The following is a 103,529-nucleotide window of genomic DNA, read 5'->3' on the forward strand; positions in this document are numbered from 1 at the left end:
CGCAACGTCGAGCAGGCTTATGAGTTGGTGAATTACGTGATCTCGCCGGAAGTCTCGGCGATCATCTCGGAGAAGTCCGGCAACAACCCTGTCGCGAAGGGCGCTTCGGCCTTGCTGTCGACTGACGCGCGCGGACTGTACGAGACGATCTACGGCAATATCGATCCTGTCCGCCTGTGGAGTTGGCCGGCGCAGCCCGCGTGGCACGCCAAGTTGATCTCGCAGTATGCCGAACGGTACCGGGCGGCCTGACATACCGATGGCAGTCAGCGTCTCCATTGAAAACCTCACGATCCGTTACGGCGACTCCACTGCCGTAACGGACGTGTCCTTCGACATCCAGCAGGGTGAGTTCTTCACGCTGCTGGGTCCGTCCGGTTGCGGCAAGACCACCATCCTGCGGGCGATTGCCGGGTTTATCGAGCCGTCCGCAGGAGAAATCCGCATCGGCGGCCAGTCGATGCGCGGCGTCGGCGCCAACAGGCGTCCGACGGCGCTCGTGTTCCAAAGCCTTGCCCTGTTCCCCACCATGAGCGTGGCGGATAACATCGGCTATGGTCTCAGGGTCCGGGGCGTCGGCAAGGCGGAACGCAATCGCCGCGTCGATGAGTTGCTTCAACTCGTGGCGCTGGAGGATCATGGCCGCAAGGGCGTGAACGAGATTTCCGGCGGCCAGCGTCAGCGGGTCGCGATTGCCCGCGCGCTTGCCGTGGAGCCGACCGTGCTGCTGCTGGACGAGCCGCTTTCGGCGCTTGATCTGAAACTGCGCCAGCATATGCGCGCGGAGCTGCGCGCCATCCAGCGCCGTGTCGGAACGACGTTCATCTACATCACCCACGATCAGGGCGAGGCGCTTGCCATGTCTGACCGTATCGCGGTGATGAACGCGGGTCGTATCGAGCAGATCGGAGAAGCACGTGGAATCTACACGCGTCCGGAAACGGCGTTCGTGGCGGGGTTTGTCGGCGAGACGAACCGCGTACCCGGCCGCGTGCTGCGCACCTTTAACGGCAGCGCGGTGCTGGAAACGCCGCTCGGCAACCTTGCAGGTCTCAACCCCGCCGGGCTCGCGATTGGAGATAAAGCCGCGATCTTCGTGCGCCCCGAGGCGCTGAAAAGCGGAACAGGCGGCGAAAACCATGTCTCCGGGCAGGCCGATACTTTCATCTATGAGGGCAATTTCGGCCATCTCTCCTTCCTCGTCAACGAGGGGCACGCATTGACTGCGCTGCTACCGCCGGACACGGGGGCGATCCCGGAGCGAGGGCAACCTGTCTCCTTCTCCTTCGGCGCTGGCGACGCGATAATCCTGGCGGACTGATGACACCCTTCCTCACCCCGCGTTACCTCATCACGGCTGCACTGATTGTCGTCCTCGTCGCCTGCACGCTGGCGGCGGCACGGCACGTGCGTTCCTTCCTGCGGCGCAACGGCTTGCCGGTTGGCCTTTTTGTGGTTGGCGCGGTTGTCTTCTGGACCATTGTGCTCATCGTCGCGCCACAGATATTCATGCTGGATCTGTCGTTCCGCTTCAACCTGCCACGATCGCAACTCGGTGGCCCGCAGGATGTGCTGACATTCCAGAATTATCGTTCGCTCTGGATTGGCCCGGACGGGCAATCGTGGAACCTGCTGCAACTCAGGGCGCTTGCCGTCACGCTTGCAGGTTCGGTGTTCGTGGTGCTGGCGTGTTTCGCCATCTGCTATCCGATTGCGTTCCATCTTGCCCAGTTCGCCGGTGAGCGCAGACTTCGGCTCGCGCTGGCGCTGCTGATCGTGCCCTATTGGATCAACGAAATCCTGCGGGCTTTTGCCTTCCGCATCCTGTTCACGGATCAAGGCCTCATCAACCGTCTTCTGTTGGAAAGCGGCTTGATCAGCCAGCCCGTGGATTTCTTCAACATCGAGGTGCCGCTCTACACGGGCCTCGTCTATGCATATCTGCTGTTCATGTTTTTCCCGCTCTACAGCGCCCTGCGAAGTCTTCCGCACGAGCAGATCGAGGCCGCGCGTGATCTTGGTGCGCCGTGGTGGCACATTCACCTGTTTGTGGTCATGCCCGCTGCCAAGGCCGGCATCGCCTCGGGCGCCACGATGGTATTCATGCTCTGCGCCGGCTCGCTCGCCATTCCGCAGATCCTCGGCGGCACGCGCACGCTCTGGTTCACACCCATTGTCTACGACCGATTTTTCGAAAGCTACGACTGGCCCCAGGGCGCGGCTTATGCGGTGATGCTGCTGCTGACGTGCATCGTCGTCGTGCTGACGGTGCAACGCATCTTCCGCGTCGGACTGAGGGATGTCGTGCGATGACGGCGGCGCGCATCGGCCGGCTGGCCTTTCTGCTCTACACGGTGGTTTTCTTCGCCGTCATGCTGCTGCCGCTTCTCATCATGAGCGGCACGGCGTTCAACACGTCCGCTTATCCCCGGCTCATCCCTTTCGAAGGGCCGACGCTGGAATGGTTCGCGGCAATTGCCGACGACCGGCAACTCATGGAAGGGCTGTCGACGTCGATAAAGATCGGCATCCTGACGGTGTTGCTGGCGTTGCCGCTCGGTTTTGCCGGGGCGCTGCTGCTGCAACAGGTCACGGGCAGTCTGCGGCGCTGGCTTTATGTCGTGCTCATCGCGCCAATCCTGACGCCGGGTGTCGTCATCGGTATCGGCACTGTGATTTTCTGGCGCGACTTCACCCGCGCGAGCGGCCTCGGCTTCTTCTATGACGGCATCGTGCTGACCGTCTTCGCGCAGACGAGCTTCATCGCCGCCTATTGTATGCTGATTTTCACCGCCCGGCTCGACCGTCTGGACCTGGCATTGGAGGAGGCCGCCCGCGATCTGGGCGCCAGCCCGACGCAGAGTTTCTTCCATGTGTTGCTGCCGCATATGGCGCCGGCAATCGCCGCCGCGGCTTTTATCGCTTTCCTGTCGTCCGTCGAGAACTACAACGCCACGACTTTCGCCATCCTGTCCGACAAAACCCTGACGACGGTGCTTTACGGCAAGGTCCGGCTCGGTATCAGCCCTGCTATCAGTGCGCTCGCCGTGTTGATGATCCTGGCGACCCTCGGGGTGATCGCGCTCGCCTGGCTGCTGCGCAAGAAAAAATGAAAGGCATCCCGCATGACTGAGGCATCGCCCACCGTCCCCCGCACCGGCAAGCTGCGGCTGGGGCTTTTCATCCAGATCGCCGGTCACCATATCGGCGGCTGGCGTTTGCCAGAGGCGGCGCGCCCCGGCGAGAACCTGGCTCTTGGCCGGCAGATTGCGCAGATCGCGGAGCGTGGCCTGCTCGACATGCTCTTTCTGGGAGACTCGCTTTCCACGTCGGCCGCAAGCTCGCCCTCCCTCATCACCCGTTTCGAGCCGCTCACGTTCCTGTCCGCCCTTGCGGCCACCACGCGCAACATCGGCCTCGTCGCCACGGCATCGACAACCTACGGCGATCCCTTCAACACTGCACGACTGTTCGCCTCTCTCGATCATCTCAGCGGCGGGCGCGCAGGCTGGAACATCGTGACCTCGTCCAGCGGCTCGGCAGCTCTCAACTTTGGTCTGGTAGAGCGTCCCGGGGTTCATGACCGCTATGAACGGGCGGAGGAATTCGTAGAGGTTGTCAAAGGGCTATGGGATAGCTGGGAGGAAGGCGCTTTCCCACGTGACAAGACCACCGGCACTTATGTCGATCCGTCACGGCTGCATGTGCTGGACCATGCCGGCAAACATTTTTCCGTGCGCGGCCCGCTGAACGTCGACCGCTCGCCGCAAGGGCACCCTGTGCTCGTCCAGGCCGGCTCGTCGGAGGATGGCATCACGCTGGGCGCGCGCGCGGCGGAGGTGATTTTCACCGCCCAGCCGACCTTGCCAGAAGCGCGGGAGTTCTACGACAAGATCAAGCGCCGCACAGCAGAGTTGGGTCGCGACCCGGAGCGCCTGCTCGTCATGCCGGGCGTCATGCCCATTATCGGCCGCACGCGCGAGGAAGCGCAGGAGCTTTTCGAAAAATTACAGGGCAACATTGATCTGCCGCTGGCGCTTGCCGTGCTGTCGGGCGAACTGGGACACGATGTCTCCGGCTATCCGCTTGACGCCCCCCTGCCCGCATTGCCGCCGACCACCGGCACCGTCAGCCGCGCCGAGTTGCTGCGCGACATGGCCGAACGCGAAAACCTGACATTGCGTCAGCTCGCCCTGCGGGCCGCCGCCGCGCGCGGACACCATATTCTCGTGGGTTCTCCAACCGAGATCGCGGATGTGTTGCAGGAGTGGTTCGAGGCGCGCGGCGCCGACGGTTTCAACCTGATGCCGCCCTTCTTCCCCGGCGGACTGGAGTTGTTCGTGGACCTCGTGATCCCGGAACTGCAAAGGCGCGGCCTGTTCCGTACCGCCTATGAAGGAACGACACTGCGCGCCAACCTCGGGCTGGACGTGCCGGCAAATCGCTATACCGCCGCGCGCGGCTGACGGCATCATCGAACAAGGGAAACGGCCATGTCCGTCGATTTTATCAGCGTCACCTACACCAATTCCTCGACAGTCGTCGCGCCGCTGGCCGATGCGCAGGTCGATCCGCGCTACGTGGCACGGTATGCGCGCACGCTGGAGGATTTCGGCTTCAACTACACGCTGCTGCCCTACGACACATGGTCGTTCGATCCCCTGACCATTGGGGCAACCGTGGCGGCGCATACCCGCAGCATCAAGATCGTCATCGCATTGCGGCCGAACACGATTTATCCGACGGTCGCCGCGAAGGCGCTCGCCACCCTCGACCGGCTGAGCGAGGGCCGCGTCGTCGTTCACCTGATCGCCGGCGGCAGCGACGCCGATCAGGCAAAGGAAGGTGATTTCCTGCCAAAGGACGAGCGTTATGCCCGCCTTGAGGAATATATCCAGATTCTGCGCCGCGCATGGGCATCCCCGGAGGCGTTTAATTTCGAAGGCCGCTACTACACTTTCAAGGGCTTCTCGAACAGTGTCCGACCCGTCCAGAGCGCCATCCCGGTTTCCCTGGGCGGATCGTCTGCCGCCGCTTACCGTGTTGGCGGCTCACAGGCAGATATCTTCGGACTTTGGGGCGAACCGCTGAAAGAAACCGGGCAGCAGATCGACAACATCTATGCTGAAGCCGCGCGCGCCGGCCGCACGGATCGCCCACGCATCTGGCTGAGTTTCCGGCCGATCGTCGCGGAAACCGACGAACTGGCATGGGCCAAGGCAGACCGCATTCTCGATTTGCTGAAGGAACGGCGCTCACCGCCGGCCGGTCTGGCGGCTCCGCAGAACGCCGGCTCGCAACGCCTGCTCGGCCTGGCCGCACGCAGCGACGTGCATGACGAGGCCCTGTGGCTCGCACCCGCCGCCGTCACCGGCGCGACTGCGGCGTCGGCGGCCCTCGTCGGCAGCCCGGAAACCGTTGCACGCGCGATCCTGAAATATGTCGATCTCGGAGCGTCGCTGATATCCATCCGTGGGTATGACAACCTCAACGACGCCATCGATTACGGACGATATGTCATCCCGCTCGTTCGTCAGGAACTGGGCAGGCAGGAAGGCGCGGCGACGACCGCCCGCGCGGGCGACAACCCCGATTTTTCCTGAACAGGGTGTTTTTTCGCGCTTCAGAATATAATAACTTCCAGATAGAGTGGTCCTGATGAGGTCCGCGCTGGTATCACCGGGAAATGGCTTTGACTATTCACAAGAAAACGCCCATACGCGAAGAGATTTTGAACGTCGCCGCCGACCTTTTTTACAGAGAGGGCATTCGAGCCGTTGGTATCGATCGCATTATCGATGAAGCAAACATAGCCAAGGCAACACTTTACCGGCATTTCCCATCGAAGAATGAACTTGTCGCCACCTATCTGAACGAGCGCCATGAGCGCGTCATTCAATCATTCGATGAAGTTTTGCGTACCATTGCTGATCCTCGCAAGCAGATAGCCGCCATTTTCGATATGCTTTACAAGAAAGCAGACAGTCCTGACTTTCGCGGCTGCGCTTTTTCGCTGGCGGTGGCGGAGCATCGTGACTCCGAGCAAGTGGTCAGGGTGGCGCGCGAGCACAAGGCCGCCATACGCGCCATTATCGGCGCTGTCATGGCGCGAGGCGGCGCGCCTTCCGGCCAGTCGGCGGCACATATAGCCTTGCTCTACGAAGGCGCTCTGGCAACCGTGGCCGTCAGCAGCGATCCGCGCGCTGTTCTTGTGGCCAAAGACTGTGCGCTGGCGGTTTTCGACTTCGCGACCACCCGGCAACAAGATCCAGGCGACCCACAAGCAAACCCCCGCCGGGTAACGTACAGCCGCTGAAAAGACCTGGCGAGAGCGGCTGTCAGTGTGTGCCTGGCTACGCCTGCATGTCGATCTAGGGCGACAACACTCCATATTTCCGATTATGAGCGAATTCCTGTCAATCGGATGATGTTTGCCCGACAGGCACGCGCAAGGTGGAAGATCGATCGATGACTGCTCCAGACCCATCGTTCCAAGAGGTTTTAAGCGCCCGTTTCGCAGATCGCCTATCGACCTCCCTGTCATTGCGCGAGCAGCATGGACGTGGCGAATCCCATCATGTCGTCGCTCTTCCGGACGCGGTCGTGTTCGCACGCGACACGGCGGACGTTGCGGATATCGTCAGGTTATGCGCGGCGCATGGCATTCCCATCATTCCCTTTGGCGCCGGCACCTCGCTGGAAGGCCACCTTGCCGCTGTCAGGGGTGGTCTTTCGCTGGACCTGTCGCGCATGAACGACGTGCTGAGAGTGAGCGCGGAAGATCTGGACTGTACCGTGCAGGCGGGCGTTACGCGTGAGCAACTCAACAGTCATCTGCGCGATCAGGGATTATTTTTCCCCATCGATCCCGGCGCGAATGCCACCATCGGCGGCATGGCATCAACCCGCGCGTCGGGCACCAACGCTGTGCGCTACGGCACCATGCGCGAGAACGTCCTCTCGCTTACTGTCGTGCTACCGGATGGCAGCATCGTGAAAACCGGCGGGCGGGCGCGCAAGTCCGCGGCGGGTTACGACCTGACCCGGCTGTTCATCGGGGCGGAAGGCACTCTCGGCATTATCACAGAAGTTACCCTGCGTATCCACGGCATTCCGGAAACCATCGCCGCCGCTCTCTGCTCGTTCAGAAGTATCGACGATGCTGTGAACACGGCAATTGCCGTGGCGCAACTTGGTATTCCTGTTGCGCGTATGGAGCTTATGGATCGCGATCTCATCGCCGCCGTCAACGCCTTTTCCCATCTGTCACTACCCGTCGCCGACACCCTCGCCTTCGAGTTCCATGGCTCTCCCGCCGGCGTGCGCGATCAGGTGGAAGCGGTGGCGGATCTTGTTCGGGACAACGGCGGTCATGATTTCGAATGGGCCAGCGCGCCAGAGGAGCGGAATCGCCTCTGGAAGGCGCGTCACAACGCCTTTTACGCGGTGATCGCGCAGCGGCCGGGATCGCGCGGTTGGTCTTCGGATGTCTGCGTGCCGATCTCCGAACTGAGCGGCTGCATCGATTACACGCGCGGGCTGCTGGAGACGTGCAGCGTGCCGGCGGCCATCCTCGGCCATGTCGGCGATGGAAACTACCACGTGGTTTTCGCCGTCGATCCATCCAATGCGGTCGAGATGGCGGAGGTCGCGGACATCAACAAACATATGGTGGAACGCGCCATCACGGTTGGCGGCACCTGCACCGGCGAGCACGGTGTCGGAACCGGCAAGGCGGCCTATCTACGCGCCGAGCATGGCGATGCTATTGATCTCATGGCACGCATCAAGCGAACCATCGACCCGCTGGATATCATGAACCCCGGCAAGATCCTGCCCCGCGCGTAACATCCGCGTCTTGAAGATCCGCATAATTTCGAAGGTCCACGCATGGTTTTTCTCTACAACGCAGCTGCAGCCAGCGCGGATATTTACGCCAGTCTATTAGCGAGCGAGTTGCCGCATCTGCGTTTCGTCAGCAACCCGCAGAGCGTAGACCCTGCCGAGGTGCGCTATCTGGTCACGTGGTCCGTCCCGGCTGACGTCACCCGGTATACGAAGCTGGAACTGTTGTTCTCGACCGGCGCAGGGGCGGATCAGTTCGCGGACGTGCCCCTGCCCCCCGCCGCGAGGATCGTGCGCATGGTCGATGACGGGATCGCACGTATGATCCAGGAATACGTGACGCTGGCTGTGCTGGCCTTGCATCGCGATTTGCCGCAATATCTTCGGCAACAGGCGCGCGGCGAATGGCGAGAGCTTCCGCCACGTCTCGCACAAGAGCGGCAGATTGGCGTTCTGGGCCTCGGTCAACTCGGGCAGGCAGTACTGGAAAGCCTGAAGCCCTTCGGCTTCCGCCTTGCCGGTTGGAGCCGCAGCGCCCATGCGATTGAGGGCGTGAAGACCTATCACGGGCAAGACCAGCTCCACGAATTTCTCGCCGACGCGGATATCGCGGTTTGCCTTCTCCCGTTGACGCCGGAAACAACAGGCTTTCTCGATGCCGCCTTCTTCGCCAGCCTGCCCTCCGGTGCATCATTCGTGCAGCTCGGGCGTGGCAGGCAACTGGATCAGCAAGCGTTGATCACCGCGCTGGACAGCGGCCACCTGTCCGCGGCGGTTATCGACGTGACCGACCCGGAACCTCTGCCGGCCGATCATCCCCTGTGGTTCCACCCACGGGTGATCCTCACGCCGCATATCGCCAGCGTCACCCAGCCACGAGCGGCTGCGAAGCGGATCGTCGACAATATCCGCCGCCATGAAAGTGGCCTCGACCCTGTCGGCGTCATCGACCGCACACGTGGCTACTGATAGCGGCCTGATCTCTCAGGCCAGCACCCAGTGGCCTCTCCCGACCTCGCGCAGCTTCGCATCCGAAGCCACCTCTCCATCGTCGCCAGCGATCTGGCGACGCGACGCCTCGCGGTCTGGATCGGGGATCGGAATGGCCGAAATCAGCGCCCGGGTATAGGGGTGGCGGGCATCGTCAAACACGGCGCCGACCGGCCCGTATTCAACGATCCGGCCCCGCCGCATGACCGCCACCCGGTGGCTGATATGCCGGACCATGCCGAGATCATGGGCAATGAAAAGGTAGGATAATCCCGTTTCGTCCTGAAGATCGAGAAGCAGATTGATGATCTGCGCCTGGATCGAAACGTCGAGGGCGGTAATCGGCTCGTCAGCGACAATCAGTTCCGGTTCGAGCGACAGTGCCCGCGCAATACCGATACGTTGCCGCTGGCCGCCCGAGAATTCGTGCGGATAACGGTCGAGCTGTCCCGGGTCCAGCCCCACGCGGCGGAACAGGCCCGCGACACGATCCCGCAACCCACTCTGAGACGTCTCGACGCCGTGGGCGCGCAACCCTGCGCCGACAATGTCCCCGACGCGCCGGCGCGGGTTCAGCGAAGCATACGGATCCTGAAAAACGACCTGCAACCGCCGCCGCAGATCGATCAGCCCCTGCCCCCGCAGATCGGTGATATCCCTGCCGTCGAAGACGATTCGGCCTGCGTCTGCATCATCAAGACGCATGATCAGCCTGCCGACTGTGCTCTTGCCCGATCCCGATTCACCGACGAGCCCCAGCGTTTCGCCACGGCCGATCGTGAAAGAGACATCATCGACCGCCGGTACCACATGCCGGTGGCGGCTGAATATGCCTGCATCGCCCCGATAGTGCCGCACGAGACCCTCGACCCGCAATAGATCGGGCGCATTACCCTGTACAGAAGGGATCATGTTCCCATCTCCGTCAGCGCCTGCGGGGATGCATCCCTATGGGCGACCGCGCGCAGGACTTGCGGCAGGTCATACCATGCAGCAACCAGATGACCCGGAGCACCATCCGCCACCTGCTGCAACGGAGGCGTCTCCGAGAGACAGCGATGCGTGGCGAAACGGTTGCGCGGCGCGAAGGGATCGCCCACCGGCACCTGCGTCATGTCCGGCGGCTGGCCGGGAATCTGGCGGAGGCGCGGCCGTCGTCCCGCCAGTGAAGGCGCATGCATCTCTGCATCCGGCAGCGAGTTCAGCAGCCCCCACGTATAGGCACTGCGCGTATCGTGAAAAACGGCCCGGACGGGTCCGCGCTCCATGATGCGGCCGCCGTACATCACCTGCACAGTGTCGGCGATGCTCGCCACCACACCCATATCATGGGTAATCCAGATCATCGCCATACCGAGCTGGCGGCGCAGATCCTTCATGAGATCGATGATCTGTGCCTGCACCAGAACGTCGAGAGCCGTTGTCGGTTCATCGGCTATCAGCAGGGCCGGCTCGCAGGCAATACCGATGGCGATCATCGCGCGCTGGCGCATGCCGCCCGAAAACTGATGAGGAAAATGCCTGGCCCGCCGGCGTGGCTCGGGAATGCCCACGATATCCAGCAGATCGAGCGCCCGCGCTTCAGCAGTCCGGGGCGATACCCCATGACTGGTAATGGCCTCGGCAATCTGCTCGCCCACGGTCAAGACCGGATTGAGCGAACTCATCGGGTCCTGAAACACGAAGCCGATCCGGCTACCCCGCAGCCGTCGCAATTCTGCTTCCGGCATGCCGATCAGTTCCTTGCCCGCGAAAACGGCGCTGCCACCAACCTCGACGGCGGCACCCGCACCGGTATACCGCCCTGTGCCAAGGAGGCCAGGCATGGCAAGGACATGTGCGCTCTTGCCGCTGCCGCTCTCTCCCACGACAGCAAGGGTTTCTCCGCGAGCCAGCGAATAACTGACCCCATTGACCGCATACACCTTGCCGCGGTCTTGCGAAAAGCGAACCGTCAGGTCGGATACATCGAGAAGAGGCGTGGTCATCCGGGGCGTCCTCGCGGGTTGAGGGCGTCGCGCAAACCATCGCCGATGGCGTTGAACCCGGCGACGGCAATCGTGATCATCAACCCCGGCAGGATGGCGAGCCAAGGCGCCGAGTTGAAATACTGTTGCGCTTTCTGCAACATGTTGCCCCAGCTCGCGACAGGCGGCTGGATACCGTAACCCAGATAGCTGACATAAGATTCGAGCAGAATCGCACGTGCCACGATCAGCGTCGCGGCCACGCATAGCGGCGCGGCGACATTGGGCAAAAGCTCCCCGATCATGATCCGCCAGTCTCGCAACCCGAGAGCGCGTGCGGCGGCGATGAATTCGCGCTGGCATAACTCCTGCACACTGGAATGCACCAGCCTCGCGACGCTCATCCATGCGGTCAGGCCGATGATGATTGTCGTTGTAACGACACCGGGACTTGTAAGCGCGGCCAACGTCAGCAACAGGAAGATCGACGGGAAGCAGAGCATGCCATCCACGAAGCGCATCAGCCCGTGGCCGAGTATGCCACGGTAAAAACCCGCGACGATACCGACAAAGCCGCCCACAAATACACTGATCGACATGGCCAGAATGCCGATAAGAAGCGAATAGCGCCCCGCATCGAGTATACGCGCCAGCAAATCGCGGCCCATTTCATCCGTTCCGAGCACATGCCCGTCCGAGAAGGGCAGCAGAAACCGGCCGCGCATGTTGATGGTCAACGGATCATGACGCAGCAGAAACGGGCCAAGCGCACACGCCAGCACCAGCAGCACGACCAGCGCCAGACCGACCGCCGCCATGCGGCGGCGCAGGAAGCGGTGAAAAACCGTCGTATTTGCACGTGCCGGAGCGGCGGATGCGGCCGGAAACGATTCCACACTCATCGACGGCGCAACCTCGGGTCAGCGACACCGTAGAGCGTATCGGCGATCAGGTTGCTTGAAATGACGAGGATAGCGGAGAAAATCAGCATACCGAGAATGACCGGATAATCGCGATAGGAAATTGAGTCGAAGAACAGGCGCCCCATGCCCGGCCATGTGAAAACCGTCTCGGTCACCAGCGCTCCGCCGAAAAGCGACGGCAGTTCGAGACCGATCAGCGTGATCATCGGCAGGAGGGCATTACGGAGCACATGGTGGAAGAGAAGCCGCGAGCGCAAGACGCCCTTCGCCCGCGCTGTGCGAATGTAATCTTGCGCCAGTGTCTCCAGAACGGCGCTGCGCATATAGCGGCTCCAGACGGCGGTGCTCAGCAAGCCCAGTACCAACGCAGGCCCGATGAGATGGTGCAGGGCGCTCAACCACGAGTCGTCCCCTACCGGCGCGGCATTGCCGGGCGGAATCCATCCCAGACGCTGCGAGAACACGTAAATCACCAGAAGCCCGAACCAGAAGGTGGGAATGGAAAGGGCGATCATCGTCAGGATGGTCGTGACGCGATCGAAACGTCCGTACTGTCGGACCGCCCCGAGAATACCCGTCGCCAACCCCACCGACATGGCGACCGCAGTCGCGGCCAGCATGAGTTTGAACGTCTGACCGATACGCGAGCCGATAACTTCCAGCACGGGTGAATCGTCACGATAGGAACGTCCCCAATCCCCGACCACAAGCCCGCCGGCCCACCGCAGATATTGTATCGGCGCGGGTTGATCGAGACCGAGCTGACGCTCGAGCCTCTCTACATCTTCCTGCGTCATGCCCGGGGTTTCCGCGAACATCGCGAGAGGCCCGCCCGGCGTGAGATAGAGCAGGGAAAACCCGACGATCGACACGATCCACAGCAGTATAACGCTCTGGATCAGCCGGGCTCCAAAACGCCTGACCATGCTGCCAACGACTCCGCTTGTATTCGACGGCTGAAGCATCCCCCGGCCGGGGGATGCGCACCGATACCCGCCTTACTTTTCCCAGCGCCAGTCGCGCAGGTTCCATGCATTGACGCGGTAACCGAGGTTAGGCTGATACCCCACGAGACCATTCTTCGTGCCCTCGATAGACCGGCCCTGAACCAGAGGCAGGTAGGGCAGATCGCGACGGACAATGTCCTGAATCTCGAAGTAAATCTGCTTGCGCCGCTCCCTGTCGAATGTTCCCACGCCTTCACGCAAGAGGCGATCCACCTCCGGATTGTCATACTGGAAGGTGTTGAGGCCCGTGCCGCCGCGCGCCTGAATGGCCCAGCTACCGAAACGGTTGCTGGGATCGGGATCGGAAGCAATCGGCACGATCAGGCCAACGATGATCGAGTCGAACTGGCTCTTGCGCCAGAAATCACCCCAGAGTGCGGCCGAGGGAGCATTCTTGATGCTGAGATCAACGCCGATCGACCGCCAGTCCTGTTGCAGAAGCTGCTGGAACTGCTCGCGCAGATGATCTCCAGCGATAGTGGAAATCGAGAAGGCAAGCCGGGTTCCATCCTTTTCACGGATGCCGTCGGCGCCGGGTTTCCATCCGGCTTTGTCGAGAAGCGCGCGGGCAGCACCCAGATCGAACCTGTGTTCCGGCAAGTCCTTTTTATAGGCCCATGACTGCTCCGGCAGGAAGGACTCCGTCGGGCGCTTGGTTCCGGTGGGATAGATTTCGTTGAACACGGTGTTCTTGTCGAGCGCGAGGTAAAGCGCCTCGCGGACCGCCGGATCCTGAAACTGGGGCAACTGCGTGTTGAGGGCAATGATCTCGACGAACTGATTTGGGCTGTAATGCACCTTGACACCAGGCGCGCGCTCCACCTCCTTCGCCAGATCGGGGGCGATGCCCGGAATAAGCACGGCATCGACGGCGCCGGTGATGAACTGCGTCTTCAGACCGATCTGATCAGGAATATATTTGAGAACCGCCTGCTTCAGAAATGGTCCCTGACCATGATATTTGTCGTTGGCGACGAGAGATACATGGTCACCCGGCCGTCGTTCTCCGAACCTGAATGGGCCGGTGCCGACCGGGCTATTGTTGAACGAGGGGTCCGCAGGATCCGTTACCCCGGCCAGAATATGCTGCGGAGCAATGCCGGCCCAGGCCAGGATCGCAAGATAGGGCGCAAAGGGCCGCTCCAGCCGCCAGCGCACTTCTGTCGGGCTCACTACCTCGATATCGCGCACCAGCTCGTGCCCATGACGACTCGGCGATGGATATGAAGGATTGGCAAGGGTTTCGATGGTGAATTTGACGTCCTCAGCCGTAAACGGCGCGCCATCGTGCCAAGTCACATCCGGACGCAGCTTTATGCGCCACTCGAGACCATCCGCGGATATGCCGCCATTCTCGACAGATGGCACCTCAACAGCAAGATCGGGAACCAGATTGCCTTCAGGACTGAGGCTCCAGAGCGTGCTGAAAACATTGAGATGGACCGCATCATCCACTTCCGTACGGCGTTGCAGCGGATGAAACCGCGTTGGCTCCTGCGCGACACCGATAACAACCTGCCCTTCCGGCTCGACCCTTGTTGCGGGCACCTGAGCAAAAACTGATGCAGAGAACAGGTTGAGAAGCCCGACCGCAGCAACGGCCCGCAAAAACCGCCTGCGAAAGGGACGGGAAAAAATACCCTGAAAAGGCAAACGCGGCATCACACACTCCAACACTGAAACGGACATGATCATTCGAGGTGATGCGACAAAAAATATAGAAAGAAGTATCGTTCTGCAACTTATTATATAGATTTTATAGATTTTTTTGCTGAGGTATTATAATCCGTCGATCCATCATCAAAGAATTTTTTCTATCTAACTGATTTATATGGAATATTTTTTCAGCGCCTCCATCTTTTCTGCTAGATGCGGTTCATGCAATCGAATGCGAATAGAAGGCCAATCCCCATACATTTGAAAAAAAATGAACAAACCTGTCTGTATGATTCATGCTGACGAGGTGCGCATAAAGTCTGAGCAAAGCACATTCCGCACCAAAAAACCGAGCCAACGGAACCGATGGAGGTATCGTAATTACTGCCCCTCAACAATCACCGAGCAAAATTCAGGTTGTTGCTGACTGGTGATGCCGCGTTCCAGCGCGTACAGGGCCTCAACGCATCGCCTCTCGCTTGAAACTGTGCAAGCGCAACTGCGGAATGTCTTCCGCTCTCGGAAAGGCATCATTGATGGAGGAGGACAGGTGTCAAATCACCACCTCCAGCGAATGTTGGTATCGGTCTTTTCCTGCCCCGAAAACCAGATCTGCACAGGAGGGGCGTCACGCCTCGCATCGCAAGGCGTGACATCGAAAGCTCGGCCAAGCTCGGCAAACATTGTTGGGTGGCTGAACGCACATTCGCGTGGATCGACCGATTCCGCCGCCTGACCATCCGATACGAACGCCACGCCGATCTCTACCGCGCATTCCTCATCATCACTGCAACAGTCATATGTTTCAGGCCATAAGCAGGTTTTTTGAGGCTCTTAGTCAGCGGTCGCTATCGGCTCTGGCTCGGCCGTCGGAGCAAGCTTGTCGTACCACTGCCAGACGAAGAGCGCGAGACAGAAGGGCGCGAAAGCGTAAAACGCCGCTTGCAGGCTGGCGTATTGTCCGGCAACGGCGCCAACCGTGCCGCCAAGAATAGCGCCCAGCGGCGGCGTCATCAGGATGACGCCCGAGACCTTGCCTTGGCCGAACCGGGCGCCAATATGCACGACCCGCATCAAGGTGACGGTTTGCAGCAGGCCGAGACTGACCCCGAGCAGCAGGATGCCGGGCCAGAAACCCGCCGACGTGGCGGCGCTGCCTTGGAGCAGAAGCCCGATCATGGCGACGGAAAAACCGAGCAGGTAGCTGTTGCGAATGCCGATGCGCACGATGATGCCGTCAGACCAGAACAGCGCCGCGATGAACGACAGCCCGGCGGCAGTGACGAAGGCGGAGGCCCCGGAGGCATGCATGCCGAACACCTGGATCGCGATGGCGACGACAAACATGACCTCGAAAACCATCAGACTTTCGATGAAGATGTCTACGGCGCAAATCCAGCGTAGTTCCCTGTCTCGCAGGAGTTGCAACAACTGCCCCGGAAAAGTCCGCAACGGCAACCGCTCCGGGACGGCTGAGCGCAGTCTGCCCGTATTGCGCAGCACGATGGGCGAGACAGCAATGGTCACGGCAAAGCTGAAAGCCAGCACCCACCACGTTCCCGCATAACCGAGCAGCGCAATCAGCGTGACGGCGAGCGAGGGGCCGATCAGGAACTGGCCGCTCATATGCGTTGCGCGGTACCACGCCGCCTTGCCCGAACCCATCTTGCGGATCTGCTCGAAAAACACGGTGTTGAGCGAGACGAAGCGCAGCGGCATGAAGAAGCTGATGGCCACAGTGCAGCCCAGTAAAAACGCCGGGTGGGCGACCAGTGGAACAAGCGCATAGGTGGCCCCTGCCAGTGTACTACCCGCCACGAACAGCCGCCAGGGTCCGAAGTGGTCGACCAGAAATCCTGTCGGCAGGCTCATGAACAGCGTGCCGAACATCTGCCCTGCCACCAGAACACCAAACTGAAATGCATCGGCCTTCAGCTCGATTGCGTAAAGGGCGGTCGTCAATTTGGCAACGCCGACGCTGGTGCCCATGAGCGATGCCAGCAGGGCGAATACGATCAGGAAACGGTTGTCCCCAAACCACGTCCTGATCGTCATACGGCGACCCGCGTCTCGGTTTCCCGATGCCTGACCGCCGATTTGCCGGATTCGACGCCGAGCAGCCCGAGTACCTCGTCACGCAGGGCGACAAACTCCGGGCTGGAGCGGTCCTCGCGCGCGGCTGCCGGCACAGGCAGAATGGCGGCGATCCGGCCTGGGCGCGGGTGCAGAACGACGATCCGATGGCCAAGATACACAGCCTCGTCCACATCGTGGGTGACGAGAACCGCCGTGCTGCCCTCATTGGCGACGATGCGTTTCAATTCGTCCTGAAGGCGCAGACGCGTCAGAGCATCCAGCGCTCCGAGCGGCTCGTCCAACAGCAGGAAGCGTGGCCTGTTAACGAGCGCGCGGGCGATGGATACGCGCTGCGCCATGCCGCCGGACAGTTGCCCCGGATAGGCCGTGGCGAAGGCGGACAGGCCGACGAGTTCGAGATGGTCGCGGATTGCCTCTCGCTTCTCCTGCCGGGTCAAACCGCTGTAAAGCAGCGCTGTACCCACATTTCCCTCGGCAGTCAGCCACGGCAACAGACGATGCTCCTGAAACACGATGGCGCGATCCGGGCCGGGGCCGGAAACCGTCTCGCCGTTGACGCGCACGTCGCCCTCATAGTCACGGTCGAGGCCCAGGATAAGCCGCAGCAGCGTGGACTTGCCGCAACCGGACGCGCCGACAATAGTGATGAACTCTCCGGCCTCCACCGTCAGGTTGATACCGGACAGCACGTGGACATCGTTGTCGCGAACGTGAAACGTCTTTTCAAGGTTGCGAATGTCGAGCGCCGGAACGCCGCTGGTTGCAGACGCGGAAAAAGATGCATGGCTCATCGTGAATTCCACTTCAGAAAGAGTCCCTCGGTCCGTTCGGCAAGCGAGTTGTAGAACAGACCGACGATGCCGAAGAGAATGATGGTGAGGAACAGCAGATCGATTTCGAAAAGCTGGCTTCCCTCGGTCAGACGTCCGCCAAGACCCGGGGCGATATTGAGGAAAAGCTCAGCCCCGACGGTGGCAAGCCATGCGTAGATCAGCGCCGCATGGAAGCCGGTGAAGATCGTCGGCAACGCGTTCGGGATGGCGACGAGCCGCACGTAGTCCCAGCGGGTAAACGACAGGGATTCGGCAAGTTCCTTGTAGGTCTTCGGCACCAGCGTGAGACCGCGCCACGTGTTGATGACTATCGGCTGAAAGGCCGCGACCGAAATGAAGGCGATCTTGCCGACATCCGCGCCCCCGAACCACACCGACAGCAGCGGCACCCATGCGAACAGGGCCGTCTGCCGCTGGGCGAGCACGGTCGGCCCGACGATCTTGGCAAAGCCGCTCGAAATGCCAAGCAAAGCACCAAGCGCCAGACCGATGAAACCGCCGATGGCCAGCCCGATGATATTGCGCCGCAGGGTCTCCAGCAGATCGGTCACAATCGTGCCGGAGTGAATTTCGAACCATAGCCTCTCGACGACCGCAACGGGCGAGGGCAGGAACTTCGCCCGCACCCAGTTGAACTCGTAAGCTGCGAACCACAGGGCAATGATGGCCGCGAACGAGAGCAGCGGCCGCCAGTCCAGCGCGCGGATGCGGCGGACAAGGGCGGAAACCGGATGCGGTACGGCCACCGCACGCGGCGGAATGATACTGTCAGCGCTCATCGCCAACCTCCGTTTTCCAGTGCTGGCCCAGACCCTCGATCCACCGCAGGACGATGTTGAGCAGCAGCCCGATCACACCGATGATGATCATCGACACGATCACCAGTTCGAGCTGGAAGAGCTGCCGTCCCCAGACCATGAGATAGCCAAGCCCTTCGAAAGAGGCGAAGAGTTCCACCAGCACCAGCGTCTGCCACGCATTGGCAAGCCCTTCGCGCAGCCCGGTGAAGATGGAGGGCAGCGAAGCCGGCAGAACGATCAGCCGCAGCCTGTCGCGCGTGCGGAAGTTGAACGCCGCCCCGAGTTCGAGCAGCGATGGCGAAACGTTCTCGATGCCGCGCGCCGTGCCGAGAATGATCGGGATTGCCGTGGACCATGCGATGATGACGTATTTCAGTTCCTCGTCGATGCCGAGGAACAGCGCAAGAAGCGGCATCCACGCCAGCACGTTGACGCGCGCCACCGCCTGCACGGGCGGATAGAAGTAAGCCCGGAACGTTGGCGACAGACCCGAGGCCGCGCCGAAGATCAGGCCGAAAAGCGCGCCAAGGGCAAAGCCGACCGCCACCCGCTCCAGACTGGCCCAGGTATGGACCCATAGAGAGCCGTCCTGCAGCAACTCGGCGAAGCTTTCCCATATGACAAGCGGCGCGGGCAGAATCTGTGCCGGCAGCCAGCCTGCATCGGAAGATATCCACCACAGGGCCAACAGGCCGAGCGGAAACGAAAGCCCCCACAGCGTGGTCTTCAACGCGGCGGTTCTCGCGGGGGTGAGCAAGCCGGCGACACTCGCCCTGCCCCGTGTCGCGCCCGTGCGCGCTGGCGCGGTCAATGTCTGGGAAATGGTCATCTCTGCCTCAGTATCACTGCGGAATCGGCCTTGATGCCGGGGTCACGCTGGAAACACCGCGCTTTCCCCGTTGTGGAAACCAGAGAGGAACGCCCGTCCGACGCTCCTCCCGGAAGGCGCAATCGCCTGACAGATCAATTGGTTTTGGCCGTGTCGATGACACCGCGCTTGACGATCTGGCCCTTGGCGTCATGCTCTGACCAGAAACCCTCAAGCTTCAGATCCTTGAGCGCCTGCTCAAGAAAGCTCCGGTCGAACCAGCTGTCGATGTCGGGATCGCCCTTGAGCAAACCGTATTTTTTCGCCGCATCCGCCTGCTCCTTGTAGCGGGCGACAACATAGTCATCGATCAGCGGGTTGGCGTAGTGCGACAGGCGGATACCGTCGAAGTTTTCCTCGAAGGTTTCCTTGGGCAGCCCTGAGCGCGTCCACGCGTCGAAGGCCTCTTCGCGGTTCTCGTCGAGGGAGATGGTGTGCGCCGCCTTGACGAAGGTATTGACGACGCGCTGCGTCAGCTCCGGATTGTCCTTGGCAAACTTCGTCGTGACGAAATAGGACGAATTGCGGCCCAGCGTGGGATCGTCTTCCTTGGTGCTGTAGACGATCTTCACCACGCCCTTGCGTGCCAGCGGGATGTACTCCTGACCGCCGAACACGGCATCGACATTGCCCGATGTCACGGCTGCGATAGCCGCATTGGCGTCGAGATTGACGAACCGCACGTCCTTTTCCGTCAGGCCATGCAGCTCAAGAATGCGGTCGGTAGCGTTTTGCAGGTTCGTGCCTTTGAAGAGCGCAACCTTGCGGCCCTTCACATCTTCCACGGATTTGATATCGCTCTCCGGCGGCACGGCGAGGTAAATTGGGTTGTTGCGGTTGGTCGCGAAGATGAACTTGTGATCAAGCCCGCGCGTGCGCCCCACGATTGCCGGGAGATCGCCAAGAAGGAAGAAATCGAGCTGGCCCGAGGCAACGGATTCATTCAGCGCCGGCCCGGCGCCACGAAAATAGGTCCACTCGACCTTGATATCCTTGTCGTTCTCGAATTCCTTTTCGATCAGCTCGCGCGCGCGGGCATATGTCGTCGCGTCTCCGTGAGAATAGGCCCGATTGTCAGCGCCAACGCCGGGATGCCCAAAACGGATGACCGTTTCGGCAGCCGCCGCTCCGCCGAGCAGAATAACGGCTGCGAGCGCCGATACCAGATGCTTCAGTTTCATGATTGTATCCTCTTAAATGCCGCTCTCCGGCATCGCGCGAGCCCGATGAAAAACCCGGCCGGCCGCCTCGACAAAGGGGCAGGCCAGCCGGATCCTGGGGTTAGGCCGATTTACCGCCCTCGATGGTCTCAAGGCGGGGCTTGGCGTAGCGGGAACGCGTGACGCTCTTGCGCCCGTCAACGCCGACCGGCACCTCGCCGTCGATGGTCACCCGGCGCACGAGGCGCGCCTTGTCGCCATAGTCGTTGACCGCGTAGTGCTGCGTAGCCCGGTTATCCCAGATGGCGACGTCATTCGCCTTCCAGACCCAACGCACGATGTTCTCGGGCGCGGTGATGTGGCTCTGGAACAGCTCATAGAGCCTCGCGCTGTCGGCCCGGTTCTGGCCGACGAAACGCTGCACGAAATTGCCCAGAAGCAGCGTGCGCTCACCCGTTTCCGGATGGACGCGCACCACCGGATGCTCGGTTTCGTAAATGGTGCTGGTGAAGTAGGTGTTGTATTGCTTGTGGTCGTCTTCGTTGGCGTGCGGACGCACGGCGGCGTAGTCGTAGGCATTGCTGTGAACCGCCCACAGGCTGTCGGCAAGCTGGCGCAGTTCGGGCGAGAGATGCTCGTAGGCCGTGACAGTGTTCGCCCACACGGTATCGCCGCCGAAGTCCGGGATCTCGACACCGCGCAGGATCGAAATCTTGGGATATGCGTCGACGAAGGTCACATCCGTATGCCACTGGTCGGCGCGGCCCCCGCCCTGACCGGAAGCGCGCTCACCTGTACGGTTCGCGTCAAGCTCAAGCACGGATGACGTGCCCGCAACCGAGCCCACGGTGGGATGAGGCACGAGATCGCCGAAAAGCTTGCCAAAGGCCTCCTGCTGCGTGTCGTCGAGATGATCCTGATCGCGGAAAAACAGCACCTTGTACTGCAACAGAAGACGATGAATGTCGGCAAAGACATCGGCCGGCAGATCGCCGGAAAGCCTGATGTTGTCGATACGCGCCCCGATGTGTCCGGACAGCGGATGGATATCGGATTGCGGAATGGTGGAAACAGCGGCCTGTTCGGCGGGGATGACTGATGCACTCATGATTGAACTCCCTTGCTCGATATCTCGGAGATGACAGATGAAGGCATGCGCCCCGCCCGGGTGACGCCGGCCTGCCGTGGCTGCCGATCCAGCTGCTCACCCCCGCAAATCTCCCGGCCATTGAGTGGGCGCGGTCCGCCGCCAACCGGCGCAATGCGGTGGAGAAACGGCTGATCGCTGGGGGTTGTTTGCCGACGGACATTTGCGATCGAAAAAAGCATAGGCTGGAAACTATCAAATTAATAGTTATTCTATAGAAATTATCATATAAAAAGGAATGTCGGAGCGATAATCAGGAGCTATCGGTCATGCTGGATCGACGCGTGCGTTATTTTCTGGCCATTATCGAGCACGGCAGCCTTCGCAGCGCTTCGAAGGCGCTGCGCCTGTCGCAGCCGACGCTGACAAAGGCTATCCACGATCTGGAGATAGAACTCGGAAGCCCGTTACTGCGCCGCCACGGCCGAGGGGTGTCAATGACGCCGACAGGGCAGATTCTGCACCGGCGCGCATCGAATATGGCGCTTGAGGATCGTTATGCGCGCACCGAGATCGATGCCTCGCGCAACCGCGTCAATGAAGTTTTGCGCATTGGCGCGGGCCCGGTATGGGCGTGCCGTTATCTGCCCGATGCCCTGGCGGCGTTCACCCGTCAGTGTCCCTCGTGGTACGTTACATTGCAGGTGGGAATAACCCGCACGTTGCAAGATCGTGCGGTGTCGGGCGACCTCGATATCTGCTTCGGATCAATCGACGATCTCCGGGATACCCACGAAATCGATTTCAACTATGAGCCGCTCACCACTTTCGACATGGGCGCTTTCGTCCGCGAAGGCCATCCGCTGCTGGCTGCGAACGATATCTTGAGGCTGCGGGATATGCTGGCCTACCAATGGCTGACATACCAAAACGATCTCGATGTGATCAGCCGTATCAATAACAGCTTCAGAGAAGAGCAGTTACTGCCGCCGAGGGTGAGCATAAACACCTCGTCGTTATTGGCGGGGTTCGCCATAACCAGCACGAGCGACGCCATATTCTGCCTGCCTGAGCCGATGGTTCCAGAAGCTGCCCGGCACGGGCTCGAACGACTTCCCATCCGCCTCTGGACCTACAAAGCCGGCGTGTGGCTGCATCAGGCGGCCCAACGCAAGCGGGAGGTGCATCAATTATTGGCGATTGTCCGCGCGCAATTGGCTGCCTGCGGCATCCAGACAGAGCATGCAGGCAGGGCAACGCATACGGCGGGTTGACTGTAATTCTACAAATTGCATATATTTAGTATGTTATATTCAAATCCAATACGATTCACTGGAGCGTTCAGGGATGGAGCCTTTCCGAATTCACGCAGCCGCACGAGGCGCAATCGAGATCGAGGCCGATGTCCTTGTGCTCGGCGGCGGACCGGCGGGCACCTGGGCAGCGGTTGCGGCGGCGAATGCGGGTGCACGCGTCGTGCTGGCTGACAAGGGTTTTTGCGGAACATCCGGCGCAACCGCTCCTTCCGGCAATTCCATCTGGTACGTTCCCCCGGATACCGACCGCCGACAGGCGGCGGCGGCAAGCCGCGAGGCGCTTGGCGGATATCTGGCCGACCGGCGCTGGTCGATGCGCGTTCTCGACAAGACCTATACCGGACTGGATTACCTGGCGGAGCGTGGATATCCCTTTCCGCAGGACGATGGCGGCGCGTCCGCCCGCGGGTCTTTGCAAGGGCCGGAGTACATGCGCCTGATGCGCAAGCTGGTCAAAGGTGCGCGCGTGCGCATCCTCGATCACAGCCCCGCGCTTGAACTGCTGGTTGACGGCGGCGGCGCGGTTGCGGGTGCACGAGGCGTGCGGCGTCAGAAGGGTGATGACTGGGTTGTGAAAGCCGGAGCAGTCGTCATCGCGACGGGTGGCTGCGCTTTTCTCAGCGGCGCGCTCGGCTGCAACGTCCTGACAGGCGACGGACTCCTGATGGCGGCGGAACTTGGCGCCGAGCTTTCGGGAATGGAATTTTCCAACGCCTATGGCATCTCGCCGGCTTTCGCATCGGTGACGAAGACACTGCTTTATAAATGGGCGACATTCACAGACCCGGAAGGCCAGCCGATTCCCGGAGCCGCTTCGCAAGGCGGCCGCTCCGTCATTGCGAAATGGCTGGCGAAAGGGCCCGTTTACGCCCAGCTCGACAAGGCGGACCCTGCCCTGCGCCTTTCCATGCGCGAGGCACAGCCGAATTTCTTCCTGCCGTTTGACCGCGCTGGCATTGATCCGTTCGAGCAACGGTTCCCGATTACGTTGCGGCTTGAAGGCACAGTGCGCGGCACCGGCGGGCTGCGGATCGTCGGCGACGACTGCGCAACGACGGTTCCCGGCCTTTATGCCGCCGGGGATGCAGCGACGCGTGAACTCATTTGCGGCGGCTTCACCGGCGGTGGCAGTCACAATGCCGCCTGGGCCATTTCATCCGGTCAGTGGGCCGGCGCGGGAGCCGCCGCCTTCGCCCGCCGCGCGCGTCTTGGTGCGGATATCATCGGAGCCGGCAGGGTCGCGCTGCGCGAAGGCCGCGCTCGCGCCAACGATCCCGCCGCCACCATCCGCGCAGTGCAGGAAGAGGTTTTCCCTTACGAGCGCAACTACTTCCGCTCCGGCCCCAAGCTCGATGCCTCGCTCGCGCGGCTTGATCGGCTGTGGTCCGATCTACGCATGGCGGATGCTGCCTCCCTCGAAAATGTCATACGGGCGCGCGAGGCCGCAGCAATGACCGCCGTCGCGCGCTGGATGTATCGCAGCGCCGGGGTGCGAACCGAAAGTCGCGGCATGCACCGGCGCGAGGATTATCCAACCGTCGACCCCTCGCAGTTACATCACGTGTACAGCTGCGGGCTGGATGACGTGTGGGCAGCGTCTGCCGCCCCCCTCGTGCGTCAGCAGGCCGAGGTAGCGGCATGATCGAGTTGATCAGCACAGAGCGGTGTACCGGCTGCAATATCTGCGTCAGCATCTGCCCGACGAATGTCTTCGATATCGTTGTGTCGGCGGGAACGAAGCCGCCGCCCGTCATCGCGCGCGGCGCGGATTGCCAAACCTGCTTCATGTGCGAACTCTACTGCCCGGAAGACGCGCTGTATGTCGCGCCGGATGCCGATGCGTCAGTGGCCGTCGATGAGTCCGCACTGACCGAAGCCGGGGTTCTCGGCAGCTATCGCTCCATGATCGGGTGGGCGCCGGGCACCACGGCGCATCGCAAGGTGGATTCCACCTTCCGCCTCATCAAGGGCTTTTGAAGCGTTTCAGCGAAATGCCGAGTTGCTCTCGTTTTTCTCCATCGTCCGGATGGCGCATCATCAACAATCAAGGAAAAAAATCGTGACCTCTTCCAACAACGGTTTGCGCAACAACGGTCTGCGTCTGGACAGGCGTCAGCTTCTGGCGGGTATCGCAGCAGGCGGTGCAGCGCTTTACGCGCCCACGATCCTTCGCGCGCAGACATCGCAGACGGTCAAACTCGCCTATGGCAGCGTCGGCTATACATGGGCCGTTCCCTATGTCGCCGAAGCGGGCGGCTACTGGAAAGACCAGAACGTCGATCTCGTGACCACATCCTTCGATTCCGGTCGCGACGCGATGCAAGCGCTGCTCACAGGCGCGGCCGACTTCTCCGCCTCCACCGATACACCGCTGGTGTTCGCGGCCCTGAATGGCCTGCGCCCGATTGCCGTTGTGAATTACAGCCGCTACTCGCGCGACATGCGGCTGGCGGTGCGCAACGACATCGGCATCGACCCGAGCAATCCTGCGGCTATCAAGGGCCGCAAGATCGGTACGCCGGTCGGCACGTCCGGGCAGTTTTTCCTGGCCAAGTATCTCGAACTTGCCGGTCTCAAGCCGGACGACGTCACGGTGGTCAACGTGCCGCCGGGCAATCTGGCGACGACGCTTGCACGAGGTGACATCGACGGCTTTGCATGGAGTAGCCAGGCCGTGGCCGTCGCCGACAAGCAGACGGGCGGCAAGGTTGTGGAAATGACGTTGGAAGGCATCGAGGTGTTTTTCCAAAGCCATCAGCTCTTCCTCACCACGGAAAAGGTGCTCAAGGATAAGCCGGAAGCCGTGACGGCAGCCGTCAAGGCATTGCATGCCGCGGAAAACCGCATCCACACCGATCCAAACTGGCCGGACCTCATCGCCGAACGGATCAAAACCCCTGCTGAGCAGATCCGCAAGGCGACATCCACCTTCATCTTCCGCCTCGGCTTCGACGAGCGCTTCCTCGACGATCTGGTCAGCGAGGCGGAATGGGCGATTGCCGCCGGCCTCGGCAAGCAGCCGCAGGGCGATCTGCGCACGCTGCTGCGCGGGCTCGTGGATGTAGAGCCGACGAGAGCGCTGTATCCTGACCGGGTGACCCTTCCGTGAATACTGCGTCACCCCTGATTGCCGCCAGTCGCGTCTCGCAGATCTATGCTGGGCGCGACGGGTCGCCGACATGGGCTTTACGGGACGTGTCGCTTCAGATCGGGCGCGGTGAGTTCGTTTGTCTCATCGGCCCGTCCGGTTGCGGCAAAACCACGCTTCTGCATCTTGTCGCCGGTTTCGTGACGCCCACCAGCGGTACGGTTTCCTTTGCTGGAAAGCCCATTGCCGGCCCCGGCCCGGAGCGGGTGGTAGTGTTTCAGGAATACGCCCTCTTCAACTGGATGACGGCGCGGCAGAACGTCGAGTTCGGCCTGCGCACACGCGGCCTTGGCCGCAAGGAGCGCCGGGAACTGGCGCTCGGCGCGCTGGAGCGGGTGAACCTCCGCCACGCCGCCGACCGTTATCCGCATGAATTGTCCGGCGGCATGCGCCAGCGTGTGGCCGTGGCCCGGGCGCTCGTCGTGGAGCCGGAAGTGCTGCTGATGGACGAACCGTTCGCCGCCGTGGACGCAATGACCCGGCAGGCCCTTCAGGAAGACCTGCTGCGGCTGTGGCAGGAAATCGGAATATCGGTGATTTTCGTGACTCACAATGTCGACGAGGCGGCTTTTCTGGCCCAGCGGGTCATCGTGATGGGCGCGCATCCGGGCAATATCCGCGCCGATCTGGCCATCGACGCGCCGCATCCGCGCGATCGTGGCTCGGCGGAATTTGCCGGGCTCTATGCCGTCGTGGCGGATGCGCTGGCAACGCACACCCGGAGGGCATCATGAGCCTTGCATCGTCCGAGCAAAGCCTCATTCCCGCTGAAAAGCAGGCAACCGCCGATTTCGAACAGACATTCAAGGCCGACCACCGGCGGCGGCATCGCAATGCCGCCCTGTGGCGGGTGGCGCTGAATGTGCTGGGCATCGTCCTGTTTGTTATCGTCTGGGAGCTGACGCCGCGCTACTCCAGCTGGATCAACGAGGTTCTGTTTCCGCCGCCCTCGCAGGTGTTCCGCACCTTCATACCAATGTTCCTCTCCGGTGAAATTCTGGAGAATATCCGCGTCAGCCTCGTGCGGGCCGCATCCGGCTTTGCGGTGGCGCTCGTGCTGGGCATCGCCGCAGGCGTCATCACCGCACGAGTCAAAGCCCTGCAATATCTCGCCGAGCCCTTGCTGCACGGCTTCCGCTCCATTCCGGCCATCGCGCTCATTCCGCTGTGCATTCTGTGGTTCGGCATCGGCGAGGTGTCGAAAATCGCCCTCATCGCCTGGGGGGCTTTCTTTCCGCTGTGGATCACCACCTTCATCGGCGTGCGGGACGTGAACCCCATCTATCTGCGCTCAGCGGCATGTCTGGGTGCAGGCCGGGTTACCACGCTGTTTCTGGTGGTTCTGCCAGCGGCCCTGCCCTTCATTCTCACCGGCATCCGGCAGGCGCTCTCCATCTCGCTGGTCGTGCTGGTGGCGGCGGAAATGTCGGGCGCATCATCGGGCATTGCTCACATGATGTCGGAAGGTCACCAGCTTTTCCGCGTCGACATCATGTTCATCGGCCTCGTCGTGCTGGGGACTTTCGGCTTCATCGTCGATCGCCTCTTCGTCGCCGTCGCCCGCCGACTGTTTCCCTGGTACCAGATCACGTCCTGACATGTCCGACAGTTCCGCCACAACAATCCTGCGCAATGCGCACATTCTGACCTTCGACCCCGCCCGGCCCCGCGCAACGCATCTTGCGTGGCACAAGGGGCGCATCACAGCAGTCGGCGGCGAGGAAGTGCTTGATCTCGCCGGAGCACGAACGCGAGTGCTCGATCTTGGCGGGGCAACGGTCATTCCGGGTATCAACGACACGCACGCCCACATGGAGCGCGAGGGGCTGAAGCACCAGCGGCCTTCCCTTGCCGGCGCACGGACAGTTGCGGAGATTCTCGACCGCGTGCGCGAGGCAGCGAAGACCACGCCGCAGGGCGAATGGATCGTCACCATGCCGGTGGGGACACCGCCATTCTTCTTTGACGGGCCGGATACCCTTGCAGAAAAACGCCTGCCGGATCGTTATGAACTCGATGCCGCTGCCCCCTCCCATCCTGTCTATATTCAGGGCGTGTTCGGCAACTGGGGCAAGCCGCCCGGTCATTCAGCGCTCAACAGCCGGGGGCTGGCACTGAACGGCATCACGCGCGACACCGCGCCGCGCATCGCCGGTGTCGAAATCCTGAAGGATGCAACGGGCGAGCCGACTGGCATCATTATCGAACGAAACAACCGCCCGACGGTCGAGTTCGATATTCTGCCCGCCGTTCCCCGCTTCGGGTTCCAGAACCGTCTCGATGGCGTTCGCCTGTCCCAGCGACTTTACAACGCCAAGGGCACGACCAGCATTTACGAGGGTCATGGCTCCGCGGCGGAGACCATCTCGGTCTATCGCAAGCTGTGGGAACTGGGCGAGCTGACGGTGCGGGTGGGGCTCGTCGTCAGCCCGAGCTGGTCGGACCTCGCAGAAGCGAAAAAGATCATGCGCGACTGGCTGGCCACCGCCCGCGGCTCCGGTCTCGGTGACGCATGGCTGCGCGTTTCCGGCGTGCATATCGCTTACGGCGGCGATGCGGCGACGGCCTGCTGCGCGCGTGCCCATCTGCCGGATACAGGCTGGTCCGGTTTCGTCGAACAGGCGGTGACGCCGGAAGACTACCGCGAAGCCTGCTTTCTCGCCGCCGAACATGACTTGCGCCTGCATACAATCGTCAGCGACCAGTTGCATGAAGTGGTGCCTGTGCTGGAAGCGGTCAACGAAAAACATCCGCTTTCAGGGCGGCGCTGGGTGATCGAGCACATTGGCCGTGCGCGTGCGCAGGATATCGCGGCACTGGCCCGCCTTGGCATTTTCGTCACCACCATCCCGACCTATTTCCTCTGGAAGGGAGGCTGGAAATACCTTGATGAGCCGGACAACGGCAACTGGATGGTGCCGCATCGGCATCTGCTTGATGCTGGCATTCCGTTGTCGCTGGCCACGGACAACATTCCCTACGATCCTTTCTTCTCGCTCTGGGTGGCGACCACCCGGCAGGAGCGTCAGAGCGGCCGCGTCATTGGCCCGGATCAACGCCTGGATGCCGAGACAGCGCTTGAACTTTTCACGGTTTCCGGCGCGCAGCTCACCTTCGACGAACACTGGAAGGGCCCCCTCAAACCCGGCTACGCCGCCGATCTGGCCGTTCTTTCCGACGATCCAACAACAGCGCCCCCGGCAGCGCTACGCGACATCACCTGCAACCTGACCGTGGTGGACGGGCGAGTTGTGTACGGCGCAGATTGAAACGGTCACTTCCGTCGAAGTGGCATCATTTCCGGTGTAGCCACGCAATTGCGCCGCTCTTCGCGAAGAAAACGCTTTAGGGACTATTCATCCTTCTAAATCACAACCCACAGAGCCACGACAGCTTCCGGCTCTTCGCCAGATCAGCGAGGCTCTGGTGGATCGCCCTTGCGTCACAGAAGATTGCACACCGGTTACTTCAGTGCCTCGCTGGTAATGTCGAGCGTGTAGGCGCCCACAGGCTCGCGCGTGATGACGGGATCGGAGCCGCCTCCGAGCAGGGTCTTGACGGTGCGCTCGTAATCCGCCACGTCGAGTGCGCCGTTCGATCCGGCGGTGAGCTTCGCCACCTCGCGGGCCATGCGCTGCTGCTGCTGCTCCGTCTGCGCGCCGGATGCGTCGTTCTCAAGCACGATCTCGGCCGTTTCGTCCGGGTTTTCCTCGGCCCATTTCCAGCCCTTCATCGACGCCCGCACGAAGCGCACGAGCTTGTCGCGGAAGGCCGCATCCTTCAGCCGATCCTCCAGCACGTAGAGGCCGTCTTCCAGCACGGCGACGCCTTCGTCCTCATATTTAAAGGTGACGAGGTCGCCCTCGGCAATGCCGGCGTCGATCACCTGCCCGTATTCGTTGTAGGTCATCGTGGAAATACAGGCCGCCTGCTTTTGCAACAGCGGATCGACGTTGAAGCCCTGCTTCAGCACGGTGACACCCTCCGGGCCGCCATTCGTGCCGATGCCGAGGTGGTTCATCCAGGCGAGAAAGGGATATTCGTTGCCGAAGAACCAGACGCCCAGCGTCTTGCCGCGAAAATCCTCCGGCTTCGTGATGCCGCTTTCCTTCAGGCAGGTGAGCATCATGCCCGATGTCTTGAACGGCTGCGCGATATTGACCAGCGGCACGCCCTTTTCCCGCGTGGCGAGCGCGGAGGGCAGCCAGTCGACGATGACATCCGCCCCGCCGCCCACGAGAACCTGCGGCGGCGCGATATCGGGACCGCCGGGCCTGATCTCGACGTCAAGGCCCTCCTCCTCGTAGAAGCCCTTGTCCTTCGCCACGTAATAGCCGCCGAACTGGGCCTGCGTCACCCATTTCAGTTGCAGCGTGAGCTTGTCGGCGGCCTGAGCCGGCAGCGCCGCCATCTGGGCTGCGAGCAGCGAGAACGCGCCGATGCGGATGATCCGTGCCAATCTGCTTTTCATGTCCTGTTCCCCTGTTGATGTTGAAAGCTCAGGCGCGACCGCCGCGGTTCGACGGGTGCCAGAACGTCAAGGCGCGTCCAGTGAGTGCGACGAGACCGTAGAAGAGCGAGCCGACCACCGCCGCGACGGCGATTTCGGCCCAGACCATGTCGATGTTGCTGCGCCCTACTTCCGTGGCGATGCGGAAGCCCATCCCGACCGTTGGCGTGCCGAAGAATTCGGCGACGATGGCGCCGATCAGCGCTAGCGTGGAGTTGATCTTCAAGGCGTTGAAGATAAACGGCGCGGCCGCCGGCAGGCGCAGCATCAGCATGGTCTGCCGCCAGTCCGCCGCGTAGGTGCGCATGAGGTCGCGTTCCATGCGGCCCGCCGCCGCAAGCCCTTCGACGGCACTCACCAGCATCGGAAAGAAGGTGACGATGACCACCACGGCGACCTTCGACTGCCAGTCGAAGCCGAACCACATCACCATGATCGGGGCCACGCCCACCATCGGCAGCGCGGAGACGAGGTTGCCAATGGGCAGCAGGCCCCGCTGAAGGAATGGCGAGCGGTCGATGAGGATTGCCGCGACGAAGCCCGCGCCGCAGCCGATGATGTAGCCCGGCAGCACGGAGCGCAGGAACGTCTGCTCGAAATCCGCCCACAGGACAGGCACCGACACGGCGAGCCGCGCGGCGATGGCGCTGGGCGGCGGCAGCAGGATCGGCGAGATGGCGAGTCCGCGCACCGTGCATTCCCACGCCACCAGCACCGCGAGCCCGAACAGCGCCGGCACCGAAACACGCGCCGCCACCGCGCCGGTTGGCGTGGCGAAGGCATGGCTCACCAGCGCGCCGTTGACCGCCCAGGCGGCGATCCAGAAGGCGAGCGCGAAAACGAGATAGCCCATGATCAGCGGCCCTCCATGCGTCTGAGAACGACCGATTGCACCAGCCCGACCAGCGCGACGAGACCGGCGCCGACCACGGCCGCCATCACCAGCGCCGACCAGATCTGCACGGTCTGGCCGTAATAGGAGCCGGACAGCAGCCGTGCCCCAAGCCCGGCCACCGCGCCGGTCGGCAACTCACCGACGATCGCCCCCACCAGCGCCGCCGCGACCGCGATCTTGAGCGAGGCGAAGACATAAGGCAGCGATGACGGCCACCGCACTTTCCAGAAGATCTGCGCCTTGCTGGCGCTGTACGTGCGCATCATATCCAGCAGCAGCCTGTCGGCGCTGCGCAGCCCGGTGACGGCCCCGACCGCCACGGGAAAGAAGCTGAGATAGGCGGAAATCATCGCCTTGGGCAGCAGGCCGGTGATGCCGACCGCGTTCAGCACCACGATCACCATCGGCGCGATGGCGATGATGGGAACTGTCTGGCTCGCAATGACCCACGGCATCAGCGAACTGTCGAGCACACGACTGTGGATCAGCGCGATGGCGAGCCCGATGCCGAGCAGGCTGCCGATGACGAAGCCCGCGAGCGCGGCCGACAGCGTGACGGAGGCGTGATAGATGAGACTGCGCTTCGAGGTGATGGCCTTGTTGACCGTCGTGTCCCACAATTCGGCGGCGATCTGGTGCGGCGCCGGCAGCACGGGCCGCGTCTGGCTGAATGTACGCGGCACGATTTCCGCGAAGCTGGGAGACATGCCGGCCCTCGCGGCCTGATCGCGCTCGAAAGGCGCGTTCATCACCACGACGAACACATGCCAGACGACGAGAATGGCAGCGACGACCACCAGCACCGGCAGGATACGCTCGCGCAGCAGTGACGTGGCTGCCCTCATGCGTCGGCTCCCTGTGCGTGGCCAGCGACCAGTCCGGCGCGGACGCGGCGCGCGATTTCCAGGAACTCGGGCGTCTCGCGGATGTCGAGCGGCCTGTCGCGCGGCAGCGGCGAGGTGATGACGTCCACCACCCGTCCCGGCCGCGGACTCATGACGACGATGTGCGTCGACAGATAGACCGCCTCGGGAATGGAATGGGTGACGAAGCAGATCGTCTTGCCCGTCCGCTCCCACAATTGCAGGAGCTGCTCGTTGAGCCGGTCGCGGACGATCTCGTCCAGCGCGCCGAACGGCTCGTCCATCAGCAGCAGGTCGGCATCGAAGGCCAGCGCCCGCGCGATCGACGCCCGCTGCTGCATACCCCCCGACAATTGCCACGGATATTTGCGGCCGAAGCCTTGCAGATCCACCATCGCCAGCGCCTGCTCGATGCGCTGCTTCCGCTTGCTTTCGGGATAGCCCATGATTTCCAGCGGCACGGCGATATTGGCCTCGATGGTGCGCCACGGCAGCAGCGCCGCCGCCTGAAAGACATAGCCGTAGGAGCGGTCCTTGCGGGCGTTTTCCGGCGTGGTGCCGTTGACCGTGATCTCGCCCGAGGTGTGCTGCTCCAGATCGGCGATGACACGCAGGAACGTCGTCTTGCCGCAGCCGGACGGGCCGATGAAGGACACGAAGTCGCCCTTCTTCACGTCCAGATCGACATCGGACAGCGCATGCACCGGGCCGTCTGCGGTGTGGTAAACGAGGCTGAGCTTGCGGGCGCGTATCACTGAAAATGTCGAGGCATTCATGGGCGGCTCCCTGTCGTGCGAACCGCACCGGGACGACGACGACCGATCGCGCGTGCGGCCGATGTCGTACACGGCGTTGATCCCGTCTTGCCCCCCGACATGCTGACGTTTATTCGATTCATGTTCTCGCTCGCTGCTGGTTCGGGTCCGCGCGATTGCCTGCCCGAATACGTCGCCGGAATATCAAGCAAGGTCCGTGCCGATCTGATCAGAGCGCGTAAAAAATTTGATCCCGATATCAGGCGGGGAGACAGATGTCAGACAGTGGAAGGCCAGCCGCGCCCCGGCGCACGCGCATTCAGGACGAGAAGGAGAACCTCATTCTCGAAGCCGCGCTCGACGTGTTCGCAAGCCATGGATACGGCGGCGCGACGCTCGACCGGATCGCGGCCGCCGCCGGCCTGTCGAAGCCGAACCTGCTCTATTACTTCAGCGGCAAGGAGGCGATTCACAGCGCCCTGATCGCTCGTGTGCTCACCGGCTGGCTGGAGCCCTTGCGTGCCTTGCAGGCGGATGGCGACCCGCACACCGAAATCCGGTCCTACATCCGGCGCAAGCTGCTGATGTCGCGCGACTACCCGCGGGAGAGCCGGCTGTTCGCCAACGAGATCCTGCAAGGCGCGCCCCGCATCGGGCCGGCGCTGGAGGGACCGTTGAAAGAACTGGTCGACGAGAAGGCCGCCGTCATTCGCGGCTGGGCGCGCGGGGGCCGGATCGCCCCCTGCGATCCCTACCACCTGATCTTCGCCATCTGGGCCACGACCCAGCACTACGCGGATTTCGACGTGCAGGTGCGGGCCGTGCTGGGTGCGCCGGCGGCGGTCGAGACTCGCTATGAGGACGCGGCCCGCTTTCTGGAGCAGCTCTTCATCCACGGCATCCTGCATGCCGGCAACGCTGCCGACAACGACTGCGGCAAAAACTGACCAAACGATCAATTTTTTATCATTTGATCAAAAAAAGCGGCGCATATCCCATCGCGGCAACCTCGCCTCCCCTGACGGACGGCCTGCCGCACCCCCCTCCGCATCCAGTCAAAGGCACGCTTCCCGGGGCAGATAACGCCTTCCGGCCACCGACTCTCCTTCTGGCACGCAAGTTGCAAGACGATCGCCATCAAGGCCGCGCGCCGATGGCACGGTCGCTGTTCACAGGCTGCAAGGAGGAGTTACTATGCAAGTCGGAGTCTTCATCCCGATCGGCAACAACGGCTGGCTGCTGTCCGAGAATGCGCCTCAGTACAAGCCAACCTTCGCTTTCAACCGCGAGATCACGCTCAAGGCCGAGTCCTACGGGTTCGATTTTGCGCTGTCGATGATCAAGCTGCGCGGTTTCGGCGGCAAGACGGAGTTCTGGGACTACAATCTCGATTCCTTCACGCTGATGGCGGGACTTGCCGCCGTCACCAGCCGCATCCGCCTGTTCGCCACCGCCGCAACCCTCGTGATGCCGCCCGCCATCGTCGCGCGTATGGCCTCCACCATCGACTCCATTTCCGATGGCCGCTTCGGCGTCAACCTCGTGACCGGATGGCAGAAGCCGGAGTACTCGCAGATGGGGCTGTGGCCGGGCGACGATTACTTCAGCCGGCGCTACGACTACCTCACCGAATACGCCACCATCCTGCGCGACCTGTGGGACACGGGCCGCAGCGACCTGAAGGGCGAGTTCTTCCAGATGGACGATTGCCGCGTGCTGCCGCGCCCGCAGGCCGATATGAAGCTCATCTGCGCCGGCTCATCGAACGCCGGCATGGAGTTCTCGGCACGGTTCGCGGACTACAATTTCTGCTTCGGCGTCGGCGTCAACACCCCCACGGCCTTCGCGCCCACCGTCGATCGCCTGCGCGCGCAAACCGACAAGACCGGCCGCAAGGTGGACTCGTTCGTCCTCTTCATGGTCATCGCCGACGAGACCGACGAGGCCGCCCGCGCGAAGTGGGAGAACTACAAGGCCGGCGCCGACGCCGAGGCCATCGCCTGGCTTGGGCTGCAAGGCGCCGCCGACACCAAATCCGGCAGCGATACCAACGTGCGTCAGATGGCCGATCCGGTTTCGGCGGTCAACATCAACATGGGCACGCTGGTCGGCTCCTACGCTTCGGTTGCGCGGATGCTCGACGAGGTCGCCACCGTCAACGACACCGGCGGCGTCATGCTCACCTTCGACGACTTCCTCAAGGGCATCGACGATTTCGGCACCCGCATCCAGCCGCTGATGAAGAGCCGCGCGCATGTCAGCCTTCCCGCGCAGGGAGCGGCGGCATGAGCATCGACACGACGGCAACAGCGCTGCATCCGCAAGCGGCGGCGCGCTCCATCACCCTGCCCGCCCGCCCGGAACCCGTCACCCTCGCCCCTGCGGAAACGGCGGTGGTGGTGGTGGACATGCAGAACGCCTATTCGACCGAAGGCGGCTATGTCGATCTCGCGGGCTTCGACATTTCAGGCGCGCAGGGCGTCATCGCCAACATCGCCCGCGCGCTCGACGCCGCCCGGTCGGCTGGCATGCAGGTCGTCTACTTCCAGAACGGCTGGGACGCAGATTATGTCGAGGCTGGCGGCCCCGGATCGCCCAACTGGCACAAGTCCAACGCGCTCAAGACCATGCGGCGGCGGCCTGAACTGGCCGGCAAGCTGCTGGCGAAAGGCACCTGGGATTACGCCATCGTCGACGCCCTGGTGCCGCAAGCCGGCGACATCGTGGTGCCGAAGACGCGCTACAGCGGCTTCTTCAACACCAGCATGGATAGCGTGCTGCGGGCGCGCGGCATCCGCAACCTCGTGTTCGTGGGCATCGCCACCAACGTCTGCGTGGAATCCTCGCTGCGCGATGCGTTCCACCTCGAATACTTCTGCGTGATGCTGGAAGACGCCACCCACCATCTCGGCCCGGCCTTCATGCAGCAGGCGGCGGTCTACAACGTCGAAACCTTCTTCGGCTGGGTTTCCACCGTGAACGACTTCTGCGGCGCCGCCCTGCAAGCCCCTTCCGACGACTGAAACATCCTCAACAGGAGAGATATCGCCATGCCCAAGACCGTTATCCTGCCGCCCGGCACCACGACGCCCATCGCCCCCTTCTCGCCCGGCACACTCGCGGACGGCGTCGTCTATGTGTCGGGCACGCTCGCCTTCGACAAGGACAACAATATCGCCCATCCCGGCGATGCGGCGGGGCAGACCCGGCACATTCTGGAGACGATCAAATCCGTCATCGAGACGGCCGGCGGCACGCTGGCGGACGTCACCATGAACCACATCTTCATCACCGACTGGAGCCACTACGGCGCGGTCAATACGGTCTATGCGGAATACTTCCCCGGCGACAAGCCCGCGCGCTACTGCGTGCAGGTGGGGCTGGTGAAGCCCGAGGCCGTGGTCGAGATCGCCACCGTCGCCCATATCGGCGGCCGCTGATTGCCGGCTGCGGCGACACTCGCAGACCGTCACGAGAGCAGACCATCCAAGACACGGAGCTTGTCCAATGCGGCTCACCGCTTCCCGTATCGACATATCCCCGCCGACGCCCGCCGTCAGCATGACGGACTATCGCGATGCGATGGCGCGCCTCGCGGCCGCCGTCACCATCGTGACCACGGATGGCGCGGCGGGCATGGCGGGCTTTGCCGCCACCGCCGTTTGCAGCGTCACCGACAGCCCGCCGACGCTGCTGGTCTGCCTCAACCGTAGCTCGTCGGCCCACGCCGCCGTCACCGCCAACCGCGTGCTGTGCGTCAACGTGCTGGACAACCGGCACGCGGCGCTCGGCAACCTGTTCGGCGGTCGAACGCCGATGCCCGAACGCTTCGCGGCGGCGGCATGGCATCCGCTCGCAACCGGCGCGCCGGCGCTCGACGAGGCGCTGGTGTCGTTCGACTGCCGCATCGCATCGGCGAGCCATGTCGGCACCCACGACCTCCTCATCTGCGAGGTCATCGCCATTGACGGCGGCACGGGCGCCCGTCCGCTGCTCTACTTCCAGCGCAACTACCACGCCATTGCCGCCCCTCCGCCCGCTTCGGAGCACTGATCCATGCATGTCGACATCACCGGCCAGACCGGAGAAAACGCGCCCACCGTCCTGCTGTCGTCCGGGCTCGGCGGCGCGGGGGCCTACTGGACTCCGCAGACAGAGGCGCTGGGCGAGCATTTCCGCATCCTCACCTACGATCATCGCGGCACTGGCCTGACGGGCGGCGAGGTGCCGGAAACGGGCGGTATCGGCGCGATGGCCGACGACGTGCTGGGCATCGCCCGCCGGCATGGCCTCTCGCAGTTCGACTTCGTCGGCCATGCGCTGGGTGGGTTGATCGGGCTCCATCTCGCGCTGCACCATCCCGATCTCGTCCGCCGGCTGGTGCTGATCAATGCATGGAGCGCGGTCGATGCCCACACCGAACGCTGCTTCGACGTGCGCATCGATCTGCTGAAGCATGCGGGTGTGGCAGCGTTCGTGCGCGCGCAGCCACTGTTCCTCTATCCCGCCGCATGGATGGCGGACAACCCGCAGCGCCTCTCGCGCGAGGAAGCGCACGCGCTGGCGCATTTCCAGGGCCAGACGAACCTGCTGCGCCGGATAGAGGCCCTGCGCGCCTTCGACATCGACGCACAGTTGCACGCCATCACGACGCCGGCGCTGGTCATCGCAACGCAAGACGACCTGCTCGTGCCCCACGCCCGTTCCCTGCATCTGGCACAGGGACTGCCGAATGCGCGGCTGGCGCTGCTGCCGCGTGGCGGACATGCGGTGAACGTCACGCAGCCGGACCTGTTCAACCGCCTCCTGATCGATTTCCTCACCGCGCCCGATGGACACGACATTGAGAAAGCCGCGACCCATGGTTGATCTCGTCATCCGCGATGCCAGCCTGCCTGATGGCCGTAAAAACATCGACCTGCTCATCGCCGACGGGCGTATACTGGCCATCGGCCCGGGCCTCGCCGCGCAGGCGACGGCCGGCGAAACCATCGATGCCAGCGGCTATCTGCTGTCGCCGCCATTCGTCGATCCCCATTTCCACCTCGACGCCACCCTGTCCCTGGGGCTGCCGCGCCTCAACCGCTCGGGAACGCTGCTCGAAGGCATCGCCCTTTGGGGCGAGCTGCGTCCGACGCTGACGCGCGAGGCGCTGGTTGAGCGCGCGCTGCGTTACTGCCACCTCGCCATCTCGCAGGGTCTGCTGGCGATCCGCAGCCATGTCGATGTCAGCGATCCGCGCCTTGTCACGGCGGAAGCCTTGCTTGAGGTGCGCGATATCGTTTCCCCCTACATCGACCTGCAACTCGTCGCCTTCCCCCAGGATGGCTACTACCGCGCGCCGCAGGCGGCATCCGCGCTCGAACGGGCCCTCGACATGGGCGTCGACGTCGTCGGCGGCATTCCGCATTTCGAGCGGACCATGGCCGACGCAGCGGCTTCCGTCACCGCATTGTGCCGTCTCGCAGCCGAACGGGGGCTGCCGGTCGACATGCACTGTGACGAAACCGACGATCCGCAGTCGCGTCACATCGAAACGCTGGCGGCGGAGACAATCCGCTTCGGCCTGCATCGACGTGTGGCCGCGTCACACCTCACCTCCATGCATTCCATGGACAACTACTATGTGTCCAAGCTCATTCCGCTGATGGCGGAAGCGGAAATCAGCGTCATCCCCAACCCGCTGATCAACATCATGTTGCAGGGCCGCCACGACAGCTACCCGAAGCGCCGCGGACTGACGCGCGTGCGCGAACTGATGGATGCCGGCATCACCGTCGGCTTCGGCCACGACTGCGTGATGGACCCCTGGTACACGATGGGTTCCGGCGACATGCTGGAAGTGGCGCACATGGCCGTGCATGTCGCCCAGATGGCAAGCGTGGAAGACCGGCATCGGGCATTCGACGCCATCACGGTGAATTCCGCGCGCATCATGGGGCTCGAAGGCTATGGGCTGGAACCCGGATGCAACGCCGACCTCGTGCTCCTGCAAGCGCGCGACCCGCTGGAGGCGATCCGCCTCAAAGCCACCCGTCTCGTCGTCATCCGCCGGGGGACGGTGATCGCCCGCGCGCAGCCGCGTGTCAGCACGCTCACCCTCGGCACGGACACCCGCACCGTCAACGGCGCCGACTACGCGCCTTTTTCCGCCGGACCATCTCCCTCACCCATGCACAAGGACTGAACCATGAGATTCCGCATTCCACTGACCCGACGCTCCATTCTGATATCCGGGCTTGTACTCGGGATGGCCGCATGCGCCGGCACGGCGCGCGCCCAACAACCCCTCAAGGTCGCCGCCGTTCACGCATCGCCGGTCGAGAACGCCTGGAACTCCCGGCTGCACGACGCCCTTCGCGCGGCGGCGGACGAAGGGATCATCACCTATGAGTTCTCGGAAGGCGTCTCGGCAACAGATTACGCGCGGGCGTTGCGGGACTATGCCGAAAAAGGCAACCAGCTTATCGTCGGCGAAGCCTATGCCATCGAGCGGGAGGCGCGGCAGGTCGCCCGCGATTATCCCGATACCGCTTTCCTCATGGGGTCGAGCGGCGAGCCGCAGGGCGACAACTTCGGCGTGTTCGGCACCTGGAACCATGACGCCGCGTATCTCGCCGGCATGCTGGCGGGCGCGCTGACCAGGAGCGGGACGGTCGGCTCGGTGGGCGCAATGCCTATTCCCGAAATCAACATGCTGATCAACGCCTTCGCCGCCGGTGTCAAGGAAGTCCGTCCGGATGCGAAACATCAGGTGTCATTCATCGGCACGTTCTTCGATCCGCCGAAAGCCCGCGAAGCCAGTTTCGCGCTCATCGACTCCGGGGCCGACATCCTGTTCGGCGAGCGCATCGGCACCGCGGACGCCGCAAGGGAGCGTGGAGTCAGGGCGGTGGGATCGCTGACCGACTATACATCGCGCTATCCCGACACCGTCTTCGCGAATGCCGTCTGGAATTTCCGTTCGATTCTCGATGCGGCTGTCCGTGACGTGAATGCGGGCAAGACCACCGGCAACAACTACACCCCCTTCAGCCTGCTGAAGGAAGGCGGCAACGATATCGTCTACGTCAAGGGAGTGGCGCCGGCCGAGGCGGAAGCCGCCATGGAGGCGAAACGCGAGGCCATCAAGGCGGGAACGTTCGTGACGCCGATCACGACAACTCCGCCGTCATAACAGATCCCTCGCAGCGCAACGGGGCATTGGCAATGTCATCGCGACCCATCCTGAAACTCTCGCGCATCACCAAGCGCTTCGGCGCCGTGATCGCCAACGATGACGTCTCGATCAGCCTGGCGCAAGGCGAAATCCTTGCGCTGCTGGGAGAGAACGGCGCCGGCAAGACGACATTGATGAACATTCTGTTCGGTCACTACGCACCGGACGAGGGCACGGTGAGCGTCGATGGCGCCCTGTTGCCGCCGGGTCAGCCACTGGCGGCAATCAGGGCCGGCGTGGGCATGGTCCACCAGCATTTCTCGCTGGCGCCCAACCTGACAGTCCTGGAGAATGTCATGACCGGCACCGAGCCTCTCTGGTCCTTCCGCTCCGCGAGGACCGGGGGCAGAAGGAAGCTCGTCGCCCTCTCCGAGCGTTTTGGCCTCATTGTCGATCCGGATGCGCGTGTCGGAGATCTGTCCGTCGGCGAGCGGCAAAGAGTCGAGATCCTGAAGGCTCTCTATAACGACGCCCGTATCCTGATCCTTGACGAACCGACCGCCGTGCTGACCAGGCAGGAGGCGGAACGCCTCTTCGCGGTCCTGCGGCAGATGGCCCGGCAGGGGCTGTCGCTCGTGCTCATCTCCCACAAGCTCGACGAAGTGATGACGACCGCCGACCGGGTCGTCGTGCTGCGCGGCGGCAAGGTGGCGGCCGAGCGGATGACAGCCGACACCGACAAGGCCGAGCTTGCGGAACTGATGGTCGGCCGGCGTGTCACACGGCCCGCGCGCGCGGCGGCGAAGCGGGGCGCCATCGCGTTCGAGGCGGCGGGGCTGTGCGCCGCCGGTGCTGGCGCCGCGCCTCTGGATACCGTCAGTTTCCGGCTGTACGAGGGGGAGATCCTCGCCATCATCGGCGTTTCGGGCAATGGCCAGACGACGCTGGCGGACGTCATGTTCGGGACACGGAAACCGGACGCCGGCGATCTGCTGCTGCACGGGCGTCCGTTCGAGGGCGGCAGCGTGTGGGCCGTGCATGAAGCCGGTATCGGCCGCATCCCCGAGGACCGCAACCGCGAAGGCGTCGTCGGCGATATGACCATCTGGGAAAATGCAGTGCTCGAACGCATCCGGTCGCCGCGCTTCTCCCGCCGGGGGATCGTGGACCGGGCGGCGGGAATCGCGTTCGCTGAACAGATCATGGCGGAATTCGACGTGCGCGGCGGCACGCCCACACGCCGGATACGCGCGCTCTCCGGCGGCAACGTGCAGAAGCTCATTCTTGGCCGCAACCTGCTCGACAACCCTCGTATCATCGTGGCCGCCCAGCCCACGCGGGGGTTGGACGAGGGAGCCGTCGTCGCCGTTCACGACCGGCTGCTCGAAGCCCGGCAACGGGGGGCCGCGCTGATGCTGATCTCCGAGGATCTCGACGAGGTCATTGGCCTCGCGGACAGGGTCCAGGCCATCGTGAAGGGCCGGCTTTCGCCGCCAGTACCGGCTGACCGGGCCGATCCGCGCCTGCTCGGCCTGATGATGGCGGGAGACTGGCAGCGCGCCGGGGACATATCCGCCGGGGAGATGGCCCATGCGTCTTGAAAAACGGGAAAGCCGTTCGCCAGCCCTCATGCTGCTGGCGCCCTTGATGGCGGTGGCGGTGGCGCTTGTCATCGTTGGCGGGCTGATAACGCTGGCGGGTGCATCGGCGCCCGAAGCCTTCCTGAAGATTATAACGGGCGCGTTCGGCAGCCGGCTGGCGCTCACCGAGACGTTGACACGCTGCGTGCCGCTCATCCTGACCGGTCTGGCGGCCGCCGTCGCGTTCCGCGCCCGGGTGTGGAACATCGGCGCGGAGGGGCAGTTCTACCTCGGGGCCGCCGCGGTCGCGGCAGTCGGATCGGGCGCGTTGGGCACGATATTGCCCGCGCCTGTCCTGATCGGTCTTCTGGCGCTCACGGGCGCCATCGCCGGCGCTGTATGGCTGCTGCTGCCTCTGTGGATGCGCTTGCGGTTCTCCGTCGACGAGGTGGTGACGAGCCTTCTGCTCAACTTCGTCGCTCTCCTGATCGTCTCCATGCTGCTCGACGGTCCGATGAAAGACCCGCTGGCCTTCGGCTGGCCGCAATCCCTGCCCGTGCCGGACGACGCCATGCTGCCGAAACTCATCGAGCGCTCACGCCTCCATATCGGCCTGCTGGCGGCGATCGCCATCGCCCTGCTCCTGCATATGGTGCAATCGCGCACCGTGTTCGGCCTCCAGACCCGCGCGACGGGACTGAACCCGGATGCGGCCAGGTTCGCGGGCGTCCCTCCTGTGAGCACGCTGATCAAGGTCGCGTGCCTTTCCGGAGGTTTCGCCGGGCTGGCGGGCGCGATCGAGGTGATAGGCGTCAAGGGATACGTCACCAGCGACCTGTCCCCCGGCTTCGGCTACTCGGGCATCGTCATCGCCATGCTCGCCAATCTGCATCCGATCGGCGTCGTCGCGGCGGCGCTTTACACAGCGGCGGTTTTCATCGGGGCGGACAGCATGAGCCGTTCGCTCGGGGTGCCCACCGCCATCGCCGACGTCACCGTGTCCCTGTCGCTGTTGACGATGCTGGTCGCCGTCTTCTTCACCCAATACAGAATACGCGCATGAAAGGCTTGCAGAGATGACGGAGCTTACGGATATCCTCTCTGCCGCGGGGCTTTGGGCGGCCATGTTGCGCATCGCCACGCCCCTGATTTTCGGAACGCTCGGCGCGCTGATCGGGGAGCGTGCGGGCGTGCTCAATCTCGGCATTGAAGGCATCATGACCTTTGGCGCCGTCACCGGCTGGCTGGTGGTCTTCAATGGCGCCGATCTGTGGGTGGGCGTGCTGGCGGCCGCGCTGGCCGGGATGGCTTTCGGACTGCTGCACGCTCTCATGACCGTGACGCTGGGGCTTTCGCAACATGTCACGGGCCTCGGCATCACCCTGTTCGCCTCCAGCCTGGGCTACTTCATTTTCCGCCTGACGACTCCCGCAGCCTCGACGCCTCCGACGATCACGCCCTTCCAGCCTCTTTCATCGGCGATGCCGGGGATCGCATCCCTGTTCGACGGGGGATTCTGGGGTGCTGTCGTGTTCAGCCAGACAACCCTGACCTTCGCCGCGATCGCCATGGCTGGCCTGCTTGCCTACATTATCCGCGCCACGCCGCTGGGATTGGCCATCCGCATGTCCGGCGAAAATCCCCACGCAGCGGAAGCGCAGGGCATCAATCCCGTCGTCATCCGGTATGGGACCGTCATGATCGGGAGCGCGCTCATGGCGATCGGCGGCGCATTCCTGACCTTGTCGGCATTCAACAGTTTCTTTCCCGGCATGGTGCAGGGACGCGGCTGGATATGCATCGCACTCGTCGTTTTCGCCACTTGGCGACCCGAGCGAGCCTTGTTCGGTGCTTTGCTGTTTGCTTTCTTCGATGCCTTTCAGCTTCGGCTGCAAGCCGTCCTCGCGGATAGCGTTCCCTATCAGTTGTTCCTCATGGTTCCCTATCTGATATCCATTCTGGCGCTGATCGTCATGGCGAGACAGGCCCGTGTTCCGCAAGCGCTGATGCAACCATACAGGCGCGGGGAGCGGTGATCGTTCCGCGGGCGGATGAACCGTATAGGCTCACCGAAAAACCTTTCGAGAGCGCCCGTGCAAATCCCATGCTTACCAAAGATGAAATCACTCGTCTCACACAGGAATTCTACAATCGCATTCCGGAAAACCCGGCGCGGTTCAGGAGGACATAGCCTTCATCCACTAAAGCATTTCTCTTTTTGCTCTTTTTTCTTGTGGAGTTCATGTCGCATCGCTTCATTGCGAAGGCTCGCATCATGCCGATCCCAAGCATTGACGCTTTTTTTCCATGAGCGGAATACGATCTTCGGTAACTTGAAGTTCTTGGCGAATATGATATTGCATTGCCCAAATTGATTCATATTCCACTCCCTCAAAAATATACTTCTTTTCTTTTAAATGTAAAATATGTTGCTTCATCTCGGAAAGAATATTTTTAGCATCGCGCGTTAGGATTTTAAAAAATATTATGTTCTTTTTATTATTGTCATTATTTTTGAAAAATTCAACTTCACGCTCTATGATTTTAATCTTTTCCAGCGTTTTATCGATGGCACGCAAATTTTTCAGATATTTCTCTTTCTTTGCTTGCAAGTATGAAAGCTGAAGCACTGCGTCTTCGTGGCTTGCAGCAAATTCACGAGCTGAAGTTCTCACCGGAGTGTAAGAGCGCCGCTTGCTCCACCTACTCCATCTACGTCGCCTACCCATCGTTCATCTCAAGAATCATAACCTACGAATTGAATGCCATAGTCTATTCATATAACTTAACAATTCGAAGTGGGAGGCGCTTGAGTTCGTACCTGTTTTCACAGAAAGTGCGCTCAGGCTTCAGCCTGTTGCAGCCTGACACCATGGAGCGGCCATCGTCAGATAGCGATTAAGGTGCTGCATCTGTGTAGGCGACCGCGCTGATTAAAAAGCGCAAAAAGCACAATGATTTTATGACGTATAGGATGAAAATCTCATTGCAATGCCCATGAATCGTGTTGGACATTCCCGCGCATGAGAACCGCGCATCTCCGTAACAGTCATGCCTGCGTTTGTGTCGGTTCGGGGGATAAGCTGCGTTAACTATGCACGCGCGATCATCCGGCGCTGACGGTTTTTGGATTTTGCGCGGGGGATAGCGGGGGTGCTGTTAGGTAGGTGGTAAAGATATGCGACATGCAACACGAATCGCACCCTCGACACGGCATAGCATGAATTCACGATGAGACGCAGCACAAAGCAGTTTTTTGGAAACAAAGCACGGCGTTTGCGAAATCCACCGTAACAACCTTGCTGCCTATCTGCTGCCTGGCGCAACATGCATTGCAAGTGTGTGTCTGACTACTCCAGTGTAACCTGTTATTATAGCAGGTTTGTCGATGGTGGGCGCAGTAGGGCTCGAACCTACGACCCGCTGATTAAGAGTCAGCTGCTCTACCAACTGAGCTATGCGCCCATCGACACAGAATCAGGAAATAAATTTCCTTGCGTTGCCCGTCAGGCCAACGCCTTGTGTGATTGCTGATTACCAAACCATTGCCGGCTTGTCTAGCGATTCACGACATTTTTTTCTGTTTTTGTTTTCGCAGCTGCCACAGCCACGCGAAACCAAGGCAGAGCAAGGAGTTGTGAATCGATGTGAAAAAACATCATATATCGTCATGAATGATGCATGACTAATCTCGCACGGAATGTGCTTCATATCTGTCGTGGGGCTTGCTCTGTTTTCAGACAAACAAGCGGTGGGCAGGTTATAGGCAACTATTTATGCTTTAGAAGTGACTATATGATCCGCGGTCGATGAGATATTCAGTACCCTCAAGGAAAGCGCTCAGAGGAGCATTGCCCTCTTCTACCTTTCCGATAGCGGTCAATCCAACATTTTCCTGTGCGCATTGCGCGCGTAAGGCTTCAAATCTGGCAGGCGGAACAGAGCAGAGAACTTCATAGTCGTCGCCGCCAGTAACAGCCGTTTTCAACAGTTCCGGGGACAGATCAATTGCCGCACGGGCGGCCTGCGACAGCGGTACAGATTCAAGGTCGATCCGTCCGCTGACACCCGATGTCCGCAGGAACTTGCGTGCGTCGCCAATCAGTCCGTCAGACACATCCATAGCCCCGCTGGCATAATCGCGGATCGCTGACGCGATGGCGTTGCGGGGCTCAGGCAGCAAATAGCGTTGCGTGAGGTGCGCATACTCAAGCGGCGTCAATTCATCGCGCCAGCCGAGATTGCCGTTGGATTGTCCTTCTTCTGCCAGGCGCAATGCAAGTCCAAGCGCCGAATCTCCGATTGTGCCGGTAACGGCAAGGATGTCTCCGACGCGCGCGCCGGTGCGACGCACGAGATAACCGCTAGGCACACGGCCGACGGCTGTAATGGAAATTGTCACCGGCCCTTGCGTGCGTACTGTATCGCCGCCCAGCAGCGGACAGTCATAGGCGCGGGCATCGGCCCCCAAGCCTTCGGCAAAAGCCGCAATCCATGACAGTGATGTCTGCGGAGGCATGGAAAGCGAAAGCAAAAAGCCCAACGGCTCTGCCCCTTTCGATGCAAGATCCGAAAGGTTGACGCGGAGCGCTTTGCGCGCCACCGCGCCGGGTGGGTCTCCGGGAAAATAGTGGACTCCGCCCACAATTGTATCCACGGTTAGCACCAGTTCCGAGCCTTGTGGCGAAGGCAGCAAAGCCACATCATCGTGCAAGCCAAGAGCGCCATCGCCAGCAATGGGTGCGAAAATCTGGCTGATTAATTCATCTTCGCTCAGCGAGGAAACTGTCATCGCGCAACCTCACATGCGATAAAGTCAAGTGCGGATCATTATACCGCATGACAGATTGATCTCGACCGCTCATATTGAAAGTATACGATATTCAGTGCCTTTTCCGACACGATGTCAGGCATTGAAGGCACTCTTTTTACTTCAACTTGTGTCCAACCTCGACGATCGACCTGGACACAAGTTACTTTTCTAACTCAGTGACGCGGCTAACTCAGTGACGCGCAAGCAATTCCTCGTTGCGGTCACTGCGGGCCAGTGTATCGAGAACGGCATTCACAAGGCCGGGCTCGTCGCCGTCATAAAACGCGCGCGCCACGTCCACGTATTCCGTAATCGTGACACGCGGCGGAACATCGCGGCGAAAGAGCAGCTCGAACGCGGCAACACGCAGAATCGCGCGCAAAACCGTTTCGATACGTCGCAGCGGCCATCCTCTGGCCAATGCTTCGTCCACCCGCCGGTCGACGGTTTTCTGCTCCCGCACAACACCGGCGACGAGATCGCGGAAAAACGCATCCTCGACAGGTTTGAAGGCGAGCCCCTCCACCTCTTTGCCGATCCAGAATCGCTCGAATTCAACCGTCGCGTCGACAACGCCTGCGCCGGTTATCTCCATCTGGTACAACGCCTGCACCGCGGCCAAGCGGGCCGCGCTGCGTTTTTCCGCTTTCGACATTCAGCCCTCGACCTTGTCTGCAATCTGACGGCGAATAGCCACCAGCGACAGTGCGGCGCGCGCCGCAAATCCACCTTTGTTGTCAGCCTTCACACGTGCGCGCACCCATGCCTGCTCGACATTCTCCACCGTCAGAATGCCATTGCCGATTGGCAGAACATAGTCGAGCGCAAGCTCGGTCAGCGCACGCGAACTTTCGCCGGCGACGATATCGTAATGGCTCGTCTCGCCGCGAATGACGGTGCCGAGCGCTACCGCCGCGTCGACATCCAGCCCCTCTTCCAGAGCGATTGCAATCGCGGGTGCGATCTCAAGCGCGCCTGGCACCGTTATCACCTCGATATCAGCCCCGGCTGCCTCCAGGACTTCGCGGGCGCCTTGCAGCAATTCGTCAGCGATATCCGCGTAATACCGAGCCTCGACAATGAGAACCCGGGCGCCCGAAACAGCGGAAAAATCGTCATCTGTAAGCCGGATCGACTGTGCCATGTCCACGCTCCTTCAACGCAGGTCGCATCATGCTACCTGTCAGTAACCCGCCGCCCGCGCTTCCGCAAGTCGCGCGGCGTAACGGGCCAACAGATCAACCTCTATGTTGACGTGATCGCCCGTCTTCCTCTCGCCCCACGTGGTCATTTCCAGCGTGTGCGGAATCAGAAGCACCGAGAAAAGCGCTTCCTCGACCGTGTTGACGGTCAAGGACGTGCCGTCCAGCGTCACAGACCCCTTGGTGGCGATGAACGCTGCCAGCTCGCGCGGTGCGCGCAAAGTGAATTGCGTCGTTGCCCCCCAGGCGGCACCGTCCTGACTGGTGATTTCATCACGTGCGACGATCTCCGCCAGACCATCGACATGCCCGGAAACGAGATGGCCGCCCAGTTCGTCACCGATTTTCAACGCCCGTTCCAGGTTGATCCTCGTGCCGGCCTTCCAGTTTCCTACGGTGGTGAGTTTCAGGGTCTCGGCAGCAGCGTCGACTTCAAACCACGCGCCGTCTTCCAGCGCGCCGAAAGCGACGACAGTCAAGCAAGCGCCGCCGCACGCGATGGATGCGCCAAGCTGTATCGTGGCCGGATCGTAACGCGAATGGATGCGCAAACGGCTGAGTGTGCCCTGATAAGCCTCGATGGAGATGACTTCACCGACGTCTGAAATAATGCCCGTAAACATCAGTCAATCCTCTCAAATTCTTCGCACACGTCATCGCCCCAGATATCACGCCGCCAGAGCCTGAAACGAGCAGCGTCTGAAACCGCTGCCATTAGCTCCGGCCCCGCCGTGCGTCCGAGGCCTGCCGTCGCACCAGCGCCACTCAAGCGCACCCCGCGTGCCGTGACAAGCACTATGTTGTCGACCAGCCCCGACTCGACAAGAGCATCTGCCAGCTGGGGGCCGCCTTCAGCCAGAACGCGTGCGATGCCACGTTGCGCCAGTGTGTGCAAGGCCGCAGGCAATGATACGCGGCCATCCAGAGTATTTTCGACGCGGATGATGTCCACCCCCGCGTGGCGCAATGCTTCTTCAGCCGCAGACGGCGCGGTGTCGGTGGTGACGATCCATGTCGGATACTCCCTGGCACCCGTCACCAATCGGGACATAAGCGGGGTCTGGAGCTTGCTGTCCAGGATAACGCGAATGGGCGAACGATTATCCATTCCCGGCAGGCGCACTGTCAGCAACGGATCATCGGCCAGCACCGTATTCAGCCCCACCAGGATCGCGTCTTCATGCGCGCGCAGCAGGTGAATTCGCTGGTTGGCCGCCTGCCCCGTTATAAGCAATCGATCGTGCGAGCCACTGGCGACGAAGCCGTCAGCCGTCCGGGCAACTTTCAACGTGATCGCGGGACGCCCCTGCGTCACCCGCAGGACATGCCCCAGATGCGCGCGTGCGGCTTCCTCGGCAAGAATTCCGACATCCACCTGAATGCCCGCAGCGCGCATCCGCGCGTGCCCCTGCCCGGCTACACGCGGATCGGGGTCTTCCTTGGCAGAGACGACGCGGGCAACGCCGGCTGCGATAACGGCATCACAGCATGGGCCAGCCCGGCCATGATGAGCACAGGGTTCCAGCGTGACGTAGAGCGTTGCGCCGCGTGCCGCTTCACCTGCCCGCGCCAAGGCGACAGGTTCACCATGCGGACGCCCGCCGCTCTGCGTCGCACCACGCCCCAGAATGACGGGCACGTCACCTTCATGGCCGACGATAACGACGCCGACCGAAGGATTGGGCGATGTCAGCCCCTGCTGCCGCCAGCCCAGCGCCAACGCCTCGCGCATGAAGCGCTGATCGTGGAAGCTTTGCCGATCACGCGCTCGTTCCATCATCGCCGCCGGTTTTCTTGTCGGTGGTTGTGCAACTGGACGGTGCCTCTTGGTCTCCAGCCAGTGCCGGGGTGCTGCTTGCCAGTTCGCCGACGAATTCCTCGAAGTCCCGCGCCTCGCGAAAATTGCGATAAACCGATGCGAAACGCACGAACGCCACGCTATCGAGCTGACGCAACCCTTCCATCACCAGTTCGCCGATTTGCTCGCTGGTCACATCCGCATCGCCCGCCTGCTCAAGCTGGCGCACGATGCCGTTGATCATGCGCTCAGTCCGCTCGGCGTCCACCGCACGCTTGCGCAGTGCAATGGTGATGGACCGCTCCAGCTTGTCACGATCGAACGGCACGCGCTTGCCCGACCGTTTCATCACCGTCAGCTCACGTAGTTGAACACGCTCGAAAGTCGTGAATCGACCGCCGCAATCCGGACAGGTGCGGCGGCGGCGAATGGTTGCGTGATCTTCGGCAGGACGGGAGTCCTTGACCTGCGTGTCAAGGCTCCCGCAAAACGGACAGCGCATGCTGGAACGGTTACGCGTAAATAGGGAAGCGGTCGGTCAGCGCTTTGACCTTCTCGCGGACAGCGGCTTCGACAGCGGCATTGCCCTCTTCGCCATTAACGGCAAGACCATCCAGCACCTCGACGATGAGGCGGCCGATCTCGGCAAATTCTTCCGTACCGAAACCGCGCGTCGTGCCAGCCGGAGTGCCGAGACGGATACCGGACGTAATCGTCGGCTTCTCGGTATCGAACGGCACGCCGTTTTTGTTCGTGGTGATGTTTGCGCGGCCAAGCGCCGCCTCGGCGATCTTGCCGTTCAGCCCTTTCGGGCGCAGGTCGACGAGGAACAGGTGATTGTCCGTACCGCCGGAGACAATGGCATAGCCGCCATCCGCGATGGTCTTGGCCAGCACCTGCGCGTTGTCGACAACTGCTTGCGCATAAGTCTTGAATTCCGGCTGGAGCGCTTCGCCGAAGGCGACCGCCTTGGCGGCGATGACATGCATCAACGGGCCACCCTGCAAGCCGGGGAAGATGGCCGAGTTGATTTTCTTGGCGATGGTCTCATCGTTGGTCAGCACGAGTCCGCCGCGCGGGCCACGCAGGGTCTTGTGCGTGGTGGTGGTGGCCACGTGAGCGTGCGGGAATGGCGAAGGGTGTACGCCGCCCGCGACCAGACCGGCAAAGTGCGCCATGTCGACGAAGAAATATGCGCCGACCGAATCGGCGATCTCGCGGAAGCGGGCAAAATCCCAGAAACGGGAATAGGCAGAGCCGCCCGCGATAATCAGCTTGGGCTTATGCTCTGCGGCAAGGCGCGCGACCTGATCGTAATCGATGCGCTGGTCGTCTTCACGAACGGTGTACGAGACGGGGTTGAACCACTTGCCCGACAGGTTCGGCTTGGCGCCATGCGTCAGATGGCCGCCTGCGGCAAGATCGAGACCAAGGAAGGTATCGCCCGGCTGGAGCAGAGAAAAGAACACGGCCTGATTGGCCTGCGAACCGGAGTTCGGCTGGACGTTGGCATATTCAACGCCAAACAGTTTCTTGGCACGGTCAATGGCAAGGTTTTCGGCGATGTCGACGAACTGGCAACCACCGTAATACCGGCGACCCGGATAGCCTTCCGCGTACTTGTTGGTGAGCACCGAGCCCTGAGCCTCGATCACCGCGCGGGACACGATGTTCTCGGACGCGATCAACTCGATATCGTCACGCTGGCGACCCAGTTCAAGGTCGATAGCGCGGGCGATTTCCGGATCGCTATCCGCCAGCCCGGCTGAGAAGAAGCTGTTGGAAAGGGCGTTGTGGGTCTTGGCTTCGGTGGCGCTCATTGACGTGCTCCGCAATGGGGAGAGATGTTCCCCTGTATTCTGGCAAGCGGAAGGATCAACGCGCCCGGAAAGGGCGCGCTGGATCGTCCGATACTATCGGTGAATCGTATATCCGAGGCTTCTCGCAGCGCATGACACCTGCCAAAAACACCTGACCTGAACGACTCGGGTGGAACCGTATCACGGGAAAAGCGCCGCTGCCAACGGCGCATTTGGCGACACGCGCCAAACAACACAGGTCATACGTGTTTATCGTGGTCGCAGACGTTACGCGCGATGCCGAAAAGCAGTGTGCGTCCAACCCGGCGAAGCGAATTGGACGCACACTTGATCAGGCAATACAGTTTAGCTGCTTCGCTCTTCGACGTGGCTCAGTGCTTCGATGCGTCTGAGTCGTTAGCTTCGAGAGCTGCGATCTGCCCGCCAAGACCCAGACCATCACGGTCATAGATGTCGGAGCGGAACTGCACGACACCATCGGGGGTCGCCCAGGCAGTGATATAGGTCCAGAACACCGGAACCGGGTTCGACACGGGTGCGTCGATGCGCTTGCCGGAGTCGATGGCGGCCTGAATTTTCTGGCGGTCCCAACCGGGGCTTTCCTCCAGCAGGAAGGCGATGTAGTCGCGCACATTCTGCATGCGCACGCAGCCGGAGGACACGAAGCGGAAGTCGTCTCCGAACACACCCTTCGCCGGCGTGTCGTGCATGTAAACGCCATAAGGGTTGGGGATGTTGATGCGGACGAAGCCCATAGAGTTCAGGTCGGCGCCGGGGTCCTGACGGAAGCGGTAGCGCGTGGCCTCATAGGTGTTCCAGTCCACCTGGCTGGGTTGGATTTCCTGACCCTCGGCATTGTAAATGCGGATCTTCTGGTCGGTCAGGTACTTGGGATCCTGACGCATCTTGGGGATGAGATCCTTGCGGATGATCGACGCCGGCACCGTCCAGAACGGGTTGAAGTTGATCTCGGTGATCCGCGAGTTGAAGATCGGCGACTGGCGATCAACCTTGCCCACGCCCGCGGCATGGCGGGTTACGACGTGGTTGTTCGCCACCGTCTCCACCGAAGCGGCAGGGATGTTCACGATGACATATCGATTGCCGAGGTTGCCCGAGTAAGAGCGCAGCCGCACAAGGTTGACCTCAAGCTGGCGAACCCGCACTTCGGCCGGCACGTTCAGTGCCGCGACCGTGCCGGGGTTCACCACGCCCGTAGGCGCGAGGCCGTAGCGGAGCTGTGCCTTGCGCAGACCTGCCTCGACATAAGAGTCGAACACTTCGCCGCGGGCGGCGGAAGCATCCAGATCGCCCGAGAGCACCAGCCGCTGCCGCAACACCTGCACAGCAGGGCCGCGCGAACCAAGTCGCAGGCGATCGTTGCCGATTTTGCCCCAGCCACCGGATTCGGCGAGCGAGCGATAACGCGCAACAGCCTGCTCCGTTGCCGCAACCGCGTCCGGAGACAGGGTCGGCGTGTTGGAGCGGGTCTGGGTGCCGCGCTGGGCGGAATCATAATTCTGCTGCCACTCAGCCTGGCCGAAGGCCAGTTGCTGCTGGGCCGCAGCGGGCGTGTAGAAAGCGGACCCTACCAAGGCAATGCTGCCGGCAACGGCCGCAGACAGACTGGCGAACTGAAATTTCACGAAACTGACCCCCACGAATCTGCCTCTGTCGGCTTGGCAGCGTCGATCATTCGGCTGATACGCACGCCGTGGCCCGCCGCCCTTCAAATATGCAACATCGACTTCTGCCGCATTCAATTGGTGACTTTGTACACCTTACAGCCATCGAAGTTAAGCAAACATGAGCAGGGCCGCTATTCGTGCCACGCACGAACCTTGGCATTACCGGCTGCCGAAGGCTCTTCCGGACTCGTTTCAGGTCTCGATTCGTGAGGCTTGCCAAGACAATAGGAAATAAGTGACCACGAGAACACCAAGCGTCACGAGCACCGGCAGAGTGCTCACAACTGCGTGAGATGCCACGAAGACGGCCAGAAAATAGCTCATCGCAGCCATCAGCCAGATAACGCCGCCCCAACTGCTTGTCAGCCACAAGCCCACGGCGGCGACAAGGTCGATTACGGCGAAATAGACGACGGCAGATTGCCATTGCAGCGGCTGATCTTCGAACGGACCTGCCCACGGCAGGACACCCAGCAGAATCGCCCAGTACGTCAACCCTTTTGCCAGCCACAGCACGGCAACAAGCCGCATGAACCAGACGAGGGCGAGATCCCAACGGAATGTGCGCTCGCGCACATCTCCCGTTTGCAGGGCGACGTCACGGGGAGGCAGTTCGCGAACGCGCGAATCGCCCGACTGAGCATGTTCCTGCTGGAACGACATTCCGCGGGCTTCCTCCCTGTTTGCGTGCACGCCTGACGATCTCGCGCCTGACGATCTCGTATGAACCATGCGGCATCCATACCGGCAAGGTCAAATATCTGACCTGCCGTGCGCGGTGCAAAACGGCCGCGACACGGTGCGCAGGAACGAAGATGACGGGTGTGAGACGCAAATTATCCCCCTGCGACGACTTATCCATCTTTTTTTGAACCGTTCCTATGTGATAGGAGTATCGGCGCGGACGCCGCAGCGGGTGGTTTGAGCGGCGACAGGGACAGGAATTGAAGGCAATGGTCAGTCGCGTGGTTACACCGTTCGAGCGCCGCAAGGACGTTCATCTCGACACCCTCCCCGCTGCTGATCTGGGCTTGACCAAGCGCCCCCGCCGCAATCGCCGTGCCGAATGGTCTCGCCGCCTTGTGCGCGAGGTCGAGCTGACCACGAACGATCTTATCTGGCCGGTCTTCCTCATGGAGGGCAACCAGGACATCGATGTTTCGGCCATGCCGGGCGTTAGCCGGATGTGCATCGAAACAGCCGTGCGTGAGGCCGAACGTGCTGCTGCGCTGGATATTCCCGCCATCGCCCTCTTCCCCTACACCGACCCTGTTCTGCGTGACGAGGCCGGTACGGAAGCCTTCAACAGCCGCAATCTCGTGTGCCGCGCCACCCGCGCCATCAAGGCTGCCGTGCCGGAAATCGGCATCGTCACGGATGTCGCGCTCGATCCCTACACCAGCCATGGCCATGACGGCGTGTTGCGCGACGGTGTGGTCGTGAACGACGAATCGGTCGCGGCTCTCGTGGAGCAGGCCATCGTGCAGGCTGCGGCGGGCGCGGATGTCATCGCGCCGTCCGACATGATGGACGGACGCGTGGCCGCGATTCGCGAAGCGCTGGATCGTGAGGGCTTCCGCGACGTGCAGATCATGGCCTATGCCGCGAAATACGCGTCCGCGTTCTATGGACCGTTCCGTGACGCGGTTGGCTCCAGCGCGGCGCTCAACACCAGCCCCGCCCTTACGGGGGATAAACGCACCTATCAGATGGACCCGGCCAACGGCGATGAAGCGCTGCGTGAAGTCGCGCTCGATCTTGAAGAAGGTGCGGACATGGTGATGGTCAAGCCCGGCATGCCCTATCTCGATGTGTTGTATCGCGTGAAGGAGGCTTTCCGCGTGCCGACGTTCGCGTATCAGGTCTCCGGCGAATACGCGATGATCGAAGGCGCCGCCCGGCAGGGCTGGATTGACGGCGACAGGGCAATGATGGAGAGCCTCATTGCGTTCAAGCGCGCCGGCGCGGATGGCGTTCTGACCTATTTCGCCCCCCGTGTCGCCCAGCTTCTGCGCGAACAGCGCGGCTGATATACGGTCACGTCTATACGGTCACTTCGCGTCGCGCCCGCATGTTGATGCAGGCGTCCGGCGCGCCGTGTGAACTTTCCCGCCCACGCATATTTTGCCACAATGCTGCCCCGGCCGGTTGTCATGCTTGCCATTCAACATTGCAATCCGGCATAAGGTTTCGCGTTTGCGTGTGGATGGCTTTCCATGGGCCGCCTCTTGCGTTTTAGCGCGGACGGTCAGGACATGCTAAAGCTCTTGCCGGAGCGCGGCTTCGCCGCTCTGGCCGGATGGGGAGTTGGGGCCTTTGGTTCGTTTCGAGAATGTCGGTCTGCGTTACGGCATGGGGCCGGAGATCCTGCGGGATCTGACTTTTTCCATAGAGCCGCGATCCTTCCAGTTTCTCACCGGCCCGTCAGGCGCCGGTAAAACCACCCTGCTTCGGCTCATCCTGTTGTCGCTCAAGCCAACACGCGGGCTGGTATCGCTGTTCGGGCGCGACATCTCCACGATTACCGGGCCGGAACTCTCCGCCATGCGCCGGCGCATGGGGATTGTGTTTCAGGACTTCCGCCTGCTCGACCATCTGACGACGTTCGAGAACGTCGCCCTGCCTCTGCGTGTGCAGGGCAAGGAAGAGGCGCAGTATCGCGCGGAGGTCGTGGAACTGTTGCGCTGGGTCGGACTTGGCGACCGGATGCACGTTTTGCCGCCGGTGCTTTCAGGCGGTGAAAAGCAGCGTGCCGCCATTGCCCGCGCCCTAATTTCCCGCCCGGAACTGCTGCTCGCCGACGAGCCGACGGGCAACGTCGATCCCGCGCTGGCGCGCCGGTTGCTGCGCCTTTTCGTCGAGCTGAATCGCCTCGGCACCTCTGTCATCATCGCCACTCACGATCTGACGCTGATGGATCTCGTCGACGCGCGCCGCTTCGTGCTTGGCGACGGCCGTCTCCATATTTTTGACTGAGTCGGAGCTTTTGATGAGCGATCATGCCGACACCTCTCGATCTCATGCTCCGGCACACCCTGTGAGCGATGCCCCGCCCTCCTCTGGCCTACCGGAAAATCTGGTGCGTAATCAGCCGCTGGTGCCGCCTGATTCGGTATCCGGCCGCGCGCTCGTGACGGTTGTGGCGATCCTGACGTTTCTTGCCGCGCTGGCGGCGGGCACGGCGCAACTCGTGGCCACTGCCTCAAGCAACTGGACCGACACAATTGCCCGCGAGGCGACCATCCAGATCAAGCCCGATTCGCGCCGCGACATCGAGGCAGATATCGCGCAAGCTGCGCAAATCGCGCGCGCATACCCCTCCATTGCGGGGGTGGACGTGATGTCGCGGCAGGAAGCGGAGCGCCTGCTGGAACCGTGGCTGGGCAAGGGGGTTGAGTTTGTCGAGTTGCCGGTCCCGCGCATCATCGTGCTGACGCTGCGCGAGGGCAGCGCGACGATGGTGGAGGATATGGGCGAGTTGCGCCAGCAGCTATCCGATAGCGTACCCTCCGCCACGTTGGATGACCACCGCAACTGGATCGAGCGGCTTTCGGCCATGGCCGGTACGGTGGTGCTGGTTGCCATCGTGATTGTTGCGCTCGTCCTGACGGCGGCCGCGCTGGCCATAGCCACCACAACGCGGGGGGCGGTGGCGAGTGACCGGGAAATCCTCGATGTGTTGCACTTCGTAGGCGCTGACGACAAGTTCATCGCGCGTGAATACGAAATGCGGTTTTTCAAGATGGGATTGCGCGGCGGATTGTGGGGAAGCATCGCGGCTGTGCTCTTTATTGTCGGGGCCGGGCTGCTATCCTCGTGGTGGCGATCCAGCGCCGGCGGCGATCAGTTGCAGGCCCTGTTCGGCGCCTTCACAATGGGATGGGGCGGCTATGCCTCGATGTTCGGAGTGGCGGCCATCGTCTCGGTCGTCACTGCGGTCGTATCGGGCTTCACTGTGCGCCGGTATCTGACGCGGCTGCAGTAGCGAGGTTGCGGTTGGCAGAGCAGTTCAATAACGAGGCGAACGCCCGAGATTCCGCTTCCAGCCGGCACAGGCCGCGTGAAAGGCGTTTCCGTTTCGCGCGCCGGTTGTCGCGCGGCATCATGCTGTTACTTGTCGCGGGCGGCATCATGCTCGCCGGCGGTTTTCTCGCCTTCGTGCAGATGGTGGAATCCTATCGGATCGATGCCAATGCCAGCGCCGACGGCATCGTCGTGCTGACCGGCGGTTCGCAGCGGATCGCCGATGCCGCTGCGCTGATGGTCGAAGGCCGGGCCAAGCGCATGCTCATCACCGGCGTCAATGAAGCGACGACGCGCGCGGAGATTGCCGAGACATATCCCGTCGTGGGAGAAGGCGGTTGCTGCGTCGATCTCGACTACCGCGCCTTGAACACGGTGGGGAATGCCATCGAGACCCGGCGATGGGTGGAGACCAACAACTTCCACTCCCTCATCGTGGTGACGTCGACATATCACATGCCGCGCACGCTGCTGGAGCTTGAGAACGTCCTGCCCAATGTCGCGCTGACCCCCTACCCGGTTACCTCACATCGATCGGACGGAAGTGAATGGCTGACCGACAGTGACGCACTGCGCTTCCTGTTGTGGGAATACGTCAAGTATCTGGCGGCATTCACACGTACGTCCGTGGAGACCGATCCGGAGCATTCGCCATTCGCAGTTCTTTTCGGAGGCAGAAAGCCGCTTTCCTGATTATGCGGGAGACGAACGGCCTTCACCCGCTGCTGTCCACGCCACCCGTTTGTGAGTATTCTGACTTTAAAGTGGCACCCAACTTTCGGGGCCAGGCTCTGGAATCGGTTGTCATGCTTTTTATTCGCTCCGCGCTGTTCGCCGTGCTTTTCTACGCCAACCTCGCCCTGTGGCTGGTGGCGTGCCTGCCGCTGCTTGCCGCTCCGCCGCATTATCTGTTTCCGGTTGCGCGGGCGTGGGCACGCACGAACCTGTGGATGCTGCGCGTCGTGGCCGGGCTCGGCGTGGAGTGGCGCGGGCTGGATAACATCCCCAAGGGCGGGCTGCTCGTGGCCAGCAAACACCAGTCAGCGTGGGAAACTTTTGCTCTCGTGGCAATTTTCGACCGGCCGATTTTCGTGCTCAAACAGGAGCTGCTGTCGCTGCCGCTTTTCGGCTGGTATCTGCGCCGTGTCGGCATGATCGCCGTCGATAGATCAGCCGGTGCGTCAGCGCTCACCGGGATGGCCCGGGCGGCGCGGGAGCGCGTGCGCGATGGCCATCAGGTCATCATTTTCCCGGAAGGTACGCGCCGCCCGCCCGGTGCGCCGCCGGACTACAAGACGGGTGTCGCGTTCCTCTACGACAGCCTGAAAGTGCCTTGTCTGCCGGTGGCGCTCAACTCGGGGCTTTTCTGGCCAAGGCAAAGCTTCCTGCGCCGTCCTGGCACGGTGGTTGTCAGCATCATGCCGCCGCTGCCGCAGAACCTGCCACGCAAGAACGTGGTGGGCGTGCTCGAACAGCGTATCGAGGATGAATGCGCCCGCTTGACCGCAGGCAACGATGCCGCCTTTGCTACTGCACAATCGGCGGCGGAACGGTCTGCACCCCCGCGCAAACCGGAAACGTGAAACGCTTATAGCGGTAACGGACCAAACAACATCCACAGACATCTGCCGGCACAGGCTCGCCCTCTCGTAAAATCGCCGATATTCGAGTGGAGAATTCGCCCGTGCTGATCGTGCCGCGTCCATCTGGAGTTTATATCCCGTGAGCGAACCCTCCCAAACAGCGTTGTCCCCTTCGCTCAAACGTGGCGGCCGGGTGGCGCTCTTCCTGCCATTGGCGTTCCTTCTTGTGCTGTTGACAGCGTGGTCGGCATTCTGGTTCATCGCGCGCGCACGGGTGAATGATGCCATCACCATCTGGCTGGCGCAGGAGGCCGAACAGCAGCGCCACTGGACGTGCCCGGACAGATCGCTCGGCGGTTTTCCCTTCCGCTTCGAGGTGCGTTGTTCCGATCTGCATTTCACAGGCACGACGCCGGCGGGCATCGTAACGGGCACGGTGGCGCAATTTACGGCAGTGGCGCAGGTCTACAAGCCCAACCATGTCATCGTTCAGATTGAGGGGCCGCTTGTCGCTGACAGCGAAGGCGGCGAGCGCCTGACAGCAAACTGGACGGAGTTCGACGCCAGCGCCGTTTTCACAGGCAACCGGCTGGACCGTTTCTCGATATCCGTGGCCGAACCCGTCATCTATACCGGCACGACGACAAATGCGGACACCGAGGTTCTGCGGGCGGCCTCATGGCAATCGCATTTGCGTGTCGATCCGGAGCGTCCGGCGGAAGATCACGTCTACGACATATCGTTCACGTTGCAGGATGCGCGCATTCCGGCGCTCAATCTTCTTGCCGGTAACGAAGAAACGACAACGATCGCCTTCCATGGCGCGATTACCGAGGCAGCATCCTTTACCGCTCGTGCGCCTTTCGTGGAGTTTGAGCGTTGGCGACTTGCGGGCGGAGTCCTCGAAATCGATCAGCTCAATGCGGTGAAGGGGCAGCAGCGTATTGAGGCGCGTGGTCAGTTTGCGCTTGATGAACTGCGCCGTCCGCAGGGACGGGTGCAGGCGTCCGTTGCGGGTCTCGAGGAACTGCTGGGCCGTTTCGGCCTTGGTGGGCGTGGCAACCTGATCGCCAGCGGTCTGGCGATTCTCGGCGGCGGGGGACAGAGGCCGGAAAACGCCGACCCCAATCTCACCACCCTGCCCCCCATAACGCTGCGTGACGGGCAAGTGCTCGTCGGGCCGCTGCGCCTGGGCATTCTGCGACCGTTATACTGACGCAGTTTCCTGCACGGGCGCGGCTTCCGGATTGATCGGGGCAGCGCCGGTGCGGCCAAAGTCCGGCGCGCTGGTTTCCTGACCAAGTTCGATGATGTTGCGCCGGATAGCACGCGTCCGCGTGAACAGCTCGAAAAGCTTGTCGCCATCCTCCCAGCGGATAGCCCGCGCCAGCGCCGCCAGATCCTCATTGAAGCGGCCGAGCATTTCCAGCACCGCCTCTTTGTTGTTGAGGAACACGTCGCGCCACATCGTCGGATCTGACGCCGCGATGCGCGTAAAATCGCGAAAGCCGCCGGCCGAAAACTTGATGACTTCAGACTGCGTGACCTGCTCCAGATCCGCCGCTGTGCCGACGATGTTGTACGCGATCAAATGCGGCACATGGCTGGTGATTGCCAGCACGAGGTCATGATGTGTTGCCGTCATGAATTCCACATTCGCGCCGATGGTCTCCCACAGCGACGCGATACGGGCGACAGCCTCATCATCCGCGCCGTCCGGCGGGGTAATGATCGACCAACGATTCAGGAACAAAGTCGGAAAGCCGGCGTCCGGCCCGGAGTATTCCGTGCCGGCGACGGGATGAGCGGGCACGAAGTGCACCCCTGCGGGCAGAAGCGGCAGCACCTTGTCGACGACGCCCGCCTTGACCGATCCGACATCAGAAACAATCGCACCGGGCTTCAAGCTGCCGGCAATATCGGCAACGACCGTCGCGATGGCTCCCACGGGAACGCAGATGATAACCACATCCGCCCCGATAGCGGCCTCAGCCGATGTCTCCGGCACCTCATCCGCAAGGTCGAGTTCCAGCGCCCGCCGACGGACATCCGGATTGGCATCCGAGGTCACCAGCGTTTCGGCGAGGTGTGTTTCGCGCGCGGCGCGCAGAATGGACGAACCGATAAGACCGGGGCCGATAACCGCGACGCGCCCGAACAAAGGCGCGTCGAGGCGCTTCAAACCATCAATCATTAACCTGCCCCTGAAACTCCGCCAGCGTCGCGACCAGAAGCCGGTTTGCCTCTTCCGTGCCCACGGAAATGCGCAATGCATGCGGCAAGCCATAGGCAGCGACCGCACGCACGATCACGCCACGCGCGGCCAAGAAGGCGTCCGCCGCCTGCGCATCCTTGCCCGTCTCCGGCGGGAAGTGAACCAGCAGGAAGTTGGCCGCACTCGGCGTTACCTCAAGGCCGAGTGCCTTGAGAGAGCCAGTCAGCCACTCAAGCCATTCGCTGTTGTGCGTGAGGGAACTGGCCAGATGCGCCTCGTCGGCAAGCGAGGCGATAGCTGCTTCGCTCGCTGGCGTGTTGACGTTGAACGGCCCGCGAATGCGGTTGAGGGAATCGATGATGCCCGCCGGACCATAAGCCCAGCCGATCCGCAGGGCGGCAAGCCCGTAGACTTTGGAAAAAGTCCGCGTCAGCACGACGTTTTCGTTCTCCGATACCAGTTCCGTACCGGCAGAGTAATCATTGGCGCGCGCGTATTCGGCATAAGCGCCATCGAGCACCAGCACCACATGCCCCGGCAAGCTGGCATGGAGCCGCTTGATCTCGTCGAAGGGCAGATAAGTCCCGGTCGGATTGTTGGGGTTGGCGATATAGACGATCTTCGTGCGCTCTGTGACACGCGCCAGAATGGCGTCGACATCCGTGGTGAAGTTCGTTTCCGGCGCGATGACCGGGGTACCGCCCGCTGCCTGAATCGCGATCTTGTAAACGAGAAAGCCATGCTCGGTCAGGATGCCCTCGTCGCCGGGGCCAACATAAGCCTGCGCCAGAAGATGCAGAATATCGTCCGATCCCGCCCCGCACACGATGCGCGCCGGATCAAGCCCGAAGCGCCGGCCAATGGCTTCGCGCAGGCGCGTCACCCCGCCATCGGGATAAGCTTCGATATGGTTGATTGCAGCGCGTGCGGCCTCTAGCGCCGCCGGGCTCGGGCCAAGCGGCGTTTCGTTGGAGGAAAGCTTGTACACCTTGCTGACACCCGTCGCCCCGCTGCGGCCCGGAACATAAGTATCGATGGCAAGAACGCCGGGCTTGGGAACGGGGCGGGTCGATGCGGTGCTCATAATAATAACTCCGGCAGGTCTTCAGACGATATCATTCATAAAAGGGAGGCGGCGACAGCAAGGCGTCGTCGTTCAGGAGAGCTGGAAGCGGTTCGCGTGGCTACCGATTTCCGCAACCTCGACACGCCCGACGCGGGCATGCTCAAGCGCTTCCCGAACTGCTTCACTGCCAGTGGCGCCATCGATGGCGACGAGCAAGGACAGCCCGCCCTCGACGCCGGCAGATCCAGTGATCTCGGCTCCCGCGCTGGCGAGCGCCTGTTGCGTATCCTCGCGCCATCGCTCCACCCGGGCCGCGACCAGCACGGTTTCGCGCACAGCGGCATCCTCAAGCGGCTTCGACACGACATAAAGCGGCGTGCCGGCCGGATGGTCCGGTCGCTCGATAAACGGCAGGCGCGCGATGATCTTCGGAGCGTCCGGATTGCGCAGCGCCTCCCACCACGGGTTGACGGCGGTTTTCTGATCCGGCCGGAAAATACCGAGGTCCCCCTGCGAGCGCGCCACCGCGTCAATCACGGCAGCCGCTCCCGCATGCGGAACATAGGGCACCGTAAAGCCGAAATGAAACCGCGCCGAGTCGCGCATGGGGCCATCGCCGGCAGAGATGTCGGCATGGACGCTGAACGGCGCCTGCACATAAGTAAATGTGGAAATGATGATGCGCCAGATATTCTCGGCCGTATCGAGCGGCAGAATGCCACGGTGCCGGGCAGCCAGCCGGCGCATCATATCCGCCTCGCGTCCCGGCCGGAACGCCTGACCGGACGAGCGTGTGCCCTTGACAGCAATGAGCGCGTTGACGATCTCACTGCGCTCGATCAACAGACCATGCATCTCGGCATCGATACGGTCGATGTTCTGCCGCAGGTCCGCCAGCCGGGCGGCATCAGTCTTTTCTATGCTTTCTGGCGCACTCATCGTCTGTTCCATCGTCGGGCATATCCGCAAGGCTGGCGCAAGCCCGCATGCGAGCAGTCACGGACCGCAAGCATCTGGTATAAGGCCACGTTCACCGATATGCAAAGCCGTATGTTTCACCCGTCCGCATGCAGGTTGCAAAGGCTGGCAGAGCGCGCCGGAACCTTGTGAGCGGCGCGACATGCCCTTGACAGCGTTGCCGATCTGTCCGAAATGTTCGGAATAAAGAACGCTGATGGCCGTGGTGGAAAGAGGCTACCGACGGCCATTGACGCGTCTCACCCACCCGCCTGCTTTCGTGGACCCGGATAATCCTTGCATCATGACGAGCGGCACCCTCCCCCAGATTTCCGCTTCACAAGTCGAATCGCCCGACAGCCTCGTGGCGCGTTTCGGCCCTGAGCGTCCGCTCGTTCTCGACAGCGGCGTGGAACTGTCGCCGTTGCAGATTGCCTATCAGACTTATGGTGAACTCAACGCGGCGCGTTCCAACGCCGTGCTGGTCTGTCATGCGCTAACCGGAGACCAGCACGCCGCCAACGTTCATCCGGTAACGGGCAAGCCTGGCTGGTGGAGCACGATGGTCGGGCCGGGTAAGCCCATCGATACGGATCGCTATTTCGTCATCTGTTCCAACGTGGTCGGCGGCTGTCTGGGCACAACAGGCCCTGCTTCCATCAACCCGGAAACCGGTAAGCCCTGGGCGCTGACTTTCCCGCTGGTGACGATCCGGGATATGGTGCGCGCGCAGGCGATGCTGGTGGACTTTCTGGGCATCGACGAACTTTTCTGCGTGGCCGGCGGCTCCATGGGCGGCATGCAGGTGCTGGAATGGGCCGCGAGCTTTCCCGAGCGTGTCTACAGCGCCATGCCCATTGCCACCGCTGCGATTCATTCAGCGCAGAACATCGCATTCAGCGAAGTTGGACGCCAGGCCATCATGGCGGACCCCGAATGGCGCGGCGGGCGCTATCTGGAGGCCGGCACGCGGCCCGCAAAGGGGCTGGCGGTGGCGCGCATGGGCGCGCACATCACGTATCTTTCGGAAGAAGCCCTGCACCGGAAGTTCGGCCGGCGATTGCAGGATCGTTCCGCGCCGACATTCACTTTCGATGCGGATTTCCAGGTCGAGAGTTACCTGCGTCATCAGGGGGAAGCCTTCGTCGAGCGCTTCGACGCCAACAGCTACCTCTATGTAACGCGGGCGATGGACTATTTCGATATCGCGGGCAGCCACGATGGCATTCTTGCCAACGCGTTTCGCGGCACGCGTACGCGATTTTGCGTTATCTCATTCTCATCGGACTGGCTCTTCCCCACCGGCAATTCCCGCAGCGTGGTGCACGCCCTCAACGCCGCCGGGGCGTCGGTGAGTTTTGTCGAGATTATCAGCGACAAAGGGCATGACGCCTTCCTGCTGGACGAGCCGGAGCTTATCGCCACCACGAGCGGCTTCCTCGCGGCTGCGGCGCGGAAACGGGGCATCTGACGCATGGCGATTTCCTCTCCGCACTTCGATCACGACGGCGAACGCCTCGACCATTTGCTCATGGCGCGCATGGTGGAGCCGGGCTCGCGTGTGCTGGACGTCGGCTGCGGCGACGGCACGCTCCTCGATTTGCTGGTGCGTGAGCGGGATGTGGATGGGCGTGGCATAGAGTTGTCACACGAGGGCGTCAGCCGCTCCGTGGCGCGCGGACTGTCAGTGATTCAGGGCGACGCCGACGCCGATCTTGCCGCTTATCCGGATGACTGCTTCGATTACGTCATCCTGTCCCAAACGATACAGGCGACGCGCCGCCCCCGCGTCGTACTGGAGCATCTTCTGCGCATCGGCCGCCGTGCTATCGTATCGTTGCCGAACTTCGGCCACTGGCGCGTCAGAACGCATCTCGCATTGAAGGGTACGATGCCGGTGACAAAGAACCTGCCGGACACGTGGTACGACACGCCCAATATCCACTTCTGCACCATCCGTGATTTCGTAGAGCTGTGCGACGCTGTCGGCGCGGATATAGAGCGAGCGGTCGCCCTTCACGCCAATGGCCGTCCGGTTGGCGTAAACGCCCCGTGGTGGCTGTGGAATCTGTTCGGCTCACAAGCAGTCTTCCTGCTCCGCCGCCGCACGCCATCAACAACGGATCATAACGTTGCCGACCAGAGAACTGTGGACCACGGGAAAAAACAATAGCGCACGACGAAAAAATACTTTAAGTGCTATGGCATAATATAACGCTTTGTTAGGTTGATACCCGAGCAAAGCGCAGGCACCCGTAGCTCAGCTGGATAGAGCGTTGCCCTCCGAAGGCAAGGCTAAGTCAAGTGGGTTGTGGGTGCTAGGTAAGAAAATTGAGCAAAACCAATATCTTGGTGATGCTCGAAGGAAGCGCAAAAACCGCTTCCGTGGTCACGGAAGCATCACGGAAGCAAACTGAAGGAGGCTGTAGAGAACGAGCGGCGACAATCGGCAGAGCTTTTTAGCCTAGTCCGGTATCGTCGATTCGAAGTCGGATTCGTGATTGACCCAGTTCGGTCTCGAACCCTATCTGAACACAGATGCACCCGTAGCTCAGCTGGATAGAGTGTCGGCCTCCGAAGCCGAAGGTCACAGGTTCGAATCCTGTCGGGTGCGCCACCCATTTTTCTTCAACTTGATCTTTGCTCCAGTTCGACCGCCATATTTCTGGCGATGCCGAGCAGATGCAGGGCTGCGCGTTTGGGATTGGTATCAAGCCAGACGGCGCTTATCGTGCCGATGCTGTCCGGTCCGACGATTGGCCGCCATACCGTACCAGTGATATCGATGGCGTCGGCAAAGCTTACCCCGGTGACGGTAAAGCCACTGCCAATCTGCACTTTCAGAACGATCGTGGCCTGACAGGCCTGACACTGTTCGATAACGGGTGCCCGTTCTCCGGCGGAGATGCGATCTGTAAGCCAAGGCTCGAGCAGCGGACCGTCAGCGCCTTGCGGTACGAGCAGCCGATCCCCAGCAAAATCGCTCCAAGTCAAGGCTTCCTTTTCGGCAAGGCGATGATCGGCCGGCAGCAAAGCGACCAGGCCTTCACTCCAGATATCTTCACGCCGGCAGGGTCTAGTTTCATAGCCGCCGCACATAAAGGCTATGTCCAGATGGCGACGACGGATGGCGTTTGTATGGTTGCGGCATGAACCATCCTGAAACGTGACGGCAATGCGCGGATAGCGCTTTTCGAACCGATCAATGAGACGGACAAGGAACTCGCGACCGAACGGTGTGCTGAGGCCGATGCGGAGTAGGTCGTTATGTTTTGTTTGCTGATTGCCTTGGCTGAGCGCCGCCTCAAGCCCGCGATAATGTTCGCGCACACCCTCGATCCAGTCCCGTCCGGCAGCGGTCAGTCTGACGCCGTTATTGTGGCGTTCAAACAGGAGCAGGTCGAGGCGTTGTTCGATGGCGGCAATGTTTCTGCTAACGGTAGACTCCTGAACGCTCAGGGCCTGCGCGGTCTTCCGCATGCTACCCAGTTCGACGACCTTGAGTACATATTTCAAATGCCGCAGGGCAGCTTCGTTCATACAGCGAAATCCTCCCGCATGTGATTGAGACGGCGGCTGTCGGTCTGGCACCCTGTTGAACAGAGAGGAGGGCCTATCTCCTGCCGTCTTTTGTTCGTGCTCTAGAGATGCACGATCTCAACGTTAGGCCATTTTGTTGCTAAGTATTCTGCGACAAGTCGTCGATGACAGTGGTGCGGCTTGTCCTCGCTGCACAACAGGCATCCACCTTCAATTTTCTCCTTGTCGATCATCTCGATCTGGCGTCGCGATATCAGATCCCGAAATCTTGCGGCATAACTGTTCCAGTCTCCCCCTCTTACCTTGAAATCTTCGAACATATCCTTCGTCGGTGCGAGTTCCGGCAGATGCTCATATTCCATTCCACACAGGGCTTCGGAAAAATATCTCAGGTCGTCACGCTTCGCGAAGCCTGATAACTGTGAAACATTATTGAGGCGAACATCGACAAGCCGTTTGGCGCCGGAGTCTCTCAACCTCGTGAAGAAGTGCTGAGCCGATGACTTGGTGAACCCAATGGTGAATATTCTCATCGTCCTGATCTACCCAAGATCCCCAGCCTCACGGATCTGTGCTGCCGAAGCCCGTATTTGCGTCGGACGAACCATCGTTCCAGGAAAAATACCTCTTTGCTCATTAATGAATGTACTTCAGCGGGTGGCCAGAACGCTTCAGATACCGATCCACGTCTAATGTGATCATAGATAGATAAACTGGCCATATAGCTTGTCCAGGCGAAGGCGAATGTCTTCCGCCAGTGCGTCGTCGCCGGTGTCGACGGCCGACAGCAGACGATGCTCTGCCTCGCCGATCCGATTACAAAGCTCCGAGAGGTTGGCACAGAACGCTTCCGAGTGAACTGAAGGTTCGGACGCCGGAGATTGCTCGGAGGCGATTTTTCGGATGGATGAAGAGGGGGTGACGCCATGCTCTTCGTTAAAGGCAATCTGACGCTGCCTTCGATCGATTGTTTCATCCATTGCCTGTTTCATTGCCGGTGTCACCACATCAGCGTAAAGGATTGCCTTCCCGTTGACGTTCCTGGCGGCTCTGCCGATCATCTGAATCAGAGTCGGCGCCGTTCGTAGGAAGCCCGCGCGATCTGCGTTGAGAATCGCGATCAGGGATGCCTCGGGAATATCCAGTCCCTCGCGCAAGAGACTTATACCGATCAGGACATCAAACTCGCCGGCGCGAAGGCCGTTTATGATCTCAATCCGGTCTTCCGTCTTAATATCGGAGTGCAGATACCGCGCCCGAACGCCCTTGCTTTCAAGGAAGGCATGAAGATTTTCCGTGGCGACCTTCGTGAGCGTCGTCACCAGCACCCGCTCGTTTCTGGCCGCACGCTCGGTAATCTCGCGCAGCAGATCGTCGATGTCTCCCTCGCAGGGACGGACTTCGACTTCAGGGTCCAGCAGGCCGGTGGGTCTCACGATCTGGTCAACGACGCGATCCTGCGAAATATTCAGCTCATATGCGGCAGGGGTTGCGGAAACGAAGATCGTCTGCGGCTTCATGGCCTCGAACTGCCTGAAGCTCAGAGGATGATTGTTCTTGGAGGACGGCAGACGGAAGCCGAACTCGATCAACGTGTCCTTGCGACTCTGATCGCCGCTATACATGGCCGAGATCTGCGGAATCATCACATGGGATTCATCGACGAACAGAAGGCCATCCTTCGGGAGGTAGTCGAGCAAGGTGATCGGAGGAAGGGAGGGATCGCGGCCACTCAGATAGCAGGCGTAGTTTTCCATGCCCGAGCAGTATCCGACCTGCCGCAGCATTTCGGCGTCGTTCGTAATCCGCTCATATAGGCGTTCCGCTTCCACATGGCGGTTTTCGCTGTTTAACTGAGCAACACGCCTTTCCATCTCTTCAAGGATCGCCGTGGCGGCGGTTTCCACCTGGCTTGCCGAGGCTGCCAGAACCGTCTTCGGCGAGACAAGATAGTGAGCGATGCTCTCCAGTTGTTGTCCGGTAGCTGCGTCGATCCAGTCAAGGGTCTCGATCACGCCATTCGACAACCTGAGACGAATGGCCTTGTATTCCGAATCCGCTGGAAAGACCTCGACCATATCGCCGGTAACGCGATAGGTTCCACGCTTCAGCTTGTGCTCGGTACGATCATACTGCAATCGGGCAAAGCCATGAAGAAGCTCGTTCAGGCTCAACCTCGCGCCCGGCGAGAGCGGAACCTGCAATGCCCGATAATCGTCGGGATCGCCCATTCCGTAGATGGACGACACCGAAGCGACGACGATGGTGTCTCGACGCTCGATGAGCGATTTCGTCGTGGACAGGCGCAGGCGCTCCAGATGGTCGTTGATCGCGGAATCTTTCGGGATGAACCGATCACTACCCGGCAGATATACTTCCGGCTGGAAGTAGTCATAGTATGAAACGAAATACTCCACCGCGTTCTCAGGGAAGAACTGTTTCATTTCGTCATAAAGCTGCGCGGTCAGCGTCTTGTTCGGCGCCAGGATCAGGGTGGGCCGCTTCAGGCGATGAATCACATTGGCCATTGTGAAGGTCTTGCCCGATCCGGTGATCCCCTTCAGGGTCTGATGATGCGCCCCCTCTTCGATGCCTGAGATCAGCCGTGCGATGGCTTCGGGCTGATCGCCCGAGGGGGTATATTGAGAGTGCAAAATGAAAACGCCGGTAGACATTAGAAACCCTCCTGCAAGCGTCGTTTCATGGTGAATATCTTCCCGGCATTACTGCCATTAGAACCTAAATACCGGTAGGCTCCGGCAATCCGGTCTTTGGAGGCGAGGCATGCTTCGTGAGCGCCTTTCGCACCCGAATTAGGTTGTCGGGTCATGTTCGATCCCTCCGATCCGGAAGCCCAGGGTCGCTATGAGAGTTCCTGATCCGCCGAACGGTCCACCATATCGCGAGCAGGACCACGGGAACGAGGGCAGAAATTACCAGTTCGGGTGAAACGATATCGTGGTACCCTGGGAGGCCCTTTATGAGATAGGACAATAGTCCAATGACATAGTAGGAAATTGCCGCGACAGACAGACCTTCTACGGTCTGCTGAAGCCGCAGTTGCAGCCTCGCCCTATTGTTCATGGAGGCCAGCAGATCGCTGTTCTGTCGTTCGAGTTGCACATCGATCCAGGATCGAAGCAGCGTCGTTGCGCGCGCCAGCTTGTCGGACAGGTTGGCCTGACGCTCTTCAATAGAACGGCAGGTTCGCATTGCCGGAGCAATCCTGCGATGTAGGAAACTGCGCCAACGATAGCAGCCGGGGACGAAAGTCTCGCCGAGTGCGGTCAGCCGTTCCTCGACGATTTCATAATAGGCGCGGCTGGCGCCAAAGCGGTAGAGGCTCGACGCCGTGTCGGCCTCAAGCGTTGCCGACAGGTCCGTCAAGCTGGACAGCAGCTCCTCGCTGTTGCGGCGCGCGGACTGGCGCATCTCGTCGGTGATGGCGGCAAGTCGCTTCTCGATCTCCCGCAGATGCGGTCCAAGCTGTTGGGTCATCGGGATGCTGAGAAGGGCAAGCGTCCTATAGGTTTCGATTTCGAGAAGCCGTTGGGCCAGGGCGCCAAGCCGTATTGGCGTTAGCCCCCGATCCAGAATGACAATTCGCGTCAGGCCATCGCTGTCCTGACGGAAATCGGTAATGATATCGGCCATGCCATCCTCGACAAGCGAGTGGCAGCGGCTGACCGGATCGAAGCGATCTATGTAAGACTGCGCACTCTCCTCAGTCCAGGTCACGACATCCAGACGGATACCCGATACGATCGGCCCAGGCGGGATGAAGCCATGTTTGAAGGGATCGAGACCCACCGGATTCCCGGTCTCAGGGTCAAGAGGTGCGCACCACAGGTAGGTGAAGAACTCAGTGTGCTTCTCGCGATGCAGATCGCCCTGCTCGAATGTCAGGCCGTGAAGGGGAGTGCTCTGATCCGGTAGTGAGGCGCCCACCCGGCTCGATAGTTCGGCCAGGGTTTCGCGATCCTTCGCCAGATTGCCTTCGTTCATGAAGGCAAGTTGCACCAAGGCGCGCGGAGCTTCTACCAAGGGAAACGGGCGGGCATGAAGCTCATCTAGGGCAATCTTCCTGCTACCCAAGACTGGCATACCATAGACTGTAGAACTGCCAAGCGGTGTGGCGCCTCCTTCACTCAACTGACGGTCCTTCCTTGTCATTCTTCTTTGCGGCGCCGTAACCATCGTAGTTGTTATAAGTAATCAGCCGGGAACCACGATATCCCATACCATGCGTCCACAACCAGCTTAGCGCAACGCTAAGACGATTCTGCACCCCGATCAGGAAGTAGATGTGAATGAGCTTCCACATCCACCATGCCAGTGTGCCGCGCAGCCGGATCCGCCCCATGTCGACGACGGCAAGACGGCTGCCTATCGTCGCCAGATTGCCCTGATGCCGATAGCGGAAAGGCGTGGTGGTCTTAGAGCCCCGCATCCGCTGACGGATCAGCCGCGCCACATATTGCCCTGCCTGCTTGGCCGCGGGAGCGAGGCCGGGGACGGGCTTTCCGTCCGGGCCGGTAGCAGCCGCGGTGTCGCCAATCACGAAAATGTCGCGCTGGCCGGGCACTGTCAGGTCAGGTCCGACGATGACACGCCCGGCGCGATCAGCTTCCGCATTCAGCCAGCGCGCAGCCGGTGATGCCTGCACGCCAGCCGCCCACAGGATCGTCTGAGCGGGGACAAGCGCACCATCGACAATGACGCCATCGGACGAGCAGTCCGTAACCGGCATGCCGAGCCTGACCTCGACACCCAGCTTTTCCAGCGCCTGGCGCGTATAGGCGGACATATCCTCCGGGAAGACCGACAGGAGGCGTTGCCCCGCCTCGATCAGCACCACGCGCGTCGCATCAGGGTCGATGATGCGAAAATCGTGCGCGAGCGTCCGATGGGCGAGTTCCGCTATCGTGCCAGCAAGCTCCACGCCGCTTGGTCCGCCTCCGATGATGACGAAAGTCTGCAAGGCGGCTCGCCGGGCGGTGTCAGTTTCGCGCTCGGCTTCCTCGAAAGCCAGCAGGACACGGCGACGGATGGTCGTCGCGTCTTCGAGCGATTTCAGGCCGGGCGCGAAAGGCTCCCATTCGTCATGGCCGAAATAGGAATGCGTCGCCCCCGTCGCGATGACGAGCGTGTCGTAGGCAAGCGCCGGGCCGTCCTCCAGGAGGACGTGCCGCTCGTCCGTATCGACATGCCGGACCTCACCGAGCAAGGTGCGCACGTCCCTGCGCTTGCGGAAGAGCGCGCGGATCGGCCATGCGATGTCTGACGGCGACAGCGAAGCGCCTGCGACCTGATAGAGCAGCGGCTGGAAAAGGTGATGGTTGCGGCGGTCGACAAGGGTGACGGCGACACCGCTTCCGGCGAGCCTCTGCACAACCTCCAGCCCACCGAAGCCTGCCCCCACGACCACCACACGATGGCGACCTGAGGCGGTCTCAAGGCCCGATGCGGTTTCGCGCATGGGCGAAGATGCTGGCGCGGTCATTGGAACAGCGCCGCTGCATGATGGGCCATATGCTCGTCGATGAAACTCGCGATGAAATAGTAGCTGTGGTCGTATCCGGGCCTCTGACGGAGGATCAGCGGATGTTCCGCTGCCTCGCACGCTGCTTGCAGGAGACTCGGACGCAACTCACGATCTGCAAACTCGTCATCAAGACCCTGATCGATCAGCAGCGGCAGGCGCTCTCGGACGGTCTTGATGAGTTCGATGGTATCATATTGCTCCCACGCAGAACGGTCATCGCCGAGATATGCCGTGAAAGCGCGCTCGCCCCAAGGCGCCTGGCTCGGCGCGACGATTGGCGAAAAAGCCGATACGCTGCGATAGCGTCCGGGATTGCGCAGTGCCGCGACGAGTGCGCCATGTCCGCCCATGGAATGCCCCGCAATCGCGCGACGGTCATCGGCCGGAAATGTGGCTTCGATCAGTGCCGGTAATTCCTCGACGACGTAATCATACATGCGGTAATTGGCAGCCCAGGGCTGCTGCGTCGCATTGACGTAGAAGCCTGCGCCATGCCCAAGATCATAGCTGGGATCGTCTGCCACGCTTTCGCCTCGTGGGCTGGTGTCCGGCGTGACGATCATGATCCCATGCTCCGCCGCGAAACGCTGCGCGCCGGACTTGGTGATGAAATTCTGCTCGGTGCAGGTCAGGCCGGACAGCCAATACAGCACCGGCACGCGACCGTCCTTGACCTGGGGAGGCAGATAGACGCCGACCTTCATCGGACAACCCAGGCTGATCGAGTCATGCTGATAGACGTCCTGCCAACCGCCGAAGCTGGCGTGATGTTCGACACGTTCCATTTTTGTTTCCTTGCTTCGACGGTTGGTGGACGGTGTGCCGATAGGCTCCTGTTCATGGCTGTTGTGCGGGGGAAGCGCCGGCGGCTGTTTCAGCGCCGGCGACAGCCAGTCATAGGGTTGCGGGTATCGCCATCACCTTCCGGCCTTAGATGAAGGTGTAGGAGCAGACCTTGTTGCCCGCCGGATCGCGCAGATAGGCAGCATAGGCACCCGGCAGGTGGCCACGGGGGCCAGGCTGGCCTTCGTCAGTGCCACCAGCAGCGAGGCCGGCGGCGTGGAAAGCATCCACTTCGGCGGGCGTCGCGGCAGCAAAGCCGACCGTCACGCCATTGCTGGAGGGCGCTTCGCCATTACCGGGGCGGGCAATGATGAAAGCGGGCTTTTCGCGACCGTACAGCACCCAACCATTGCCGAAGGGGCCGAGGTTGTTGATGCCCAGAGCGCCCAAAGCGGCGTCGTAGAACGCTGCCGACTGCTCGACGTCGGCAGCGCCGATGAAGACGTGCGAGAACACGCCGTTGCCGGAGATAACGGGGTCAGCCATGATATTCTTCCTTGAGGTTAGTTATTGAAGTTAACAGACTTGATTTGTCGGATCAGTAGTGGATCACGGTGCGGATCGACTTGCCTTCGTGCATCAGGTCGAACGCTTCGTTGATTTCCTCCAGACCCATGGTGTGGGTGACGAAGGGAGCCAGATCGATGTCGCCTCTCATGGCGTCTTCGACCATGCCGGGAAGCTGGGTCCGTCCCTTGACGCCGCCGAAGGCCGACCCCTTCCAGACGCGGCCGGTGACGAGCTGGAACGGCCGCGTCGAAATCTCCTGTCCGGCCCCGGCGACGCCGATGACGATCGACTGGCCCCAGCCACGATGCGCGGCTTCCAGCGCCGCGCGCATGACGTGGACGTTGCCGATGCACTCGAAGGTGTGATCGATGCCCCAGCCCGTCATCTCGATCAGCACCTGTTGGATCGGCTTGTCATGATCCTTGGGGTTGATGCAGTCGGTCGCGCCGAACTGGCGGGCCAGCTCGAACTTGGACGGATTGGTGTCGATCGCGATGATGCGGCCCGCCTTGGCCTGACGCGCGCCCTGGACCGCTGCGAGACCGATGCCGCCCAGGCCAAATATGGCAACGGAGTCTCCCGGCTGAACCTTGGCGGTGTTGTGGACCGCGCCGATGCCGGTGGTGACACCGCAGCCGAGAAGGCAGACATGCTCGGGATTCGCTTCGGGATTGATCTTGGCGAGCGAGACTTCGGCAACGACCGTATATTCGCTGAATGTCGAGCAGCCCATATAGTGGTATAGAGGCTGGCCATTGTACGAAAAGCGCGTGGTGCCATCCGGCATCAAGCCCTTGCCCTGCGTTTCGCGAACCGCGACGCACAGATTGGTCTTGCCGGACGTGCAGAACTCGCACTTGCCGCATTCGGCCGTGTAGAGCGGAATGACGTGATCCCCCGGCTTGACGCTGGTGACGCCCTCGCCGACCTCGACGACGATGCCCGCGCCCTCGTGGCCGAGAACGACCGGAAAGATGCCCTCCGGATCATTGCCGGACAGCGTGAAAGCATCGGTGTGGCACACCCCGGTATGCGTAACCTTGATGAGCACTTCACCCTTCTGGGGCGGGGCGACGTCGATCTCGACGATTTCGAGTGGCTTGCCTGCCTCGAAGGCAACAGCGGCGCGAGATTTCATCTTTGGATTCTCCTCGTGGGTTGAAGCGGGCTGCCAGCGGCCATGCCTGTTGTGACATGTCGATTCGTGGGCCGCATATACTGCATGGGAGTACACCTAGTATACTCCCATGCAGAATGCAAGAGGATGTCCAAATCAAGGATTGCCAGGGAGTGAAGGGAGGTTAGAGACTCGGAAAACCGCAGTAGCTGGCCGATAGTGCGGTCCGGAATGGTTTGGCTCGTCGATCTGGCGGCGTGCGCGATTGGCAAGCCAAGATTGGCATTCTTGCGTCAAGCCGTCCTGCGAAACCGGAATGCCCCCCGATCATGATCGTGAGACATTCCGGTTGTGAGGATCAGTGCTTCACCGAGCCATGGGGATCGATGACGTACTTGAATGCAGATCCGTCATCGAACTCCTTGTAGGCCGCCGGGGCATCCTCCAGGGCGATGAACTTGATATTCATCATCGGGGTCAGATAGGGCATCCGATCATTCAGGATCGCCCGCATGAGGGCATGGTTGTAATTCGCGGTCGGCGACTGACCCGCCGACATGCGCGGCGACTTGATCCAGCCACTGGCCCAATCGACTTCCATGCTGCCTTTTTTGCTGAGCGGATCTTTGGAGATCGGATTGGGGCAGTAAACGCCGACCGTGCTGGTCATCCCACCGAAACGGACATATTTCAGGAGCGCGTTGGTCACGGCATTCTCGACGATCTTGTCGGAATCCGGCCCGAAGCCTCGACAGTCCAGCCCCACATAGTCGATTACGCGATCGACCTGACGCTTGCCGGTGATGCGTTCGAGGTGGTCCTCGATCGGCGTCCCGTCCGACAGGTTGATGGTTTCGATCCCGTGCGGCTTGAGCAGGTCGAGCCGCTCCTGAATGAAGTCGGCGACGATAATGGCGCCTGCGCCCAGCAGTCGCGCGCAAGCAGCACCCGCACGACCGACAGGCCCCGCGCCGAAGATCAGCACATTCTCACCGACGATATAGGAGGGCTGCGCCGGCCAGTCGGGTGCGGCGAAACCATGGAACGCGGTCGGCAGCACGTCCGACAGCAGCGTCAGATCACGGATCTTCTCCATGGCCGCGTCCTTGTCAGGGAAGGCCAGTAGGTTGAAATCCGCATAGGGGACGAACAGGTAGTCCCCTTGCCCACCGGTCCAACCGCCCAGGTTGAAGCCATAGGCTCCGCAATCGACTTCGGGATTGGTGTTTTCGCACACCTCCGAGCGCATGTGCTTGCAGTTGTAGCAGCGCCCGCAGCCCACGTTGAAGGGGACAGATACGATGTCGCCGACCTTGATATACTCGACATCAGAGCCGACCTCGATCACCTCGCCGGTCATCTCATGGCCCATCGTCATTCCCTTGGGGACTTCGAACGACCCTCTATAGATATGGAGGTCGCTGCCGCAGATGTTCGTGGTGACGATCTTGAGAATGGCGCCGTGCGGTGCCCTCTTGCCCTGCGGGGTAATCAGCTCCGGGAATTTGAAGGTGTTGACCTTCATTTCCATCGGTTTCTCGAAGGTTACGATCCGGTTGCCGGTAGCCATCAGATATCTCCTACGTTCTTTTCAGTGCCCCCTAAGCATTGATGAGAATAAAATTTGACGCGCCTCAATCTGCCGAGCCGAATAACTTCGACACAGCACAATAACGCCGTTGAGTGGCTCATCATTACCGTAGAAGCAGGATGCCCTCGCTTCTTCGTCGCGGCAAACTCGAAGATTCTATCCCAGGATCAGAAATTTCTATGAACACGCCGCGAGATGATGGCGGCTGCGTCAAAACAATACGATATAACATATCACAAACGTAGCGACATAATGCCTGTCGAAGAGAAGGAGCAGTTAAAGTTCATCGAGGCGCCTTCCACGCACACTCATCCGGCATTAGTTGTGTTGGCGGAACGCGGCCAGTCTAGTTATCATTCCTAGACAGAAAGGAGTCCTTATGAAGCGCGCGATTGTAACAGGAGGGTCTGGGCTGATCGGTCAGGAGATATGCTCCGCCTTGTTGAGTGATGGATGGGAAGTCGCATCGTTTGATCTGAAGGAGGGGGCAATCGGTCAGCAGATTTATTGCGATCTTTCGAGCGAAAAATCTGTAACCGAAGCTTTCCGCACCCTTGGCTGGGATCAACTAGACTTGCTCGTCAACAATGGCGGGCTTGTTTACGACACATTCATGCAGCTCGGGGACACCTCACTCGAACAGTGGAACAACACTATCGGTAGCCATCTGACAGGGGCCTTTTTGATGTCGCGAGCGGCATCGCCCCTACTCACCGGCGGTGGTTCAATTGTCATGATGGCTTCCACGCGCGCGTTGATGTCGGAAGGCGTCGACTTTGCCTATGCCGCTGCAAAGGGTGGCATGGTGGCACTCGCGCAGGCGCTAGCTGTGCAACTTGGCCCAAAAATTCGGGTCAATACAATCGCACCTGGTTGGATCACGAACGAAACAAATCTGCGCGCCGAGGACGAGGCGCAGCATCCGGTGGGCCGGGTCGGTCGTCCCCAGGACATTGCCGAGGCCGTTCTATATCTGGCGTCGGCCGGCTTTGTTACGGGGCAAACGCTTGTGGTCGACGGCGGGATGACCAAGAAAATGATCTACGTGGAATAGCGGGTCGCGGGACCGTTCATGCCGCGTTGCCACGGCATGAACGGTCGGTCAGCTCCCATCGGGTTGAAACTGGCGATACAGGTCCAAAGCATCCTGTATCGCGGCGATTGTTTCGGGAGAGCGGACTATCTCCAAAAGTGCGGTCGAAGGCGTCGATTTCAGCTCATTTCTGATCGTAGCCAACCCAACAGCGGCATCCGTGCCTTCACCTGTGACTTCAACCGCCCGAATGTCGGGAATCCGAGCAAAATAGGTTGCGAGGGATTGCGGAAGGACGGTGGCATATCGCCCACTCGCTATATGGGCGGTGAGAACATCGACATTGTTGGTCCTGATCGTCTTTGCGGCACAGTGCCCGAGTCTGGAGTGCGCGGCTTTGGGTAGCGCGCAGTCCAAGATGCACTGGGGCAGATTTGCGACATCATCCCATGAGACCTGTCGCGGCAACGGGTCTCTGGTCGCTTGGAATATGACGATCTGCTCTCGGTATAGAAGGTGAGTATCGAAGTCCTCCTCTGTTACGTCTTCGAGATAGACCAGCGCCATGTCTATTTCATGCGCCAGCAAGGCTTTGGTCAGCGACGAGAGCTGGGTCGCGCGAATGGATTGTTCAAGAAGAGGCATCCTTTCAGCGAGGGCCAAGCTGAGGATCGGCGCCACCACCGACGCACTCGACAGGAGGCCTAAGCGGAATTGCCCTTCAAGCCCACGTTTGAGAGCCGAAATGTCGCGCTCCAGCCCCTCGCAGTTGCTCTCGATCTTCTTTGCCCAAGCCAGCACGGTCTCACCTTCCAAGGTGAGGCCGTCATAGCGCCGACCATGCCGCACGATCTCGACGCCCAAGTCTTGCTCGAGCTGCTTGATGCCGGCGGAAAGCGTGGGCTGCGATACGTTGCAACTCTTGGCCGCTCTGCCGAAGTGCCCCTCGCGATACAACGCAAGCAGGTATCCAAAATTTCTCACGATCATAGATCGCCTCCTATGCTAGAACGGCGAGGAGAGCACCCGTTGTCAAACTCAAAACGCCTTCGCAGAATCAGTCGATCTGTTGCGGGGCTGGACGTCTCAAGCATCTGATGAACAAAGAAAAATACTGATGTAAGAAGCGCGTTTCGTAACGACAGGGATGCGCTATTTGAGATAGGTTCGTAAGATCTTCATCACACCTTCAAGGTCTTCATCGTAATCAGTGGCCTTTGGAGCGGCTTTGGACTTGATCCGTGGATCAAAGGTCTCCCGAAGATGGCTCTCCATCACTTCCGCCATCAAGCCGTTGGTCGCGCCACGCATCGCCACGATCTGCTGAAGCAACGCTGCGCAGCTGGCCCCAGCTTGGATCGCACGCTCAAGCGCTTCGGCTTGGCCCCTGATACGACGAATGCGAGTGACGGCCCGACTTTTCTCTTCTGGTGTGTATGGCATCAAATCTTCCTGTTCGGCGCTGAGGCATACTATACAGGAGATATGTTCATCCATGTGTGATGTCCACGCCTTTATCGGGTGGACGCCGACTTCCCGCCGCGAGGCCTTTGGATGCGGCCAAGCCAGAGGACCGGTCTTGTGCCTTCGTGCGCGGATTCTGATCGGCTTTCAGGCCACTAGGAACGACGGTTGACCGTCGAACGAAGATGACGACTCACGTCCACTCCGAAGCAAGCTTAAGAGCCGATCTGCACCTGCCATTCAACGCAGTTGGCTATCCTTGTTGCCCCGGCGGTTGATCGCGGAGAACGTTGGTCGCTTATCGCGTTCGCCTTGGCAAGCAATACATGTCCTGACTGATGGAATGGCTTGGCGACGTCGCAGCGGGATCTCTTCTCCACACACCTCACATTCGAGGGTGCCGTCTCCCAAAGGAAGTCGAGAACGTGCCGCTGAGAGCGCATCCCTTACAGTAGCGTCAATCTGGTCCTGAACCCCGCCTTCGGGTCCCCATCCGTTCGCCATTTCCGGCTCCTTCAAAGCGCATGCGAGGTCAAATGGTTACATGGGCGCACGAGGCCCAAATATCCCAGCTACGCACATTTAGGAATACTCCTGCCCAGTATCAAGGGCTATGACAGTTGCCTGCTCGATCCCTCCAGCGGAGGTCGCCTTCCGCAGCGCTGTCGGGCGGTCTCTCGGCGATGAGCGCTCCGAACGGATGAGATTCGAATGTTGCGCCCTGGAGTGCGTATACGGTATAGTAGGACCGAGTATAATCATTATTGGCTGGTGGATTCGGTTTGGCGTGGGAACGCTGCGCCATTCGATGCAATGACCCCATGAGGCGATCTTGACTGATTTGTTCACGACAAAGCCCAGACCGCCTTTGGCAGAACTCCTGCGCCCCGGATCTCTCGATGAATTCGTGGGGCAGCGGCATCTGCTGGGTCCGGGAAAACCACTGCGCCTCGCCTTCGAGTCCGGCAGGTTGCACTCGTTCATCCTCTGGGGACCGCCAGGTGTGGGCAAGACCACTTTGGGGCGCCTGGCGGCACGCGCGACCGACAGCCGATTCATCGCCATCTCGGCCGTGCTTGCCGGGGTGAAGGACATTCGGCAGGCCATCGACGAGGCCCAGGCTGAACTGGACAACCATGGTCGATCGACAGTGCTTTTCGTCGATGAGATCCATCGTTTCAACAAGGCGCAGCAGGACGCCTTGCTGCCCCATGTCGAGTCGGGGCTCCTGACCCTGGTGGGGGGAACCACCGAGCATCCCGGGTTGGCGGTGAATTCCGCACTGCTCTCACGCGCACAGGTCTATACCCTCGAACCGCTATCCGGCGACGAGTTGAACCAGCTCTACGAACGCGCCCTGCCGCATCTTCGGGGCGTCACGTTGGATGCGGACGCACTGGACCTGCTCAAGGGCTTCGCAGATGGCGATGGCAGGCGTTTCCTCAATCTGCTTGAGCAGGTGACGAATGCTGCGTCGGGCGCTGGCAAGGCTGTGGTCGATGGCGAGTTCGCCAGGCTGTCCACCAGCCCATCACTGCGCAGGTTCGACAAGGGCGGCGACGAGTTCTACTGGCAGCTCTCGGCCTTCCACAAGTCGCTGCGGGGCTCCGACCCCGATGCAGCCTTGTATTGGCTGGCCCGCATCCTCGACGGCAGCGGCGACGTGAGCCAGGTGACCCGCCGCATGATAGTGATGGCCAGCGAAGACATCGGCAATGCCGACCCGCAGGCGCTGCAACTGGCACTCAACGCCGCGCTGGCCTACGACAGGCTGGGCTTGCCAGAGGGCGAGATACCGCTGGCGCAGGCGGTGACTTACCTCGCCCTCGCCCCCAAGTCGAATGCCGCCTATGCCGCCTGGGACCAGGCCAAGGCATTCGTCAAGCGCAGCGGCTCCCAGCCTGTTCCCCTCCATCTTCGCAATGCACCGACGAAGCTGATGAAGCAGATGGGGTATCACGAAGGCTACCGCTATGCCCATGACGAGCCCAGCGGCTATGCCGCCGGGCAAACCTATTTTCCCGAGGGCGTAGCGCGGCCGGGCTGGTACCAGCCAACCGACAGAGGCGTCGAGCGCAGGCTGGGAGAAAGGCTTGCTTGGCTGCGCTCGCTCGATGACGCAACGCCGCCAAGCGGGGACGCTTGACCGATCTCCCCCGAAATCGGCTCATCGCTACCGCACGAATTACAGGACAAGAACATGCCAGACTCTTCTTTCGGTGAATCCACGGCGAATATCAGACGGAGACGAGTTGCCCACTATCTGCGCACGGAGCCTGGTGCTGCGGTGTTGCTGGTGATCGTCACGGTCGTGGCGCTCGTGTGGGCAAACTCGCCGCTGTCCGACGCTTACTTTGCGTTGTGGCACCTGGATGTCGGGTTCAATTTCGGCCCGTTCGGCCTGCACATGGATCTGCATCACTGGGTCAACGACGGCCTGATGGTCGTCTTCTTCTTCCTGATCGGCCTGGAGGTGCGTCAGGAGTTTGCCCACGGATCTCTCCGGGACCGCAGCCGTGCCCGTCTCGCTCTGATCGCAGGGGTCGCGGGTGTCGTGCTTCCCGCACTGGTGTATGTCCTGATCGTGGGGCTGGCCGGAAGTGAGGGCCTGCATGGGTGGGGTGCGGTGGTCGGCACCGATACGGCGTTCATGCTGGGCACCCTGGCGATCGTCGGTCCGCGACTATCCGGTCAGCTGCGCGTGTTCTTGCTCACCCTGACCGTGGTCGACGACTTTCTCGCCGTGTCCATCATCGGCATCGTCTACAGCGAGGAGATCCGGATCGTCCCGCTGCTAATCGCCCTCGCCAGTCTCGTCGGGTTGTGGTTGCTAGGCCGCACCCGCCAGTGGCGGGCAACGCCGTATGTGCTGATCGTGATCGGGCTGTGGTTCGCAACCGTGTATTCCGGCATCCATGCCTCCCTTGCTGGGATGGCCGCGGGGCTCCTGATCCCTGCCTACGCGACACAGCGTCACAAGGTCGTCGCGGCAAGACAGCTGTTCCGAGATTTCTGGCAGTCTCCGAGTGCCGCATCGGCCCACGCGGTGGACCGCGGGCTGTCCCGAGGTATCTCGGTGAACGAGCGGCTGCACGAGTTCCTGCGGTTACCGACCGCGCTGCTGATCGTGCCGGTGTTCGCCCTGGCGAACGCCGGGGTGGACCTGCGTGGCGGGCTGCTCGCTGAGGCCTTCGGCTCGCCCGTGACCTGGGGCGTCATTGCGGGGCTCGTGCTCGGCAAAGTCCTGGGCATCGGACTCATCACACTCGCCGCGATCCGCCTCGGCCTGGGTCGGCTGCCCGAGGGCGTCGGGATGGGGAGCGTGTTCGGTGGAGCGGCACTGTCCGGGATCGGGTTCACCGTGTCGCTGCTCATCATCGGGCTCGCGTTCGGCACGACCTCCGACCTGGGCCGCCAGGCGACGGTCGGTGTGCTCGTGTCGATGGTGCTCGCCACGTTGCTCGGGTGGCTCATCTTCAAGGTTGCCGCCCGGAGATGGGGTGAGGAGACCGCCGATCTGCCGATGGTGCTCGAGCCGCCGGTGGATCCCGAGGTCGACCACATCCGTGGTCCGGAGGACGCCCAGCTCACGCTCGTGGAGTACGTGGACTTCGAGTGCCCGTACTGTGCGCACGCGACCGGTTCGTGGGAGGATATGCGCGAGCACTTCGGGGACGACCTCAGGTATGTGGTGCGCCAGCTGCCGCACCACCCGCACGGGCTGATCGCCGCGCGGGCGTCCGAGGCCGCGTCGAACCAGGGGATGTTCTGGCCGTGGCTGGACTTCGTGTTCACCCGCCAACATGCGCTGGAGCGCGAGGACTTGATCGGCTACGCCGCAGAGGTTGGCCTCGACGTCGACCGGTTTATCGCGGATCTCGACAGCGCCGCGGTGATCGAGCGCGTCGAGCGCGACCTCGCCAGTGCGGTCGCCAGCGGTGCGCACGCCACTCCAACGTTCTTCGTCGAGGGGCGTCGTCTGCTCGGCAGTTACGACGCCCGCACGCTCACTGCTGCGCTCGAAGCCAGCCGCCGCGGCACCCGGACGCAAGAAGCCCAGTCCTGAGCGGGGTCTCGAGCCGGGAGGCACCGGAGCGGGTCGGGCGAGCGAGGGGGGCTGGCGCTCGCTCGATCACGCGACGCCGCCAAGCGCGGACGCTTGACCGATCTTCCCCGAATCCGGCCCATCGCTAGCTCACGAACTACAGGATAAGAACATGCCAGACTCTCCTTTCGGTGAATCCTCTTGTACTGCCGCAGCGAGCGGTCTCGTGCAGGTGCGCGGTGCGCGCGAGAACAACCTCAAGGACGTGGACGTTTCCATCCCGCGCAACGCTCTGGTGGTATTCTCCGGTGTCTCGGGTTCCGGCAAATCCTCGCTCGCCTTCGGCACCATCTTCGCCGAGGCGCAGCGACGCTATTTCGAGTCGGTAGCCCCCTATGCACGGCGCTTGATCGACCAGGCTGGCGTGCCCGACGTCGATGCCATCGACGGATTGCCACCGGCGGTCGCCTTGCAGCAGCAGCGCGGCGCCAGCAACGCGCGTTCTTCCGTGGGGAGCGTCACCACGCTATCGAGCCTGGTGCGGATGATGTATTCGCGCGCCGGCGCCTATCCGGCCGGTCAGCCGATGCTCTACGCCGAGGATTTTTCCCCCAACACGCCGCAGGGGGCTTGCCCCACCTGTCATGGCCTGGGGCATGTCTATGAGGTGACCGAGGCCATCATGGTGCCCGATCCCTCCCTGACCATCCGGGAACGGGCGATAGCCTCCTGGCCGCCCGCTTGGCAGGGTCAAAACCTGCGCGATATCCTCGTCAGCATGGGTTACGACGTGGACAGGCCATGGAAGGATTTGCCCAAGGCGGACCGAGATTGGATTCTGTTCACTGAGGACACGCCCACCGTGCCGGTTTACGCGGGCTTCACGCCCGCCGAAACCCGAGCGGCGCTCAAGCGTAAGCTGGAGCCGAGCTATATGGGCACCTTCACCGGCGCCCGGCGCTATGTGCTGCACACCTTCGCTAACACCCAGAGCGCCCTGATGCGCAAGCGCGTATCGCGCTTCATGGAGGGCAAGCAGTGCCCCACTTGCGACGGCAAGCGACTGAAACCCGAAGCCTTGGCGATCACCTTCGCCGGAGTGGATATCGGCGCCTTCATGCAAATGCCGCTGGACCAGTTGGCGGCCCTGCTCGAACCCATCGTCCAGGGCGATTTCAGCGCCCATACGGCGGGGGAAGGTACGGACAGGGAGGCGACCCAGCGCGACCGGGCCGAACGGGCGGCCTCCGGTAAGGCCGTTCACGCAGTGTCGCCCGATGTGCGCCGCACCTCCGCACTCTCGGAAGAAAAGCGTCTCGCCGCGCAACGCATCGCCGGTGGCGTGATGGCCCGCCTGCATCAACTGCGGGGGCTGGGCCTCGGCTATCTGACGCTGGACCGGGCCACCCCGACACTTTCGGCGGGTGAACTGCAACGCCTGCGGCTGGCCACGCAGTTGAGTTCCCTGCTGTTCGGCGTCGTCTATGTTCTGGACGAGCCCTCGGCGGGGCTGCACCCGGCCGACAGCCAGGCCCTCTACGACGCTCTCGACAGGCTGCGCGACGCGGGCAATTCGGTGTTCGTGGTCGAGCACGATCTGGACCTGATGCGCCGCGCGCAATGGCTGGTGGATGTCGGACCCGATGCCGGAGAACACGGGGGCCACGTGCTCTTTAGCGGCGAGCCGGAGGGCCTGCGCCAGATCGCCGAATCCCGGACCGCGCGCTATCTGTTCGACGAGATCGCCGCGCCCGCGAGCCGAGGCCGCGAGCCCTCGGGCTGGCTGGAGTTGCAAGCCATCCATCGCCACAATCTGCGCGGCGTGGATGCGCGCATTCCGCTCGGCGTGCTGACGGCCGTTACCGGCATTTCTGGCTCGGGCAAATCCAGCCTCGTCGCGCAGGCTTTGCCGGAACTGATCTTGCTGCATCTGGGTCACGAACCCGAGGACGACGCGGCCGAAAGCGGCTCTGGCGAAGGCGCGACGGTCATCGAAGTCACCGGCGGTCATCTCGCCGGCGACGTGGATGCCGTGCAGCGTCTGGTGCAGGTGGACCAGAAACCGATCGGCCGCACCCCGCGCTCGAACCTGGCGACCTATACGGGCCTCTTCGACCATGTGCGCAAGCTGTTCGCCGCCACCCCCGATGCGCGGCGCCGCCGCTATGACGCCGGACGGTTCTCGTTCAATGTGGCCAAAGGGCGCTGCGAAACGTGCGAGGGCGAGGGCTTCGTCAGCGTGGAACTGCTGTTCATGCCGAGCGTCTATGCGCCGTGCCCGACCTGTCATGGCGCGCGCTATAACGATGCCACGCTGAAGGTGCGCTGGAACGGGCGCAACATCGCCGAGGTGCTGGCCATGACGGTGGACGAGGCCCACGGCTTCTTCGCGGGTGAGGACGCGGTGGCACGACCATTGCAATTACTGCGCGAGATCGGGCTGGGCTATCTGCGACTTGGCCAACCGGCCACCGAACTGTCCGGTGGCGAAGCACAGCGCATCAAGCTGGCGACCGAGCTTCAGCGCAGCCAGCGCGGGCGCAGTCTCTACGTGCTCGACGAGCCGACCACCGGCCTGCATGCCTCGGACGCCGACCGGCTGTTGGTACAATTGCAGCGGCTGGTCGATGCCGGAAATAGTGTGGTGATGATCGAGCACGACATGCGCGCTGTGGCGCAGGCCGATTGGGTAATCGATGTAGGACCAGGTGCTGGCGATGCTGGCGGCAAGATAGTCGTGGCCGGCTCCCCTCAACAGGTGGCCCGAACACCCGGTAGCCGGACGGCGCCGTTTCTTGTCGAAGAACTGGCGCGGGCCAAGTAGTCCGACATGCCAACGATAGCCGTCCGCCCGCTTCGTTGCTTTGGGTGCCGAGACGATGATCGCAAAACGCTACGTCGAGTGATGAACCTCGCGTTGACTTGTCACGATCTTCCTGGCTCCCGCTTCGCCTTAGCGAAGCCTCGATCCGTGGCGATGAAGCGTTCCAGCATAGGCACGATCAGCTTCATGGGATCGGCGACGGTCTGGCCGGTCTCGCGGGCCAGCACTTCGGCATAGGCGATCAGATCGCGGTGGAGCGGTGCCGGCAGCTCCACCGTCACCTTGACGGGCTTGTCGTCGGGCAGCGGCCCCAGCTTCAACTTCGCCATCGCTCAGCCTCCGTAGGATTCGAGCACAAGGTCGCGGGTCACGATGACCCTGACCGGGAAGCCTGGCCGGATGGTCAGCGTGGGTGTGACCTGCAATTGGCGCTGGATGATCTGTTGGCCGGCCTGGTTGATGGTGTCCTGCGCCCCGTCGCGGATGGCGCGGATCAGCCGGTCATCATCGCTGGTCGCCAACTCCGTGCCGACGCCAAGCAAGGTCGAGAGCCCTGCGGCCTTCATCAGATCCCACCAATGATAGTCGACGCCATCCTCAAGCCCGGCATAGCCGCTGGCATCCGCGCCGGGCTGGCGCTCCAGCACGATGGAGCGGCCATTGGGGAGGATCAGCCGATTCCAGACCAGCAGCACGCGGCGCTGACCGAAGGTCACGCCGGCGTCGTATTGGCCGATGATGCGCGTGCCCTGCGGGATCAGAAGGAGGCTGCCGGTCGGGCTGTCATAGACGTTTTCCGTGACCTGCGCGGTGATCTGACCGGGCAGATCGGAGCGGATGCCGGTAATCATCGCGGCGGGGATGACGGCTCCGGCCTGTAGGATGTAGGGCGACGCTGGAGCCATGATGCGGTCCAGGGCGACGGTCTGCCGATCCACCGGCCCGTTTAGGAAGGCGGTGTGCCGGTCCTGGGGGCCGGTCGCGCCGGACGGAAGGCCAAGGCCGGGCATGGCGATGCCGGTTGCCGTCCCCGTGCCGGGCGCGGTCTGGAAAAAGACGCGGCTGACGCGCGCGGCTTCTTCCTCGGCGAGACGGCGCTGTTCCTCGGGATCGACGGCGGGCGTCGCCATGACCGGCGGCGCAACCGGCTGTCCCCGGTTCTGCGCATCGAGGATCGGGCGGCCGAGGTCGCCGGGCAACGCCGGCCCCAGGACCGGGCCGGTATAGTCGCGCGGTAGGCCGGACAAGCCGTCCGCCGTGGGCCGGTTCTCGGTCGAATAGAGTTCTTCATTGCCCGGACCTGCATCGCGGGTCTGGAGCGCGTAGATCAGCGCGCCGCCGACGCCGAACAAGGCTACAGCGCCGACGCCAGCGAGCATCTTGCGTGACAGGCGGGTGACGCGCGGCGGTTCGGCGCGCAGCCGCATCGGCGAGGCGTCCGTGGTGTTGGTGGTGTCTGTCATGACGGGGAGTCTCCGGTCGCGCTGGCAGGCTGATCGGCGGCCGCCTGCGTCGGGTTGATACGGACGATCCTGACGACCTGCTGGCGGGTGCCGCCGCCAAGGCGCAGCTCGGCCGCACCGAATAGGCGGTCCACGATCAGGATGTTCTGGTGGATGCGGCTGTTGACGATCTGCGGTTCGCCATCGGAGCCGAGTACGAAGATCGGCGGCATCTCGCCCTGCACGATCCCGGCCGGGAAGACGACATAGACGCGCCGTCCATCGTCGAAGACGGAAACCGGCCGCCACGGCGGGCTGTCTCCGGTCAGGCCGTAGCGATAGTTCCGCGCGGCCTCGGCGGGAATGACGGGTGCGGCTGGAACGGTCTGGCGCTGGCCCGCTGGCGGTGCCGGATAGGCCCAGGCGACGGCAGGCATGTAGAGCGATTCCCGCGCGCGCAGCTCGATCATGTAGGTGCGCCGGTCGGTGGTGACGACAAGGTTGGTGGCAATGTCCGGGCGTGTCGGCTTCACGAGGATATGGACACGGCGGTTCGCGCCGGACCCGGATTCCGTGTCGCCGATGATCCACCTTGCGGTATCACCCGCCGCGATCGGCCCCGCGCCGGTCAGGCTCTCGCCCGGCTCCAGCGCAATGGTGGTGATCTGCCCGACTGCGGCATAGACCTGATAGAGCGCGCCCTCGCTCCACGGATAAATCTGGATCGCGTTGTAATAGCCTGCGCGGCGCGGCTCGACGCGAGCGGCGGCGTTGGCGTTCTCGACGCGGCCGGTCGGTGTTCCAGCAGCGGCGCCGCCGCGCGCGACGGTCCACGCGGGCGGCGTGTGCAGCGGCCGGGGCGTTTCGTCGGTCGCGGCCGCCTGCACCACTGGCAGCGGCGGCACGCTATCGTCATAGCTCCATTGCTGCGTCCGGTTGGTGGCGCAGCCTGCGAGCATGGTGGCCGAAAGCAGCACGGCCGCGATTGTGGGGGTGCGGGTGATCGTCCTCATTGGCTCATCTCCCGTGACCACGAAATTGCATTGACGTAGATTCCCAACGGGTTGGCGCGCAGGCGCTCGGCATCGCGCGGCGTCTGGATCACGATGGTCAGGATCGCCGTCCATCGCTCGGTGGTGGCGAGCTGGCCGTTTTCGTAGTGGCGTTCGGTCCAAGCCACGCGGAAGCTGTCGGGCGATGCCCGGATGACGCTCGAGACCTCGACGGCGACCTGCTGACGGCCGACCCGCGTGAACGGGTCGTTGGCCCGCGCATAGTCGTTCAAGGCAGCCGCGCCCCTGTCGGTGGTGAACTCGTATGCGCGAAGCCAATTCTGGCGAACGATGATGGCGTCGGCCGGGATCGCGCGGACCTGCTCGATGAAGCGGCCGAGATGGAAAGCGATCTGCGGATCGGTGGCGCGATAGTCAGCGTTTGCGGGCGCGACGGTCTGCGCCTGGCCGATATTGTCGACCTGTACCACCCAGGGCACGACGGTCCCGCGCGCGGACTGCCAGACAAGGGCGGAAGCGAAGCCGGCCGACAGGATCAGCGAGCCGAACGCCATATAGCGCCAGTTCTTCGCCTGAACACGGGCCGAGCCGATGCGCTCGTCCCATGCCTGCGCGGCTTTCTGATAGGGTGTCTCGGGTTCCGGCGACTTGCCGTAGTGGGTTGCTGGTCGTTTGAAGATGGTCATGAGCGGTCACTTTCGGAAAGGTTGATGGAGGAACCGGAGCCGTGGCTGTCGCCGGAGCGCACCGCATGGGCTGCCATGGTCGTGCCGTGGTTCATGGCCTGGGAGCGCTGCATCCGCTGCGCCCAGGCCGGAGCACTGCCTGCGACGGCGGACGGTGCGGCGGCGGGAGTAGCGCTCGCGCCGCCGACCGTGCCTGCGGTGGACGTGCCGCCGGTCACACCAAAGGCGGCGCGTGCGCCATCGGAAAAGCTGGATTTGACGCTTTCCGATGCTTTCGACGCGGCGCGCTTCAAGGGCGATACAGCGGCAGAACCTGCGGTCCGCGCGACACCGCCGAGGCCGGAGGCGACACTGGCCGCGCCGGTCTGGCCGAGCGAGCCGACGCTGTAGGCGGCCGTCGCCGCGCCTGCGGCGGAAGCACCTCCGCGAACGGCCGCGGCTCCACCGGACAGAGCGGCGGCGCCGCCTCTGGCGGCCAGCATCGCTCCACCTCCCGCCGCCGCGCCTCCTGCGAGCACCATGCCGCCGGCGGCAAGGCCGGTGCCTACGGCCGCACCCGCGCCGAGTTGCGGGCCGCCCGACACGATGCCGTTGGCGATGCCGGGGCCGAAGATGCCGAGGCCGAGCAGCGACAGCGCGGCGAGCACGATCGCCATGGCGTCGTCGATGGTCGGGGTTGCCCCGCCGAAACCGGCGGTGAATTGGCTGAACAAGGTCGAGCCGATGCCGATGATGACGGCGAGCACCAGAACCTTGATGCCGGACGACACCACGTTGCCCAAGACCTTCTCGGCCATGAAGGCGGTCTTGCCGAACAGCCCGAAGGGGATCAGCACGAAACCGGCGAGCGTGGTCAGTTTGAACTCGATCAGGGTGACGAAGAGCTGGATGGCGAGGATGAAGAAGGCCAGAACCACCAGCGCCCATGCGAACAGTAGGCATGCGATCTGGATGAAGTTCTCGAAGAAGCTAATCCAGCCCATCAGGTCGGAGATGGAATCGAGCAGCGGCCGGCCGGCGTCGAGGCCTGTCTGCGCGACGCGGCCCGGCCGCATGAGATCGGCAACGGAAAAGCTGGTGCCTGACGCCATGAGGCCAAGTCCGGCGAAGCTCTCGAAGACGATCTGCGCGAGGTTGTTCCAGTTGGAAATGATGTAGGCGAAGACGCCGACGAACAGCGTCTTTTTTACCAGCCGCGCGATGATGTCGTCATCCGCGCCCCATGCCCAGAATAGCGCGGCAAGCGTCACGTCGATGATGATGAGCGTGGTCGCCACAAACGCGACCTCGCCGCCGAGCAGGCCGAACCCGCTGTCGATGTAGGATGTGAATACGCCGAGGAAATTGTCGATGACGCCCGTATTGCCCATGGTCAGCGCGCCTCGCTGCGGTCACGGCCGAGGAAGCGGTCGCGGGATTCAGCCCATGCGGCGAGGCAGCCGGCATCGCTGGCGGCAGCCTCGCCGAGCTGCTGGCAGCGGCGCAGAGTTTCGCGCAGCGGATCGGCCGGCGGCTGGAAGGCCGGCGCGGGGCGAGGCGCGGAAGGTTGGTCCTTCCGCGCCATGTCGATTGCGGTCGCCGTGACGGCGATGGCGATGAACACAACGGCCCCGAGCCGCGCCAGCATCTTGCCGTCCATGGCGAGCCTCCCGTCAGTTGTTGCCGTTGTTGAACATCTGCGCGTTGCCCGGCTGGTAGCCGGTGCCGGGCGTCAGAAAACGGCGGCGCTGCTCGCGGCCCTGTTCGGCAGCCGTCGCGCGCTCGGCCTCGGTCAGCGCGTCGGCTCGGCCGTTCGCCGAGATGACTGCGATCAGGTCGGAGAGCTGCTGCGACTGGAGTGCGAGAAGCTGGTTGCCGGCCTGCGTCGCCTGCAATGCGCCGGTCGCACCCTGACTCTGGCCGACAAGCGCGGCCATCTCGGCGCGGTTGCTGTCGATATTGCCGACCGCCCCCGCCTGCACGCGCATCGCGTCCTGCAAGCCGCCGACCGTGTTCTCCCAGCGCGAACGCGCATCGGCGACAAGCTGGGCGTCGGTCGCCGAAAGCGAAACATTGCCGTATCGCTGCTGGAACGCTTGGTCGATCTGCCCGACCTCGAAGGCGATGTTCTGCGCCTGCCCGAGAAGCTGCTGCGTGCGCTGGACATTCTGCTGGAGCTGCTGGAGCGAGGAATGCGGCAGGCTCGCAAGATTGCGGGCCTGATTGATGAGCATCTGCGCCTCGTTCTGGAGCGAGGTGATCTGGTTGTTGATCTGCTCCAGAGTGCGGGCGGCCGTGAGGACGTTTTGCGCGTAGTTGGATGGGTCATAGACGATCCGGCCGAAAAGCTGAGCATGGGCCGGACTTGCCAGCATGGGCGAAAACGCGACAGGCACGGCGAGCGCCAGCGCGAGAGCCGAGGCTCCGACGATCTTGGGATAGGTCATGGAAGAATCTCCTGTGTGGGGTGGGTATCGAGCCGAGCCGGCGCGGCGGATTCCGGCCGGTCGGCAAGATTGGTGAGGTTGGGGATCAGGTCGGCCGCCCAATCGACGCCGCGCTCGCGCAGCCATGCGGCGAGGAAGCCGTCGCGGCCGGCCTCAGTGACGATCTGCGCAATGAGCGTCTGGTCGGATTTGGCGGATGCGGCGCAGAGCGCGAGGCCGACTTCGGACAGGCCAAGCTCGAACAGGCGATTGCCGCGCCGCGACTGGCAGTAGTAGTCCCGCTTGGGCGTCGCCCGCGCGAGGATTTCGATCTGGCGGTCATTGAGGCCGAAGCGGCGATAGATGGCCGTGATCTGCGGCTCGATGGCGCGCTCGTTCGGCAGCAAGAGCCGGGTCGGGCAGCTCTCGATGATGGCGGGCGCGATGGTGCTGCCGTCGATATCGGACAGGCTTTGCGTGGCGAAGATGACGCTGGCGTTCTTCTTGCGCAGCGTTTTCAGCCATTCGCGGAGCTGGCCGGCGAAACCCTCGTCGTCCAGCGCAAGCCAGCCCTCGTCGATGATGAGCAGCGTGGGCCGCCCGTCCAATCTGTCGCCGATGCGATGGAACAGATAGGCGAGCACGGCGGGGGCCGCGCCGGTCCCGACAAGGCCCTCGATCTCGAACGCCTGCACGTCCGCCGAGCCGAGATGTTCGGCTTCGGCGTCGAGCAGCCGGCCATAGGCACCGCCGACGCAGAACGGCCGGAGCGCCTGTTTCAGATCGTTGGATTGCAGCAGGACCGCAAGGCCGGTGATGGTGCGTTCCTCGACCGGCGCGGACGCAAGCGAAGTCAACGCGGTCCAAAGATGCTCCTTCACCTCGGGCGTGATCGCAACACCCTCGCGCATGAGGATGGCGGCGATCCAGTCCGCCGCCCAGGCGCGTTCATAGGTGTCGTGGATGCGGGCGAGCGGCTGGAGCGAAACCGAGGCGTCAGACCCTTCGGTCAATCCGCCGCCGAGGTCGTGCCAGTCGCCGCCCATGGTGAGCGCGGCGGCGCGGATCGAGCCGCCGAAATCGAAGGCGAAGACCTGCGAGCCCTCGTAACGGCGGAACTGCAAGGCCATGAGCGCGAGCAGCACGGACTTGCCCGCGCCCGTGGGTCCGACGACGAGGGTGTGCCCCACGTCGCCGACATGGAGGGAAAACCGGAACGGGGTTGAGCCTTCGGTCTGGCCATAGAGCAAGGGTGGTGCCCCGAAATGCTCGTCCCGTTCCGGTCCCGCCCACACCGCCGAAAGCGGGATCATGTGGGCGAGATTCAATGTGCTGATGGGCGGCTGTCGCACATTCGCGTAGGCATGTCCGGGCAGAGAGCCGAGCCAGGCATCGACCGCGTTGACTGTCTCGGCCATGACGGTGAAGTCGCGGCCCTGAACGATCTTCTCGACCAGGCGTAGCTTTTCGTCAGCAATGCGGGAGTCGGCATCCCAAACGGTGACGGTCGCCGTGACGTAGGCCATGCCCGCCACGTCCGCGCCAAGTTCCTGCAAGGCCATGTCGGCGTCGAGCGCCTTGTTGGCGGCGTCGGTGTCCACGAGCGCGGACGCCTCGTTCGTCATCACCTCTTTCAGGATGGCGGCGATCGACTTGCGCTTGGCGAACCACTGGCGGCGGATCTTCGTCAGCAGCCGCGTCGCGTCGGTCTTGTCGAGCAGAATGGCACGGGTGCTCCAGCGATACGGGAACGGCAGCCGGTTCATGTCGTCGAGCAGGCCGGGCGTCGTCGCGGTCGGGAATCCCACGATGGTCAGGACGCGCAGATGCGCGTCGCCAAGGCGCGGCTCCAGCCCGCCAGTCAATGGCTGGTCGGCCAGCAGCGCGTCGAGGTGCATCGGCACCTCGGGCACGCGCACCCGATGCCGGTTGGTCGACACGGTGGAATGAAGGTAGGTCAGCGTCCCGGTGTCATCGAGCCAGCGGCATTCCGGCATGAAGCCGTCGAGCAGCGCCAGCACGCGGTCGGTGCGATCCGCGAAGCCGCGCAGGGCTTCCCACGGATCGACGCCGGATTGCTCCCGGCCCTCGTAGAGCCAGGTTTCGGCGCGGGCAGCTTCCTCGGCCGGTGGCAGATAGAGGAAGGTCAGGAAGTAGCCGGAGACGAAATGCGTCCCGGCTTCCTCAAATGCAGCTTTCCGTTCGGCGTCCAGCAACGCAGATGCGGCGTCGGGAAAGGTGCTGTTGGGATAGGTCGCGGCCTCGCTGCGCTGCGCCTCGACGAAGATGCTCCAGCCGGAACCGAGACGGCGCACGGCGTTGTTGATGCGGCCGGCAACCGCGACCAGCTCGGCCGCGACGGCGGAATCCAGATCGGGACCGCGAAACTTCGCCGTCCTCTGAAAGCTGCCATCCTTGTTGAGCACGATGCCCTGGCCGACCAGCGCGGCCCAGGGCAGATAGTCGGCGAGACGGGCTGCGGTGCGGCGGTATTCTGCAAGGTTCATCATGGCGGCGCCCCCTCAGACCGACAGATGACCGGGGATGCGGATATGCCGCCGCCCGACCTCGACGAAGAGCGGATCGCGCTTCGCCGCCCAGACGGCGGCGAAATGGCCGATGGCCCAGATGGCGAGGCCTACCAGCCATAGGCGCAGGCCGAGGCCCACGGCCCCGGCCAGCGTCCCGTTCAGAATCGCGATGGCGCGCGGAGCGCCGCCGAGCAGGATATGCTCGGTCAGCGCCCTGTGGACCGGGACCAAAAATCCCGGCACCGCGTCGAGTTGTTCAAGGCCGCCCGCCATCAGATGAGCGCCCCGCCGCCGAACGAGAAGAACGACAGGAAGAAGCTCGACGCGGCGAACGCAATCGACAGGCCGAACACGATCTGGATCAGCTTGCGGAAGCCACCGCCTGTATCGCCGAAGGCCAGCGTCAGGCCGGTCACGATGATGATGATGACGGCGACGATCTTGGCGACAGGCCCCTCGATGGACTGAAGGATGCTTTGGAGTGGTGCTTCCCACGGCATCGACGAACCGGAAGCATGGGCGGCCGGGGCGAGCATGATGCTGATGGCGAGAGTAGAGGCTGCGGTTGCCATGCGGCGATAGCCGCGCGAGATGGTGCGGATCATGAAGGTTCTCCTGTGCTGATCGGGGTTGCGGGGTTGATGCGGTAGTCGCCGTCCGGGCCGAGACCTTCGACGCGGGCGAGTTCGGCCAGCCGACGCGCGGAACCGCGCCCGGAAAGGACGGCAACAAGGTCGATGGTCTCGGCGATCAGGGCTCGCGGGACGGTGACGACGGCTTCCTGGATGAGTTGTTCGAGCCGGCGAAGCGCCCCGATGCCGGTCCCGGCATGGATGGTGCCGATACCGCCCGGATGGCCGGTGCCCCACGCTTTAAGAAGGTCGAGGGCTTCCGATCCGCGCACCTCGCCGATGGGGATGCGATCCGGGCGCAGGCGCAGCGAGGAACGGACGAGATCGGAAAGCGTCGCCACGCCGTCTTTCGTCCGCATGGCGACAAGGTTGGGCGCGGCGCATTGCAGCTCGCGCGTGTCCTCGATGATGACGACGCGATCCGAAGTCTTCGCCACCTCGGCGAGCAACGCGTTGGTCAGCGTGGTTTTGCCGGTGGACGTGCCGCCCGCGACCAAGATATTGGCGCGAGAGGCGACCGCCGAGCGCAGCATCGCCGCGTGATTGGCGGTCATGATGTCGGCGGCCACATAGTCGTCGAGCGTGAACACCGCGACGGCGGGCTTGCGAATGGCGAAGGTCGGGGCGGCAACAACGGGTGGCAACAGGCCCTCGAACCGCTCGCCCGACTCCGGCAGCTCGGCGGATACGCGGGGGCTTCGGGCGTGAACCTCCACGCCAACATGGTGCGCGACCAGCCGCACGATGCGTTCGCCATCGGCGGCGGACAGGCGCTCGCCCGTATCGGCAAGCCCCTCGGACAGACGGTCGATCCACAACCGCCCGTCCGGGTTCAACATCACCTCGACCACGGCCGGATCTTCCAGAAACCGCGCAATGGAAGGCCCGAGCGCGGTCCGCAGCATGCGCGCACCGCGTTGGATCGCTTCCGGTCTGTGATGGTTGGCGGTCATGTCGGCCCCGTTTCTTGGCGGGGACGTGACAGGCGATCCCCGGATCGGGGTCGATTAAGAGAGGCCGAAATTGGGCCTGTTCAACAAGTATTTACGTCCGTGCTGGCATCGGCGGCTATCGGCGGTAAATAGGATGGATTGAAAACCTAGGCCGCGTCGCCATCCGTGCCGGTCTGATCTTGCGGCGGACTGTCGTGAAGCGAATCCATGTCGCGCGATAGCTCTTTCAGGAACCTGTCTCCGGTCGCCAGCCTGCGGCCGAGGTTCTGCATGAAACCTTCGAAACGCTCATTCCCCTTGATCCGTGCGGACTGCTTGGCGCTGTCTGGCAACGGCGGGGTCATCGTCAGCCAGAAGTGGACGAACAAGGAAAGGGTCTCGCCAAGCACGGCGAGATCTTCGTCCAGCGTGCCGATCTGTCGGCCGATCTTGTCCAGGCGGCGCGACATCGCCGCTTCCAGCCGATCCGACGTGTCGCCCGACAGGAAGGATGCGACTGCCGCCTCGATGATGGCGGACTTCGACACCCCCCGGCGCAGCGACAGCGCCTCGACCTGTTTGAGCAGTTCCGGGTCGAAATAGACATTCATGCGGGTGCGGGCTGTCATTGGCTCCCCCTCAAAGCTCGATCCCGTCATCGGGATTCATCGACGCCTGCCGGGCGATCATCCGCATCCGCGAGCGAAGAGCGCGCGCCTTGGCGGCATCCACGTCTGGCTCGTCGTCCAGAATGTCGAACTCCTGGGCGGGCGGTGTCGACGGCGGGACGATTTCCTCATGCTCGGGCAATTCCGGTTCGCGGCGGATGCCGGCATTGTCGGGGTCGCCCTCCGCGCCGCTGGCAACACTCGTCACTGGCCTTTCCGCCGCTACGATGACGCGGCTCGTCCAGTCGTCGGTGGCCGGCTTCGTTGCCGGAGCGGATGGCAGCTCTGGCGGCGGCAGGATGCGCTCCTGAAATCGCCCGTCCTCAAAATAGCGGGCTTTCTTCGCCCGGATCGGCGGAGTGCCGGCGACCATGACGATTTCATCGGCGGGCGGAAGCTGCATGATCTCACCGGGAGTCAGCAGCGGCCGCGCGGTTTCCTGCCGCGATACCATCAAGTGCCCAAGCCAGGGCGCGAGCCTATGACCGGCATAGTTGGTGGAATCGCGCATCTCGGTCGCCGTGCCGAGCGAGTCCGACACACGCTTGGCGGTGCGCTCGTCATTGGTGGCAAAGGCGACGCGGACGTGGCAGTTGTCGAGAATGCTGTTGTTTGGCCCATAGGCGCGCTCGATCTGGTTGAGCGATTGGGCGATCAGGAAGGATTTGAGGCCGTAGCCAGCCATGAAGGCGAGCGCGGATTCAAAGAAGTCGAGCCGGCCCAATGCTGGAAACTCGTCCAGCATCATGAGCAAGCGATGCCGCTTGCCGGATAGGGTCAGTTCCTCGGTCAGCCTGCGGCCAATCTGGTTGAGGATGAGCCGGATCAGCGGTTTCGTCCGGTTGATGTCGGACGGCGGGACGACAAGGTAGAGTGTGACCGGCCGATGGCTGCCAACGAGATCGGCAATGCGCCAGTCGCAACGATCCGTGACGCGTGCCACGACCGGATCGCGGTAGAGGCCGAGAAACGACATGGCGGTGGACAACACGCCCGAACGCTCGTTTTCGCTCTTGTTCAGCAACTCGCGCGCCGACGAGGCGATGACGGGATGCACGCCGACATCGCCAAGGTGCGGCGTGTCCATCATCGCGCGCAAGGTTGCCTCGACCGGGCGACGGGGATCGGACAGGAAGTTGGCGACGCCAGACAGGGTTTTGTCCTTCTCGGCATAGAGAACATGCAGGATCGCGCCGACCAGCAGGCTGTGGCTGGTCTTTTCCCAGTGATTCCGCTTGTCGAGACTGCCTTCGGGATCGACTAATATGTCCGCGATGTTCTGCACGTCGCGGACTTCCCATTCGCCCTGGCGCACCTCGAGCAACGGATTGTAGGCTGATGACTTCGCGTTGGTCGGATCGAACAGTAGGACGCGACCATGCTTCGCGCGGAAGCCGGCCGTAAGGGTCCAGTTCTCCCCCTTGATGTCGTGGACAATGCAGCTTCCCGGCCAGGTCAACAGCGTCGGCACCACCAGCCCGACGCCTTTGCCCGATCTCGTGGGGGCGAAGCATAGGACGTGCTCCGGCCCGTTATGGCGTAAATAGTCGCGATCGTATCGACCGAGCAGGACGCCATCGGGGCCGAGCAGCCCGGCGCTGCGGATTTCGCGATCTTCGGCCCATCGTGCCGAGCCATAGGTCGCAATGTTGCGGGCTTCACGCGCCCGGATGATCGACATGAGGATGGCGGCGGCGATGGCGATGAAGCCGCCGGACGTGGCGATGATCGCACCCTCGACGAAAATGGTGGGCGCATAGGCGTCGAACGAAAACCACCACCAGAAGAAGGCCGGTGGATAATAGACCGGCCAGCCCGCCAGTTCGAACCACGGATTGCCAAGCTGGGGCTGGAAGCCGAGGCGGAAGGCGACCCATTGCGTCGCCACCCAGGTCATCACCATGACAATGGCGAAGACGACGGCAATCTGCCCCCAGAGTATTCGACCTCCGCGCATACAGGCTCCAATCGGTAAGAGAGGTGGAGCCGATCAGAAAATGGCCAAATTCGCAGGGATCAACAATAAAGGTGCAGCCGTAGGGCGACAGGATACTGTCGGCGGTAAATCGGACGGTCGCGCCGGCACTATTCCGGCACTCTCTTGGAATCAGTGATCACGACTCGATCTGAACGTAAAAGCGATCTGCCTCTGGAATTACATTGAAGGGCGTCATGAGCGCGGAATTCCTCATAGCCCCATTCCTCGCTGCCGCCCCAGCTGCCACGATACCGATCCGCCCTGCACCATGCCTGCGACCTCGCGGCCGAGCTGCCGGTCGATAACAGGCCGCCATGGGACAAGGGTGAACTCGTGGCTCTGTTCGACCACGGCGAACTTGCCACTCGATAGATGCACCGCTCCGGTGAACTTGCCGCTGATCTTCTCGCCATCCGCCGCCGCCCGGAACGGAAGCGCCTTGCTCTCGGCCAGCTCCGTGCCGACGCGGGCAACTTCGCGCTCGCGCAGAGTGGCGAGAAGGCTGCGCCGGTAGAAAATGCGGCCGTCCCGTGCTCGGGTAGCGTCGCCCTGTTCGATATGATGTTCGCGGCGCTTGTCCATCGCCTCGCGCACCTGCTGACCGAAACCGGCCGGAGCGAGATCCGATGCGTCAGGCGTCACCAGCCTCCGGTCGAGCCAGGTCGCGCCATCAGAACCGATCTGGCTTTCCAGATTGAAGGTCGAGATGACGCGGATACTGGCCTGCCGGTTGCGGCCGGCGTCGTAGGTGGCGGCACGACTCTCGAAATCCTCGGGGATGCGCCATCGATCGGCGTCGATCCGCTCGACGATCCCGGCGCGGCGAAGCGCCTCCAGTCGCCGGACATGAGCATCGACGAACCCGTCATAGTCGCCACCCGGAACGCGGCCGTCGAATTTGGCCTGTTCCAGATGGCGGCTCGGCCGATAGGTGCCGTCCTCGGCGATGGCCGCTATCGCGCGGTCGGACGGACGGCTTGCGGTGTCGGCCTGGCCGATCTCGATAACGCTGCCGATCCGGGCATCCTCGACGCGGGCCGGGTCGATGCCCGGAACATGATGTGTCCGGCCGTCGATGCCGTCCACCACGACGGTCAGGTTCTCGCCCATCTCGTCGGTGAGATATTTGTCCACGACCCGGCCGACGATGGGCGTTTCGGGCGCGGCATCATGAAGCTGGAAGGTCATCGGATCGCGCTCCAGGCCATCGGCCTTCAGCGCCTTGTGCATGTTGCGGATGATGTCGCCGCGCTCGCCCATCTCGCGCAAGGTCGGCTCCATCCGGTCGCTCAACTCCCAGACGCCCGGCGCGTGTTCGGTCGCCAGCCCCATCTTCTCCAGCTTGGCAAGACGGCGCAGGCGCAGCGTGCGATTGAACTGGCGGCGCGGATCGTCGGGCTCATGGCGCAGATCGAGGAATTTTTCGTCGGCTTCTTCGGTCATCGCCCGGTCGATGCGGGTGAAGCGGTCCTGATCGACCTCGGCCGACAGTTTTCGGGTCTGCTCGATCTCGGTGACGGGACCAAGCTCCAGCGTGGTCAGCTCGCTCGCCCGCTCGCGGAGTCCGTTGGCGAGATAGTCGCCGTTGATGACGAGGTTCTCGCCGAGATCGTCCTTCCCCCGGACGATGACATGCACATGGGGATGACCGGTATTGTAATGGTTGACCGCGACCCAATCGAGTTTCGTGCCGAGGTCGCCTTCGATCTGCTTCATCAGATCGCGGGTGTGCTCGGTGAGGTCCGAGAGATCGACAGCATCCTCGGGCGAGACGATGAACCGAAACTGGTGGCGATCGTCCTTGCCGCGCTCGACGAAGGCATCGCCGTCGGCGCGATCTTCGGTGGCGGAATAGAGCTGGCCGCGTTCGCCATCGCGCGAGGTTCCGTCACGCTGAATGTAGCGAAGATGGGCGGCGGCCTTGCCGTTCTTGCCGGCCTGCTGGACGTAGCGCGTCTTGACGACGACGCGGCGCATTCCCGGCGCGCTGTGGCGCCAGCCGCCCGACAGGGTTCGAGCATTCACGAAGGCCGCACCGCGTCCGCGCTTGACGCCCGGCCCCTTGCTGGCCCGCGAAACCTTCCCGCTCTTTCCGGCCGAACCCGAAGTGGTGCGTGACGGGGATCGCGATGCCGATGGAGACGATCTGCCAGGGATGTTGCTATGCTGGCGCGCGAGCTTCTTGGCCTGGGTGAGAAAGCTCTTGGCCTTGCCGAGCTTCGGCGCATCCGCTCGGATGCGGCCGGGCTTCGGACGGAAGCGGTTTTCATCATCGGCGCTCATGAGTGCGCCTCTGGCCAAAAAAATGCCGAACCCGCCGGAAATCGGCTAAAATGCGGCTGTAGTGCCGGTCAAAACCCCGCAAGGCCAAGGCTTTGCGCGAATCTCCGGCACCACGGGGCGAAAACCATGGTGCCAGTCCCGGCTCCCCCAACCAGTGTGCAGACAACAACAAATTCAGAAATCGGGCCAACGTAGTGCCGGTTTCCTTTATCTTGCCCTCCGCCTTTACTGCCCTTTCCGCCCTTCCTGCCGGGAATCCAGCCAGGCGAAACCCTGCATGACTGGACACCGGAACGTATCGCGCCGAGCGCGGGAACACGCCTGTCATGGCGCTCCCCCGTCGTCGGCGCGGGCCACAAAAATGCTGCCGGTCGGCTCCGTATCGGCGGCATTGCGCACCGGAACGGGCGCGCGGATGTCACCGGATTGCACTTCGGATGACGGCGCGGCGGTAGTTCGCATGTCGGTCGAGCGCGTGACGAACAGCGGAGCCGCGCGCCAGTCGGGCGGCGGTGGCGGTTCTGGCGCGGGTATTTCGCCCCCGGCCGAACTGCCCAGAACTGGCGCAAGCGCAGCGACATAGGCGCGCGTCTCGGCGGGCAAGGCACGGCCTGTCGTGCGATGTTCGTCGTAACGGCCAGGACCGGCATTGTAGGCCGCGAGCATCGCGGCGACGTTGCCGTAGCGGTCCCACATTTCGCGCAGATAAGCCGCACCCGCCATGATGTTGTCGCGTGGGTCGTAAGGATCGCGGCCGAGGCCATGGCGGACGCGCAGGCCCGCCCAAGTGTCGGGCATGACCTGCATCAATCCCATCGCTCCGGCCGACGAGATTGCGCGCACGTCGCCCGCGCTCTCGGCGCGGAGCACTGCGCGAATCCAGTGTTCGGGAATACCGAAACGTTGCGAGGCTTCGGTAATGAAGCCGGCATAGGGATCGGAGGGATTCGCGCGCGCGACGGGTGCGGCTTGCGCCGATACGGCAACCGGACTGACTCCGACCGCGAGCACGCCAGCCAGCAGCAGACCGGCATATCGCACGATCTTCCTGTCTCTGTTCGACCTCCAGCCTGCCAGCGTGCTCGCTGCGGTCAAGGGCAAGGCGCGAGCGCCGGCGAGAGGCCGCCCCTGACCTTCGCTGTGCGCGCCGGCCGTCCGGTGGCCGAGCGGGACGACAGGATGAGACGGCCTTGCCGCGAACAACGGGATGAGGGTTTTGAACGCGAGGATGACGCAATAGCGCATGGCTTTCAGTCCCGCCCGCCACGCGGCTTCGGGCGGTTCCAGTGCAGTGACCACGCCGTCTTGTCGTTGCTGTTCTGGAAGAGGTTGGCGCGGATCGGCTGCGGCAAGGCGGGATCGTCGATCACCAGCGAAATGTAATCGCCGGCTTTTTCGCCGACCTCCTTCCAGCCCGCTCCGACCTCGGGGCCATCTTCGGCCCCATGAAGGACGCGATAGGCGGGCGCGTTGTCCGCATCCGATGGTTCGGCGGGAACAATGGTCAGTTCACGGTAAAGGGTGAGCGTATGAACACGGCCGACGAAGGTTTCATTTTCGGCGGTGAATTGACCGATCTGTGGCATGACAAGTCTCCAATGGTTGCAGGTTTCAGGGAGGATTAATGCGTCGGCACGCGCCATTCGTAGCGGCCGTCGCCTTCCTCATCGGTCCAGAGCGGCAGCGCCCGGCCGATGACGGAATCTGCGGGGATGGGTCCGAAGTAACGGCCGTCCAGGCTGTCGCGGATCTCCCAATTCATGAGGAAGATTTCGCCGTCGCCGATGACGCGGCAGCCCTGCCAGACCGGCAGATCGCGGCCGATCCGGTCGCGGTCCAGCGCTTCGCCCATTTCCACGCCATCGACGGTGACGGTGCGGCCAGTGCGGCAAACCCGCTGTCCGGGCAAACCGAGGACGCGCTTCAGGAGCGGCACGCCGCGCCCGACATAACCGCGCTCGACCATGAAGGCGGCGAGCGGTTCGGGCGGCATGATTGCGACCAGCTCGGGCACTTCGATCCGCTCGGCGGGTTCGACGGTGTAGAAGCCGATGGGCGCGCTGGCCGTGGCGTTCCAGATCAGTTTCGTAGGCGTCGGGATGAACGCGGCGATGGCGACGCCCATCGCCGCAAAATACGTCACCATGACGTAGCCGAACCGTGTCATGGTTCGATCCTCCGGCGATGGAGCCAGGCGGCGTGTCGTTCCGGCGTGTAGTCGCGCGGCTCCAGACCGGCGGTCAGGCGGTTGTGGACATGCCGCCAGTGATCGGGCGCGGCGTCGGCCGGATCGAGGCCGAGCGCTTCCACCGCGTCGATGGCGGCCAGCGCGCGCTGCACCTTCGCCCAGCTATCGAGGCGCAACAGGATGTCGCCGCCGGGGCGGACGAAAGGCAGCGTCTGGAACGGCTCGCCGCGGCCGATGGCGCGCACGATGTCGATGCGGGAAATCACCGTGCCATGCTCGCCCGCCGCCCAGCGGACGAAGGCGAAGACGCTTTCCGGCGCGAAGCCGACGAGGCTGCGGCGACGGTCGATGATCTGTTCGTAGCTCTTGCGGCCGAACCGTATCCAGCGCTCGACCTTGCGCTTGTCGAAGGTCAGTTCGACCAATGTGGTGAAAGGCGCAGGCCCGTCCGGCAGCGGACGGCCGTGCAAGCGGCGGGCCGCGTTGCCGGTCATATCGGATCTCCTTCGGTGGATGGAAATTCGCGCGCGAGCAGGTCGCGCAGCATGTCGGCGACGGTGATGCCGCGCCGGAAAGCCGCGACCTTGATGCGCCCGCGCATCTCGGGCGTGATGTCGATCGTCAGGCGAGCGGTGAACGCCTCGCCTGTGGTTTTGCCGGTCTGCGGCGTGTCCGAAGCCTTGATCCAGCTCTCGGGATCGCTCGGCCGGGATGCGAAGCGAGGCTTGCCGGGAGCGCGGGTCATGGCGCGCTCCGCCCGATGCCGAGATGGTCGATCTCCGTGGCAAGCGCGGCGATCTCGCGCGTGGCCCGGCTGTCGGCGTCGATCTCGCTGGTAAGCCGGCCGGACTGCGCGGCGTCGGCGAAGACGACGCGCTGGCCGATGGTGGCGGCAAGCAAGGGCGGATCGTGGTCGGCCAGCGTCTCGGCCGTCTCTCGGGCGATGACGGTGCGCGCGCCGCAACGGTTGAGCACGAAACGGGCGACCAGCTCAGGCCTGTAGATGCGCGCTTCCTTGAGAAGCGCCAGCATTTCGGCCGAGGCCCAACCATCGAAGGGGGATGGCTGCACCGGGATCAACACCAGGTCGGCGGCAAGCAGCGCCGAGCGCATCAGAGCTGCGACGCGCGGCGGCCCGTCGATGACAACGTGATCGGCGTCGCGGGCCAGCTCCGGCGCTTCCCGGTGCAAGGTGTCGCGGGCCAGGCCGATAGTGCTGAACAGCCTTGGCAGCCCCTCATGGCTGCGTGTCTGCGACCAGTCGAGCGCGGAGCCTTGTGGATCAGCGTCGATCAGCGTGACGCGCTTTCCCCTTGCGGCCCATTCTCCCGCGAGGTGCAGCGCCAGCGTGGTTTTGCCGACGCCGCCTTTCTGGTTGAGGAGAGCGACGATCATGGCTTCCCTCCCGGTTCATCATCGAAGGGGAGGTGAACGGCGGCTGGGGAGCCGGAAGTATCTATCGAGACTGGCCGGGAAGATGTTCTGCGGCGATTGCACGACGCGCGATTATGGGCGCTGCCTGAAGATGTGCGCGTGGTTCTGTCGTTTTTCCAGGTTTCGTGAATCGGCGTGAGAGCGGACATGAGTCCGAACAATGGCTTGCGCGCATAGATGTGGTTCCATGTTTGTGAACTG

Annotated in this window: 100 protein-coding genes and 3 tRNA genes (1 of these 103 cut by a window edge); 42 read left to right on the top strand and 61 right to left on the bottom strand. The window is 62.4% G+C overall.

Going from position 1 to position 103,529, the window contains the following annotated elements; all coding sequences use genetic code 11:
* From FHS81_RS11605 to FHS81_RS11645, 9 genes are all read left to right on the top strand, one after another.
* Positions 1-252, top strand: the final stretch of a protein-coding gene (locus tag FHS81_RS11605; RefSeq protein WP_183753147.1) for an extracellular solute-binding protein. The gene continues 903 nt to the left of window position 1, outside the view; the window shows 252 of its 1,155 coding nt (coding positions 904-1,155); the start codon falls outside the window, past its left edge; it ends in the stop codon at positions 250-252.
* A gap of 7 nt (positions 253-259) precedes the next feature.
* Positions 260-1,321, top strand: coding sequence for an ABC transporter ATP-binding protein (locus tag FHS81_RS11610; protein ID WP_183753149.1), 1,062 nt, complete (start codon positions 260-262; stop codon positions 1,319-1,321).
* The gene (locus tag FHS81_RS11615) at positions 1,321-2,313 is read left to right on the top strand and encodes an ABC transporter permease (protein WP_183753151.1); all 993 of its coding nucleotides are present in this window, start codon (positions 1,321-1,323) and stop codon (positions 2,311-2,313) included. The genes FHS81_RS11610 and FHS81_RS11615 overlap by 1 nt, the downstream gene beginning before the upstream one ends.
* Positions 2,310-3,113, top strand: a complete 804-nt coding sequence (locus FHS81_RS11620; protein WP_183753153.1) for an ABC transporter permease — start codon at positions 2,310-2,312, stop codon at positions 3,111-3,113. The genes FHS81_RS11615 and FHS81_RS11620 overlap by 4 nt, the downstream gene beginning before the upstream one ends.
* A 12-nt stretch (positions 3,114-3,125) precedes the next feature.
* Positions 3,126-4,466: an LLM class flavin-dependent oxidoreductase gene (locus FHS81_RS11625; protein WP_183753155.1), complete on the top strand. Its 1,341-nt coding sequence runs from the start codon at positions 3,126-3,128 to the stop codon at positions 4,464-4,466.
* Between the two features lie 27 nt (positions 4,467-4,493).
* Positions 4,494-5,603, top strand: coding sequence for an LLM class flavin-dependent oxidoreductase (locus FHS81_RS11630; protein WP_183753157.1), 1,110 nt, complete (start codon positions 4,494-4,496; stop codon positions 5,601-5,603).
* Between the two features lie 83 nt (positions 5,604-5,686).
* Positions 5,687-6,316 (top strand): TetR/AcrR family transcriptional regulator, encoded by a 630-nt coding sequence (locus FHS81_RS11635; RefSeq protein ID WP_183753159.1) that lies wholly within the window; start codon positions 5,687-5,689, stop codon positions 6,314-6,316.
* Positions 6,317-6,468: 152 nt separating this feature from the next.
* Positions 6,469-7,848: an FAD-binding oxidoreductase gene (locus FHS81_RS11640; protein WP_183753161.1), complete on the top strand. Its 1,380-nt coding sequence runs from the start codon at positions 6,469-6,471 to the stop codon at positions 7,846-7,848.
* A 42-nt stretch (positions 7,849-7,890) separates the two neighbouring features.
* Positions 7,891-8,814, top strand: a complete 924-nt coding sequence (locus FHS81_RS11645; RefSeq protein WP_183753163.1) for a 2-hydroxyacid dehydrogenase — start codon at positions 7,891-7,893, stop codon at positions 8,812-8,814.
* Between the two features lie 15 nt (positions 8,815-8,829).
* On the opposite strand, the gene FHS81_RS11650 is transcribed toward FHS81_RS11645, so the two are convergent.
* The 5 genes from FHS81_RS11650 to FHS81_RS11670 form a co-directional block, all read right to left on the bottom strand.
* Complete coding sequence (locus tag FHS81_RS11650; RefSeq protein ID WP_183753165.1) at positions 8,830-9,747, bottom strand: ABC transporter ATP-binding protein; 918 nt, start codon at positions 9,745-9,747, stop codon at positions 8,830-8,832.
* Positions 9,744-10,823 (bottom strand): ABC transporter ATP-binding protein, encoded by a 1,080-nt coding sequence (locus tag FHS81_RS11655; protein ID WP_183753167.1) that lies wholly within the window; start codon positions 10,821-10,823, stop codon positions 9,744-9,746. The genes FHS81_RS11650 and FHS81_RS11655 overlap by 4 nt, the downstream gene beginning before the upstream one ends.
* Positions 10,820-11,704, bottom strand: a complete 885-nt coding sequence (locus tag FHS81_RS11660) for an ABC transporter permease (protein WP_183753169.1) — start codon at positions 11,702-11,704, stop codon at positions 10,820-10,822. Before FHS81_RS11660 ends, FHS81_RS11655 begins: the two co-directional genes overlap by 4 nt.
* Positions 11,701-12,651 (bottom strand): ABC transporter permease, encoded by a 951-nt coding sequence (locus tag FHS81_RS11665; RefSeq protein ID WP_183753171.1) that lies wholly within the window; start codon positions 12,649-12,651, stop codon positions 11,701-11,703. The genes FHS81_RS11660 and FHS81_RS11665 overlap by 4 nt, the downstream gene beginning before the upstream one ends.
* A 72-nt stretch (positions 12,652-12,723) precedes the next feature.
* Positions 12,724-14,394, bottom strand: a complete 1,671-nt coding sequence (locus FHS81_RS11670; RefSeq protein ID WP_183753172.1) for a peptide ABC transporter substrate-binding protein — start codon at positions 14,392-14,394, stop codon at positions 12,724-12,726.
* A gap of 576 nt (positions 14,395-14,970) precedes the next feature.
* On the opposite strand from FHS81_RS11670, the gene FHS81_RS11675 reads away from it, so the two are divergent.
* Entirely contained in the window at positions 14,971-15,204 is a 234-nt protein-coding gene (locus tag FHS81_RS11675) for a transposase (protein WP_183753283.1), read from the top strand.
* Between the two features lie 18 nt (positions 15,205-15,222).
* On the opposite strand, the gene FHS81_RS11680 is transcribed toward FHS81_RS11675, so the two are convergent.
* The 6 genes from FHS81_RS11680 to FHS81_RS11705 all read right to left on the bottom strand — a co-directional run bounded on the left by FHS81_RS11680 (position 15,223) and on the right by FHS81_RS11705 (position 21,254).
* A complete protein-coding gene (locus FHS81_RS11680) occupies positions 15,223-16,443 on the bottom strand; it encodes an MFS transporter (RefSeq protein WP_183753173.1) in 1,221 nt (406 codons plus the stop codon).
* Complete coding sequence (locus FHS81_RS11685) at positions 16,440-17,276, bottom strand: ABC transporter ATP-binding protein (RefSeq protein ID WP_183753174.1); 837 nt, start codon at positions 17,274-17,276, stop codon at positions 16,440-16,442. Before FHS81_RS11685 ends, FHS81_RS11680 begins: the two co-directional genes overlap by 4 nt.
* Positions 17,273-18,097, bottom strand: a complete 825-nt coding sequence (locus tag FHS81_RS11690) for an ABC transporter permease (protein WP_183753175.1) — start codon at positions 18,095-18,097, stop codon at positions 17,273-17,275. Before FHS81_RS11690 ends, FHS81_RS11685 begins: the two co-directional genes overlap by 4 nt.
* Entirely contained in the window at positions 18,087-18,947 is an 861-nt protein-coding gene (locus FHS81_RS11695; protein WP_183753176.1) for an ABC transporter permease, read from the bottom strand. Before FHS81_RS11695 ends, FHS81_RS11690 begins: the two co-directional genes overlap by 11 nt.
* Positions 18,948-19,081: 134 nt before the next feature.
* Positions 19,082-20,167 (bottom strand): ABC transporter substrate-binding protein, encoded by a 1,086-nt coding sequence (locus FHS81_RS11700; protein WP_183753178.1) that lies wholly within the window; start codon positions 20,165-20,167, stop codon positions 19,082-19,084.
* A 100-nt stretch (positions 20,168-20,267) separates the two neighbouring features.
* Positions 20,268-21,254 carry a TauD/TfdA dioxygenase family protein gene (locus FHS81_RS11705; protein ID WP_183753180.1) on the bottom strand — a complete coding sequence of 329 codons (987 nt, stop codon included), beginning with the start codon at positions 21,252-21,254 and terminating at the stop codon, positions 20,268-20,270.
* Positions 21,255-21,562: 308 nt separating this feature from the next.
* On the opposite strand from FHS81_RS11705, the gene FHS81_RS11710 reads away from it, so the two are divergent.
* From FHS81_RS11710 to FHS81_RS11740, 7 genes are all read left to right on the top strand, one after another.
* Complete coding sequence (locus FHS81_RS11710) at positions 21,563-22,507, top strand: LysR family transcriptional regulator (RefSeq protein WP_183753182.1); 945 nt, start codon at positions 21,563-21,565, stop codon at positions 22,505-22,507.
* 73 nt (positions 22,508-22,580) lie between these two features.
* A complete protein-coding gene (locus FHS81_RS11715) occupies positions 22,581-24,191 on the top strand; it encodes an FAD-dependent oxidoreductase (protein ID WP_183753184.1) in 1,611 nt (536 codons plus the stop codon).
* Positions 24,188-24,526: a 4Fe-4S dicluster domain-containing protein gene (locus FHS81_RS11720; protein WP_183753186.1), complete on the top strand. Its 339-nt coding sequence runs from the start codon at positions 24,188-24,190 to the stop codon at positions 24,524-24,526. Before FHS81_RS11715 ends, FHS81_RS11720 begins: the two co-directional genes overlap by 4 nt.
* 82 nt (positions 24,527-24,608) lie before the next feature.
* Positions 24,609-25,658, top strand: a complete 1,050-nt coding sequence (locus tag FHS81_RS11725; protein ID WP_343052481.1) for an ABC transporter substrate-binding protein — start codon at positions 24,609-24,611, stop codon at positions 25,656-25,658.
* A complete protein-coding gene (locus tag FHS81_RS11730) occupies positions 25,655-26,431 on the top strand; it encodes an ATP-binding cassette domain-containing protein (protein WP_183753190.1) in 777 nt (258 codons plus the stop codon). Before FHS81_RS11725 ends, FHS81_RS11730 begins: the two co-directional genes overlap by 4 nt.
* Positions 26,428-27,294: an ABC transporter permease gene (locus FHS81_RS11735; RefSeq protein WP_183753192.1), complete on the top strand. Its 867-nt coding sequence runs from the start codon at positions 26,428-26,430 to the stop codon at positions 27,292-27,294. The genes FHS81_RS11730 and FHS81_RS11735 overlap by 4 nt, the downstream gene beginning before the upstream one ends.
* A 1-nt stretch (position 27,295) precedes the next feature.
* Positions 27,296-28,966, top strand: coding sequence for an amidohydrolase (locus tag FHS81_RS11740; RefSeq protein WP_210281655.1), 1,671 nt, complete (start codon positions 27,296-27,298; stop codon positions 28,964-28,966).
* A 194-nt stretch (positions 28,967-29,160) separates the two neighbouring features.
* Here the strand turns inward: FHS81_RS11740 and FHS81_RS11745 are convergent, their stop codons facing one another.
* The 4 genes from FHS81_RS11745 to FHS81_RS11760 are packed head-to-tail and all read right to left on the bottom strand — an operon-like array spanning position 29,161 to position 32,741.
* On the bottom strand, positions 29,161-30,168 hold the full coding sequence (locus FHS81_RS11745) for an ABC transporter substrate-binding protein (protein WP_183753194.1): 1,008 nt from the start codon (positions 30,166-30,168) through the stop codon (positions 29,161-29,163).
* Between the two features lie 28 nt (positions 30,169-30,196).
* Positions 30,197-31,060: an ABC transporter permease gene (locus tag FHS81_RS11750; protein ID WP_183753196.1), complete on the bottom strand. Its 864-nt coding sequence runs from the start codon at positions 31,058-31,060 to the stop codon at positions 30,197-30,199.
* 2 nt (positions 31,061-31,062) lie between these two features.
* On the bottom strand, positions 31,063-31,947 hold the full coding sequence (locus FHS81_RS11755) for an ABC transporter permease (protein WP_183753198.1): 885 nt from the start codon (positions 31,945-31,947) through the stop codon (positions 31,063-31,065).
* On the bottom strand, positions 31,944-32,741 hold the full coding sequence (locus tag FHS81_RS11760; RefSeq protein ID WP_183753200.1) for an ABC transporter ATP-binding protein: 798 nt from the start codon (positions 32,739-32,741) through the stop codon (positions 31,944-31,946). Before FHS81_RS11760 ends, FHS81_RS11755 begins: the two co-directional genes overlap by 4 nt.
* Positions 32,742-32,995: 254 nt before the next feature.
* Here FHS81_RS11760 and FHS81_RS11765 point away from each other — a divergent pair, with 254 nt between their 5' ends.
* The 11 genes from FHS81_RS11765 (at position 32,996) to FHS81_RS11815 (ending at position 43,495) form a co-directional block, all read left to right on the top strand.
* Positions 32,996-33,667 (top strand): TetR family transcriptional regulator C-terminal domain-containing protein, encoded by a 672-nt coding sequence (locus tag FHS81_RS11765; RefSeq protein ID WP_183753201.1) that lies wholly within the window; start codon positions 32,996-32,998, stop codon positions 33,665-33,667.
* 247 nt (positions 33,668-33,914) lie between these two features.
* Complete coding sequence (gene rutA / locus FHS81_RS11770; protein ID WP_183753203.1) at positions 33,915-35,009, top strand: pyrimidine utilization protein A; 1,095 nt, start codon at positions 33,915-33,917, stop codon at positions 35,007-35,009.
* Entirely contained in the window at positions 35,006-35,743 is a 738-nt protein-coding gene (gene rutB / locus FHS81_RS11775; protein ID WP_183753206.1) for a pyrimidine utilization protein B, read from the top strand. Before rutA ends, rutB begins: the two co-directional genes overlap by 4 nt.
* Before the next feature lie 27 nt (positions 35,744-35,770).
* Positions 35,771-36,160, top strand: a complete 390-nt coding sequence (rutC, locus tag FHS81_RS11780) for a pyrimidine utilization protein C (protein ID WP_183753208.1) — start codon at positions 35,771-35,773, stop codon at positions 36,158-36,160.
* A gap of 67 nt (positions 36,161-36,227) precedes the next feature.
* On the top strand, positions 36,228-36,773 hold the full coding sequence (locus FHS81_RS11785) for a flavin reductase (protein WP_183753210.1): 546 nt from the start codon (positions 36,228-36,230) through the stop codon (positions 36,771-36,773).
* Positions 36,774-36,776: 3 nt separating this feature from the next.
* On the top strand, positions 36,777-37,589 hold the full coding sequence (rutD, locus tag FHS81_RS11790; RefSeq protein WP_183753212.1) for a pyrimidine utilization protein D: 813 nt from the start codon (positions 36,777-36,779) through the stop codon (positions 37,587-37,589).
* Entirely contained in the window at positions 37,582-38,907 is a 1,326-nt protein-coding gene (locus FHS81_RS11795) for an amidohydrolase family protein (RefSeq protein WP_183753214.1), read from the top strand. Before rutD ends, FHS81_RS11795 begins: the two co-directional genes overlap by 8 nt.
* 3 nt (positions 38,908-38,910) lie before the next feature.
* Positions 38,911-39,897 carry a BMP family protein gene (locus FHS81_RS11800; protein ID WP_183753216.1) on the top strand — a complete coding sequence of 329 codons (987 nt, stop codon included), beginning with the start codon at positions 38,911-38,913 and terminating at the stop codon, positions 39,895-39,897.
* Between the two features lie 32 nt (positions 39,898-39,929).
* Positions 39,930-41,480: an ABC transporter ATP-binding protein gene (locus tag FHS81_RS11805; RefSeq protein ID WP_183753218.1), complete on the top strand. Its 1,551-nt coding sequence runs from the start codon at positions 39,930-39,932 to the stop codon at positions 41,478-41,480.
* Positions 41,470-42,522, top strand: coding sequence for an ABC transporter permease (locus FHS81_RS11810; RefSeq protein WP_183753220.1), 1,053 nt, complete (start codon positions 41,470-41,472; stop codon positions 42,520-42,522). Before FHS81_RS11805 ends, FHS81_RS11810 begins: the two co-directional genes overlap by 11 nt.
* Before the next feature lie 13 nt (positions 42,523-42,535).
* Positions 42,536-43,495, top strand: a complete 960-nt coding sequence (locus tag FHS81_RS11815; protein ID WP_183753222.1) for an ABC transporter permease — start codon at positions 42,536-42,538, stop codon at positions 43,493-43,495.
* Positions 43,496-43,732: 237 nt separating this feature from the next.
* On the opposite strand, the gene FHS81_RS11820 is transcribed toward FHS81_RS11815, so the two are convergent.
* The 11 genes from FHS81_RS11820 to FHS81_RS11870 all read right to left on the bottom strand — a co-directional run bounded on the left by FHS81_RS11820 (position 43,733) and on the right by FHS81_RS11870 (position 53,443).
* On the bottom strand, positions 43,733-44,134 hold the full coding sequence (locus FHS81_RS11820; protein WP_183753224.1) for a hypothetical protein: 402 nt from the start codon (positions 44,132-44,134) through the stop codon (positions 43,733-43,735).
* Positions 44,135-44,848: 714 nt separating this feature from the next.
* Positions 44,849-44,924, bottom strand: a tRNA-Lys gene (locus FHS81_RS11825).
* Between the two features lie 316 nt (positions 44,925-45,240).
* Positions 45,241-46,251 carry a thiamine-phosphate kinase gene (gene thiL / locus FHS81_RS11830; RefSeq protein ID WP_183753226.1) on the bottom strand — a complete coding sequence of 337 codons (1,011 nt, stop codon included), beginning with the start codon at positions 46,249-46,251 and terminating at the stop codon, positions 45,241-45,243.
* Between the two features lie 211 nt (positions 46,252-46,462).
* Complete coding sequence (gene nusB, locus FHS81_RS11835) at positions 46,463-46,927, bottom strand: transcription antitermination factor NusB (protein ID WP_183753228.1); 465 nt, start codon at positions 46,925-46,927, stop codon at positions 46,463-46,465.
* The gene (gene ribH / locus FHS81_RS11840; RefSeq protein WP_183753230.1) at positions 46,928-47,416 is read right to left on the bottom strand and encodes a 6,7-dimethyl-8-ribityllumazine synthase; all 489 of its coding nucleotides are present in this window, start codon (positions 47,414-47,416) and stop codon (positions 46,928-46,930) included.
* 39 nt (positions 47,417-47,455) lie between these two features.
* Positions 47,456-48,097: a riboflavin synthase gene (locus FHS81_RS11845; RefSeq protein ID WP_183753232.1), complete on the bottom strand. Its 642-nt coding sequence runs from the start codon at positions 48,095-48,097 to the stop codon at positions 47,456-47,458.
* Entirely contained in the window at positions 48,097-49,254 is a 1,158-nt protein-coding gene (ribD, locus tag FHS81_RS11850) for a bifunctional diaminohydroxyphosphoribosylaminopyrimidine deaminase/5-amino-6-(5-phosphoribosylamino)uracil reductase RibD (RefSeq protein WP_246374978.1), read from the bottom strand. Before ribD ends, FHS81_RS11845 begins: the two co-directional genes overlap by 1 nt.
* The gene (gene nrdR, locus FHS81_RS11855; protein ID WP_183753234.1) at positions 49,235-49,774 is read right to left on the bottom strand and encodes a transcriptional regulator NrdR; all 540 of its coding nucleotides are present in this window, start codon (positions 49,772-49,774) and stop codon (positions 49,235-49,237) included. The genes ribD and nrdR overlap by 20 nt, the downstream gene beginning before the upstream one ends.
* Positions 49,775-49,784: 10 nt before the next feature.
* Positions 49,785-51,092, bottom strand: a complete 1,308-nt coding sequence (glyA, locus tag FHS81_RS11860; protein WP_183753236.1) for a serine hydroxymethyltransferase — start codon at positions 51,090-51,092, stop codon at positions 49,785-49,787.
* Positions 51,093-51,463: 371 nt separating this feature from the next.
* Positions 51,464-52,687, bottom strand: coding sequence for a L,D-transpeptidase family protein (locus FHS81_RS11865; RefSeq protein WP_246374979.1), 1,224 nt, complete (start codon positions 52,685-52,687; stop codon positions 51,464-51,466).
* Between the two features lie 285 nt (positions 52,688-52,972).
* On the bottom strand, positions 52,973-53,443 hold the full coding sequence (locus FHS81_RS11870; RefSeq protein WP_246374980.1) for a DUF6163 family protein: 471 nt from the start codon (positions 53,441-53,443) through the stop codon (positions 52,973-52,975).
* Positions 53,444-53,733: 290 nt separating this feature from the next.
* Between FHS81_RS11870 and hemB the strand changes: the two genes are divergently transcribed.
* The 6 genes from hemB (at position 53,734) to FHS81_RS11900 (ending at position 59,602) form a co-directional block, all read left to right on the top strand.
* Entirely contained in the window at positions 53,734-54,810 is a 1,077-nt protein-coding gene (gene hemB / locus FHS81_RS11875) for a porphobilinogen synthase (protein ID WP_183753240.1), read from the top strand.
* Positions 54,811-55,096: 286 nt separating this feature from the next.
* Positions 55,097-55,756, top strand: a complete 660-nt coding sequence (gene ftsE / locus FHS81_RS11880) for a cell division ATP-binding protein FtsE (RefSeq protein ID WP_183753291.1) — start codon at positions 55,097-55,099, stop codon at positions 55,754-55,756.
* 13 nt (positions 55,757-55,769) lie between these two features.
* Entirely contained in the window at positions 55,770-56,765 is a 996-nt protein-coding gene (locus FHS81_RS11885; protein WP_210281656.1) for a cell division protein FtsX, read from the top strand.
* A gap of 11 nt (positions 56,766-56,776) precedes the next feature.
* The gene (locus FHS81_RS11890) at positions 56,777-57,496 is read left to right on the top strand and encodes a YdcF family protein (RefSeq protein ID WP_246374981.1); all 720 of its coding nucleotides are present in this window, start codon (positions 56,777-56,779) and stop codon (positions 57,494-57,496) included.
* Between the two features lie 113 nt (positions 57,497-57,609).
* On the top strand, positions 57,610-58,386 hold the full coding sequence (locus FHS81_RS11895) for a lysophospholipid acyltransferase family protein (protein WP_183753242.1): 777 nt from the start codon (positions 57,610-57,612) through the stop codon (positions 58,384-58,386).
* A 139-nt stretch (positions 58,387-58,525) separates the two neighbouring features.
* Positions 58,526-59,602: a DUF2125 domain-containing protein gene (locus tag FHS81_RS11900; RefSeq protein WP_183753243.1), complete on the top strand. Its 1,077-nt coding sequence runs from the start codon at positions 58,526-58,528 to the stop codon at positions 59,600-59,602.
* On the opposite strand, the gene FHS81_RS11905 is transcribed toward FHS81_RS11900, so the two are convergent.
* The 3 genes from FHS81_RS11905 to FHS81_RS11915 form a co-directional block, all read right to left on the bottom strand.
* Positions 59,594-60,580, bottom strand: a complete 987-nt coding sequence (locus FHS81_RS11905; RefSeq protein WP_183753244.1) for a prephenate/arogenate dehydrogenase family protein — start codon at positions 60,578-60,580, stop codon at positions 59,594-59,596. The genes FHS81_RS11900 and FHS81_RS11905 overlap by 9 nt on opposite strands.
* Entirely contained in the window at positions 60,573-61,685 is a 1,113-nt protein-coding gene (gene hisC, locus FHS81_RS11910; RefSeq protein WP_183753245.1) for a histidinol-phosphate transaminase, read from the bottom strand. The genes FHS81_RS11905 and hisC overlap by 8 nt, the downstream gene beginning before the upstream one ends.
* A 72-nt stretch (positions 61,686-61,757) precedes the next feature.
* Positions 61,758-62,606 carry a chorismate mutase gene (locus FHS81_RS11915; RefSeq protein WP_183753246.1) on the bottom strand — a complete coding sequence of 283 codons (849 nt, stop codon included), beginning with the start codon at positions 62,604-62,606 and terminating at the stop codon, positions 61,758-61,760.
* A gap of 322 nt (positions 62,607-62,928) precedes the next feature.
* On the opposite strand from FHS81_RS11915, the gene metX reads away from it, so the two are divergent.
* The 4 genes from metX to FHS81_RS11935 all read left to right on the top strand — a co-directional run bounded on the left by metX (position 62,929) and on the right by FHS81_RS11935 (position 65,241).
* Positions 62,929-64,095, top strand: coding sequence for a homoserine O-acetyltransferase MetX (gene metX / locus FHS81_RS11920; RefSeq protein WP_183753247.1), 1,167 nt, complete (start codon positions 62,929-62,931; stop codon positions 64,093-64,095).
* Between the two features lie 3 nt (positions 64,096-64,098).
* On the top strand, positions 64,099-64,797 hold the full coding sequence (gene metW / locus FHS81_RS11925) for a methionine biosynthesis protein MetW (RefSeq protein WP_183753248.1): 699 nt from the start codon (positions 64,099-64,101) through the stop codon (positions 64,795-64,797).
* 76 nt (positions 64,798-64,873) lie between these two features.
* Positions 64,874-64,944, top strand: a tRNA-Arg gene (locus FHS81_RS11930).
* Between the two features lie 220 nt (positions 64,945-65,164).
* Positions 65,165-65,241 (top strand) — tRNA-Arg (locus tag FHS81_RS11935).
* Positions 65,242-65,252: 11 nt separating this feature from the next.
* On the opposite strand, the gene FHS81_RS11940 is transcribed toward FHS81_RS11935, so the two are convergent.
* The 9 genes from FHS81_RS11940 to FHS81_RS11980 all read right to left on the bottom strand — a co-directional run bounded on the left by FHS81_RS11940 (position 65,253) and on the right by FHS81_RS11980 (position 75,749).
* The gene (locus FHS81_RS11940; protein ID WP_103025184.1) at positions 65,253-66,164 is read right to left on the bottom strand and encodes a LysR family transcriptional regulator; all 912 of its coding nucleotides are present in this window, start codon (positions 66,162-66,164) and stop codon (positions 65,253-65,255) included.
* A 101-nt stretch (positions 66,165-66,265) separates the two neighbouring features.
* Positions 66,266-66,697 (bottom strand): DUF488 domain-containing protein, encoded by a 432-nt coding sequence (locus FHS81_RS11945; protein ID WP_103025183.1) that lies wholly within the window; start codon positions 66,695-66,697, stop codon positions 66,266-66,268.
* Between the two features lie 165 nt (positions 66,698-66,862).
* Positions 66,863-68,839 carry an excinuclease ABC subunit UvrB gene (uvrB, locus tag FHS81_RS11950; protein ID WP_030541533.1) on the bottom strand — a complete coding sequence of 659 codons (1,977 nt, stop codon included), beginning with the start codon at positions 68,837-68,839 and terminating at the stop codon, positions 66,863-66,865.
* A 151-nt stretch (positions 68,840-68,990) separates the two neighbouring features.
* Positions 68,991-70,337 carry a DUF3422 family protein gene (locus tag FHS81_RS11955; protein WP_229825136.1) on the bottom strand — a complete coding sequence of 449 codons (1,347 nt, stop codon included), beginning with the start codon at positions 70,335-70,337 and terminating at the stop codon, positions 68,991-68,993.
* Positions 70,309-71,643, bottom strand: a complete 1,335-nt coding sequence (locus FHS81_RS11960; protein WP_103025204.1) for an NAD(P)/FAD-dependent oxidoreductase — start codon at positions 71,641-71,643, stop codon at positions 70,309-70,311. Before FHS81_RS11960 ends, FHS81_RS11955 begins: the two co-directional genes overlap by 29 nt.
* Positions 71,644-71,663: 20 nt before the next feature.
* Positions 71,664-72,494, bottom strand: a complete 831-nt coding sequence (gene fghA / locus FHS81_RS11965; protein ID WP_103025181.1) for an S-formylglutathione hydrolase — start codon at positions 72,492-72,494, stop codon at positions 71,664-71,666.
* Between the two features lie 145 nt (positions 72,495-72,639).
* Entirely contained in the window at positions 72,640-73,038 is a 399-nt protein-coding gene (locus FHS81_RS11970) for a VOC family protein (RefSeq protein WP_103025180.1), read from the bottom strand.
* Positions 73,039-73,090: 52 nt separating this feature from the next.
* On the bottom strand, positions 73,091-74,200 hold the full coding sequence (locus FHS81_RS11975) for an S-(hydroxymethyl)glutathione dehydrogenase/class III alcohol dehydrogenase (RefSeq protein WP_103025179.1): 1,110 nt from the start codon (positions 74,198-74,200) through the stop codon (positions 73,091-73,093).
* A gap of 337 nt (positions 74,201-74,537) precedes the next feature.
* On the bottom strand, positions 74,538-75,749 hold the full coding sequence (locus FHS81_RS11980) for a glutathione-independent formaldehyde dehydrogenase (RefSeq protein WP_229825135.1): 1,212 nt from the start codon (positions 75,747-75,749) through the stop codon (positions 74,538-74,540).
* 400 nt (positions 75,750-76,149) lie between these two features.
* Between FHS81_RS11980 and FHS81_RS11985 the strand changes: the two genes are divergently transcribed.
* Positions 76,150-76,824 carry an SDR family NAD(P)-dependent oxidoreductase gene (locus FHS81_RS11985; protein ID WP_103025177.1) on the top strand — a complete coding sequence of 225 codons (675 nt, stop codon included), beginning with the start codon at positions 76,150-76,152 and terminating at the stop codon, positions 76,822-76,824.
* Positions 76,825-76,872: 48 nt separating this feature from the next.
* On the opposite strand, the gene FHS81_RS11990 is transcribed toward FHS81_RS11985, so the two are convergent.
* From FHS81_RS11990 to FHS81_RS12000, 3 genes are all read right to left on the bottom strand, one after another.
* Entirely contained in the window at positions 76,873-77,793 is a 921-nt protein-coding gene (locus FHS81_RS11990; RefSeq protein ID WP_183753250.1) for a LysR family transcriptional regulator, read from the bottom strand.
* A gap of 162 nt (positions 77,794-77,955) precedes the next feature.
* Positions 77,956-78,246, bottom strand: a complete 291-nt coding sequence (locus tag FHS81_RS11995) for a metal/formaldehyde-sensitive transcriptional repressor (protein WP_030540721.1) — start codon at positions 78,244-78,246, stop codon at positions 77,956-77,958.
* 261 nt (positions 78,247-78,507) lie between these two features.
* Positions 78,508-78,771, bottom strand: a complete 264-nt coding sequence (locus FHS81_RS12000) for a DksA/TraR family C4-type zinc finger protein (RefSeq protein ID WP_030540722.1) — start codon at positions 78,769-78,771, stop codon at positions 78,508-78,510.
* Between the two features lie 328 nt (positions 78,772-79,099).
* Between FHS81_RS12000 and FHS81_RS12005 the strand changes: the two genes are divergently transcribed.
* From FHS81_RS12005 to FHS81_RS12015, 3 genes are all read left to right on the top strand, one after another.
* Positions 79,100-80,413, top strand: a complete 1,314-nt coding sequence (locus FHS81_RS12005) for a replication-associated recombination protein A (protein WP_103025175.1) — start codon at positions 79,100-79,102, stop codon at positions 80,411-80,413.
* A gap of 54 nt (positions 80,414-80,467) precedes the next feature.
* Positions 80,468-82,333, top strand: coding sequence for a Na+/H+ antiporter NhaA (gene nhaA, locus FHS81_RS12010; RefSeq protein WP_030540723.1), 1,866 nt, complete (start codon positions 80,468-80,470; stop codon positions 82,331-82,333).
* Between the two features lie 151 nt (positions 82,334-82,484).
* Positions 82,485-85,136: an excinuclease ABC subunit UvrA gene (locus FHS81_RS12015; protein WP_030540724.1), complete on the top strand. Its 2,652-nt coding sequence runs from the start codon at positions 82,485-82,487 to the stop codon at positions 85,134-85,136.
* Positions 85,137-85,237: 101 nt separating this feature from the next.
* Here FHS81_RS12015 and FHS81_RS12020 read toward each other — a convergent pair whose 3' ends face one another.
* The 20 genes from FHS81_RS12020 to parA all read right to left on the bottom strand — a co-directional run bounded on the left by FHS81_RS12020 (position 85,238) and on the right by parA (position 103,289).
* On the bottom strand, positions 85,238-85,465 hold the full coding sequence (locus tag FHS81_RS12020) for a DUF2274 domain-containing protein (protein WP_030540725.1): 228 nt from the start codon (positions 85,463-85,465) through the stop codon (positions 85,238-85,240).
* 3 nt (positions 85,466-85,468) lie between these two features.
* On the bottom strand, positions 85,469-86,599 hold the full coding sequence (locus FHS81_RS12025) for a TraB/TrbI/VirB10 family type IV secretion system protein (RefSeq protein ID WP_030540726.1): 1,131 nt from the start codon (positions 86,597-86,599) through the stop codon (positions 85,469-85,471).
* Positions 86,596-87,591 carry a P-type conjugative transfer protein TrbG gene (trbG, locus tag FHS81_RS12030; RefSeq protein WP_030540727.1) on the bottom strand — a complete coding sequence of 332 codons (996 nt, stop codon included), beginning with the start codon at positions 87,589-87,591 and terminating at the stop codon, positions 86,596-86,598. Before trbG ends, FHS81_RS12025 begins: the two co-directional genes overlap by 4 nt.
* Positions 87,588-88,277 carry a conjugal transfer protein TrbF gene (gene trbF, locus FHS81_RS12035; RefSeq protein ID WP_030540728.1) on the bottom strand — a complete coding sequence of 230 codons (690 nt, stop codon included), beginning with the start codon at positions 88,275-88,277 and terminating at the stop codon, positions 87,588-87,590. The genes trbG and trbF overlap by 4 nt, the downstream gene beginning before the upstream one ends.
* A complete protein-coding gene (trbL, locus tag FHS81_RS12040; RefSeq protein WP_030540729.1) occupies positions 88,274-89,647 on the bottom strand; it encodes a P-type conjugative transfer protein TrbL in 1,374 nt (457 codons plus the stop codon). The genes trbF and trbL overlap by 4 nt, the downstream gene beginning before the upstream one ends.
* Before the next feature lie 2 nt (positions 89,648-89,649).
* Positions 89,650-89,916 carry a putative entry exclusion protein TrbK-alt gene (trbK-alt, locus tag FHS81_RS12045; RefSeq protein WP_030540730.1) on the bottom strand — a complete coding sequence of 89 codons (267 nt, stop codon included), beginning with the start codon at positions 89,914-89,916 and terminating at the stop codon, positions 89,650-89,652.
* 13 nt (positions 89,917-89,929) lie between these two features.
* Positions 89,930-90,703, bottom strand: coding sequence for a P-type conjugative transfer protein TrbJ (gene trbJ, locus FHS81_RS12050; protein ID WP_030540731.1), 774 nt, complete (start codon positions 90,701-90,703; stop codon positions 89,930-89,932).
* Positions 90,700-93,192: a conjugal transfer protein TrbE gene (gene trbE / locus FHS81_RS12055; RefSeq protein WP_103025280.1), complete on the bottom strand. Its 2,493-nt coding sequence runs from the start codon at positions 93,190-93,192 to the stop codon at positions 90,700-90,702. The genes trbJ and trbE overlap by 4 nt, the downstream gene beginning before the upstream one ends.
* A gap of 12 nt (positions 93,193-93,204) precedes the next feature.
* A complete protein-coding gene (locus FHS81_RS12060; protein WP_030540733.1) occupies positions 93,205-93,486 on the bottom strand; it encodes a VirB3 family type IV secretion system protein in 282 nt (93 codons plus the stop codon).
* Positions 93,486-93,818 (bottom strand): TrbC/VirB2 family type IV secretion system protein, encoded by a 333-nt coding sequence (locus FHS81_RS12065; protein ID WP_030540734.1) that lies wholly within the window; start codon positions 93,816-93,818, stop codon positions 93,486-93,488. Before FHS81_RS12065 ends, FHS81_RS12060 begins: the two co-directional genes overlap by 1 nt.
* Positions 93,815-94,798: a P-type conjugative transfer ATPase TrbB gene (gene trbB, locus FHS81_RS12070; protein ID WP_103025281.1), complete on the bottom strand. Its 984-nt coding sequence runs from the start codon at positions 94,796-94,798 to the stop codon at positions 93,815-93,817. Before trbB ends, FHS81_RS12065 begins: the two co-directional genes overlap by 4 nt.
* Before the next feature lie 146 nt (positions 94,799-94,944).
* Positions 94,945-95,406, bottom strand: a complete 462-nt coding sequence (locus FHS81_RS12075) for a ribbon-helix-helix domain-containing protein (RefSeq protein ID WP_103025282.1) — start codon at positions 95,404-95,406, stop codon at positions 94,945-94,947.
* A 10-nt stretch (positions 95,407-95,416) separates the two neighbouring features.
* Positions 95,417-97,402: a conjugal transfer protein TraG gene (locus FHS81_RS12080; RefSeq protein ID WP_030540737.1), complete on the bottom strand. Its 1,986-nt coding sequence runs from the start codon at positions 97,400-97,402 to the stop codon at positions 95,417-95,419.
* Between the two features lie 231 nt (positions 97,403-97,633).
* On the bottom strand, positions 97,634-99,706 hold the full coding sequence (locus FHS81_RS19280) for a relaxase/mobilization nuclease domain-containing protein (RefSeq protein WP_030540738.1): 2,073 nt from the start codon (positions 99,704-99,706) through the stop codon (positions 97,634-97,636).
* A gap of 324 nt (positions 99,707-100,030) precedes the next feature.
* A complete protein-coding gene (locus tag FHS81_RS12090) occupies positions 100,031-100,951 on the bottom strand; it encodes a lytic transglycosylase domain-containing protein (RefSeq protein ID WP_183753294.1) in 921 nt (306 codons plus the stop codon).
* Positions 100,952-100,956: 5 nt separating this feature from the next.
* A complete protein-coding gene (locus FHS81_RS12095) occupies positions 100,957-101,292 on the bottom strand; it encodes a DUF736 domain-containing protein (RefSeq protein WP_030540740.1) in 336 nt (111 codons plus the stop codon).
* 35 nt (positions 101,293-101,327) lie between these two features.
* Entirely contained in the window at positions 101,328-101,873 is a 546-nt protein-coding gene (locus FHS81_RS12100) for a S26 family signal peptidase (protein WP_030540741.1), read from the bottom strand.
* Positions 101,870-102,388, bottom strand: a complete 519-nt coding sequence (locus tag FHS81_RS12105; protein WP_030540742.1) for a DUF2840 domain-containing protein — start codon at positions 102,386-102,388, stop codon at positions 101,870-101,872. Before FHS81_RS12105 ends, FHS81_RS12100 begins: the two co-directional genes overlap by 4 nt.
* Positions 102,385-102,639: a hypothetical protein gene (locus tag FHS81_RS12110; protein WP_030540743.1), complete on the bottom strand. Its 255-nt coding sequence runs from the start codon at positions 102,637-102,639 to the stop codon at positions 102,385-102,387. The genes FHS81_RS12105 and FHS81_RS12110 overlap by 4 nt, the downstream gene beginning before the upstream one ends.
* Positions 102,636-103,289, bottom strand: coding sequence for a ParA family partition ATPase (parA, locus tag FHS81_RS12115; protein ID WP_030540744.1), 654 nt, complete (start codon positions 103,287-103,289; stop codon positions 102,636-102,638). Before parA ends, FHS81_RS12110 begins: the two co-directional genes overlap by 4 nt.
* Positions 103,290-103,529: the final 240 nt, after the last annotated feature.

Source organism: Pseudochelatococcus contaminans (genome assembly GCF_014195635.1).
Classification (GTDB): Bacteria; Pseudomonadota; Alphaproteobacteria; order Rhizobiales; family Beijerinckiaceae; genus Pseudochelatococcus; species Pseudochelatococcus contaminans.

Bases quoted from the DNA above. Each gene is read 5' to 3' on its own strand.
- FHS81_RS11765 (WP_183753201.1), top strand. From the start codon at position 32,996: ATGTCAGACAGTGGAAGGCCAGCCGCGCCCCGGCGCACGCGCATTCAG.
- rutB (WP_183753206.1), top strand. From the start codon at position 35,006: ATGAGCATCGACACGACGGCAACAGCGCTGCATCCGCAAGCGGCGGCG.
- FHS81_RS11800 (WP_183753216.1), top strand. From the start codon at position 38,911: ATGAGATTCCGCATTCCACTGACCCGACGCTCCATTCTGATATCCGGG.
- FHS81_RS11885 (WP_210281656.1), top strand. From the start codon at position 55,770: ATGAGCGATCATGCCGACACCTCTCGATCTCATGCTCCGGCACACCCT.
- FHS81_RS11715 (WP_183753184.1), top strand. From the start codon at position 22,581: ATGGAGCCTTTCCGAATTCACGCAGCCGCACGAGGCGCAATCGAGATC.
- FHS81_RS12000 (WP_030540722.1), bottom strand. From the start codon at position 78,771: ATGGCGAACGGATGGGGACCCGAAGGCGGGGTTCAGGACCAGATTGAC.
- ribH (WP_183753230.1), bottom strand. From the start codon at position 47,416: ATGGCACAGTCGATCCGGCTTACAGATGACGATTTTTCCGCTGTTTCG.
- trbE (WP_103025280.1), bottom strand. From the start codon at position 93,192: ATGATGAACCTTGCAGAATACCGCCGCACCGCAGCCCGTCTCGCCGAC.
- thiL (WP_183753226.1), bottom strand. From the start codon at position 46,251: ATGACAGTTTCCTCGCTGAGCGAAGATGAATTAATCAGCCAGATTTTC.
- FHS81_RS11870 (WP_246374980.1), bottom strand. From the start codon at position 53,443: ATGTCGTTCCAGCAGGAACATGCTCAGTCGGGCGATTCGCGCGTTCGC.
- FHS81_RS11845 (WP_183753232.1), bottom strand. From the start codon at position 48,097: ATGTTTACGGGCATTATTTCAGACGTCGGTGAAGTCATCTCCATCGAG.
- FHS81_RS11895 (WP_183753242.1), top strand. From the start codon at position 57,610: ATGCTTTTTATTCGCTCCGCGCTGTTCGCCGTGCTTTTCTACGCCAAC.
- FHS81_RS12020 (WP_030540725.1), bottom strand. From the start codon at position 85,465: ATGGCGAAGTTGAAGCTGGGGCCGCTGCCCGACGACAAGCCCGTCAAG.
- FHS81_RS11635 (WP_183753159.1), top strand. From the start codon at position 5,687: ATGGCTTTGACTATTCACAAGAAAACGCCCATACGCGAAGAGATTTTG.
- FHS81_RS11990 (WP_183753250.1), bottom strand. From the start codon at position 77,793: ATGATCGTGAGAAATTTTGGATACCTGCTTGCGTTGTATCGCGAGGGG.
- FHS81_RS11960 (WP_103025204.1), bottom strand. From the start codon at position 71,643: ATGCGCGAAACCGCATCGGGCCTTGAGACCGCCTCAGGTCGCCATCGT.
- rutC (WP_183753208.1), top strand. From the start codon at position 35,771: ATGCCCAAGACCGTTATCCTGCCGCCCGGCACCACGACGCCCATCGCC.
- FHS81_RS12090 (WP_183753294.1), bottom strand. From the start codon at position 100,951: ATGCGCTATTGCGTCATCCTCGCGTTCAAAACCCTCATCCCGTTGTTC.
- FHS81_RS11695 (WP_183753176.1), bottom strand. From the start codon at position 18,947: ATGACCATTTCCCAGACATTGACCGCGCCAGCGCGCACGGGCGCGACA.
- FHS81_RS19280 (WP_030540738.1), bottom strand. From the start codon at position 99,706: ATGAGCGCCGATGATGAAAACCGCTTCCGTCCGAAGCCCGGCCGCATC.
- trbG (WP_030540727.1), bottom strand. From the start codon at position 87,591: ATGAGGACGATCACCCGCACCCCCACAATCGCGGCCGTGCTGCTTTCG.
- FHS81_RS12065 (WP_030540734.1), bottom strand. From the start codon at position 93,818: ATGATCCGCACCATCTCGCGCGGCTATCGCCGCATGGCAACCGCAGCC.
- FHS81_RS12105 (WP_030540742.1), bottom strand. From the start codon at position 102,388: ATGACCGGCAACGCGGCCCGCCGCTTGCACGGCCGTCCGCTGCCGGAC.
- nhaA (WP_030540723.1), top strand. From the start codon at position 80,468: ATGCCAGACTCTTCTTTCGGTGAATCCACGGCGAATATCAGACGGAGA.
- FHS81_RS11745 (WP_183753194.1), bottom strand. From the start codon at position 30,168: ATGAAAAGCAGATTGGCACGGATCATCCGCATCGGCGCGTTCTCGCTG.
- metX (WP_183753247.1), top strand. From the start codon at position 62,929: ATGACGAGCGGCACCCTCCCCCAGATTTCCGCTTCACAAGTCGAATCG.
- fghA (WP_103025181.1), bottom strand. From the start codon at position 72,494: ATGGAACGTGTCGAACATCACGCCAGCTTCGGCGGTTGGCAGGACGTC.
- FHS81_RS11660 (WP_183753169.1), bottom strand. From the start codon at position 11,704: ATGAGTGTGGAATCGTTTCCGGCCGCATCCGCCGCTCCGGCACGTGCA.
- FHS81_RS11740 (WP_210281655.1), top strand. From the start codon at position 27,296: ATGTCCGACAGTTCCGCCACAACAATCCTGCGCAATGCGCACATTCTG.
- FHS81_RS11805 (WP_183753218.1), top strand. From the start codon at position 39,930: ATGTCATCGCGACCCATCCTGAAACTCTCGCGCATCACCAAGCGCTTC.
- FHS81_RS11655 (WP_183753167.1), bottom strand. From the start codon at position 10,823: ATGACCACGCCTCTTCTCGATGTATCCGACCTGACGGTTCGCTTTTCG.
- trbJ (WP_030540731.1), bottom strand. From the start codon at position 90,703: ATGACCTATCCCAAGATCGTCGGAGCCTCGGCTCTCGCGCTGGCGCTC.
- FHS81_RS11995 (WP_030540721.1), bottom strand. From the start codon at position 78,246: ATGCCATACACACCAGAAGAGAAAAGTCGGGCCGTCACTCGCATTCGT.
- FHS81_RS11970 (WP_103025180.1), bottom strand. From the start codon at position 73,038: ATGGCTGACCCCGTTATCTCCGGCAACGGCGTGTTCTCGCACGTCTTC.
- FHS81_RS11815 (WP_183753222.1), top strand. From the start codon at position 42,536: ATGACGGAGCTTACGGATATCCTCTCTGCCGCGGGGCTTTGGGCGGCC.
- FHS81_RS11985 (WP_103025177.1), top strand. From the start codon at position 76,150: ATGAAGCGCGCGATTGTAACAGGAGGGTCTGGGCTGATCGGTCAGGAG.
- trbK-alt (WP_030540730.1), bottom strand. From the start codon at position 89,916: ATGGACGGCAAGATGCTGGCGCGGCTCGGGGCCGTTGTGTTCATCGCC.
- FHS81_RS11625 (WP_183753155.1), top strand. From the start codon at position 3,126: ATGACTGAGGCATCGCCCACCGTCCCCCGCACCGGCAAGCTGCGGCTG.
- FHS81_RS11620 (WP_183753153.1), top strand. From the start codon at position 2,310: ATGACGGCGGCGCGCATCGGCCGGCTGGCCTTTCTGCTCTACACGGTG.
- FHS81_RS12075 (WP_103025282.1), bottom strand. From the start codon at position 95,406: ATGACAGCCCGCACCCGCATGAATGTCTATTTCGACCCGGAACTGCTC.
- nusB (WP_183753228.1), bottom strand. From the start codon at position 46,927: ATGTCGAAAGCGGAAAAACGCAGCGCGGCCCGCTTGGCCGCGGTGCAG.
- FHS81_RS11760 (WP_183753200.1), bottom strand. From the start codon at position 32,741: ATGAATGCCTCGACATTTTCAGTGATACGCGCCCGCAAGCTCAGCCTC.
- FHS81_RS11630 (WP_183753157.1), top strand. From the start codon at position 4,494: ATGTCCGTCGATTTTATCAGCGTCACCTACACCAATTCCTCGACAGTC.
- FHS81_RS11615 (WP_183753151.1), top strand. From the start codon at position 1,321: ATGACACCCTTCCTCACCCCGCGTTACCTCATCACGGCTGCACTGATT.
- FHS81_RS12100 (WP_030540741.1), bottom strand. From the start codon at position 101,873: ATGACACGGTTCGGCTACGTCATGGTGACGTATTTTGCGGCGATGGGC.
- FHS81_RS11750 (WP_183753196.1), bottom strand. From the start codon at position 31,060: ATGGGCTATCTCGTTTTCGCGCTCGCCTTCTGGATCGCCGCCTGGGCG.
- rutD (WP_183753212.1), top strand. From the start codon at position 36,777: ATGCATGTCGACATCACCGGCCAGACCGGAGAAAACGCGCCCACCGTC.
- ribD (WP_246374978.1), bottom strand. From the start codon at position 49,254: ATGATGGAACGAGCGCGTGATCGGCAAAGCTTCCACGATCAGCGCTTC.
- FHS81_RS11650 (WP_183753165.1), bottom strand. From the start codon at position 9,747: ATGATCCCTTCTGTACAGGGTAATGCGCCCGATCTATTGCGGGTCGAG.
- FHS81_RS11755 (WP_183753198.1), bottom strand. From the start codon at position 31,947: ATGAGGGCAGCCACGTCACTGCTGCGCGAGCGTATCCTGCCGGTGCTG.
- hemB (WP_183753240.1), top strand. From the start codon at position 53,734: ATGGTCAGTCGCGTGGTTACACCGTTCGAGCGCCGCAAGGACGTTCAT.
- FHS81_RS11735 (WP_183753192.1), top strand. From the start codon at position 26,428: ATGAGCCTTGCATCGTCCGAGCAAAGCCTCATTCCCGCTGAAAAGCAG.
- metW (WP_183753248.1), top strand. From the start codon at position 64,099: ATGGCGATTTCCTCTCCGCACTTCGATCACGACGGCGAACGCCTCGAC.
- FHS81_RS11610 (WP_183753149.1), top strand. From the start codon at position 260: ATGGCAGTCAGCGTCTCCATTGAAAACCTCACGATCCGTTACGGCGAC.
- FHS81_RS11795 (WP_183753214.1), top strand. From the start codon at position 37,582: ATGGTTGATCTCGTCATCCGCGATGCCAGCCTGCCTGATGGCCGTAAA.
- FHS81_RS12095 (WP_030540740.1), bottom strand. From the start codon at position 101,292: ATGCCACAGATCGGTCAATTCACCGCCGAAAATGAAACCTTCGTCGGC.
- trbF (WP_030540728.1), bottom strand. From the start codon at position 88,277: ATGACCATCTTCAAACGACCAGCAACCCACTACGGCAAGTCGCCGGAA.
- FHS81_RS12080 (WP_030540737.1), bottom strand. From the start codon at position 97,402: ATGCGCGGAGGTCGAATACTCTGGGGGCAGATTGCCGTCGTCTTCGCC.
- parA (WP_030540744.1), bottom strand. From the start codon at position 103,289: ATGATCGTCGCTCTCCTCAACCAGAAAGGCGGCGTCGGCAAAACCACG.
- glyA (WP_183753236.1), bottom strand. From the start codon at position 51,092: ATGAGCGCCACCGAAGCCAAGACCCACAACGCCCTTTCCAACAGCTTC.
- FHS81_RS11810 (WP_183753220.1), top strand. From the start codon at position 41,470: ATGCGTCTTGAAAAACGGGAAAGCCGTTCGCCAGCCCTCATGCTGCTG.
- trbB (WP_103025281.1), bottom strand. From the start codon at position 94,798: ATGACCGCCAACCATCACAGACCGGAAGCGATCCAACGCGGTGCGCGC.
- FHS81_RS12015 (WP_030540724.1), top strand. From the start codon at position 82,485: ATGCCAGACTCTCCTTTCGGTGAATCCTCTTGTACTGCCGCAGCGAGC.
- uvrB (WP_030541533.1), bottom strand. From the start codon at position 68,839: ATGTCTACCGGCGTTTTCATTTTGCACTCTCAATATACCCCCTCGGGC.
- FHS81_RS11940 (WP_103025184.1), bottom strand. From the start codon at position 66,164: ATGAACGAAGCTGCCCTGCGGCATTTGAAATATGTACTCAAGGTCGTC.
- FHS81_RS12060 (WP_030540733.1), bottom strand. From the start codon at position 93,486: ATGGCGGGCGGCCTTGAACAACTCGACGCGGTGCCGGGATTTTTGGTC.
- FHS81_RS11640 (WP_183753161.1), top strand. From the start codon at position 6,469: ATGACTGCTCCAGACCCATCGTTCCAAGAGGTTTTAAGCGCCCGTTTC.
- nrdR (WP_183753234.1), bottom strand. From the start codon at position 49,774: ATGCGCTGTCCGTTTTGCGGGAGCCTTGACACGCAGGTCAAGGACTCC.
- FHS81_RS11680 (WP_183753173.1), bottom strand. From the start codon at position 16,443: ATGACGATCAGGACGTGGTTTGGGGACAACCGTTTCCTGATCGTATTC.
- FHS81_RS11665 (WP_183753171.1), bottom strand. From the start codon at position 12,651: ATGGTCAGGCGTTTTGGAGCCCGGCTGATCCAGAGCGTTATACTGCTG.
- FHS81_RS11915 (WP_183753246.1), bottom strand. From the start codon at position 62,606: ATGAGTGCGCCAGAAAGCATAGAAAAGACTGATGCCGCCCGGCTGGCG.
- FHS81_RS11975 (WP_103025179.1), bottom strand. From the start codon at position 74,200: ATGAAATCTCGCGCCGCTGTTGCCTTCGAGGCAGGCAAGCCACTCGAA.
- rutA (WP_183753203.1), top strand. From the start codon at position 33,915: ATGCAAGTCGGAGTCTTCATCCCGATCGGCAACAACGGCTGGCTGCTG.
- FHS81_RS11690 (WP_183753175.1), bottom strand. From the start codon at position 18,097: ATGAGCGCTGACAGTATCATTCCGCCGCGTGCGGTGGCCGTACCGCAT.
- FHS81_RS12110 (WP_030540743.1), bottom strand. From the start codon at position 102,639: ATGACCCGCGCTCCCGGCAAGCCTCGCTTCGCATCCCGGCCGAGCGAT.
- FHS81_RS11700 (WP_183753178.1), bottom strand. From the start codon at position 20,167: ATGAAACTGAAGCATCTGGTATCGGCGCTCGCAGCCGTTATTCTGCTC.
- FHS81_RS11945 (WP_103025183.1), bottom strand. From the start codon at position 66,697: ATGAGAATATTCACCATTGGGTTCACCAAGTCATCGGCTCAGCACTTC.
- FHS81_RS11980 (WP_229825135.1), bottom strand. From the start codon at position 75,749: ATGGCTACCGGCAACCGGATCGTAACCTTCGAGAAACCGATGGAAATG.
- FHS81_RS11670 (WP_183753172.1), bottom strand. From the start codon at position 14,394: ATGCCGCGTTTGCCTTTTCAGGGTATTTTTTCCCGTCCCTTTCGCAGG.
- hisC (WP_183753245.1), bottom strand. From the start codon at position 61,685: ATGAGCACCGCATCGACCCGCCCCGTTCCCAAGCCCGGCGTTCTTGCC.
- FHS81_RS11705 (WP_183753180.1), bottom strand. From the start codon at position 21,254: ATGAGTGCATCAGTCATCCCCGCCGAACAGGCCGCTGTTTCCACCATT.
- FHS81_RS11685 (WP_183753174.1), bottom strand. From the start codon at position 17,276: ATGAGCCATGCATCTTTTTCCGCGTCTGCAACCAGCGGCGTTCCGGCG.
- FHS81_RS12025 (WP_030540726.1), bottom strand. From the start codon at position 86,599: ATGACAGACACCACCAACACCACGGACGCCTCGCCGATGCGGCTGCGC.
- FHS81_RS11710 (WP_183753182.1), top strand. From the start codon at position 21,563: ATGCTGGATCGACGCGTGCGTTATTTTCTGGCCATTATCGAGCACGGC.
- FHS81_RS11955 (WP_229825136.1), bottom strand. From the start codon at position 70,337: ATGACAAGGAAGGACCGTCAGTTGAGTGAAGGAGGCGCCACACCGCTT.
- FHS81_RS11785 (WP_183753210.1), top strand. From the start codon at position 36,228: ATGCGGCTCACCGCTTCCCGTATCGACATATCCCCGCCGACGCCCGCC.
- FHS81_RS11905 (WP_183753244.1), bottom strand. From the start codon at position 60,580: ATGATTGATGGTTTGAAGCGCCTCGACGCGCCTTTGTTCGGGCGCGTC.
- FHS81_RS11645 (WP_183753163.1), top strand. From the start codon at position 7,891: ATGGTTTTTCTCTACAACGCAGCTGCAGCCAGCGCGGATATTTACGCC.
- trbL (WP_030540729.1), bottom strand. From the start codon at position 89,647: ATGGGCAATACGGGCGTCATCGACAATTTCCTCGGCGTATTCACATCC.
- FHS81_RS11720 (WP_183753186.1), top strand. From the start codon at position 24,188: ATGATCGAGTTGATCAGCACAGAGCGGTGTACCGGCTGCAATATCTGC.